Source organism: Kitasatospora hibisci, assembly GCF_043950205.1.
Taxonomy (GTDB): Bacteria; Actinomycetota; Actinomycetes; order Streptomycetales; family Streptomycetaceae; genus Kitasatospora; species Kitasatospora hibisci.
Window position 1 is genome coordinate 7123345 of sequence record NZ_CP171642.1, and the last position, 113321, is coordinate 7236665.

96 protein-coding genes and 2 pseudogenes (2 of these 98 only partly in view) are annotated in these 113321 nt (G+C 73.9%); 41 read left to right on the forward strand and 57 right to left on the reverse strand.

What is annotated here, in order from left to right; translation table 11 throughout:
- From ACF9IK_RS31055 to ACF9IK_RS31085, 7 genes and pseudogenes are all read right to left on the reverse strand, one after another.
- Positions 1–3089, reverse strand: the 5' portion of a protein-coding gene (locus ACF9IK_RS31055; protein WP_428846388.1) for an amino acid adenylation domain-containing protein. 1648 nt of this gene lie to the left of the window's left edge; 3089 of the gene's 4737 nt are visible here — the first part of the coding sequence; it begins with the start codon at positions 3087–3089; its stop codon lies off the left edge, out of view.
- A gap of 213 nt (positions 3090–3302) precedes the next feature.
- Positions 3303–4589: a glutamate synthase-related protein gene (locus ACF9IK_RS31060; protein WP_395297385.1), complete on the reverse strand. Its 1287-nt coding sequence runs from the start codon at positions 4587–4589 to the stop codon at positions 3303–3305.
- 85 nt (positions 4590–4674) lie between these two features.
- On the reverse strand, positions 4675–5721 hold the full coding sequence (locus ACF9IK_RS31065; protein WP_395297386.1) for an asparagine synthetase A: 1047 nt from the start codon (positions 5719–5721) through the stop codon (positions 4675–4677).
- Positions 5718–7022, reverse strand: a complete 1305-nt coding sequence (locus ACF9IK_RS31070; protein WP_395297387.1) for a methylaspartate mutase — start codon at positions 7020–7022, stop codon at positions 5718–5720. The genes ACF9IK_RS31065 and ACF9IK_RS31070 overlap by 4 nt, the downstream gene beginning before the upstream one ends.
- Complete coding sequence (locus ACF9IK_RS31075) at positions 7019–7465, reverse strand: cobalamin B12-binding domain-containing protein (RefSeq protein ID WP_395298726.1); 447 nt, start codon at positions 7463–7465, stop codon at positions 7019–7021. The genes ACF9IK_RS31070 and ACF9IK_RS31075 overlap by 4 nt, the downstream gene beginning before the upstream one ends.
- 232 nt (positions 7466–7697) lie before the next feature.
- Positions 7698–9050, reverse strand: coding sequence for a helix-turn-helix domain-containing protein (locus tag ACF9IK_RS31080; RefSeq protein ID WP_395297388.1), 1353 nt, complete (start codon positions 9048–9050; stop codon positions 7698–7700).
- Positions 9051–9428: 378 nt separating this feature from the next.
- Positions 9429–10001: pseudogene (locus ACF9IK_RS31085) on the reverse strand (VWA-like domain-containing protein); the annotation flags it as partial.
- A 13-nt stretch (positions 10002–10014) separates the two neighbouring features.
- Between ACF9IK_RS31085 and ACF9IK_RS31090 the strand changes: the two are divergent.
- The 3 genes from ACF9IK_RS31090 to ACF9IK_RS31100 all read left to right on the forward strand — a co-directional run bounded on the left by ACF9IK_RS31090 (position 10015) and on the right by ACF9IK_RS31100 (position 13102).
- The gene (locus tag ACF9IK_RS31090) at positions 10015–10365 is read left to right on the forward strand and encodes a hypothetical protein (RefSeq protein ID WP_395297389.1); all 351 of its coding nucleotides are present in this window, start codon (positions 10015–10017) and stop codon (positions 10363–10365) included.
- 191 nt (positions 10366–10556) lie between these two features.
- The gene (locus ACF9IK_RS31095) at positions 10557–12521 is read left to right on the forward strand and encodes a DEDDh family exonuclease (protein WP_395297390.1); all 1965 of its coding nucleotides are present in this window, start codon (positions 10557–10559) and stop codon (positions 12519–12521) included.
- 71 nt (positions 12522–12592) lie between these two features.
- The gene (locus ACF9IK_RS31100; protein ID WP_395297391.1) at positions 12593–13102 is read left to right on the forward strand and encodes a DinB family protein; all 510 of its coding nucleotides are present in this window, start codon (positions 12593–12595) and stop codon (positions 13100–13102) included.
- Positions 13103–13130: 28 nt separating this feature from the next.
- Here ACF9IK_RS31100 and ACF9IK_RS31105 read toward each other — a convergent pair whose 3' ends face one another.
- Positions 13131–13529 carry a VOC family protein gene (locus tag ACF9IK_RS31105; protein ID WP_395297392.1) on the reverse strand — a complete coding sequence of 133 codons (399 nt, stop codon included), beginning with the start codon at positions 13527–13529 and terminating at the stop codon, positions 13131–13133.
- Between the two features lie 93 nt (positions 13530–13622).
- Between ACF9IK_RS31105 and ACF9IK_RS31110 the strand changes: the two genes are divergently transcribed.
- Entirely contained in the window at positions 13623–14642 is a 1020-nt protein-coding gene (locus ACF9IK_RS31110) for a helix-turn-helix transcriptional regulator (RefSeq protein ID WP_395297393.1), read from the forward strand.
- Between the two features lie 229 nt (positions 14643–14871).
- Here the strand turns inward: ACF9IK_RS31110 and ACF9IK_RS31115 are convergent, their stop codons facing one another.
- The 3 genes from ACF9IK_RS31115 to ACF9IK_RS31125 all read right to left on the reverse strand — a co-directional run bounded on the left by ACF9IK_RS31115 (position 14872) and on the right by ACF9IK_RS31125 (position 18576).
- On the reverse strand, positions 14872–15420 hold the full coding sequence (locus tag ACF9IK_RS31115) for an ATP-binding protein (protein WP_395297394.1): 549 nt from the start codon (positions 15418–15420) through the stop codon (positions 14872–14874).
- A gap of 262 nt (positions 15421–15682) precedes the next feature.
- Positions 15683–17386 (reverse strand): CehA/McbA family metallohydrolase, encoded by a 1704-nt coding sequence (locus ACF9IK_RS31120; RefSeq protein WP_395297395.1) that lies wholly within the window; start codon positions 17384–17386, stop codon positions 15683–15685.
- Positions 17387–17619: 233 nt separating this feature from the next.
- Positions 17620–18576, reverse strand: coding sequence for a GlxA family transcriptional regulator (locus tag ACF9IK_RS31125; protein ID WP_395297396.1), 957 nt, complete (start codon positions 18574–18576; stop codon positions 17620–17622).
- Between the two features lie 82 nt (positions 18577–18658).
- Between ACF9IK_RS31125 and ACF9IK_RS31130 the strand changes: the two genes are divergently transcribed.
- On the forward strand, positions 18659–19252 hold the full coding sequence (locus ACF9IK_RS31130) for an MBL fold metallo-hydrolase (protein WP_395297397.1): 594 nt from the start codon (positions 18659–18661) through the stop codon (positions 19250–19252).
- Positions 19253–19353: 101 nt separating this feature from the next.
- Positions 19354–20301: a polysaccharide deacetylase family protein gene (locus ACF9IK_RS31135; RefSeq protein ID WP_395297398.1), complete on the forward strand. Its 948-nt coding sequence runs from the start codon at positions 19354–19356 to the stop codon at positions 20299–20301.
- 109 nt (positions 20302–20410) lie between these two features.
- Here the strand turns inward: ACF9IK_RS31135 and ACF9IK_RS31140 are convergent, their stop codons facing one another.
- Entirely contained in the window at positions 20411–21064 is a 654-nt protein-coding gene (locus tag ACF9IK_RS31140; RefSeq protein ID WP_395297399.1) for a 4'-phosphopantetheinyl transferase family protein, read from the reverse strand.
- A 231-nt stretch (positions 21065–21295) separates the two neighbouring features.
- On the opposite strand from ACF9IK_RS31140, the gene ACF9IK_RS31145 reads away from it, so the two are divergent.
- Entirely contained in the window at positions 21296–21547 is a 252-nt protein-coding gene (locus ACF9IK_RS31145; RefSeq protein ID WP_395297400.1) for a hypothetical protein, read from the forward strand.
- 66 nt (positions 21548–21613) lie between these two features.
- Here ACF9IK_RS31145 and ACF9IK_RS31150 read toward each other — a convergent pair whose 3' ends face one another.
- The gene (locus tag ACF9IK_RS31150) at positions 21614–21835 is read right to left on the reverse strand and encodes a hypothetical protein (RefSeq protein WP_395297401.1); all 222 of its coding nucleotides are present in this window, start codon (positions 21833–21835) and stop codon (positions 21614–21616) included.
- 295 nt (positions 21836–22130) lie between these two features.
- Between ACF9IK_RS31150 and ACF9IK_RS31155 the strand changes: the two genes are divergently transcribed.
- On the forward strand, positions 22131–22613 hold the full coding sequence (locus ACF9IK_RS31155; protein WP_395297402.1) for a cysteine/serine endopeptidase inhibitor: 483 nt from the start codon (positions 22131–22133) through the stop codon (positions 22611–22613).
- A gap of 130 nt (positions 22614–22743) precedes the next feature.
- Here ACF9IK_RS31155 and ACF9IK_RS31160 read toward each other — a convergent pair whose 3' ends face one another.
- A complete protein-coding gene (locus ACF9IK_RS31160; protein WP_395297403.1) occupies positions 22744–23667 on the reverse strand; it encodes an NAD-dependent epimerase/dehydratase family protein in 924 nt (307 codons plus the stop codon).
- Positions 23668–23956: 289 nt separating this feature from the next.
- On the opposite strand from ACF9IK_RS31160, the gene ACF9IK_RS31165 reads away from it, so the two are divergent.
- The 3 genes from ACF9IK_RS31165 to ACF9IK_RS31175 all read left to right on the forward strand — a co-directional run bounded on the left by ACF9IK_RS31165 (position 23957) and on the right by ACF9IK_RS31175 (position 26635).
- Complete coding sequence (locus ACF9IK_RS31165) at positions 23957–25369, forward strand: NAD(P)/FAD-dependent oxidoreductase (protein ID WP_395297404.1); 1413 nt, start codon at positions 23957–23959, stop codon at positions 25367–25369.
- A gap of 370 nt (positions 25370–25739) precedes the next feature.
- Positions 25740–26069: a hypothetical protein gene (locus tag ACF9IK_RS31170; RefSeq protein WP_395297405.1), complete on the forward strand. Its 330-nt coding sequence runs from the start codon at positions 25740–25742 to the stop codon at positions 26067–26069.
- Positions 26066–26635 (forward strand): acyl-CoA thioesterase, encoded by a 570-nt coding sequence (locus tag ACF9IK_RS31175; protein ID WP_395297406.1) that lies wholly within the window; start codon positions 26066–26068, stop codon positions 26633–26635. Before ACF9IK_RS31170 ends, ACF9IK_RS31175 begins: the two co-directional genes overlap by 4 nt.
- A gap of 169 nt (positions 26636–26804) precedes the next feature.
- On the opposite strand, the gene ACF9IK_RS31180 is transcribed toward ACF9IK_RS31175, so the two are convergent.
- Entirely contained in the window at positions 26805–27476 is a 672-nt protein-coding gene (locus ACF9IK_RS31180) for an NADPH-dependent F420 reductase (RefSeq protein ID WP_395297407.1), read from the reverse strand.
- Between the two features lie 104 nt (positions 27477–27580).
- Here ACF9IK_RS31180 and ACF9IK_RS31185 point away from each other — a divergent pair, with 104 nt between their 5' ends.
- On the forward strand, positions 27581–27955 hold the full coding sequence (locus ACF9IK_RS31185) for a winged helix-turn-helix transcriptional regulator (protein ID WP_395297408.1): 375 nt from the start codon (positions 27581–27583) through the stop codon (positions 27953–27955).
- 100 nt (positions 27956–28055) lie between these two features.
- Here ACF9IK_RS31185 and ACF9IK_RS31190 read toward each other — a convergent pair whose 3' ends face one another.
- The 5 genes from ACF9IK_RS31190 to ACF9IK_RS31210 form a co-directional block, all read right to left on the reverse strand.
- Positions 28056–31109, reverse strand: coding sequence for an alpha-mannosidase (locus ACF9IK_RS31190; RefSeq protein WP_395297409.1), 3054 nt, complete (start codon positions 31107–31109; stop codon positions 28056–28058).
- Positions 31110–31166: 57 nt separating this feature from the next.
- Complete coding sequence (locus ACF9IK_RS31195) at positions 31167–32441, reverse strand: glycoside hydrolase 5 family protein (RefSeq protein ID WP_395297410.1); 1275 nt, start codon at positions 32439–32441, stop codon at positions 31167–31169.
- Between the two features lie 70 nt (positions 32442–32511).
- On the reverse strand, positions 32512–33420 hold the full coding sequence (locus ACF9IK_RS31200; protein WP_395297411.1) for a carbohydrate ABC transporter permease: 909 nt from the start codon (positions 33418–33420) through the stop codon (positions 32512–32514).
- Between the two features lie 3 nt (positions 33421–33423).
- Positions 33424–34296: a carbohydrate ABC transporter permease gene (locus ACF9IK_RS31205; protein WP_395297412.1), complete on the reverse strand. Its 873-nt coding sequence runs from the start codon at positions 34294–34296 to the stop codon at positions 33424–33426.
- A 101-nt stretch (positions 34297–34397) separates the two neighbouring features.
- Positions 34398–35684: an ABC transporter substrate-binding protein gene (locus tag ACF9IK_RS31210; RefSeq protein WP_395297413.1), complete on the reverse strand. Its 1287-nt coding sequence runs from the start codon at positions 35682–35684 to the stop codon at positions 34398–34400.
- 295 nt (positions 35685–35979) lie between these two features.
- Here ACF9IK_RS31210 and ACF9IK_RS31215 point away from each other — a divergent pair, with 295 nt between their 5' ends.
- The 5 genes from ACF9IK_RS31215 (at position 35980) to ACF9IK_RS31235 (ending at position 45328) form a co-directional block, all read left to right on the forward strand.
- Positions 35980–37056, forward strand: coding sequence for a LacI family DNA-binding transcriptional regulator (locus tag ACF9IK_RS31215; RefSeq protein WP_395297414.1), 1077 nt, complete (start codon positions 35980–35982; stop codon positions 37054–37056).
- Between the two features lie 253 nt (positions 37057–37309).
- Positions 37310–39760: an endo-beta-N-acetylglucosaminidase gene (locus ACF9IK_RS31220; RefSeq protein ID WP_395297415.1), complete on the forward strand. Its 2451-nt coding sequence runs from the start codon at positions 37310–37312 to the stop codon at positions 39758–39760.
- A 24-nt stretch (positions 39761–39784) separates the two neighbouring features.
- The gene (locus tag ACF9IK_RS31225) at positions 39785–43996 is read left to right on the forward strand and encodes an NEW3 domain-containing protein (RefSeq protein WP_395297416.1); all 4212 of its coding nucleotides are present in this window, start codon (positions 39785–39787) and stop codon (positions 43994–43996) included.
- Positions 43997–44135: 139 nt separating this feature from the next.
- A complete protein-coding gene (locus ACF9IK_RS31230; protein ID WP_395297417.1) occupies positions 44136–44939 on the forward strand; it encodes an excalibur calcium-binding domain-containing protein in 804 nt (267 codons plus the stop codon).
- Between the two features lie 227 nt (positions 44940–45166).
- Positions 45167–45328 carry a hypothetical protein gene (locus tag ACF9IK_RS31235; protein WP_395297418.1) on the forward strand — a complete coding sequence of 54 codons (162 nt, stop codon included), beginning with the start codon at positions 45167–45169 and terminating at the stop codon, positions 45326–45328.
- On the opposite strand, the gene ACF9IK_RS31240 is transcribed toward ACF9IK_RS31235, so the two are convergent.
- The 4 genes from ACF9IK_RS31240 to ACF9IK_RS31255 all read right to left on the reverse strand — a co-directional run bounded on the left by ACF9IK_RS31240 (position 45306) and on the right by ACF9IK_RS31255 (position 49835).
- Positions 45306–46655: a GH1 family beta-glucosidase gene (locus tag ACF9IK_RS31240; protein WP_395297419.1), complete on the reverse strand. Its 1350-nt coding sequence runs from the start codon at positions 46653–46655 to the stop codon at positions 45306–45308. The genes ACF9IK_RS31235 and ACF9IK_RS31240 overlap by 23 nt on opposite strands.
- 81 nt (positions 46656–46736) lie before the next feature.
- Positions 46737–47579 (reverse strand): carbohydrate ABC transporter permease, encoded by an 843-nt coding sequence (locus ACF9IK_RS31245; RefSeq protein ID WP_395297420.1) that lies wholly within the window; start codon positions 47577–47579, stop codon positions 46737–46739.
- Complete coding sequence (locus ACF9IK_RS31250) at positions 47576–48520, reverse strand: carbohydrate ABC transporter permease (RefSeq protein ID WP_395297421.1); 945 nt, start codon at positions 48518–48520, stop codon at positions 47576–47578. The genes ACF9IK_RS31245 and ACF9IK_RS31250 overlap by 4 nt, the downstream gene beginning before the upstream one ends.
- Position 48521: 1 nt before the next feature.
- Complete coding sequence (locus ACF9IK_RS31255; RefSeq protein WP_395297422.1) at positions 48522–49835, reverse strand: ABC transporter substrate-binding protein; 1314 nt, start codon at positions 49833–49835, stop codon at positions 48522–48524.
- A gap of 245 nt (positions 49836–50080) precedes the next feature.
- On the opposite strand from ACF9IK_RS31255, the gene ACF9IK_RS31260 reads away from it, so the two are divergent.
- From ACF9IK_RS31260 to ACF9IK_RS31270, 3 genes are all read left to right on the forward strand, one after another.
- A complete protein-coding gene (locus ACF9IK_RS31260; protein ID WP_395297423.1) occupies positions 50081–51349 on the forward strand; it encodes an ROK family transcriptional regulator in 1269 nt (422 codons plus the stop codon).
- A 438-nt stretch (positions 51350–51787) separates the two neighbouring features.
- Positions 51788–53983, forward strand: coding sequence for a discoidin domain-containing protein (locus tag ACF9IK_RS31265; protein ID WP_395297424.1), 2196 nt, complete (start codon positions 51788–51790; stop codon positions 53981–53983).
- Between the two features lie 108 nt (positions 53984–54091).
- The gene (locus tag ACF9IK_RS31270; protein WP_395297425.1) at positions 54092–54481 is read left to right on the forward strand and encodes a hypothetical protein; all 390 of its coding nucleotides are present in this window, start codon (positions 54092–54094) and stop codon (positions 54479–54481) included.
- Between the two features lie 63 nt (positions 54482–54544).
- Here ACF9IK_RS31270 and ACF9IK_RS31275 read toward each other — a convergent pair whose 3' ends face one another.
- The gene (locus ACF9IK_RS31275; RefSeq protein ID WP_395297426.1) at positions 54545–55864 is read right to left on the reverse strand and encodes a cytochrome P450; all 1320 of its coding nucleotides are present in this window, start codon (positions 55862–55864) and stop codon (positions 54545–54547) included.
- A 232-nt stretch (positions 55865–56096) separates the two neighbouring features.
- Between ACF9IK_RS31275 and ACF9IK_RS31280 the strand changes: the two genes are divergently transcribed.
- On the forward strand, positions 56097–56744 hold the full coding sequence (locus ACF9IK_RS31280) for a hypothetical protein (RefSeq protein WP_395297427.1): 648 nt from the start codon (positions 56097–56099) through the stop codon (positions 56742–56744).
- Positions 56745–57043: 299 nt separating this feature from the next.
- A complete protein-coding gene (locus ACF9IK_RS31285) occupies positions 57044–57688 on the forward strand; it encodes a hypothetical protein (protein WP_395297428.1) in 645 nt (214 codons plus the stop codon).
- Between the two features lie 110 nt (positions 57689–57798).
- On the opposite strand, the gene ACF9IK_RS31290 is transcribed toward ACF9IK_RS31285, so the two are convergent.
- The gene (locus ACF9IK_RS31290) at positions 57799–60984 is read right to left on the reverse strand and encodes a M28 family peptidase (protein WP_395297429.1); all 3186 of its coding nucleotides are present in this window, start codon (positions 60982–60984) and stop codon (positions 57799–57801) included.
- A gap of 374 nt (positions 60985–61358) precedes the next feature.
- On the opposite strand from ACF9IK_RS31290, the gene ACF9IK_RS31295 reads away from it, so the two are divergent.
- The gene (locus ACF9IK_RS31295) at positions 61359–62804 is read left to right on the forward strand and encodes a helix-turn-helix domain-containing protein (RefSeq protein ID WP_395297430.1); all 1446 of its coding nucleotides are present in this window, start codon (positions 61359–61361) and stop codon (positions 62802–62804) included.
- Positions 62805–63084: 280 nt separating this feature from the next.
- Here ACF9IK_RS31295 and ACF9IK_RS31300 read toward each other — a convergent pair whose 3' ends face one another.
- A complete protein-coding gene (locus ACF9IK_RS31300) occupies positions 63085–64179 on the reverse strand; it encodes a hypothetical protein (RefSeq protein WP_395297431.1) in 1095 nt (364 codons plus the stop codon).
- A 135-nt stretch (positions 64180–64314) separates the two neighbouring features.
- On the opposite strand from ACF9IK_RS31300, the gene ACF9IK_RS31305 reads away from it, so the two are divergent.
- The gene (locus ACF9IK_RS31305) at positions 64315–64770 is read left to right on the forward strand and encodes a hypothetical protein (protein WP_395297432.1); all 456 of its coding nucleotides are present in this window, start codon (positions 64315–64317) and stop codon (positions 64768–64770) included.
- 96 nt (positions 64771–64866) lie between these two features.
- Here ACF9IK_RS31305 and ACF9IK_RS31310 read toward each other — a convergent pair whose 3' ends face one another.
- On the reverse strand, positions 64867–65505 hold the full coding sequence (locus ACF9IK_RS31310; RefSeq protein ID WP_395297433.1) for an NADPH-dependent FMN reductase: 639 nt from the start codon (positions 65503–65505) through the stop codon (positions 64867–64869).
- A gap of 171 nt (positions 65506–65676) precedes the next feature.
- Here ACF9IK_RS31310 and ACF9IK_RS31315 point away from each other — a divergent pair, with 171 nt between their 5' ends.
- Entirely contained in the window at positions 65677–66525 is an 849-nt protein-coding gene (locus ACF9IK_RS31315; RefSeq protein ID WP_395297434.1) for a helix-turn-helix transcriptional regulator, read from the forward strand.
- 182 nt (positions 66526–66707) lie between these two features.
- On the opposite strand, the gene ACF9IK_RS31320 is transcribed toward ACF9IK_RS31315, so the two are convergent.
- Both ACF9IK_RS31320 and ACF9IK_RS31325 read right to left on the reverse strand, forming a co-directional pair.
- Complete coding sequence (locus tag ACF9IK_RS31320) at positions 66708–67379, reverse strand: response regulator (protein ID WP_395297435.1); 672 nt, start codon at positions 67377–67379, stop codon at positions 66708–66710.
- A complete protein-coding gene (locus tag ACF9IK_RS31325) occupies positions 67376–68680 on the reverse strand; it encodes a sensor histidine kinase (RefSeq protein ID WP_395297436.1) in 1305 nt (434 codons plus the stop codon). The genes ACF9IK_RS31320 and ACF9IK_RS31325 overlap by 4 nt, the downstream gene beginning before the upstream one ends.
- A 132-nt stretch (positions 68681–68812) precedes the next feature.
- Between ACF9IK_RS31325 and ACF9IK_RS31330 the strand changes: the two genes are divergently transcribed.
- Both ACF9IK_RS31330 and ACF9IK_RS31335 read left to right on the forward strand, forming a co-directional pair.
- Complete coding sequence (locus ACF9IK_RS31330; protein WP_395297437.1) at positions 68813–69733, forward strand: ATP-binding cassette domain-containing protein; 921 nt, start codon at positions 68813–68815, stop codon at positions 69731–69733.
- Complete coding sequence (locus ACF9IK_RS31335; protein ID WP_395297438.1) at positions 69730–70551, forward strand: ABC transporter permease; 822 nt, start codon at positions 69730–69732, stop codon at positions 70549–70551. The genes ACF9IK_RS31330 and ACF9IK_RS31335 overlap by 4 nt, the downstream gene beginning before the upstream one ends.
- Before the next feature lie 63 nt (positions 70552–70614).
- Here ACF9IK_RS31335 and ACF9IK_RS31340 read toward each other — a convergent pair whose 3' ends face one another.
- Together ACF9IK_RS31340 and ACF9IK_RS31345 are read right to left on the reverse strand one after the other, a co-directional pair.
- Positions 70615–70821, reverse strand: coding sequence for a DUF397 domain-containing protein (locus ACF9IK_RS31340; protein WP_395297439.1), 207 nt, complete (start codon positions 70819–70821; stop codon positions 70615–70617).
- On the reverse strand, positions 70811–71647 hold the full coding sequence (locus ACF9IK_RS31345) for a helix-turn-helix domain-containing protein (RefSeq protein WP_395297440.1): 837 nt from the start codon (positions 71645–71647) through the stop codon (positions 70811–70813). Before ACF9IK_RS31345 ends, ACF9IK_RS31340 begins: the two co-directional genes overlap by 11 nt.
- Before the next feature lie 114 nt (positions 71648–71761).
- Between ACF9IK_RS31345 and ACF9IK_RS31350 the strand changes: the two genes are divergently transcribed.
- The 3 genes from ACF9IK_RS31350 to ACF9IK_RS31360 all read left to right on the forward strand — a co-directional run bounded on the left by ACF9IK_RS31350 (position 71762) and on the right by ACF9IK_RS31360 (position 72826).
- A complete protein-coding gene (locus ACF9IK_RS31350; protein WP_395297441.1) occupies positions 71762–71968 on the forward strand; it encodes a hypothetical protein in 207 nt (68 codons plus the stop codon).
- The gene (locus ACF9IK_RS31355) at positions 71968–72207 is read left to right on the forward strand and encodes a hypothetical protein (protein WP_395297442.1); all 240 of its coding nucleotides are present in this window, start codon (positions 71968–71970) and stop codon (positions 72205–72207) included. Before ACF9IK_RS31350 ends, ACF9IK_RS31355 begins: the two co-directional genes overlap by 1 nt.
- Before the next feature lie 130 nt (positions 72208–72337).
- Complete coding sequence (locus tag ACF9IK_RS31360; RefSeq protein WP_395297443.1) at positions 72338–72826, forward strand: NUDIX domain-containing protein; 489 nt, start codon at positions 72338–72340, stop codon at positions 72824–72826.
- 50 nt (positions 72827–72876) lie between these two features.
- Here the strand turns inward: ACF9IK_RS31360 and ACF9IK_RS31365 are convergent, their stop codons facing one another.
- Positions 72877–73803 (reverse strand): hypothetical protein, encoded by a 927-nt coding sequence (locus ACF9IK_RS31365; RefSeq protein WP_395297444.1) that lies wholly within the window; start codon positions 73801–73803, stop codon positions 72877–72879.
- Positions 73804–74110: 307 nt separating this feature from the next.
- Here ACF9IK_RS31365 and ACF9IK_RS31370 point away from each other — a divergent pair, with 307 nt between their 5' ends.
- Together ACF9IK_RS31370 and ACF9IK_RS31375 are read left to right on the forward strand one after the other, a co-directional pair.
- A complete protein-coding gene (locus tag ACF9IK_RS31370) occupies positions 74111–74293 on the forward strand; it encodes a hypothetical protein (RefSeq protein WP_395297445.1) in 183 nt (60 codons plus the stop codon).
- A gap of 246 nt (positions 74294–74539) precedes the next feature.
- Positions 74540–74971, forward strand: coding sequence for a hypothetical protein (locus tag ACF9IK_RS31375; RefSeq protein ID WP_395297446.1), 432 nt, complete (start codon positions 74540–74542; stop codon positions 74969–74971).
- A gap of 293 nt (positions 74972–75264) precedes the next feature.
- Here ACF9IK_RS31375 and ACF9IK_RS31380 read toward each other — a convergent pair whose 3' ends face one another.
- Positions 75265–75735 carry a hypothetical protein gene (locus ACF9IK_RS31380; protein ID WP_395297447.1) on the reverse strand — a complete coding sequence of 157 codons (471 nt, stop codon included), beginning with the start codon at positions 75733–75735 and terminating at the stop codon, positions 75265–75267.
- Positions 75736–76070: 335 nt separating this feature from the next.
- Between ACF9IK_RS31380 and ACF9IK_RS31385 the strand changes: the two genes are divergently transcribed.
- Together ACF9IK_RS31385 and ACF9IK_RS31390 are read left to right on the forward strand one after the other, a co-directional pair.
- Positions 76071–76613, forward strand: a complete 543-nt coding sequence (locus ACF9IK_RS31385) for an ArsR/SmtB family transcription factor (protein WP_395297448.1) — start codon at positions 76071–76073, stop codon at positions 76611–76613.
- Positions 76610–77896: an MFS transporter gene (locus ACF9IK_RS31390; RefSeq protein WP_395297449.1), complete on the forward strand. Its 1287-nt coding sequence runs from the start codon at positions 76610–76612 to the stop codon at positions 77894–77896. The genes ACF9IK_RS31385 and ACF9IK_RS31390 overlap by 4 nt, the downstream gene beginning before the upstream one ends.
- Here the strand turns inward: ACF9IK_RS31390 and ACF9IK_RS31395 are convergent.
- Positions 77893–78525: a hypothetical protein gene (locus ACF9IK_RS31395; RefSeq protein ID WP_395297450.1), complete on the reverse strand. Its 633-nt coding sequence runs from the start codon at positions 78523–78525 to the stop codon at positions 77893–77895. The genes ACF9IK_RS31390 and ACF9IK_RS31395 overlap by 4 nt on opposite strands.
- 98 nt (positions 78526–78623) lie before the next feature.
- Positions 78624–78806 (reverse strand): annotated as a pseudogene (locus ACF9IK_RS31400) (hypothetical protein); the annotation flags it as partial.
- Positions 78807–78970: 164 nt separating this feature from the next.
- Between ACF9IK_RS31400 and ACF9IK_RS31405 the strand changes: the two are divergent.
- On the forward strand, positions 78971–79585 hold the full coding sequence (locus tag ACF9IK_RS31405) for a TetR family transcriptional regulator (RefSeq protein ID WP_395298727.1): 615 nt from the start codon (positions 78971–78973) through the stop codon (positions 79583–79585).
- Between the two features lie 150 nt (positions 79586–79735).
- Here ACF9IK_RS31405 and ACF9IK_RS31410 read toward each other — a convergent pair whose 3' ends face one another.
- From ACF9IK_RS31410 to ACF9IK_RS31420, 3 genes are all read right to left on the reverse strand, one after another.
- On the reverse strand, positions 79736–81097 hold the full coding sequence (locus ACF9IK_RS31410; RefSeq protein ID WP_395297451.1) for a carotenoid oxygenase family protein: 1362 nt from the start codon (positions 81095–81097) through the stop codon (positions 79736–79738).
- 103 nt (positions 81098–81200) lie between these two features.
- The gene (locus ACF9IK_RS31415; protein ID WP_395297452.1) at positions 81201–81644 is read right to left on the reverse strand and encodes an SRPBCC family protein; all 444 of its coding nucleotides are present in this window, start codon (positions 81642–81644) and stop codon (positions 81201–81203) included.
- A gap of 233 nt (positions 81645–81877) precedes the next feature.
- Positions 81878–82444, reverse strand: coding sequence for a TetR/AcrR family transcriptional regulator (locus tag ACF9IK_RS31420; RefSeq protein ID WP_395297453.1), 567 nt, complete (start codon positions 82442–82444; stop codon positions 81878–81880).
- Positions 82445–82703: 259 nt separating this feature from the next.
- Between ACF9IK_RS31420 and ACF9IK_RS31425 the strand changes: the two genes are divergently transcribed.
- The 4 genes from ACF9IK_RS31425 to ACF9IK_RS31440 all read left to right on the forward strand — a co-directional run bounded on the left by ACF9IK_RS31425 (position 82704) and on the right by ACF9IK_RS31440 (position 93332).
- Positions 82704–86060, forward strand: a complete 3357-nt coding sequence (locus tag ACF9IK_RS31425; protein WP_395297454.1) for an amino acid adenylation domain-containing protein — start codon at positions 82704–82706, stop codon at positions 86058–86060.
- On the forward strand, positions 86057–91717 hold the full coding sequence (locus tag ACF9IK_RS31430; protein WP_395297455.1) for a non-ribosomal peptide synthetase/MFS transporter: 5661 nt from the start codon (positions 86057–86059) through the stop codon (positions 91715–91717). Before ACF9IK_RS31425 ends, ACF9IK_RS31430 begins: the two co-directional genes overlap by 4 nt.
- A gap of 84 nt (positions 91718–91801) precedes the next feature.
- Positions 91802–92011 carry an MbtH family protein gene (locus tag ACF9IK_RS31435; protein ID WP_395298728.1) on the forward strand — a complete coding sequence of 70 codons (210 nt, stop codon included), beginning with the start codon at positions 91802–91804 and terminating at the stop codon, positions 92009–92011.
- A 67-nt stretch (positions 92012–92078) separates the two neighbouring features.
- Positions 92079–93332 carry a condensation domain-containing protein gene (locus ACF9IK_RS31440; protein WP_395297456.1) on the forward strand — a complete coding sequence of 418 codons (1254 nt, stop codon included), beginning with the start codon at positions 92079–92081 and terminating at the stop codon, positions 93330–93332.
- A gap of 106 nt (positions 93333–93438) precedes the next feature.
- Here ACF9IK_RS31440 and tnpA read toward each other — a convergent pair whose 3' ends face one another.
- Complete coding sequence (gene tnpA, locus ACF9IK_RS31445; RefSeq protein ID WP_395292292.1) at positions 93439–93855, reverse strand: IS200/IS605 family transposase; 417 nt, start codon at positions 93853–93855, stop codon at positions 93439–93441.
- Positions 93856–93880: 25 nt separating this feature from the next.
- On the opposite strand from tnpA, the gene ACF9IK_RS31450 reads away from it, so the two are divergent.
- Together ACF9IK_RS31450 and ACF9IK_RS31455 are read left to right on the forward strand one after the other, a co-directional pair.
- Positions 93881–95095, forward strand: a complete 1215-nt coding sequence (locus ACF9IK_RS31450; protein WP_395298430.1) for an RNA-guided endonuclease InsQ/TnpB family protein — start codon at positions 93881–93883, stop codon at positions 95093–95095.
- Positions 95096–95505: 410 nt separating this feature from the next.
- A complete protein-coding gene (locus ACF9IK_RS31455) occupies positions 95506–97272 on the forward strand; it encodes a N,N-dimethylformamidase beta subunit family domain-containing protein (RefSeq protein WP_395297457.1) in 1767 nt (588 codons plus the stop codon).
- A 32-nt stretch (positions 97273–97304) separates the two neighbouring features.
- On the opposite strand, the gene ACF9IK_RS31460 is transcribed toward ACF9IK_RS31455, so the two are convergent.
- The 17 genes from ACF9IK_RS31460 to ACF9IK_RS31540 form a co-directional block, all read right to left on the reverse strand.
- Positions 97305–99422, reverse strand: a complete 2118-nt coding sequence (locus ACF9IK_RS31460; RefSeq protein WP_395297458.1) for a molybdopterin-containing oxidoreductase family protein — start codon at positions 99420–99422, stop codon at positions 97305–97307.
- 65 nt (positions 99423–99487) lie between these two features.
- The gene (locus ACF9IK_RS31465) at positions 99488–100276 is read right to left on the reverse strand and encodes a DNA alkylation repair protein (protein ID WP_395297459.1); all 789 of its coding nucleotides are present in this window, start codon (positions 100274–100276) and stop codon (positions 99488–99490) included.
- Between the two features lie 136 nt (positions 100277–100412).
- Positions 100413–101114: a hypothetical protein gene (locus ACF9IK_RS31470; protein ID WP_395297460.1), complete on the reverse strand. Its 702-nt coding sequence runs from the start codon at positions 101112–101114 to the stop codon at positions 100413–100415.
- A gap of 80 nt (positions 101115–101194) precedes the next feature.
- Entirely contained in the window at positions 101195–102904 is a 1710-nt protein-coding gene (locus ACF9IK_RS31475; RefSeq protein WP_395297461.1) for an MFS transporter, read from the reverse strand.
- Between the two features lie 148 nt (positions 102905–103052).
- On the reverse strand, positions 103053–103652 hold the full coding sequence (locus ACF9IK_RS31480; RefSeq protein ID WP_395297462.1) for a class I SAM-dependent methyltransferase: 600 nt from the start codon (positions 103650–103652) through the stop codon (positions 103053–103055).
- On the reverse strand, positions 103649–104227 hold the full coding sequence (locus ACF9IK_RS31485; protein WP_395297463.1) for a hypothetical protein: 579 nt from the start codon (positions 104225–104227) through the stop codon (positions 103649–103651). The genes ACF9IK_RS31480 and ACF9IK_RS31485 overlap by 4 nt, the downstream gene beginning before the upstream one ends.
- A gap of 99 nt (positions 104228–104326) precedes the next feature.
- Positions 104327–104962, reverse strand: a complete 636-nt coding sequence (locus ACF9IK_RS31490) for an NADPH-dependent FMN reductase (RefSeq protein WP_395297464.1) — start codon at positions 104960–104962, stop codon at positions 104327–104329.
- Positions 104959–105198, reverse strand: a complete 240-nt coding sequence (locus ACF9IK_RS31495) for a ferredoxin (protein WP_238862021.1) — start codon at positions 105196–105198, stop codon at positions 104959–104961. The genes ACF9IK_RS31490 and ACF9IK_RS31495 overlap by 4 nt, the downstream gene beginning before the upstream one ends.
- Complete coding sequence (locus tag ACF9IK_RS31500) at positions 105195–105818, reverse strand: hypothetical protein (protein ID WP_395297465.1); 624 nt, start codon at positions 105816–105818, stop codon at positions 105195–105197. Before ACF9IK_RS31500 ends, ACF9IK_RS31495 begins: the two co-directional genes overlap by 4 nt.
- Positions 105819–105824: 6 nt before the next feature.
- Positions 105825–106754, reverse strand: coding sequence for a carbon-nitrogen hydrolase family protein (locus ACF9IK_RS31505; protein ID WP_395297466.1), 930 nt, complete (start codon positions 106752–106754; stop codon positions 105825–105827).
- A 21-nt stretch (positions 106755–106775) separates the two neighbouring features.
- Complete coding sequence (locus ACF9IK_RS31510; RefSeq protein ID WP_395297467.1) at positions 106776–107735, reverse strand: carbon-nitrogen hydrolase family protein; 960 nt, start codon at positions 107733–107735, stop codon at positions 106776–106778.
- 99 nt (positions 107736–107834) lie between these two features.
- A complete protein-coding gene (locus tag ACF9IK_RS31515; RefSeq protein ID WP_395297468.1) occupies positions 107835–108596 on the reverse strand; it encodes a class I SAM-dependent methyltransferase in 762 nt (253 codons plus the stop codon).
- Positions 108583–110082 carry a coproporphyrinogen-III oxidase family protein gene (locus tag ACF9IK_RS31520; RefSeq protein ID WP_395297469.1) on the reverse strand — a complete coding sequence of 500 codons (1500 nt, stop codon included), beginning with the start codon at positions 110080–110082 and terminating at the stop codon, positions 108583–108585. The genes ACF9IK_RS31515 and ACF9IK_RS31520 overlap by 14 nt, the downstream gene beginning before the upstream one ends.
- A gap of 15 nt (positions 110083–110097) precedes the next feature.
- Entirely contained in the window at positions 110098–110790 is a 693-nt protein-coding gene (locus tag ACF9IK_RS31525) for a class I SAM-dependent methyltransferase (protein ID WP_395297470.1), read from the reverse strand.
- A complete protein-coding gene (locus ACF9IK_RS31530; RefSeq protein WP_395297471.1) occupies positions 110787–111926 on the reverse strand; it encodes a BtrH N-terminal domain-containing protein in 1140 nt (379 codons plus the stop codon). The genes ACF9IK_RS31525 and ACF9IK_RS31530 overlap by 4 nt, the downstream gene beginning before the upstream one ends.
- Complete coding sequence (locus ACF9IK_RS31535) at positions 111923–112744, reverse strand: NAD(P)-binding domain-containing protein (protein ID WP_395297472.1); 822 nt, start codon at positions 112742–112744, stop codon at positions 111923–111925. Before ACF9IK_RS31535 ends, ACF9IK_RS31530 begins: the two co-directional genes overlap by 4 nt.
- Positions 112741–113321, reverse strand: partial view of a phenylacetate--CoA ligase family protein gene (locus tag ACF9IK_RS31540; protein ID WP_395297473.1) — the final stretch only. The gene runs 754 nt beyond the window's last position; 581 of the gene's 1335 nt are visible here — the last part of the coding sequence; the start codon falls outside the window, past its right edge — the gene reads right to left on this strand; the stop codon is at positions 112741–112743. Before ACF9IK_RS31540 ends, ACF9IK_RS31535 begins: the two co-directional genes overlap by 4 nt.

A 113321-nucleotide genomic window follows, 5' to 3' on the forward strand; every position in this document is an offset into this window, starting at 1 on the left:
CCGTAGGTGACGCTCTGTTCACCGGACAACAGGGCAGGCGCGGCCGGCTCCCGGTGGGCCCGGTCCTCGACCAGGGCGTGCACCGGCACCTCGACCGCGGCGGCCAGGGTGCCCAGCCAGTCCTCGCAGAGGCCGGCCATGGTGACGGCCTCGAACAGGTCGGAGTCGTACTCGAAGCGGCCGGTGAAGTCGGTGCCGCGGTCGTCGACGGAGATCGACAGGTCGAAGCGGGAGACCGGGTTGGAGTGGAGCTCGCGGGTGACCTCGGTGCCGCCGACGGTCAGCGGACGGGTGTCCAGTGGGTGCAGCTCCAGCAGCACCTGGCAGAGCGGGTTGCGGTTCTCCGCGCGGTCGTCCGGGCGCTCCTCCAGCACCGCGGTGGCGATGTCGTCGAACGGCGCCTCCTGGTGGCGGTAGCCGTCGATCGCCACCTCGCGCACGTGCCGGACGAGCTCGCGGAAGTCCGCGCCCTCGTCGAGGCGCACCCGAAGCGGCAGCAGGTTGACGAAGTAGCCGATCAGCGCGTCGAGTTCGGCCCGACCGCGGACACTCACCGGGGAGCCGAGCACCAGGTCGCGCTGCCCGGTGCGCCGGTGCAGGGTGAGCGCCAGCCCGGCCAGCAGGACCATGAACGGCGTGGCGTCCTCGCTGCGGGCCAGCGCCCGGACGGCCTCGGCGACCGGGCGCGGCATGGCGAAGCGGTGGAACGCGCCGCGGAAGGCCTGCACCTCGGGCCGGGGGCGGTCGGTGGGCAGGGCGGGCTCGGTCGGCGCGTCGCGCAGGTGCTCGCGCCAGTGGTCGAGGTGGCGTGCGGCCGCGGCCGCGTTGTCCTCCCGGTACTGCCAGGCGCTGTAGTCGGCGTACTGCACCGGCAGTTCGGGCAGCGCGGGGGCCCGACCCGCGGCCATCGCCTCGTACAGCTCGGCCAGCTCGGCCTCCAGGACGGGCAGCGAGCCCTCGTCCCAGACGATGTGGTGGCAGAGCAGCAGCAGCGTGGACGTCCCGCCGGTCCGGTACAGGTGCGCGCGCAGCAGCGGGCCGGTCTCCAGGTCGAACGGGACCAGTGCGGCCTCCGCGAGCAGCCCGTCGACCTGCTCGGGAGCGGTCTCCACCACCGTGAACGGCAGCTCGACGGACGGATGGACCACCTGCCGGGGGCCGTCCTCGCCGAACGCGAAGGTGGTGCGCAGGCTCCCGTGCCGATCCACCACCCCGGCCAGCGCCCGCCGCAGCAGCTCCGGGTCGACCTCGCCGGCGAAGCGGAACACCCACGGAACGATGTACGTCGGCGCGCCCGGGTTCCACTGGTCGAGGAACCAGAGCCCGCGCTGGAAGGTGGCAGGCGGGGCCTCGGTGGCGCCGGTGCGGGTCAGCTCCGGGCGCTCGCCGCCTGCGGAGGCGGTGACGGCGGCCGCGAACTCGGCCAGCGTGGGCGCGTCGAAGATGGTGTACGGGGAGATCATGCCGAACACGTCGAAGACCCGGCCGACCACCCGGACGGCGGTGAGCGAGTCCCCGCCGAGGTGGAAGAAGTTGTCGTCGGCGCCGACCTCGGGCACGCCGAGCACGTCCGCCCAGACGGCGGCGATCAGCTGCTCGGCCGGGGTGCGCGGCGGGCGCCGGCCGCTCGGCGCGGCGGCGGGAGCGGCCTGCGGCTCGGGCAGCGCGGTCCGGTCTACCTTGCCGCCGGCGGTCAGCGGGAAGGCGGCCAGCGGGGTGACGGTCGCCGGCACCATGTGCTCGGGCAGCCGCTCGGCCAGGAAGGCGCGCAGCTCGGCGTAGTCGGGCGCGGGGCCGGTGACGTAGGCGGCCAGCCGGCCCTCGTGCGCGACGACGACCGCGCCGGCGACATCCGGGTGGCCGGCCAGCACCTGCTCGATCTCGCCGGGCTCGACCCGGAAGCCGCGGATCTTCACCTGGTGGTCGGTGCGGCCGACGAACTCCAGTGCCCCGCCCCCGGCGCCCGCCCGGACCACGTCACCGGTGCGGTACATCCGGGCGCCCGGCTCGGCCGCGAAGGGGTCGGCCACGAACCGGCCCGCCGTCAGGCCGGACCGGCCGTGGTAGCCGAGGGCCAGCAGCGGCCCGCCCAGGTAGAGCTCGCCGGGCTCGCCGGGCGCCACCGGACGCAGCCGGTCGTCCAGCACGTAGGCCCGGCGGTCGCCGAGGGGGCTGCCGATCGGCACCGCGTCCGCGTCCGCGGCGGTCCGCTCGGCCCGGTGGACGGTGGCGGTGACCACCGTCTCGGTCGGCCCGTAGGCGTTGAGCAGCGGGACCCCGGTGGCGGCCCACCAGCCGGCTGCGGCGTCCGGGTGGAGCCGGTCGCTGCCGGAGATCATCAGGCGCAGGGTGCGCGGGGCGCGGCCGCGCTCGCGGACGGCCGCCACCACCTCCTGGAAGTACCCGGCGGCCACGTTGGCCACGGTGACGCCCTCGGCGTCCAACAGGTCGAGCAAGGCGGTGGGCGCGACCAGCTGCTGCTCCGGGATCACCAGGCAGGCGCCGGCCGAGAGGGCGGTGAGCACCTGCTCGACGGCCACGTCCACGGTCGGGCGGGCGAAGTGCAGCACCACGTCCTCGGGGGTGAGGGCGAAGCCCTCGGCGGCGGCGGCCAGGTGGCCGGTCAGCGCGGTCAGCGGGACGTGCACGCCCTTGGGGCGGCCGGTGGTGCCGGAGGTGTAGACGAGGTAGCCGGCGGAGGCCGGCAGGGCGTCGGCGGGAGCGGCGGCGGCTTCGGTGCCGGCGGGCGCGGTGCCGTCGGGCGCGCCGTGGTCGACGAGGTCGCCGTCGACGTAGTCGAGGGTGGCGCCGGCGTCCTCGCGGATCCAGCGGTTGCGCTCCTCGGGGGCCTCCCGGTCCAGCGGCAGGTAGGTGGCGCCGGCCCGCAGGGCGGCGAGCAGGCCGACCACGTGGTCGAGCCGGTCGCGGCCGGCGACGGCCACGGTGCGCCCGGGGGTGAGCCGGGCGGCGAGCGCGCCGCTCAGCTCGTCCAGCTCCCGGTAGCGGACCGTCCGCCCGCCCAGCCGGACGGCCGGCCGCTCCGGGAACCGGCGCGCGACGGATATGAAGGGGAAACCGCGTGATTCCATCATTTAACCCCGATGAATGAGCGACGCTGGTGGCAGTGGTTTCGACGATAGGGCGGCCTCTCCGGCCCGATCGGCAGAACTTCCGGAAGACCATCGGCAGTTTCAACTGCCGCTTGGGTCAAGTGACTTGACTGAAGCGCGACAGCCCGCCGGGAGGCCTGGCGGCGCCCCGGCGGGCTGGAGTGGGAAAGCGGTGGAACGGTGGGGGGAGGACTACGGCAATTCCGCCGGCGCGGCCTCCGGAACGGCCAGCCGGCCGTCCGCGGACCACACGTCGGAAAGGTCCAGCGCGGCCGGCGTGTACTTCCCGAGCGCGCTGATCAGGAGCCGCAGCTCCAGGGCGAGGCACTGCGCGAACCGGATCAGCCCGGCCTGCGGATCCTCGGCGGAGGCCAGCACGGCCGCCCGGCCCAGGCCCACCGCGCGGGCCCCGAGCGCCAGGGCCTTGACCGCCCGGGCGCCCTCCCAGATCCGCCCCGAAGCCAGCAGGCAGGGCGGCGGCCCGGCGACCGCCAGCCGGCGCAGGCACTCCGCCAACGGCAGGCCGACCTGCGCGGGGAAGGCGTCCGGCGCCCAGCCGGTGCCACCCTCCGCGCCGTCCACCGTGACGGCGTCCGCCCCGGCCTCGGCCGCCACCCGGGCGGCCTCGGCGACGTCCCGGCCGGGGTGCAGCTTCACCCAGACCCGGGCCCGCGGGAAGTTGTTGCGCATCAGCCGGACCTGCTGGCGCAGGATCTCCGCGGTGAAGGTGCCGGGCGTGCTGGAGCGGAGCACCCGGCCGTCGCCGAACACCGGGTCCAGCCCGTACCGGTCGCCGAGCCGGTCCGCCGCCTCGGCGTCCAGCACGGTCATCCCGCCGAGTCCGGGCTTGGCGCCCTGGCCGACCTTCAGCTCGAAGGCCAGGCGCCCGGATTCGAGCAGCGGCAGGGCGGCCGGGTCGCTGTACACGAGGTTCCAGACCTCGGCGTCCGCGTCCTCGGTGGACTGCTGGACGGCGACCCCGCCGAGTCCGTCCGGCAGCTCCGCGGCGTAGGCCCGCAGCCGGCCGAGCAGGGCCCGGTCGGCGGCCTCGCCGAGCCGGCCGTAGCCGTTCACCGGGACGACGTTCTCGCCGATCACCATCGGGACGCCGAGTGCCCCGGCCTGCCGGGAGAGCGCCTGCCCCAGGTCGCCGCCGGCAGCCCGGGTGGAGCCGAGCGCGGACACGTACACCGGCAGGGCGGAAGTGAACCCGCCGATACCGGTGGTGAGTTCGACGTCCCGGTAGTCCGGCTCACGGCCCAGGTCGATCAACCGGGCCAGCCGCTGCGGCATGAAGACCGGCGGCACCAGGCGCAGCGCGTCCAGCGGGTCCCGGAAGTCGGCCGGGCCGTCCGGGCGTTCGGCGCCGAACAGCACCCGGCCGTACTCGCCCGGCGGCGGGAAGGCCGCGGCCACGCCGGCCCGGGCCCGCCGACGGACCTCCTCCTCCGGGAACCCCGGCGCGGACAGGTCGCTCATGCGGCCACCCCGCTTCGGCAGGTGCCCGCGCCGGGGGCGGTCCGGCGGACGGCTGCACCGAACACGGCCCGTTCGTCCCGCCCGGTCACGGCGACACCACCCCGGCCAGCTTCGGGAACGCGCTGGCCTGCCAGACCGCGTCCAGCCCGGCGACGTAGCGGGTCAGCCGCTCGACCCCGATGCCGAAGCCGGCGCTGCCGGGCACGCCCTCGCGGACCAGGTCCAGGTACCAGCGGTACTTCTGCGGGTTCTCGCCGGTCTCCCGCATCCGGGTGACGATCTCCGCGTAGTCGTTGGTGCGCTGACTGCCGCTGCACAGCTCGCCGTAGCCCTCGGCCGCGATCAGGTCGAAGTTCCGCAGCAGGCCCGGGTCCTCCGGGTTCTCCCGGTCGTAGAAGCCGCGCGAGCCCTTCGGGTAGTCGGTGACGAAGAACGGCCGGTCCCGCTGGGCCGAGAGCAACGCCTCACCGGCCCAGTCGAGTTCGGCGTCCGGGCTCTGCGGGTGGCCGAGCCCCTGCAGCTCGGCGACGGCCTCCGCGTGCCGCATCCGGCCGAACGAGCCCTTCAGCAGCTCGGTGAACGCGGCGACGTCCCTGCCGAGTTCGGCGAAGTCCTTGGGCAGCTCGCGGACCGCGCTGTCGACCATGTGCACCACCAGGTCCTCGACCAGCTGGACGGCGTCGTCCCGGGTCGCGCCGGCCACCTCCACGTCGAGCTGGTGGAACTCGGCCAGGTGGCGGCTGGTCCCGGCGGTCTCCAGCGGCTCCAGCCGGACGTTGGGCGCGATGCAGAAGATCTTGTCGAAGGCCAGCAACGAGGCCTGCTTGTAGAGGATCGCGCTGGTCATCAGCTTGTAGCGGTGGCCGTAGAAGTCGACGTCGACCTGCTTGGAGCCGCGCGCACCCGGGTCGGTGACCGGGCCGATGATCGGCGGCAGCAGCTCGGTGAACCCCCGCCCGCGTAGGAACTCCCTCGCAGCGGTAAGGAGTTGGTGTTGTATCCGGAGGGCGCTGCGGGTGGTCGGCGCGGTCAGGTGCCGCCCCGGGTCCACCGGTGCGGTGGTGGCGGTGTCGGCGGCTTCGGCGGCGGCCGGGGTGGTGGCGGCCGGTGCGGTGAGCCCGTCGTCGGTCATGATGCGTTGAGTCCCATCTCTCGTCGCGGGGCGGGGGTTCGGGGCGGTACGGGGGCGGCGGCGCGGGCGTCGTACGTCCGCTGGACGTGCGACAGCGCGGTGAGCAGCTCGGCCGAGCCGAGGATCGGCGGGCGCGCTCCCCCCGACAGGCCGGCGATCGGCATCGAGCCGACGCTCGACCAGTGCAGCCGGCCGTCCGGCCCGAGCGAGCTGCGCGCCCGGCCGGCGTTGTCGGGGTGCAGGCAGTACGGGACGTCCAGGTAGCCGGCGGCGAAGGCCCGGACCAGCGCCCGGCCCACGTCGGAGTCCAGCTCCAGCACCGCGCCGATCAGCGCTCGTGCCTCCGCCTCGATGCCGGTGTCGGGCGCCGCGCTGAGCGGTGGCCGGTCGCGCTCGTCGGCCGCCGCCGCGGCGGCCGTCTCCAGCGCCCGGACGTTCTCGCCCACGGTCGGGATCCGGTGCGCCTCGGCGGTGGTCTTGACGATCAGCCGGGCCACCCCGGTCCGCACCGCCAGCCGGGCCGCCTCGGTCAGCAGCAGCCGGGCGCCGCCGGGAGTCCGCGGGTAGACACCCATGTAGGCGTAGAGGACGAGGTGCCGGTCGACGTCCGGCAGTAGCTCGTCGGCCAGCCGGCCGAGGACGGTGAGCGCCTCCTCGTCCTGCCGCAGGTCCGGCTGCTGGGCGTAGCTGAGCGAGACGCTGCGCAGCCCGTGCTGCCGGAAGAACAGCGCCTCCAGGACACTGACCGCGATCAGCAGGCTGGGCGGGCAGAGCTGCCCCATCAGGCAGCCGCCGAACGTCTCCAGGTGCGGTTCGGCGCCGAACTCCTGGATCGAAGCCAGCACTTCGCAGCTGCGTTGCCAAGCGGCCACCGCCTCGCGCAGCGGCGTACGGCTGTAGGGCAGGCAGTACGAGACCGGGCCGCCCTCGGTGGCGTCCAGGCCGACCGCCAGTAGCGCCCGGACGATGTGCTCCGGCGACGCCGAGCCGTGCCGGACCTGCACCGGGAAGCCCGCGTCGGCGACCCCGCGCAGCACCGCGCGGGTGACGTCGGCCGGGTGGGTGGCGATCGGGTAGCCGTTCAGTCCGGCGCCGTCGGCCAGCGCGCGCCGGGCGGCGGCCAGATCGCCGGTCCGGGTGTAGCTGTCCAGGGTGATCGTGCCCACCGTGACGGCGGTCGCGTCCCGGGTGGCGATCAGGCCGTCGCGCTGGCGCAGCGGGTCGGCCATGCCCATCCGGGGCTGGACGACCAGGGCGCCGGCGGCTCTGGCCTGGGCGACGAAAGCGCCGAAGCCGGTCACAGCAGCACCCCGGCGGAGAGCGACGTGACGAAGGCGCGGAACTCCGCCACGGCGCCGGCGTCCTCGAAGACGCCGTCGAAGCCGGCGGCCAGCAGCACCTCCTGCCGGGTCGGGTCGTCGGAGCCGGCGATGCCCAGCTTGCCGCCGATCACGGTCGGCGTGCGGCGCAGCTCCGGGCAGGTGCGCAGGGCGGTGATCACCCGCAGGCCCTCCTGCTGGCCGTGCCCGTTGACGCTGCTCAGCACGATCAGGTCGGGCTCGATCCGGCGGCACTCGGCGACCAGGAGTTCGTCGGGCACGCAGGCGCCCAGGTTGGTGACCCGGTGGCCGAGCTCCTCCAGCAGCAGCTGGAGGAAGACCAGGTTCCAGGTGTGCGAGTCCGAGGCCATGGTCGTGACCACGACCTCCAGTCCGGCCGGCTCGGCCTTTCCATGCTGCTCCAGCTGCTCCACGGCATGCTGCTCCACGGCGCAAACCCTCTGTGTCGGTTGGTGGTGGGGAGTCCCGGCCGGTGGTGGTGGGTGTCCGGGGCAGTGGGTCTCGGGACTCCGGCTCGCCCGGCCGTGGACAGAACGCTAGGGAGGATCCGCTCGCCGGACCGGCAGCTTGCCCGGCAAGTGACGGGCAGTATCGGTGCGGGCCAGGACGGGCCGGGCGTCGGCGGGACGGCGGCGGTCAGCCGGCCGCGGCCAGCACCGGCTGGGCGTCGCAGAGCCGGCGGCACAGGTTGAGTACGGAGAACCGGACCCCGTCGCGGGCCGGGACGCTGCGGATCAGCCCGCTTGCCAGCAGCTCGTGCAGCGCGAGCAGGCACTCCTGCGGCGGGCGGCCGCTCAGCGCCACGGCATCCTCGCCCGACCAGTCGCCGGGCTCGGCGGCGAGCCGCTCCAGCAGGTAGCGCTGGCTCAGCGTCAGCCGCTCCAGCGCCGCGCCCAGCGCCGCGCCGACGTCCCCGCGCCCGCCGAACCCGGCCGGCGGCGTCAGGTGGAACGGTCCGTCCGCCAGCCGGGCCACCAGCTGCCCCGGCGACAGCACCGTGGACCAGCCGGCCGCGAGCTCCAGGGCCCCCGGAAGGCCGTCCAGTTGGCGGCAGAGCGCGGCCACGGCCGGCGCCTCGTCGCGCTCCAGCCGGTAGCCCGGGCGCAGCCGGCGCAGGTGCGACAGGAGCAGCCGGACGGCGCCCACCTCGGCCAGCGCGGCCGGGTCGTGGTCGAGTTCGGGCCCGGGGGTGGGCAGCGGGGCCAGCGGGATCACCTGGCCGCCGGGCAGCGGTTGTGCGACCCGCGCGGTGATCAGCACCCGCAGGCCGGGACAGCGCTGGAACAGTTCGTCCAGCAGGGCGGTGTCCACCCGGCCGTCGGCGCCGTCGAGCACCAGCAGGGTGGGCCGGTCGCCGATGGCGCGGGCGAGGTCGGCGCGGCCGTCGCGGGCTCGGCCGAGGTCGCTCCGGCCGAGGTCGCTCCGGCCGCCGTCGGCGCGGCCGAGGTCGATGAGGGTCGGACCGGAGCGGACCGGCTCGGGGTGGTACTGGGTGCCGACGGCCACCGAGCCGGCGCAGTCGATCCAGCGCACCGACCAGCGCGCGGCCAGGTGCAGCCGCCGGGCCACCTCCAGCACCAGCCGGGTCTTGCCGACCCCGCCGAGGCCGGTCACCGTGACCAGCCGGTCGCCGTGGACGGCCAGCGCGTCGGCCAGCACCTCGGACTCCAGCTCCCGGCCGACGATCGCGCCGCGGGCCACCGGCGGCGCGGTGGGCTCGTCGCGCGGTTCGTCGGCGAGCGCCTGCCGGCGCGCGGCCGCCTCGAACGCCGAGCGGTTGCGGCCCTCCAGTCGGAGCGCGTCGGCGAGCAGCCTGACCGTCTCCTGCCGGGGGCGCTGCACCCGGCCGCTCTCCATGTCCCGGATCGCCCGCACGCTCAGGGTCGCGTGGTCGGCGAGCACCTGCTGGGTCAGGCCGACCCGTTCGCGCCTGATCCTGAGCAGCTCTCCGAAGCCCACCGCCGTCTGCAGCGACTGACCGCTGTCCATGTCTCGTCCGCCTTCCGTGGGTTGGCCAACTACCGGGGACCGGATCGGGTCCGTGCGGCCGCCGGCACGCCGGGGGCGGCGCGGACCGGCTGTGGCCGTCGAACCGTGTTCCCCCCGCCGCCGATGGTCCACGGCCCTGCTCTACGGACGATCAACGGTCGATCACCGCAGGTTCACGGACTCTCCGCATCGTCCACGAAGCTTCCTCCGGCGACCGCGGTCGCCCGACCGCTTCGCGACTGCCGCTCGACCGGCGCGCCGTCACCGACCTCGCACGCCGCCCGGCCCGGCCGACCTGCGCAAACGGCGGACCGGCCGTGTGCGGCGCGGGTGTCCCGGGCGTGCGGGGCACCCGGAGGCGGCGACCCCGGCACCGGGTCAGCCGATGTCGACCACGCGGGCCCAGGCGGGCGGCCCGGCCGGGACGTAGTCAGGGTCCTCCTCGCGCCACGAGTGCCGGCTCCGCAGGCGGGGGAAGAGGCCGATCACCGTCCGGCACGGCGGCTGGGCGCTCGGCCACGGCGTCTGGCCGTCGGTCAGCACCACGACGACGTCCGGCCGGGGCCGCTCGCGCAGCGCACGGGCGAAGCCGCTGCGCAGGTCGGTGCCCCCGCCGCCGAGCAGCGGGATGCCCTCGGCCCGGCACAGCGGGTGGACGACCCGGGTGGCGGCGTCGCAGGACAGCACGGTGACCAGGTCGCGGCGGCCGCCCACCGCGCGTGAGATCGCGGCCACTTCGAGCAGCGCGCTGCCCAGTTCGGCGTCGCCGACCGAACCCGAGGTGTCGATGACCACCGAGACCCGCGGCGGCCGCCGCCGCAGGCTCGGCAGCACCGTGCCGGGTACGGCGGCCGAACGCCGGGACGGCCGGCCGTAGGTGTAGTCGTCGCCCGCGCCGGCGGACGAGGCGGCCGAGCGGACCGCCGCTCCCAGCAGGTCCCGCCACGGCTGTGTCGTGGACGCGGTGGTCGCCAACGATCCGATCACCGGGCAGGGCGCGAACGGCGCCGCCAAGGCCGCCGCGGTCCACCTGGAGTCGATCCTGGCGCACGGGGACCGGCCGTTCGACCGGGACTTCCAGCAGGCCGTGGCCGACCGCGTCCGGGAGGGCGCCCGGCCCGTGGTGCAGTGGACCAGTGCGATGCTCGAACCGGCGCCGGAGCACCTCCTCGGCCTCCTCGTCGCCGCGGCCGAACTCCCCTCCGCGGCCGACCGGTTCGCCAACGGATTCGACGCCGCGGCCGACTTCGGGCAGTGGTTCCCGGACCCCGAAGGAGCCGCCGACCACCTCGCTTCGCTCGCCCCGCGGGGTTGAGCGGCGAGGCCGAGCCGTCGGGCTGAACGGCACGGCCCCGGGGCCGTGCGGCCGGTGACGCTCCGCAGCGCGGGCAGCGCGGTGCGTGGCTCCGCCGGCGAACCGCTCCGGCCGGGACCGGACGGATTGTGCGGTAACGGGCAGGTCACTCCGGTTGTGGCGGGTACCGGAACGCGAGCATCCTTGTCGTCATGACTTCGGCCCCCGCACAGCGCACGCACGGTTTCGACACGGCGGAGGAGGCGTCCGCCGGGTACGCCCACCCCTGGGCCCTGGTGGACGTCGAGACCTCGGGGCTGAGAGCCGGTCAGCACCGGGTGCTCTCGATCGCGGTGATCACCGTCGACGCCGACGGCCGGCAGACCGGGGAGTTCTCCACCCTGCTCGACCCGGGCGTCGACCCCGGGCCGGTGCACGTCCACGGTCTGACGGCCGAACGGCTGCGCGGCGCCCCGGCGTTCGAACGGGTGGCCGGTCGGATCGCGGAGCTGCTGGACGGCCGGGTGATGGTCGCGCACAACGCCCAGTTCGACTACGACTTCCTCAGCCACGAGTTCGCGCTCGCCCGTTCCTGGCTGCCGGTCTCACAGCGGCTCTGCACGCTGGCGCTGAACCGGCGGATCGACACCCCCACCGAGGACCTGCGGCTCGGCACGCTCGCCGCGCACTACGGCGTCGTGCAGCGGCGCGCGCACGACGCGCTGGACGACACCCGGGTGCTGTCCGGGGTGCTGCGCGGCTCGCTGGCCGAGGCGCGGCGCCTCGGAGTGCCGCTGCCGCTGGTCGCCTGCCCGCCCCGGCGCACCTCGGAGTTCCGTCCGCGGATCCCCAAGACGCCGTGCGCGTACCGGAACCCGGGCCGGCCGGCGCCGGGCGGGCCGCTGGTGCAGGGCATGAAGGTGGCCGTCACGGGCGAGACGGCGACGGCGCGGGAGGAACTGGTCGCGCGGTCGGTGGCCGCCGGGCTGAACGTGATGGGCTCGGTGAGCCGGCACACCAGCGTGCTGGTGACGAACGCGGACGGGTCGGGCCAGCCCTCGGCGAAGGCCCGGAGGGCGGCCGCGGAGGGCGTGCCGGTGCTCGACGAGGCGGCGTTCCTCGCGCTGCTCGCCGACGTGCGACCGGGCGAGCGACACGAGGCGGTCGGCGCCCCGGTCCTGGCGGCCGTTCCCGTGCCGGCCGTCGAGGTCGCGCTCACCGCGGTCGCGGAGGCCGTGCCGCCGGCCGTGCCGCCGGCCCCGGCGACCGCAGGCCCTGACGCACCGGGTGTCCCCGACGCACCCACCGCCCCCGACGCGCCTTCCGCCCCGGTGGCGGTGCGCCCGGCGGCCCGGCGCGGTGCCGTGCGGGAGCGCCGGGCGCTCACCGGGCGGCGCGTCCTGGTCCTGGGCGGCCGGCACGTCGAGGCGGTGGCGGCCCGCACGGCGGTCGTCGGGCTGGGCGGTGCCGCGGCGGTCAACCTCTCGGCCAACGTCACCGACGTGCTCACGCTCACCGGCGCCGCCGGCGACCGGCGGATGAGGCGGATCGAGTGGCTGGGCCTGCCCGTGCACGACGACGGGTGGCTGCGCACCCTGGAGCAGGCGCCCACCGCGGCGGCCGACGAGCGCCCCGCGGACCCCGCGACCCCGGTGCTCCCGCGCGGCGGCGTGATCGACCTGCCGATCGCCACCGACGGTGCACGCTGGAGCGTCCACGCGTCCTGGGGCCAGCAGATCACCTGCGAGGTCGACGTGGTGGCCTTCAGCCTCGACGAGGACGAACAGGTCTCCTGCGACGAGGACTTCGTCTTCTACGGCGCCCCCGAGAGCCCTGACGGCACCGTCCGGCTCGCCTTCGACGGACCGCAGGAGCAGGCGGTGGCCGTCGACCTCGGCCCGCTCGGCGGCGCGGTCCGGAAGATCGTCGTCGCCGCCGCGATCGACGGCTCGGCCACCTTCGGCGACGTCGGAGCGGTGGAGATCACGCTCGCCGCCGGCGACGGGGCCCGCCCGATCGTCCAGGCCACGCTGGACGCCGCCACCACCGAGCGGACCCTGCTGCTCGGCGAGGTCTACCGCCGTGGCGGCTCCTGGCGCTTCCGTGCGGTGGGCCAGGGCTTCGACCACGGCCTCGACGCGCTGGCCCGCGGATACGGGGTGGACATCGAGGAGTGAGAGGCAGTAGTGGTACGGGGACGGACGGCGCCACGGGGGCGCCGCCACGGAGCACGGGGAGACGCACCACCATGACGGCCACCGAACGGATCGCGCCGCCGCTCACCGGCGGCGAGCGCGAGATGCTGCGCGGCTTCCTGGACTACCACCGGGCCACCCTGGCCGTGAAGTGCGACGGGCTGACCGACGAGGAGCTCCGGCTGCAGTCCAGCCCGCCGTCCACGCTCTCCCTGCTCGGCCTGGTGCGGCACATGGCCGAAGTGGAGCGGACCTGGTTCCGTCGGGTGATCAACAAGGAGGACGTCCCCCTCGTCTGGTCCCCCGAGGGTGACTTCCAGGCCGCCTACGACGCCCGCGAGGCCGATCGGGCGGAGGCGTTCGCCGCCTGGGAGGCCGAGGTCGAGCACGCCCGCCGGATCGAACGGGAGGCGGAGTCGCTCGACGTCACGGGCTACATGCCGAGGTGGGAGTCGGAGGTCTCGCTGCGCCTGGTGATGCTGCACCTCATCCACGAGTACGCCCGCCACAACGGCCACGCCGACTTCCTCCGCGAATCGATCGACGGCGAGGTGGGTGCTTAGGTCCTGTCCGGTCGGACAGGACCTCAAGTCAGCGTGCGAACTTCTCGACGGCCTCCGGGGTGACGGGGGTGAAGAAGTTGACGAGGTTGCCGTCCGGGTCGCGGAGCAACAGCGACCGGTTTCCCCAGGGCATCGTGGTGGGCTCGGTGACGAAGTCGGTGACGAAGCCGGCCAGGTTCCGGTGAACGAGGTCCACGTCGTCGACGAGGAACTCGGTGATCACGCTGTGGTTGTCCGCCGGGCGGGCAGAGCCCGGCGCGAACAGCGGGACGGTGCGGGTACCGGCGATCGCGAGGGTTGCGCCCGCGGTCTTGAGTTCGGCGAAGTCCTCGGTGGCCCGTACCGCCTGGATCCCGGTTGCCCGCTCGTAGAACTCGACGAGGCGTGCCACGTCGCCGGTGATGATGCGGATCGAGACGAAGTCCATGGGAATCTCCTTGGCTGTGCTGGAGGCGTGCACGTCGCAGACTAGGAGGAATAGAGGACGGAATCGGTCCTGTATGCGCGTTAGGCTGCGAACATGTCACGACCCACCGGCCGCGTGCTGACACTCCTGGAGCTGCTGCAGTCGGGCGGCACCCGGACCGTGGCCGAGCTCGCCGACCGTCTCGGCGTCGAAGGGCGCACCGTGCGGCGGTACGTGGACCAGCTGATCGACCTGGACGTGCCCGTCGAGTCGGTGCGCGGCCGCTACGGTGGGTACCGGCTGGCCCCCGGGTACCGTCTGCCTCCGCTCATGCTCAGCGACGACGAGGCGCTGGCCGTGCTGCTCGGCCTGGTCGCCGGCCGCCGGGCAGGGCTGACGACGACGGAGCGCACGGCCAACGAGACGGCGTCGGCGAAGATCCGGCGGGTGCTGCCCAAGCACATCGCCCGCCGGCTCGACACCCTCCTGGAAGTCCTCGCCTTCACGGATCAGCCCGGCGAGTTGGACCACCCGGACGCCGGGCTCCTGCTCACCGTCGCCGATGCGGTGCGCCATCGCCGACCGGTCTCGATCCGCTACACCGACCGCGACGGGCGGCGCAGCGAACGCACCCTGCACCCGTACGGGATCGTCGCCCATGCGGGCCGGTGGTACGTGACGGGCCAGGACGCCCAGGCCGGCGAGGAGCGGACCTTCCGGCTCGATCGCGTCGAAGCCGCGAGGGCCCTGCCCGGCTCGTTCGACACGCCCGTGGGTCCCGCTCCGGCGGAGCGCGTGTTGTCGGGATTCGCCACGGCCCGGTACCGGCACGAGGTGACCCTGCGGATCCACGGGACGGTCGAGCAGATCCGCGCGCACCTCCCCGCCGCCGTCGCGAGCCTGGAGGAGCCCGAGCCCGAGCCCGAGCCCGGGGCCGGGGCCGAGCCCGGGGCCGGCCAGGACCCGGCGGCCGAGCACTGGCTGCGCGTCGAGCTGCGGGTGCAGCGGCTCGACTGGTTGCCCCGGGTGCTCGCCTCGCTCGACCGGCCGTTCGTCATCGAGCGCCCCGATGAACTGCGAGGTCTCGTCGTCGCGCTCGCCGATCGCCTCACGTCCCACGCCCGCCGTGCCTGACAGCGAGGGCCGGTCACCGGGCGTCTCCTCTGGCACGGGCCGCGGCGAGTCCGCCCTCCCCGCTCCACGGCGGCTCGGCGCCGCTCGGTTCGGCCGCGGCGCGCCGACGCCCCCGACCTGCCGGGTGGGCGCGCGACCGCCGGGGCGCCGTGCCGGGCAGCGACCGGGGGCGCCTCGCGGCAGGCTGCGGGGCGGATGCCGCCCGCCGGCCCTCGCCGCCTGCCGGCCGTCACCAGCCGAGCAGGAACGCCCCCCGGGCCAGGCCGGTCAGCACGGTGGCGGCGGTCGAGGCCGGGTCGGCCGCTCCGGCGCCCCCGTCGGCAGCAGCGGCACCGTCGGCAGCGGCGGGGGCGCCCACCGCGTGGCGTTCCAGCGCCCCCAGGTCGGCGGGCGCGCCCGGTGCGCGCAGGACCACGTAGTGCAGGGCCGCGCCGGTCGCCCGGCTCTCGCGACGGAAGGCGTCCAGGGCCGACGGCGCGACCGCCGCCTCGACGACCACCTGGTAGCCGCCCGTCGCGAAGGCGAAGGCGGCCTGGGCCGCGGCCGCGAGGGCCGTCGTGTTCTGTCGCCGGGCCTCCGGCAGGTGTGTCGGCACGAAGCCCTGCCGCACCGCCCGCTGGAAGTCGTCCGCCCGCAGGTGGACGCTCGGGTGCAGCGCGTCCGCCAGCAGGGGCGCGACCGTGCCGCTCCCGGCCCCGGCCGGGTCGGAGAGGAGGATGACGCCGCCGGCGCCCCTCCCGCCACCGATCTCCGGCCCACCTACGGTCGTACGGTTCACGGCTGCTGATCCCTTCGCGGGCCGGGGACGGACGGGGCGCCGGGGCGGGGCCGGCCGGCGTCTGGGGACGGCCGGACCCGGGTACGGACAGCCGAGCGCCTCGTCCCGACGAGTGACTGCTGTCGGAGATCAACCTAGTCCACGGTGGTACTCCGAGTCGTCCCCCCACCCGTTCCCGGCTCCTGCCCCCGCGGGTCGCCCTGGTGGCGGCCTGGTGGCGGCCTTCGGGGCGGCCGGGCGGCCACCTGCGGCGGACGCCCCTTCACGGTTCGTCCCCGGGCCCCTCAAGCCGCCCCGCCTCCTGCCCGTCCCCCGGTCCGGCCGCCGCGGACCGCTGCGCGGTGCGCAGCACGATCGGGTTGGTCAGCGCCGCCATCGGGCCCCACGGGAGGTCCGGCCCCATCGCGTTGCCCCGGCCCGGCGAGCCGTCCGCCCTCGGGTGCCGGACCTCGGCCCGGACGAAGGCGGCCAGCGAGGCCGTCGTGCGCCAGACCACCGTGCCCGTGCCGTCGGCGGGCAGCGACTCCTGGTGCAGTTGGCCCTCGTCGGTCAGGAACCGGACCGTCCCGCCGGGCACGCCGGAGACCGCGAGCCGGACGTCCACCGGTGCGTCGGCCGGGACGGTCAGCCGCTCGCCGATGCCCGCCTGCCGGCCGCGGCCGGTGGCGGTGAACTCCAGCTGAACGCCCGCCGATTCGGCCAGCCAGCTGCGTCCGGCGCGGAGGCCGTCGAGGATCCCGTCCCGGGTGAGGTCCTCGGCGAGGACCACGGTGTGCGGGGAGCCGATCACCTGCGGGGCGCTGTGCGCGTCGCTGTTGCCGACGGCCGGCAGCCAGGAGCGCCCCTCCCGCAGGGCGACGGCGAGCCGGGCGTCCCAGGTGTCCACCGCCGACTCGTCGTCGTACGTCCACGGACCGTTCCACACCTCGACCGCGTCGGCGTCCGCGTAGCCGAACTTCCACTGGCAGGCCACGTACGGGCAGTACGGGTGAGCGGGCACCACCAGGCCGCCCTCCCGGCGGACCTGCCGGGCGAAGCGCGGGATCGCCTCGTCGCGGGCGCGGTAGCGCCAGTCGACGATCCGGCCCGCCTGCAGGCCCAGGGCGAGCCAGTGGCCGTTCCGGGTGGTGACCTCCTCGCCCAGCAGGATCAGCAGGTCCGGGCCGGCCAGCGGACCCCAGACGGCGTGCGAGGAGGTGGTGTTGTGGTCGGTCGAGACGATGAAGTCCAGTCCGGCCGCCCGGGCGCCGGCCGCCACCTCGGCGGGCAGCCGGCGGCCGTCGGAGTGCACGGTGTGGAGGTGGCAGTCGCCCCGGTACCAGGCGCGCCCGCGCCCGCGGGCCCGCTCCGGCGGGTAGGACGGCGTGAACTCCGGCCCCGGCGCGCCGAATCGGAGGACGATCTCGACGTGGTAGTCCAGGCCCTGCGGCACGACCTGGTAGGGGCCGAGGACGACGTGCCAGGTGCCCGGTCGGATCGGCCCCGGCAGGTAGCCGGGGGTCGCCCGGTCGCGGGCCACCGCGAACTCGGTGCGGAACCCGCCGGACCAACCGCGGAACCCGCGCCCGCCGAGGTCGGTGCCGCGCTCGTCGAAGAGGCCGATGTCGCAGGAGTTGCCCGGGGTGCCGGCCGGGACGGGCGGCTTGTCGTAGCCGTAGGAGACGGTGATCTCCCCGACGCCGTCGGGGACTTCGAACGGCAGGTAGACGAAGTCGGGTGAACCGGCGGGGAGATGGCCGGTGAGGGTGAGCCGCCGCTCGGGTTCGGGCGCAGGCGCGGGTGCGTCCTGGGCGGCGGCGGTGCCGGTGGGCGTCAGACCGAGCGCGGCGGCGGTACCGGTCGCCAGGCCGGTGCGGAGCAGGTCGCGGCGGGCCGGCAGCGGTGACGGTCCGGGCCGCGGGTCCGGCGGCGGTTCCGGCCGGTGGTCCGAGTTCGGGTCCGGTAGCGCGTGGGCGGGGTCGTTCATCGGGTCCTCCGGTCCAGGGCGGCGGACGCCGGCGGGGGGCGGACTCCCGGCCGGCTCGCGGCCTCCCTACCCGCTGCGGTGAACCCGGGGTGAGCCGGGCCCCACCGGGGCGGGGCGGGTCGGTGAAGGTGCCCGGGCGACCGTGATCGGCGCCCGGGGGAGTGGACGCCCGGTGGCCGGGGACGCCGCACCCACCGGCCGAAGCCCACGGGAGGCGGCCCACCGGAGGCGGCTCAAAGGACGCGGGTGAAGGCGCGACGGTAGGAGCGCGGCGGCACCCCGCGGCGGCGGACGAACTGCTCGCGCAGGACGGCGGCGCTGCCGTAGCCGACCAGCCGGGCGACCTCCTCGATCGGCAGGTCCGTGGTCTCCAGGAGTTCCTCGGCCCGGCCGAGGCGCAGCCCGAGCAGCCAGGCGTGCGGGGTGGTGCCGGTCGCGGCCGAGAACCGGCGGGCGAAGGTGCGCCGGCTCATCAGGGCGCGCTGGGCGAGCTCGGTGACCGGCAGCGGCCGGTCGAGGTGCTCGCGGGCCCAGGCCAGCACGCCGGCCAGGCGCTCGTCCTCGCAGTCCTCGGGAACGGGCGCGGCCAGGTACTGGGCCTGGCCGCCGTCGCGGTGCGGGGGGAGCACGAGGTCCCGGGCGACGGCGTTGGCCGCCGCGGCCCCGTACTCGCGCCGCAGCAGGTGCAGGCAGAGGTCGAAGCCGGCCGCCGCGCCCGCGCCGGTGACGACCCGGCCCTCGTCGACGTACAGGGCGTCGGGCTCCACGGCGACGTCCGGGTGGCGCTCGGCGAGCAGCCCGGCGAACCGCCAATGGGTGGTGGCCCGGCGCCCCGCGAGCAGTCCGGCGGCGGCGAGCGCGAACGCGCCGACGCAGTGCGCGGCGACGACCGCGCCGCGCTCGTGGGCCGCCGCCAGCGCGTCGAGCACGGCGGCCGGCGGGGGCGTCCGGAAGCCGGCCCACGGCAGGGCGAGGACGAGGTCGGCGGCGGCCAGCCGGTCCAGCCCGTGGTCGACGGTCAGCGGCACGCCGAGATCGGTGGGTACCCGGCCGGGCCGGTCGGTGCAGAGCGCGAAGTCGAAGCGGGGCAGGCCGGGCGCGACGCCGCTGAACACCTCGGCGACCACGCCGACCGCGAGCATCCCGACACCGGGCGGGGCGTAGGCGGCGACGGTCGTGAAGGGCGGCATGGCGGCATTGTGGCACGATTCCCGCGATCGGTGGCAGAAGGGCCACTCGTGGGCCGCGGTCCGGTTCGCGAGGATGATCGGCATGAACGACGCACCGCACGGCCGCAGCGCCGACTGGACGATCCTGACCACGGGTTACACCCTCTCCACCGGACCCGGGGTGGCCGCCACCGTCTCCTTCGTCTCCGACGGGGACCGGCGGGTGATCGTCGACCCGGGTATGGTGGCCGGCCGCGACCGCATCCTCGGCCCGCTCCGGGAGCTGGGCTTCGGCCCGGAGGACATCACGGACGTGGTCCTCAGCCACCACCACCCGGACAACATCATGAACGTCGGGCTCTTCGGCGAGGCGGTCGTCCACGACCACAAGGCCGAGTACCGGCACGACCAGTGGACGAGCCGGGACGCCGAGGGCTACGAGCTGTCCCCGTCCCTGCGGCTGATCCGCACCCCGGGGCACAGCCGCGAGGACATCACCCTGCTGGCCGGCACCGCCACCGGTGTGACGGCCTTCGTCGGCGACCTGTGGTGGCGCCCGGACGGCCCGGAGGAGGACCCGGTGTCGCCGGACCGCGAGCTGCTGCGTGCGTCGCGGCTGCGGGTGCTCAAGGCCGCCGACCTGATCGTGCCCGGCCACGGGCCGGCCTTCCCGGCCGACGAGCGCGCGCCCCGGTAGGGACGTCCGCTCCCGCCTTCCCCTGGTCTGGAGTTGCGGCCGGCGGCCGATCAGGGTTCATAGAAGTGAGGGCGGATGGTCGGACGAGCATGGAGGCGGGCGTGTCGCTGAGTCGGCGAATGCTGCTGCTGGTGGCCGCGGGAGGCGCGCTGGCGGGCTGTCAGGCGGCGGCGCAACGCGGCGCCCGCCCCCTCCCGGCCGGTGAACCGGCGGTCACGCCCTCCCCCGTGCCGTCCCCGATGCCCTCCGACCGGGCGTCCGGGTCACCGACCGCGTCACCGCCCGAACCGGCCGTTCCGGTGGCAGCGGCCTCGCCCGTGGCGCCGGCCGCCCAGGAGGCCGCCCCGGCCGGCCGGTCCGTGGCCGCCCGCTACGCCGGTGTGGAGCCCGCCACATGGGGCCTGGACGTCCCGGGAGTGATCACCGTGCTCCCGGACGGCGTCCGGGCCACCGCCCTCACCTTCGACGCGTGCGGCGGGCCGGGCGGCTCCGGCTACGACGCCGCGCTGATCGAGCTCCTGCGCACCCACGGCGTACCGGCGACCCTCTTCCTCAACGCCCGCTGGATCGACGCCAACCCGGCCGAGTCCGAGCGGCTCGCCGCCGATCCCCTCTTCGAGATCGCCAACCACGGTACCGCCCACCGCCCGCTCTCCGTGACCGGCCGGTCCGCCTACGGCATCGCGGGCACCCGCGACCCGGGCGAGGTCTACGACGAGATCGCCGGCAACACCGCCAAGCTGAGCGCTCTCCTCGGCCGCCCGCCCCGCTTCTTCCGCTCGGGCACCGCCCACTACGACGACGTCGCCACCCGCATCGCCGCCGACCTGCACACCCGTGTGGCCGGGTTCACCGTCAACGCCGACGGCGGAGCGACCTTCACCGCCGCCCAGGTCCGGGCCGAGGTCGCCGCCGCCCCGCGGGGCGCCATCCTCATCGCCCACATGAACCACCCCGCCTCCGGCACCGCCCCAGGCTTCGCCGCCGCCCTCCCACCCCTCCTCGCCGCCGGCCACACCTTCACGCGTCTCTCCGACGCCCTCCGCTGAGTGCGGCACCGTCGCCCGTCGTCGCCCGTCGACGCCCGCCGGTCCGAGGACCCCGGAGCGGCCGCGGACCGGAGCGCGGCAGGCGAGAGCCACCGATCCGGTCGGGCCGTCAGGGAAGGACGGTGATGGCCGTCGCCAGGTGGCCGTCGCGGACGATCCACCGGCCGGTGAACGACTGGAGCGGACGACCGTCGACGACCGGGCCGGGGACCTGGAGCTCGGCGTGGAAGGTGCCGTTCGGGTCGAGGGTGATGTCGGCGCCGTCGAAGTCGAGGAAGACCCCGGTGAGCGGGAACCAGGTCTTGTAGACCGATTCCTTGGCGCTGAAGAGCAGCCGGTCCCACGGGGTCTGCGGGTGCTCGGCGAGCAGCTCGGCGTCGCGCCTCCGCTCGCCGGGCAGGGCGATGGTGTCGAGCACGCCCTCGGGCAGGGCGTCGGCCGGCTCGGCGTCGATGCCGAGCGAGACGACGTCTCCGGCGCGGGCGACGGCCGCGCCGCGGAAGCCCGCGCAGTGGGTCAGGCTGCCGACCACGCCGTCCGGCCAGCTGGGGGCGCCGCGCAGGCCCGGGACCAGCGGGCGGTAGGGGACGCCGAGCCGGCCGAGCGCCAGCCGGGCGCAGTGGCGGACGGTGGTGTACTCCCGGCGGCGGCCGTCGACGGCGCGGGCGACGGCCGGCTCCTCGGCCGGCTCCAGCCGGGCCTCCGGCGGATCGTCGTACGCGACCTCCACCATGACTGCGGCGGGCAGCAGTTCGCCGATCACAGGTTCCCCCCTGTCGATGTGTGTCTCGGTGCACCGAGGCGCGCTCGGTGCGAGTGCGGACCGGCCGAGCCTAACCCGAGCGGCCCCGGCCCCGCCGGGAAGGGCGGGAACCGGGGCGGGGCCGGGCCGCCGGGGCTTGAGCCGGATTCGAGGGCGGCCGGGGAGACTCGGCCGGCCGGGGATCGGCGGTGTGTCGGACGGCGCGGGTGCGGCCGGGATGGGTGGGCGGCGATGAGGTGGTACTGGACGGGCTGGTTCGAGCAGCTGATCCCGGGGCTGAGCGCGCTCGCCTACGGGTGGGGCTACGGGATCTGCCCACCCGCGGGCGGCGCCGACCCGGCCCCGGCCGCCCACCCGCGCGCCCTGCGGCCCGCCCGGCCCCGCGTGCTGCCCCGCGCCCATCCGGAGCGCCCCGCCGGGCACATCCCCCCGACTCCCGCCGAGCGCGAGCTCTGGTCCCAGCTCGCCGACGTGGGTCGGTAGTCCAGGGCATCCGGCCGGGGCGCCCGGATCAAGCCGCGGACGCTCCGGCCGGAAGCCGAGGCCGGTTCACAGGCCGAGGAGGCGGGCGAAGTCGAGGCCGAGGGTGCCGAGGACGGGGAGGGCGCCGAGGTCGGTGATGCCGCCGACGGGGATGCTGTGGCCCTGGTTCACCTCGCGGGGCTGGGCGGCGGCGGGGGTGGCGGCGCCGGTGAGCGCGGCGGCGGCGAGCAGGGTGCTGGTCAGGGCGGTCGTCAGGACGGTGACGGCGGTGCGGAGTGCGGTGCGCACGGGGCCTCCTGGTGGCGCGGATCGGGCGAGCTGACAACGCTCGATCGTGCTCCGCGGTCACGTATCGTCCCGCTTTCGGACGCGTTCGTAAAGCATGTTGCCTTGTGTTCATGACAACACATCAAAGGTCTGGACCTCACTCCGGCGCCCGGCATAGCGTCCCTCACGAGGCGAACCGGACGTGCTCGAACTCCGCTTCACGGAAGGCAACTTGACCTCCCGGGTGGCGCCGTGGTCCGGGCTCCGGTCCGCCCGTGCTCGGTCATGCCGTCCGTCTATCGAACCGGAGGGAACCATGCGAGTCGTCAAGAACCTCAGGATCCTGGCCGGCGCGCCGCTCGCGGCCGCCGCGCTGATCGCCCTGACCGCGGGCTCGGCGAGTGCCGCGATCCCGATCAACAAGCCGATGAGCGGGAAGGCGACGTACTACAACGACGCCGGCTACGGCGCCTGCGGCACCCGGATCAACGCCGCCAACCAGATGCTGGTGGCCGTCCCGCACTCCTGGTGGACCGCCGCCAACCCCAACAACGACCCGCTCTGCAAGGGCATTTCGGTGAAGGTCACGTACCAGGGAAAGACCGTCACGGTGCCCGTGAAGGACAAGTGCCCGTCCTGCGACTCCACCCACATCGACCTGAGTCAGCCCGCCTTCGCCCGGCTCGCCCCGCTCGGCAAGGGCGTGATCACCGGTATCACCTGGCAGTTCGTCAAGACCGGCCTGGCCGGCCGGAGCATTCCGCTGTCCGAGCCGGTCGAGGCCTCGACGATCGGCTGACCCGGCACCCGGGCACCCTGTGACCGCGGGCCCCTCGACCACCGCGGGCACCGGGCCACCCCCGGCCCCCGGAACCGCCGCCCGCCGCCCGTCACCCCCGTCCGGGCGGCGGGCGGCACCCGGCGGCGGTTCACGCCACCGTCGCCCGCAGGCCCTCCCGGTGGTCGGCGTGGGCCGGGGTCCAGCCCAGCTCGCGCTCCGCCTTCGCGCCGGAGACCCGCATGCTGGTGTCCAGCATCATCGTGCCGAGGTAGGGCACCGCCAGCCGCAGCAGTCGGCCCGGGACGCGCAGCGGGCGGCGGTCCCGGGCGGCGGCCGTCGCGGCGGCGAGCTCGCCCCAGGTCGACGGCCGGCCGTCCACGATGTTGTAGGCCTCGCCGCCGCGGCCGCGCTCCAGCGCCGCCACGGTGGCGTCCGCCGCGTCGGCCACGTGCACCCACGGTGTCAGGCCGCCCCCGCTCCGCGGAACCGGCATCGGCATCGGCCGTGTCGCGGGCGCCGGGTCGAACCAGGTGCCGGGCCCGTAGAACACGCCGAACCGCAGTGCGATGCCGTCCAGCCCCTCGGCGGCGAAGACCTGCTCCTCGGCCGACCGGAGGCCGTCGACCACGAGGTCGCCGGGATTGCCGAGCCGGACGCCGAAGAGGTCGGCCTCGGTGAGCACCCGGGCGCCGTGGTCGGCGTAGCCGTAGCCGAAGACCAGTGACTGGGTCACGAACCGGCCGGCCCCGAGCGCGCGGGCGGCGGCCAGCAGGTTCGCCGTGCCCTCGGTGCGCAGCCGGGTGCTGGGCTCGGTCTCGTCGACGGTGCGCCGGGGCTTCTTCAGTGCGGTGAGCTGGTGCACGACGGCGTCGGCGCGCAGCCCGCGGACGGCGGCGAGCAGCCCGGCGCGGTCCATCGCGTCCGCGCGGACCGGCCGGGCGCCGAGACCGGCGACCACGCGCTCGGCCTCCGCGCTGCGGGCGAGTCCGAGCACCTCGTGGCCGGCGGCGAGCAGCAGACGGGTCAGCGGTCGGCCGATCGCACCGGTGGCGCCGGCAAGCAGGACGATCATGGTGTGCACTCCCGGGTCGGAATCCGTGGCTACGCAGGTCGGACGAGACGGCCCGCCGTCCCGTGACACCCGGAGGCTGTGAGCCGCGCCACGTCCTCGGTCCTCCGGGGCCTCCGGCCCGCCCCGCGGAGTCGCGCCCGGCCGGTCCCGGAGTCGCACCGCCCGCACCACCCCCTCGACGCCTGACACTCTGCAGCGGACGGGCGGCGGAACCTGGCAGCGTGCGGGTGGTTCCGGCGGGGGGTGCGGCGTAGCGTCCGGGGAGATCACCGAGCGAAGGCAGGTTCCCGTGGACCGCAACGGCGAAGCGTCCCCGGCCGTCAACGGCGGCGTCTCCTTCTGGTACGCGAAGGGCGGGCTGCCGGAGCCCCGGCCCGCGCTGCCGGGCGACGCCGACGCGGACGTCTGCATCGTCGGGGGCGGCTACACCGGCCTCTGGACGGCGTACTACCTGAAGAAGGCCGACCCCGGGCTGCGCGTCACGGTGCTGGAGCAGCGGTTCTGCGGCTACGGCGCGTCCGGGCGCAACGGCGGGTGGCTGTACAACGGCTTCGCCGGCCGGTCCGCCTTCGCGCGCCGGTACGGGCCGGAGCGTGCCGCCGCGATGCAGCGGGAGATGGACCGCTCGGTCGGCGAGGTGGCCGACACGGCCGCCGCGGAGGGCATCGAGGCGGACGTCGTGCGCGGCGGCGTCCTGGAGGTCGCCCGGACGCCGGCCCAGCTGGCCCGGCTGCAGGCCTTCGCCGAGGCCGAGGCCGCCTACGGCGCCGACCGCGTCCACCTGCTCTCGGCGGCCGAGACCGCCGACCGGGTCCGTGTCGCGGGCGCGCTCGGCGGCACCTGGAGCCCGTACGGCGCGCGGATCCAGCCGGCCGGGCTGGCGCGCGGACTGGCCCGGGTGGTGGCCGGGCTCGGGGTCCGGATCCACGAGCGGACCGCCGTCGCCGAGATCCACCCGGCCGGGCCGGGCGGCCGCGCCCGGGCCGTCACCCCGCACGGCACGGTCACCGCCGACGTGGTGCTGCGCGCCACCGAGGGCTTCACCGCCGCGCTGCACGGGGAGCGGCGCACCTGGCTGCCGATGAACTCGGCGATGATCGCCACCGAGCCGTTGCCGGCCTCGTTCTGGGCCTCGGCCGGCTGGGCGGGCCGCGAGGTCCTGGGCGACTTCGCGCACGCCTACATGTACGCGCAGCGCACCGCCGACGACCGGATCGCCCTCGGCGGGCGCGGTGTCCCGTACCGCTTCGGCTCGCGCACCGACGCGGACGGCACCACCCAGCCGGCCACCGTCCGTCAGCTCCGCGCGATCCTCGACAGCTTCTTCCCCGGTGCCGCCGGGGCCCGGATCGACCACGCGTGGGCGGGTGTCCTCGGGGTGCCCCGGGACTGGTGCGCCACGGTGGAGCTCGACCGCCGCACCGGCCTCGGCTGGGCCGGCGGCTATGTGGGCAGCGGCGTCACCACGGCGAACCTGGCCGGCCGCACCCTGCGCGACCTGGTGCTCGGCCGCGACACCGCGTTGACCGGGCTGCCCTGGGTCGGCCACACCGTGCGCCGCTGGGAGCCGGAGCCGTTCCGCTGGCTGGGCGTTCACGCGCTGTACGCCGCGTACCACGGCGCCGACCGGCAGGAGGCCACGGGGCGTGGCACCACCTCGCCGCTCGCCCGCCTGGCCGACGCGGTCGCCGGGCGGAACTGAGCCTGCGGGGGAGGGCGTGCCGGCCGTTCGGGAGTGACCGGCCCTCCGGACCGGCCGGTGCCTGCGCGCGCCGGCGCGTCCGGTCCGCCCTCGTCGGGCCACCGCCACGGGCCGCCGAACACCTGACCGGTCGTCACGCGGAGTGACCGGCGGCGGAGGCGCGCGGTGCGCATTCGGCTGATGCGGCAGATTTTATGCACCGCCAAACTACTCCAATGGTGGGCAGTTTTCCGTCGGCCATCGCAAACCTGTCGCGCGCTGCCCCGGCTGGGATAGCGTCCTTTCCGCCGGGGGTGCGCGAACCGTGGCCGAACCGCCCTGGTGGATTCGAACGCATACGACCATGCCGTATCTGATTCGGGAGATAACCGTGCGCAATTGCCTTTCGGAAATCCGGTCGGGTGCCGTTGACGAGCTGCGGCTCGCGGTGGACTCGCTCGCGTCGTTCCCGGCCCGCGGCGGGGCCGACGGCGCCGACGTCGCCGTGCCCGAGCGTCTGGCCGCCGTGGCCGAGCTGTGCCGGGCGGTCGACGGGGTGCTCGACAGCCTGGTGGTGCAGGCCGCCGCCGAGGCCGCCGAGGAGGGCTGGACCGCCGCCCGGATGGCGTCCGAACACGCCGTCTACTACGCCCGGTTGCAGCGGGCGCTGCTGCCCGCCGGCGTCGGCGGCCAGGGCGACGCCGGGCTGAAGAAGCGGTGAGCGCGGCGCCCCCCAACACGCACGTCCTGTCCTGCCCGACCCGGTGGAGCGACGTCGACGAGAACGGGCACATCAACAACGCCCGGCTGGTCTCCTACGTCCAGGAGGGCATCTACGACCTGTTCTGTCACCACCGGACCGCCGTGCAGGAATCCCTTTTCCCGTCCGGATTCCTGATCGCACGGCACGAGATCGATTACCTTGAGCAGTTGCACCACCACCCCGACCCATTGCTGGTGCGGCTCACCGTGGAGCGGCTCGGGAGGAGTTCCGCGCATGTCGTGGTGAATGTCTGCCGCGATCCCCGCACATATATGCGGGCGCGCACCGTGGTGGTCGCCCGGGACCGCGAATCCGGCCGTTCCCGCAAACTCAGCCCGAACGAGCGGCGGTTTCTCTCGGCATTCCTGCCGGGCGAGCGCCCGGCCGACTCGCGGCCCACGGCGGAGACCTCCGCCGTCCCGCCGCAGTGGCTGCCGGTGAAGGCCGCGCGCGTCGGTGGCCCGGCCGTTCCGGCGGTCGCGGCGCACCGCCGGCGCCGCCGCTGCCGCGCCTCGTCCCGCTGACCGCGCCGACGGGCCGGTCCGGCCGACCGGCCCCCTGAAGGACCGCACGTGAGCAACGGCGCTCGGGTGCGGACCCGGAGCGGCACGGCCTGCCCTGGTCACGGACCACGGGGCGGGCCCCGCCCTCCCCGCCCCGGCTGCGCCCCCCGCAGGCGCAGCCGGGCACCGGTCAGAGCTGCTCGTCGTCGACCGCCCCGGGGGCCAGTGCGGGAGCCGGGAAGACGTGCCGGGCCTCGCCGCCGGACCGCCAGATGCCGATCGCGAGCACGGCCGCCGACTCCAGCAGGCCGGCCCGCGCGAGCCCGCCGCAAGGCAGCGGCGTACAGCCCATCGAGGAGACGAGCCCGGTCACGAGAGCAGCGGCCGCCGGGTCGTCCGTGCAGAACGGGACGGCGAGCGGTGCTCCGCAGAAGGACGGGCGGTCGAGCGTCCAGATGCTCTCGTGGCAGATGCCGAAGACCTTGGCCACCCGAGCCCCGGGCGCCGCCGCGGCGAGCTGGGCCGCGACGGAGTCGGGGCCGCCCGCCGTGGTCACCACGGGCCCGTCCGGGCCCGGAGCCATCGGGACCGTGCAGTCCAGCAGGGTCCGTCCGGCGAGCTCGGCGGCCAGTTCGCCGACCACCCGGCGTGCCGCGTCGGCCGGCACCGCGACCAGGACGGCCTCGCCGGACTCCGCCGCATCCGCCGGCGTGCCGTTGCGCGTGCCGCCGCCGGCGGCCGCCGCCGCCCGGGACGCGGCCCCGGGGTCGCGGCCGCCCACCAGGACGTCGTGCCCGGCCCGTGCCCAGGCCCCGCCGAGGGCGGTGGCCATCGCCCCCGAACCGATAACGCCGATCCGCATCGTCTGCTCCTCCTCACGTCATCGACGGCGAACTGCCGTGCCCAGGACGGTAGGCGGGCCGAAGCACACCGCCCGGTAGGCATCGGCGGGGGCAGGATGTCCCCGTGGAGGAGAGCGATGTGACGGGCGGGGACGTGTTCGTGGCCGATTGCCGGGCCCGGATCGGGTTCGAGGTGCTCGCCAACCGCTGGGACAGCGTGGTCGTGTACGTCCTCGGGGAGCGCGGCCCGATGCGGCCGCGGGCGATGCTGGCCCGGATCGGCGGGATCAGCCCGAAGGTGCTCAACGAGGCGCTGCGGCGGCTGGAGTACAACGGTCTGGTCGAGCGCCACCGGTACGCCGAGGCCCCGCCCCGGGTCGACTACGCGCTCACCGAGGCGGGCACGGCCCTCCTCGGGCCGATCCGCGCGGTCGGCGCCTGGGCCGTCGCCCACGGCGACGCCGTCCTCGCGGCCCGGGAGGCCCTCGACCGGGGGTAGGACGGCGCCGGGGGCACCGGGAGGCGGTCCGCCGGACGTGATCAGCGGCCGCCCGGGTGTCCCGGCACCACGGCCGGGGTACCCGGGCAACCTCACGGCCTCAGCCGGCCGCCGGCGTCAGGCGCAGCGTGACCAGCTCGAACGGCCGCAGCGCCAGCGACACGCCGTCACCGTCCGCCGCCACCTCGCCGCGGGTGCCGTCCCAGGGGCGCTCCAGCAGGTCGCAGGGCACCGCCGCGGCGAGCGGGAAGGAGGTGGCGAGCCGGCCCCGGACGCGGCCGCCGTGGGCCTCGTAGACGCGGACGACCAGGTCTCCGCTGCCGTCGTCGGCCAGCTTGACCGCGCTGACCACCAAGGCGTCGTGGTCCGGCTCCACCAGCGGCCGGACCGTCTCCGCCGAGCCGGTCACCCGCCGCTCGGGCAGGCTGATCCGGTAGCCCTCGCGGACCGCGTCGGCGATGCCGGCGCCCGGCACCAGGGCGTGCCGGAACCGGTGCAGGCCCTGGTCGGTGCGCGGGTCGGGGAAGCGCGGTGCGCGCAGCAGCGAGAACCGGACCGTCGTGGTGGTGCCGCCGTCGGTGTCGCGCACCGTGCGGGTGACGTCGTGGCCGTAGGTGGAGGCGGTGACCAGGGCCACGCCCCAGCCGGGTTCCTCCAGGTGGACGAAGCGGTGGTTGCAGGCCTCGAACTTGGCCGCCTCCCAGCTGGTGTTGGTGTGCGTCGGCCGGTGGAGGTGGCCGAACTGGGTCTCGGCGGCGTAGCGCTCGGTGTGCAGGTCGAGCGGGAAGGCCGCCTTGAGGAACTTCTCGGTCTCGTGCCAGTCGACCTCGGTGTCGATGTCCAGCCGCCGGTCGCCCGCTCGCAGGGTCAGCATCTGCACCGCGGTGGACGAGCCGAAGGAGCGGGCCACCCGGACCGTGACGGCCTGGTCCGACTCGTGGACCACCGCGACCTCGTCCGCCTCGGTGAGGTCGGTGACGGTGTTGCGGTAGAACTGGTCCACGTCCCAGGCGTCCCACATGTTGGGGAAGTCCGGGTGCAGCTGGAGCAGGTTGGCGCAGGTACCGGGGGCGACGGCCTCCCGGCCGTTCGCGGTGTCCACCACCGACGGCACCAGGCCGTCGGCGTCCACGGTGACCGAGAGCAGGCCGTTGGCGAGCACGAACCCGCCCCCGGGCCGGGCCGTCACCGTGCAGCCGGAGGCGGGGACGGCGACCGTCGGCGCCGTGGCCCCGCCGGCCGGCACCGAGGAACGGGCGTGCGGCGCCGCGTTGAAGACCAGCTCGCGCCCGCCCGCCGCTTCCCCGGCCAGTGCCCGCTGGGCCCGGGTGATCAGGGCCTCCAGCTCCGCGGCCAGCCCCGCGTAGGTGGCCTCCGCCTCGCGGTGCACCCAGGCGATGGACGAGCCGGGCAGGATGTCGTGGAACTGGTGCAGCAGCACGGTCTTCCAGATCCGGTCCAACTCCTGGTACGGGTAGGGCAGCCCGGTGCGCAGTGCGGCGGTGGCGGACCACAGTTCGGCCTCCCGCAGCAGGTTCTCGCTGCGCCGGTTGCCCTGCTTGGTCCTGGCCTGGCTGGTCAGGGTGGCCCGGTGCAGCTCCAGGTAGAGCTCGCCGACCCAGACCGGCGGGTGCGCGTACTCGGCTTCGGCCTTCTCGAAGAAGGCGGCCGGGCGCTCCCAACGCACGGTGGCCGAGCCCTCCAGGTCCCGCAGCCGGGACGCCTTGGCGACCATCTCGCGGGTGGTGCCGCCGCCGCCGTCGCCCCAGCCGGTCGGGGCGATCGAGTGCCGGGCCGCGCCCTTGTCCTTGAAGTTCCGGGCGGCGTGGGCGATCTCGCTGCCCTTCATGGAACAGTTGTAGGTGTCGACGGGCGGGAAGTGGGTGAAGATCCGCGTCCCGTCGATGCCCTCCCAGAGGAACGTGTGGTGCGGGAACCTGTTGACCTGGCTCCACGAGATCTTCTGGGTCAGCAGCCACTTGGAACCCGCGTTGCGGATGATCTGCGGCAGGCCGCCGGTGAAGCCGAAGGTGTCGGGCAGCCACGCCTCCTGGTTCTCGATCCCGAACTCCTCCAGGAAGAACCTCTTGCCGTGGACGAACTGACGGGCCATCGCCTCGGAGGAGGGCATGTTGGTGTCGGACTCCACCCACATGCCGCCGGCCGGCACGAACCGGCCCTCGGCGACGGCCTTCTTGACCCGCGCGTACACCTCGGGGCGGTGCTCCTTGATCCAGGCGTACTGCTGCGCCTGGGACATGGTGTAGACGAAGTCGGGCTCGTCCTCCAGCAGCGCGGTCATGTTGGCGGTGGTCCGGGCGACCTTGCGGACGGTCTCGCGCAGCGGCCAGAGCCAGGCGGAGTCGATGTGGGCGTGGCCGACCGCACTGATCCGGTGCGCCGACGGCGCGGCCGGTGCGGCCAGTACCCCGGCCAGCTGCGAACGGGCGGATGCGGCCGTGCCGTTGACGTCCTGGAGGTCGATCGCGTCGAGTGCCCGCTCGACTGCGCGCAGCACCTCCCAGCGGCGGGCGCCGTCGGCCGGCAGCTCGGCCATGAGCTCGCCGAGCACCTCCAGGTCCATGACGAGCTGCCACACCGTCCCGTCGAAGACCGCGAGGTCCATCCGCTCCAGCCGGTACTGCGGCTCGCTCCCGGCGGTCTCCCGGTCGCCCAGCTCGGTCGGCAGGAAGGGGTGGTAGTCGAGGATGACCGGATTGGAGGCGGCCTCGACGTGCAGCAGCACCTGCTCCCCGCCGGCCGCCGGGGCGGCGATCCGAACCCACTGGTTTCGCGGGTTGAGGCCCTTCACCGGGGTGCCGTCGGGCCGGTAGACCAGGCCCTCGCACTGGAAACCGGGCATGTTGGCGTCGAAGCCGAGGTCGATCAGCGCCTCCACGGTCCGCCCGGCCCACGCCTCGGGCACGGTGCCGGCGACGGTGAGCCAACTGGTGCCCCACGGTGCGCCCCAGGCGTCGCCGACGGCGATCGGGGTGCGCGGCGCGGCCAGGCCCTCGGCGACCGGCACGGGCTCGCCGGGCGCGGTCCAGATCGAGACCTCCAGCGGGACGGACTCGGGGTACACGGCCGGGCGGATGCGCTCGTCCAGGACGCGCTTGAGGCGGGATTCGACCAGGCTGCGGTCATCGTGCATGTCAGCGGGCTCCGTTGCGTTACCGAAGGGGTGGATCACAGGGAGGGTCGGACGTCGTCAGCGTACGTCGTCGGGGTGGACGGTCTCGGTGATGCCGCGGGCGGCCAGGTGGGCGTGGTCGTCGGCGCGTTCGGCCAGGACGGCGGTGGGGCGGGCGCCGTCCGCGGCGAGGCGCATGAACGCCTCGAAGACGGGCCCGCCGGGCCCGCAGACCGACCGCTTCGGCGCGGTGACCGCGTCTCCGGTGGCGACCACCACGGCGGTGGCCCGCGGCCGCGGCGGGCGCTGCTCGCCCCGCGCGGCGCGGACCGCCTCGGCGAGCCGGGCGCCGGCCGGCTTGACCCGGCGGTCGGTGGTGAGCAGGCCGAGGCCGTACTCCAGCTCGGGGAAGTCGGCCAGCGAGCGGTCCACGTCGTGCGAGCACCACCAGGTGACGCCCCAGAGGTCCGGGCAGTCCAGGACGGCCGCGAGCGTGTCGCCGGTGAACCGGGCGGCGTCCTCGGCGGGGATGTGCGGAGCCGGGGCGCCGACCTCCTGGAGCCAGACCGGGCGGTGCGGGTCGTCCGCCCAGGCCTTGGAGAGTTCGACCAGGTAGGCGGCGTGCTGCGCGGTGGCGGTGGAACGGGCTCCGTAGCGCTGCGCGGTGCCGTTGAACACCCAGGAGTGCACGGCGGTCGCGGCGCCGATCCGGGCCGAGTGCCAGGGCGTGAACGGGTGCTCGTCCAGGTACCAGGCGGCGTCGTAGGAGGCGTGCAGGTGGAGCCGGCCGGGCGCGCCCCGCTCGCAGGCGTCGACCATCCGCCGCAGCCAGGCGTCGACCTGCTCGGGCGTGGCCCGGTCCGGATCGGGGTGCGGCTCGCCGGAGAACTGGTTGACCTCGTTGCCGACCGTCATGCCGAGGAAGTTGCCGCGGCCGTGCAGCGCCTCGGCGAGGGTGTACAGGTAGGCGGCCTGGCCGGCCACGACGTCGGGGTCGGTGAACATGTTCCGCCGGTGCCAGGTCCTCGTCCACGAAGGCTGGAAGTCGAAGCTGGACAGGTGGCCCTGGAGGCCGTCGACGGCGACGTCCAGCCCGCGCTCGCCGGCCGCGTCCACCAGGGCGGCGAGCTGTTCGACGGCGCGCGGGCGGATCAGCGTGCGGTTGGGCTGGAACACCGGCCAGAGCGGGAAGACCCGGACGTGGTCCAGGCCGAGCCCGGCGATCGAGTCGAGGTCGGCGCGGACGGTGTCGAGGTCGAAGTCGAGCCAGTGGTGGAACCACCCGGCGGTCGGGGTGTAGTTGACGCCGAAGCGCGGGGCGGCGGCGGCCGGGCGGGCGGGGGCGGCGGTCATGCGGCGGTGGCCTCCTCGGTCGGTGCGGCCGTCGCGGTCGCGGCGGCGGGGCGGTCGGGTCCGGCGGTCGTCACCCCTTGACGGCCCCCTCCTCCACGCCCTTGAAGAAGAAGCGCTGACAGACGGCGAACACCAGCACGATCGGCAGGAAGGCGATCATGGTGCCGGCCGCGATCAGCCGCGGATTGGCGGAGAAGGTGCCGTTGAGGTACTGGAGACCGACGGTGAGCGTGTACTTCTGCGGGTCGTTGAGCACGATCAGCGGCCAGAGGAAGTCGTCCCAGGCGCCGATGAAGGTGAAGATGACGATCACGCTGAGCATGCCGCGCACGTTCGGCAGGCCGACGTGCCAGAGCCGCTGCCAGACGTTGGCGCCGTCCACCAGGGCGGCCTGGTCGAGCTCGGGCGGGACGGCCGCGAAGGCGGTGCGCATCAGCAGCACGTTGAGCATCGCGAGCGCGCCGGGCAGCGCGACGCCGACCAGCGAGTCGGCCAGGCCGAGGCTGCGCACCGTCACGTACTGGGAGACGATGGTGGCCTCGCCGGGCAGGATCAGGGTGGCCAGGAAGAGACCGAAGACCAACCGGGCGCCGCGGAACCGCAGTTTGGCGAGCGCGTAGCCGGCCAGCGTACAGCCGACCACGTTGCCGAGGATCGCGATCGCGGCCACGACCAGCGAGTTGGCGGCGTAGGTCCACACCGGGATGGTGTCGGCGACCTTCGTGTAGTTGGCGAGGGTCGGGCTCTCCGGGAGGAAGTGCGGGGTCGCGGTGTAGACGTCCTCGTCCGCGCTCTTCAGCGAGGTGGAGAGCTGCCAGAGGAAGGGGCCGATCACCAGGAGCAGGACGGCGAGCAGGAGCAGGTAGCGCAGCGCGGTCCGGGCGGGGGTGGCGGAGCCGAAGGTCCGGGACCGGCGGCGCGGCGGCGCGCTGGCCCGGTCGGTCGCGGTGGTCCGGGGCGGGGCGGTGGTCGGGGTCACGGGTCAGCCCGCCTTCCGGTTCAGACGCGTCAGCAGCAGCATCGGACCGAGGGTGAGGAAGAACAGCAGCAGGCTCAGCGCGGAGGCGTAGCCGAGGTGGCCGGTGAAGCCGCGGCTGTACATCTGGATCAGCATCACCACCGACATGTCCCGGCCGCCGGGGCCGCCGGTGCCGTTGGAGAGCACGTACAGCTCGGAGAAGACGCGCAGCGAGGAGACCGAGATCAGCACCGAGACCAGCACCATGGTGGGCCGCACCCCGGGCAGGGTGACGTGCCAGAACCGGCGGACGGCGCCCGCACCGTCCACGGCGGCGGCCTCGTGCAGGTCACGGCCGACGTTGGCCAGGGCGGAGAGGTAGATCACCATGTAGTAGCCGAGCCCCTTCCAGGTGGTCAGGGCGATGGCGCTGAGCAGCAGCAGCCAGCGGTCGGTGAGGAAGGAGACTGGGGAGTCGGTGAGGCCGCTCTGCCGGAGCACCCCGTTGACCAGGCCGCGGTCGTCCAGTGCCCAGCCCCAGATCAGCGCGACCACCACGGCGGAGGCGACGACCGGGGTGTAGAAGGCGGTGCGGAAGAAGGCGATGCCGGGGAGCCTGCGCTGGACCAGCAGGGCCAGCAGCAGCGGCAGCAGTGTCAGCAGGGGCAGGCAGACCAGCAGGTAGACGACGGAGTTGAGGAGGGCGTCGGCCAGTTGGTCGTCGTCGAGGATCCGCCGGTAGTTGGCCAGGCCGGTGAACTGCCCGCCGCCCAGGGGCTTGGCGCTGGTGAACGAGAGGATCACCGTGTTGACGGCCGGCCAGAGGTTGAAGACGGCCAGCCAGAGGAGCGCGGGCCCGGCCAGCAGCCAGGGGGTGAACCATCGCCGGTGGGTCATACCGTGCCTTCCTGGGGGCGGTGCGGGTCGTTCCCGGTGGGCGGCGCCCCCCCGGGGGGCGGGGGTGCCGCCGCGCCACCGGGTACGGGCGGCCGGTGCCGTCAGCCCTTGAGCAACTGGTTGCAGCGCTCGACGGCGGTGTCCAGGGCCTGCTTCGAGCTGGTGTCGCCGCTGATCGCCAGGGCGATCTGCTGCTTGATGACGGTGTTCATCGCGTCGTCGACCTGGACCGGCTGGAGGATCTTCGCCCTGGCCAGCGAGGTGAACGCGACCACCTTGGCGTCGCCGGCGTTGCTGCCGTCGCTCTTGCTGAAGAAGGGGTCGTTCGCGGACGCCTTGGTGGACGGGAAGATGCTGGTCAGGTGGGCGAACCCGGCCTGGTTCTCCGGGCTGGTGACCCAGCGGGCCAGGGCCACCGCGGCGGCCGGGTTCTTGCTGCTCTTCGGCACGGACAGGCCCTGCACGTAGAGCGGGGGGGTGCCCATCGCGGGGGAGGGGACGATCTTCGGGGCGAGGGTGGGGTTGTCGGTGCCGACACTGGTGATGAAGTTGGCGCCGCCGGTCGTCCAGGCCGCCGTACCGGCGTTGAAGAGCTTGGAGTTGCCGGCGTAGGTGTCGGTCAGGACGTCCTTCGGCAGCAGGCCCTCCTTGAACGCCGCACGGTACTTGTCCAGCAGCGCGACGGCCTCGGGGGTGTTGAAGGTGAAGGACCCGCCGTCGTCGGCCATCACCTTGACCCCGGCGTCGACGAGGTCGCCGAGGCCGGGTTTGCGACTCATCAGGTAGGTGTCGCCGCCGGCCTTCTCCTTGAACACCCGGGCCTGGGCGATCAGCTCGTCCAGGGTGGTGGGGAGCTTCTTCGGGTCCAGGCCGTTCTTGGCCAGCAGGTCCGCGTTCCAGTAGTTGACGTCGGTGTTCAGGTACCAGGGGTAGCCGAAGGTGCCGTCCTGGCCGGTGAAGCGGTAGGCGTCGACGCCGCCGGCCACGTACTCGTCGGCGAGCTTCGGGTCGGCCTTGGCGACGTCCAGCAGGAGGTTCTTCCTGGCCAGCGGGAGGGCGAAGTCCGGCGGGAGGTTGACCACGTCCGGGAGGGTGCCGGCGGCGGCCTGGCTGAGCACCTTGTCCGAGTAGCCCTCGCCGGGTTGGTCCAGCCACTCGACATCGACGCCCGGGTACTTCTGCTTGAAGCCGTCGATCACGCCCTGGACGTAGTCGGTGAACTTCGGCTTCAGCGCCCAGGTCTGCAGCGAGACCTTGCCCTTGACCTCGCCGGTGGCGGCCGCGCTCGCCACGGTGTCGTCGCTCTTGGTGTCGGAGCTCAGTCCGCAGCCGGTGAGTGCGGTGGCGGTGATGGCCGCCGTCGTCAGTGCCGCCCAGATTCTTCGCATGAGGGTCTCCCGGTCCAGGTGGGTGGGTGGGGGATGGTGCGCGTTCCGGAACTCGTGGGTGCCGCTGGGGTGCCGTCGTGGGTACTGCCGTCGGTGTCGGTGTCGCGGTCGGTCGCCGTGGGGTCGTGCCGGGGTCGATCCGTCGGGTTTCGCCGTGCGTCGGGACGTGGGATCCGCGCTGGGGGACGCGGTGGGTTCCGCCGGGCCTTCGCAACCTGGTGTACTAAACCGGTCTAGCTATGGCAGGGACTATGCTCCGGCCTAAACTTGGCTGTCAAGAGAGGAGTCGGGTTCTGTGGGCAGACCGACCATCGCCGACATCGCGCGCCGGGCCGGGGTCTCCAAGGGTGCGGTGTCCTTCGCGCTCAACGGACGCCCCGGGGTGAGCGAGGCGACCAGGGCCCGGATCCTGCGGGTCGCCGACGAGATGAACTGGCGGCCGCACAGTGCCGCCCGCGCCCTCGGCGGCGCCCGGGCCGACGCCGTCGGCCTGGTGATCGCCCGCCCCGCCCGCACCATCGGCGTCGAGCCGTTCTTCAGCCAGCTGCTCTCGGGCCTGCAGGCGGTGCTCTCCGCGCACTCCGTCGCGCTGCACCTGATGGTCGTCGAGGACACCGCCGCCGAGATCGAGGTCTACCGGAACTGGGCCTCCGAGCACCGGGTGGACGGCTTCATCGTCGTCGACCTGCAGGTCCGCGACCCGCGGCCGGAGGTGCTGGAGGAGCTCGCCCTGCCCGCCGTCGTCCTCGGCGGCCCCGGCCGGGGCGGGGGCCCGCTGCGGATCTGGGCCGACGACCGGGAGGCGATGCTCTCGATCGTCGACTACCTGGCGGCGATCGGTCACCGCCGGATCGCCCACCTGGCCGGCCTGCCGCACTTCCAGCACACCCAGCGGCGGATCCGCGCGCTGCGCGACGCCTCCCGCCGGCTCGGCCTGGAGGAGGCGGTCTCGGTGCCGACCGACTTCAGCGACGCCGAGGGCGCCGCCGCCACCCGGACGCTGCTCTCCCGCCCCCGACGGCCCACCGCGATCGTCTACGACAGCGACGTGATGGCCGTGGCCGGGCTCGGGGTGGCCGGGGAGATGGGCGTCGCGGTGCCGGGCGAGCTCTCCATCGTGTCGTTCGACGACTCGGTGCTCGCCCGGATCGTCCACCCGCCGCTGACCGCGCTCAGCCGGGACACCTTCGCGCTGGGCGAGCAGGTGGCCCGCAGCCTGCTGGCGGTGGTCGACCAGACCGGCCCCGCGCGCGACCTGCAGATGCCCACGCCGCGGCTGACCGTGCGCGAGTCCACCTCCCCGCCGGCCGCCGGCTCATCCGTCCGGGCGACCGTTGCGCCGACCGTTGACAGCGGGTCTGAACCGGTTTAGCCTCGCAGCGCCGAGCGGGCCCCGCCGTGCCCCCCGCCCCGCCGGATCCGTGCGCCGGCACCGCAACAGCACCGCGCAACAGCACCGCGTTCCAGAGCACCGGGTTGCCGAGCGCCGTCCGGCACTCGCAGACCTGCCCCGCGCCCACCCCTCCGACGCCCCTGCACCCGTACAGCGCCACGCCGCATGCACCCGGGCCGCGCCGCACCGCGCCGGCCCGCCCCCACCCTCCTCCGCTCGATCGGAGCCACGCATGTCACGACGCCTCCCGCTGTTGCTGAGCGCCGCCCTCGGGGCCGCCGTCCTGGGCGCCGCCCCGGCCGCCCACGCGCAACCCCCGGCCGCCCCCGCCCCTCGGGCGGCCACGACAGCCCCCGGAACCCAGCCCTACGCCTCGTACTGGTACCCGAACACCATCCTGGGCTGGGACCCGGCCACCGACCCCGACGCGCGCTTCAACCGCTCCCGCGTCCCGCTCCAGCCCCGCACCAGCGACCCGGCCCTCAAGGCCAACCCCGACGCCCGCGCGGGCGAGGGGAAGGTGGCCTCCCTGGTCTCCTTCGGGCCGACCTCCAACAACCCCTCCCAGGGCTCCGCCGATGCCGACTACTACGCCTTCGGCTACTGGCAGTACGTCGACAAGCTGGTCTTCTGGGGCGGCTCGGCCGGCGAGGGCCTGATCCTCGCCCCCAACCCGACCGTCATCGACGCCGCCCACCGCAACGGCGTCAAGGTCTACGGCACCGTCTTCTTCCCGCCCGCCGCCTACGGCGGCCAGCTCCAGTGGGTCCGCGACTTCGTCCAGAAGTCCGGCAGCCGCTACCCCGTCGCCGACAAGCTCGTCCAGGCGGCCCGGTACTACGGCTTCGACGGCTGGTTCATCAACCAGGAGACCGGCGGCGGCGATTCGTCCCTCGCCGCCGAGCTGCGCAACCTGATGCAGTACACCAAGGCGCAGAACGGCACCGAGTTCATGTGGTACGACGCCATGACCGAGTCCGGCTCGGTGAGTTGGCAGAACGCGCTGACCTCCGCCAACGACTCCTTCCTGCAGGACGGCACCAAGCGGACCGCCGACTCGATGTTCCTGAACTTCAACTGGAGCGCCGGCGGCCTCGACTCCTCCCGCAGCCTGGCCCGCGGCCTCGGCCGCAGCGAGTACGAGCTCTACTCCGGCATCGACACCGAGGCCAACGGCTACAACACCGGCGTGGACTGGAACGCGCTCTTCCCCGCCGGCAAACCGCACACCACCTCGGTCGGCCTCTACCGCCCCGAGTGGACGTGGAAGTCCGCCGCCGACCGCGCCGACTTCTACGCCAAGGACGCCCGCTACTGGGTCGGAGCCAACAACGACCCCTCCGACACCACGACGTCCTCCGCCTGGAAGGGCCTGTCGACCTACGTCGCCGAGTCCTCGCCGATCACCGCCAAGCCCTTCGTCACCAACTTCTCCACCGGGCAGGGCGACTTCCACAACGCGGCCGGCACCAGGGTCGCCACCGGGGGCTGGAACAACCTCTCGCTCCAGGACGTCCCGCCCACCTACCGCTGGCTGGTCAGCTCCACCGGCAGCAGGCTCACCCCGTCCGTCGACTTCACCGACGCCTACGAGGGGGGATCCTCGCTGCGCCTCAGCGGCAGACTGGACGCCGTCAACACGATCCGGCTCTACCAGACCAGGCTGCCGGTGGCCGCCGACTCCAGGCTCTCGGTGGTGCTCAAGACCCCTGCCGCCGGGCCGACCTCGCTCAAGGCCGCGATCTCCTTCACCGATGCGCCGACCTCCTTCACCACCCTCGACCTGGGCGCCAACTCCGGGACGGGGTGGGAGCGGCACACCCTCGACCTCTCCGCCTACGCGGGCCGGACCATCGCCCAGATCGGCCTGCAGGCCGAGGGATCGAATCCCGCCTACGACCTGCGGGTCGGCCAGCTCGCCGTCTACGACGGTGCCGTGGACGCCCCCGCCGCCCCGAGCGGCCTCACCGTGCTCGGCGCGAGCGACGTGGTGGCGGGCAGCAGCCAGTCGCTTCGGCTCTCCTGGACGGCCTCGGCGGGCGGTGCCCCCGTCCACCACTACGAGGTGTACCGCCGCAACGCGGACGGCTCCCGGACGTACCTCGGGGCCACGCCCTCCGACGCGTACTTCGTGAACCGGCTGGACCGGGCGGGTGGCGAGAGCAGCACGACGGTCGAGGTCGAGGCGGTCTCCACCGAGTACGGCCGCTCCGCCGCGGCCGCCGCCACGGTCTCCTGGAGCGCCACCCCGCCCACCGCCACCAACCTGGCGCTCGGCCGACCGGCCACCGCGTCCGGCCGGTGCAACGCCGACGAGACGGCCGCCAAGGCGGTCAACGGCAGCGTGAACGGCGGCAACGGTGACAAGTGGTGCACCCTGACGTCGAGCAAGTGGCTGGAGGTCGACCTGGGTTCGGCCCGGACGCTGTCCAAGTTCGTGGTCAAGCACGCCTCGGCGGGCGGGGAGAGCTCCTCCTACAACACCCGCGACTTCACCGTCCAGGTCCGCTCGGCGAGCACCGACCCGTGGACCACCGTCGCGACCGTGACCGGCAACACCGCCGGTACCACCACCCACCCGGTGAACACCGGCGCCCGCTACGTGCGCCTGGTCGTCACCAGGCCCACCCAGACCGCCGACCCCGCCGCCCGCATCTACGAGTTCGAGGCCTGGGGCGCGTAGCCCCGCCGGAGGAAGGACCACCCCGTGTCGGTCACCATCACCGCCGTCGACAGCACGGACCTCTTCACCGGGACCGAGGACGCACCGCGCCAGCTGCTGCGCGTCACCCTCGACGGTCCGCCCGTCCGGATCACCGTCACCGGCCCCGGGGTGTACGGCGAGGCGGTCGGCACGGGGCCGGTCGAAGTCCCCCTGGAGATCGGCGCGGCCGCCGCGCCGGGGCAGCGGCTCCCGGTCGAGGTGCGGGCCGGTGGCGCCCGCGCCGAGGCCGAGGTCGAGGTCGCCGAGCCCGGCTGGAGCATGTACCTCGTCCCGCACTTCCACTACGACCCGGTCTGGTGGAACACCCAGGCCGCCTACACCGCGCCGTGGGAGCTGCTCTCCGGCGACGCCACCACCCGGCCGCTCTGGGAGCACAACGGCTTCGCCCTGGTCGACGCCCACCTGGACCTCGCGCTGCGCGACCCGGTGTACCGCTTCGTCCTCGCCGAAGTCGACTACCTGAAGCCCTACTTCGACCAGCACCCGGAGCGCCGGGAGGCACTGCGGCGGCTGCTGGAGCGCGGGCAGGTGGAGCTCGTCGGCGGCACCTACAACGAGCCCAGCACCAACCTCACCGGAGCCGAGAGCACGATCCGCAACATCGTCCTCGGCATCGGCTACCAGCGCGACATCCTCGGCGGCGACCCGCGGACCGCCTGGCAGCTCGACGTCTTCGGCCACGACCCGCAGTTCCCCGGCCTGCTGGCCGCCGCCGGGCTCACCGGAAGCGCCTGGGCGCGCGGGCCGTTCCACCAGTGGGGGCCGATCCAGAAGAACTTCCGCGCCGCCAAGGACGACGCCCGGGTGATGCAGTTCCCGAGCGAGTTCGAGTGGATCTCGCCCTCCGGTGAGGGCGTGCTCACCCACTACATGCCCCACCACTACTCGGCCGGCTGGTGGATGGACTCCTCGCCCGACCTGGCCGCCGCCGAGCAGGCCGTCTACGAGCTGTACCGCAAGCTCAAGCCGGTCGGTGCGACGAAGAACCTGCTGCTGCCGGTGGGCACGGACTACACTCCGCCGAACCGCTGGGTCACCGCGGTCCACCGCTCCTGGGCCTCGAAGTACCTCTGGCCGCGGTTCGTCTGCGGCACCCCGCGCGACTTCCTGGACGCCGTCCGGGCCGAGCAGGCGGCGAACGGGCGGCGGCCGAGCCCGCAGTCCCGGGACATGAACCCGGTCTACACCGGCAAGGACGTCTCCTACATCGACACCAAGCAGGCGCAGCGGGCCGCGGAGGTGGCCGCCGTCGACGCCGAGAAGCTGGCGACCCTGGCCATGGTGCACGGGCTCGGGCGGTACCCCTCGGCCGCGTTGGACAAGGCCTGGCGGCACCTGGCGAGCGGCGCCCACCACGACGCGATCACCGGTTCGGAGTCCGACCAGGTCTACCTCGACCTGCTCGGCGGGTGGCGGGAGGCGTACGACCTGGCCACCGACGTCCGGGACCGGTCGCTGGCGGCGCTCACGGGGCGGATCGACACGACGGGCGTGGGTGAGGCGGTGGTCGTCGCCAACACGCTGTCCTTCGTCCGCACCGACCTGGTCTCCGTCCGGCTGCCGGCGGAGCTCCGGTCGGTGCGGGTGCTGGACGACACCGGCTCCACCGTGCCGAGTTCGGTCGACCGGGGCACGCTGCGGTTCCTGGCCGCCGACGTGCCGGCGCTGGGCTGGCGGACGTGGCGGCTGCTGTCCGGCCCCGTCGGGGGCACCGACGCGGCCGGGAACACCACTGGCGCGGACCGGGACACCGGCTGGTCGGCGGTCGACGGCCACACCATCGCCAACGCCCGGTACCGGGTCACCGCCGATCCGGCCCGCGGCGGCGGTCTGACGTCCGTTCGCGACCGCCTGCACGACAGAGAGTTGATCCAGGTGGGACGGGTCGGCAACGAGCTGCGGGTCCACGAGGAGTACCCGCAGCACCCCGACTTCGGCGAGGGCCCGTGGCACCTCGTCCCCAAGGGGCCGGTCCGGGGCTCGGCCGAGCAGCCGGCTCGCGTCCGGCGGGAGACCGGCCCGCTGGGGGAGCGGCTGGTGGTCGCCGGGACGGTGGACGGCATCCGCTACGAGCAGACGGTGACCCTGTGGCACGGCCTCGACCGCGTCGACTGCCGGACCAGGGTGGTCGACCACGCGGGTGCCGACCGCCTGCTGCGGCTGTGCTTCCCGGTCGACCTCCCCGGCGCACGCCCGGTCAGCGAGGTGGCCGGGGCGGTCGTCGGCCGCGGCTTCGCCCGGCCCGAGGTCGACTCCGCCGAGGCGCCGTGGACGCTGGACAACCCCGCCCACACCTGGTTCGGCCTCGGCGCCACCGCCCGCGTGGTGCTCACCGACCCGGCCGGTGCGGTGATCGGCGAACGGGCACTGGGCGTGGCCGAGGTGGTCGTCCCCGAGCTGGACGCCGCCGCCGACGCGCGCGCCCTGGTGGTGGCACTCGCCCGGGTCGGCGTGACCGCGACCACCTCCGCGGCCGACTGGGCCCGGTACGGGTGGCTGGACGTCGACTCCAACCTGCCGGACTTCCGGATCGTCCTGGGCGGTCCGGACGCCAACGAGGCGGCGCGCGAGCTGATCGAGCGCGCGGGCGAGGAGTACGCGGCCGCGCTCAAGGCGCACGGCGCCGTCTGGGTCCCGGCCGGGCCGGGGCGCGGAACCGGCACGGACCTGCGCGACCTGCGGGCGCTCCCGGCGCTGGTCGTCACCGATCCGGACGCGCTGGCCACGGACCTCGCGGACGCCCGGATCACCGCCGTCTGCCCGGGTCCGACCACGGAGCAACTGGCGGACCACACCGTTGCGTTGCTCACCTTCGGCCTGCCCGGCTTCGCCGTCGACGCCACCGGCGCCCTCCACCTTTCGCTGCTGCGGTCCTGCACCGGCTGGCCCTCCGGCGTCTGGATCGACCCGCCCCGGCGCACCGTTCCCGACGGTTCCTCCTTCCAACTCCAGCACTGGACGCACGAGTTCGAGTATGCGCTGGTGGGCGGTGCGGGCGACTGGCGGGCCGGGGCCCTGCCCGCCCGGGGCCAGGAGTTCAACCACCCGCTGTACGCCCGGCTCGCCCCGGCCCGGAACGGTCCGCTGCCGCCCGTCCTCTCCTGGCTGCGGGTCGAACCGGCGCGAGAGGTGCTGGTCGGCGCCCTCAAGCCGGCCGGCAACCCCGTCGCCCATGGCTCGGCGGCGCCCGTGGGGGAGCGGCTCACGCTCCGGCTGGTGGAGGCCACCGGCCTGGGCCGCCGCACGGTCTCCCTCGGCGGGGCGCTCGGCCTGTCCGACCTGTACCGGGCCGACCTGCTGGAGCAGCCGACCGGCCGAGAGGACCTGAGCCTGGCGGGCTCGCAGATCGTCACCGTGCTGGCCCGACCGGGCGTCACCGCCGATCCGGGCGGTCCGGTCCTCGGCGTCGTCGCCGAGGCCGCCCAGCCGGTGCACGCCCGGTACTGGCTGCACAACCGGGGCCCGGCGCCGCTCGGCTACCTGCCGGTGTCGGTCGGCGTCTCGCCGGGACTGCTGCGGACGGCGGGCGAGCCCGTCGAGCTCTCGGTGGTCCTCGCCTCCCAGCTGCGGGACGCCGCCGCCGAAGGCACCGCCACCGTGCTGCCCCCCGAGGGCTGGACGGCGAGCCAGGAGGCCCGGCCCTACCGGCTGGAGGCCGGCGGTCATCTGCGGTTCCCGGTCGAGCTCACCCCGCCGGCGGGGGTCGAGCCGGGCCTGTACTTCGCCGCCGTCCGGATCGCGCACGACGGGCAGGAGGTGGAGGACGTCGCCACCGTGGCGGTGGGTGACCTGCCGGAGCTGCTCCCCGCACCCGGCACACCTCCCGAGGACTGGACCGCGGCCCAGGGCACCACCTCCCCGGTGGGCCGCGACACCGGCCTCACCGCGACCGTCCTGGCCGAGTCGGTCCGCCTCACCCCCGGCGGCCGGGCCGTTCTCGACCTCCGCCTCGCCAACCGCACCCGCGGTGAGATCCGCGGCGAACTGCAACTGGTCTCGCCCTGGGGCACCTGGGAGGCCGTCGGCACTCCCGTCCGCGGCTTCACGGTCCCCGCCGGGGCCGTGCGGACCGCGTCCTTCGACCTCGCCGCTCCCGAGGACGCCGACCCGGGCACGTACTGGGCGCTCGCCAAGGTGATGTGGTTCGGCCGCTGCCAGTACACCCCGGCGGTCTCCCTGACGGTGGATCGGTGACGACCCGGCCTTCCCCTGGCGGGCGCGGTGTTCCGGCCCGACGCCGACGCCTCGTGTCCGGAGGGAGGCCGGGACAGTTGTGGTTGAAATGTGATCTATTTCTGTGTGGGTGATGAGTGGATGGTGATCTCATGGGCCAATGACCTACGCGTACCCACCGCCGGCTGCCGCTCCGACCCGCCCGTGGTGGCGTCGACCCGCGGCGATCGTCCTGTCCCTGCTCTTCGTGCCGCCGCTCGGCCTGGTGCTGGTGTGGACCTCGCTCTGGCAGCGGCCGGTGAAGATCGCCGCCAGTGTGATCGGCGGGATCTACTGCCTGATCTGGTTCGGTGCGGTGCTCGCGGACCCGAAGCCCAGCCGTACCGAGCTCGTCCAGCCGGCTGCGGCCACGTCGTCCTCCGCGGCCGCCCCGGCCCCGAGCCCGGTCACGCCGGCCCCGATCCCGACCCCGATCCCGACACCTACCGCCACGCCCACGGACACTCCCGCGGACACCCCCGCGCCGACCGCCGCGGACGCGCCCACCCCGACGTCGGCGCCGAAGGCGGCTCCGGCGGTCACACCCACGCCGACCGCCTCGTCGGTCGTGTACTACGCGAACTGCACGGCCGTCCGCGCGGCCGGTGCCGCGCCGCTGCACCGGGGCGACGCGGGGTACCGCGCGGGCTTGGACGCGGACGGCGACGGCGTCGCCTGCGAGGCCTCCTCCACGAGCGGCGGTTCGTCCTCCGTTGGTGGTTCCTCCTCCGGCGCGGACTCGTCCACGAGCGGTGGTTCGTCCTCCGGCGGTTCGGCCGCCTCCGGCTCCAGCGGTGGCGGGGCGGCGCCGTACTACGCCAACTGCGCCGCCGCCCGCGCCGCCGGCGTGGCTCCGCTGCACCGGGGCGGCGCGGGGTACCGCGCCGGGCTCGACCGCGACAACGACGGCGTCGCCTGCGAGTGACCGCCGCCCCGGGCGGGTCCCGGCCGTCGTCCGCGGCGCGGGGCACGCCCGTACCGCCGTGGTGACGGAGAACCCGGGTCGGCCGGAGCCCCGCAGGTGCGGAGCCGGGCGACCCGGTCCCCGCGGGGGGACCGTGGCCGGCCCCTGCTCTCGGACACACCGAAACCTCCATCGCGTCGGATAGTTGACCAGGTGGATGATCGTGGAACGGGTGGAGAGGGCAGTCGATGGAGTTCGAGGACAGGGTGCCGTTCGTGGTCCGGCTGGAAGCCGAGGACCGGCAGGCTCTGTTCGCCTGCGGCACCCCGATGGTGTTCCCCATCCGTCAGGTGCTGCTGCGCGAGCACGAGCCGTCGGCGCAGGCCCTCACCGCCCCCGGTGGGTGGTGATGAGGGCGGCGTAGCGGTGGCCGCTGGTCTTGATGGTGCGGCGCTGGGTGGGGTAGTCGACGTGGACTAGGCCGAAGCGCTTGTCGTAGCCGTAGGCCCACTCGAAGTTGTCCAGCAGGGACCAGGCGAAGTAGCCGGCCAGCGGCGCGCCCTGGGCGGTGGCTCGGGCGCAGGCGGCGAGGTGCCGTTCGAGGTAGGCGGTGCGCTCGGGGTCGTGGACGGTGCCGTCGGGGGCGACGGTGTCACGGTAGGCGGAGCCGTTCTCGGTGACGTAGATGCGCCGGGCGCCGTACTCGCGGGTGAGCCGCAGCAGCAGTTCCTCCAGGCCGGGGGCGTGCACCTCCCAGGGCATCGCGGTGTGCTCGGGGTTGGGGCCGGCGACCTGCCGGAAGTACGGGGCCGGGCCGGCCGGGTCGGCGGTGACGATCTGGCGGAAGTAGTAGTTGAGGCCGAGCCAGTCGAGCGGCGCGGCGATCAGGTCGAGGTCGCCGTCGCGCTCCGGCAGGTCGACGCCGTAGACCTCGCGCATGTCCTGCGGGTAGCCGCGGCCGAGGACGGGATCGAGCCACCAGCGGTTGATGTGCCCGTCGGCCCGGACGGCGGCGGCGCGGTCGGCCTCGGAGCCGGTGGCCGGCTCGACCGGGCTGAGGTTGTTGACCAGGCCGATCCGGGCGCCGCGGACGGTCTCGCGCAGCACCCGGACGGCGAGGCCGTGGCCGAGGTGGAGGTGGTAGGAGGCGCGGACGGCGGCGGTGAGGTCGGTGAGGCCGGGGGCCATCGCGCCGTCGAGGTGGCCGATCCAGGCGGAGCAGAGCGGCTCGTTGAGGGTGGCCCAGTCGGTGACCCGGTCGCCGAGGCGGGCGGCGACGGCGGCGGTGTACTCGGCGAACCGCTCGGCGGTCGCGCGTTCCGGCCAGCCGCCGCGGTCCTGCTGGGCCTGGGGGAGGTCCCAGTGGTAGAGGGTGGGGAAGGGCCGGATGCCGGCGGCCAGCAGGCCGTCGACCAGGCGGTCGTAGAAGTCCAGGCCGGCGGGGTTGACCCGGTCGTCGGCGTGCGGGACGACGCGGGGCCAGGCGATCGAGAACCGGTAGGCGTCGAGGCCGAGCCGGCGCATCAGCGCGATGTCCTCGGGCCAGCGGTGGTAGTGGTCGCAGGCGGTGTCTCCGGTGTCGCCGTTGGCCACCCGGCCCGGGGTCCGGGCGAAGGTGTCCCAGATGGACGGGGCACGGCCGTCGGCGTCCGCCGCGCCCTCGATCTGGTAGGCGGCGGTGGCCGCGCCCCAGAGGAAGTCGTCGGGCAGGGAGCTCAGCGCGCTGAGGTCGGTCACGGCGGGCCTTTCGGGTCACGGCGGGTGTTCCGGTCACGGCGGGGGTTGCGGTCTCGGTCGGGTTCGGCGCCGGGGAGTCGGTCACTTGACGGCCCCGGCGGTGAGGCCGGCGACCAGGTAGCGCTGCAGCAGCAGGAAGCCCGCGACGACGGGCACGCTCACCACCAGCGAGGCGGCCATCACCTGGTTCCAGTAGACGTCGCTGAGCGTGGCGTAGCCCTGGAGGCCGACCGCGAGGGTGCGGGTCTCGTCGTTCGTCAGCACGGAGGCGAACAGCACCTCCCCCCAGGCGGTCATGAAGGCGTACACGGCGACCGCGACGATGCCCGGCACGGCGGCCGGGACGACGATCCGCACCAGTGCCCGGAGCGGTCCGCAGCCGTCGACCAGGGCGGCCTCGTCGAGGTCCCGCGGGATCGAGTCGAAGTAACCGACCAGCATCCAGATCGAGAACGGCAGCGAGAAGGTCAGGTAGGTGAGGATCAGGCCGCCCCGGCTTCCGTACAGCGCGACGCCGGTGGCGTTGCCCACGTTGACGAAGATCAGGAAGAGCGGGAGCAGGAACAGGATGCCGGGGAACATCTGGGTGGAGAGCACCGTCACGGTGAACAGCCGCCGGCCGCGGAAGCGGTAGCGGCTCACCGCGTACGCCGCGAGGACGGCGATCAGCACCGAGCAGACCGTCGCGCCGCCGGCCACGATCAGCGAGTTGACCAGGTACCGGCCGAGCGGGACGGTGCGCCAGATGTCCAGGTAGGGGCGGAGCGTCACGGTGCTCGGGAGCCAGCGGAACGGCCCCTGGACGTCCCGGAGCGGCTTGAGCGAGCTGCTGAGCATCACCAGGACGGGGACGGCGCTGAAGACGGCGAGCGCGGTCAGGAAGATCCGGCGGAGCCGGCGGAAGGACGCGGGCGGGTCGATCATTCCGCACCCCTTCGGCGTGAGGTGGCGAACAGGTGGGCGGCGGTCACCAGGAGCAGGAAGAGCAGCAGCAGGACGGACATCGCCGAGCCGGCGCCGAAGTTCCAGGTGACGAAGGAGGACTGGTAGATGTGTACGGAGATCAGGTCCGCCGCCTCCGGGGCCGACCGCCCGAACAGCACGTACGGGGTGTTGAAGTCGTTGAACGTCCAGAGGAAGAGCACCAGGACGAGCACCGTGTTCACCGGGCGCAGCGACGGCAGGGTGATCCGGCGGATCTGCTGCCAGACGCCGGCGCCGTCCAGCGCGGCGGCCTCGTAGAGCTCGCGCGGGATGTTCTGCAGGCCCGCGGTGAGGGTGAGGAAGGCGAACGGCCAGCTGCGCCAGACCGAGACGGTGACCAGCGCGGCGAAGCTGTTGTCGCCCAGCAGCCAGAACGGCTTCTCGTCGACGAGGTGCAGTTGGTCGTGGAGCACGTGGTTGATCAGCCCGGTGTCCCGCTGGAACATGAACGACCAGGTGATGACGGCGGCGTAGACCGGCAGGGCGTACGGCAGCAGGAACAGCGCGCGCAGTGCGCCGCGGCCGCGGAAGGCGTCCTGCATCATGATCGCGGCCGTGGTGCCGAGCAGCCAGGCGAGGCCGACGGCGAGCACGGTGAAGGCGCAGGTGACCCAGAACGAGTGCAGCAGTGCCCGGCCGACGGGGGCGTGGAAGTCCACCGCCATGCGGTAGTTGGCGAGTCCGGCCCAGGGCGCGGCGGACCAGTCCCGGACGAAGAACTGGGTGAGCCGCTTGAGGCTCATCACGATGCCGACCAGCATCGGCACCAGGTGGATCAGCAGTTCGAGGGCGAGGGCGGGGAGCAGCAGCAGGTACGGGAGGGTGCTCGGGCGGAGGCGGATGCGGGGACGGTTGCGGGGCCGAAGGCGCTTGCGGATCACGTCAGCTGGCCGGCATCTGCTGCTGGGCCTTGGTGAGTTCGGCCCTCACGGAGTCGTCGGTGGTGGGCCGGCCGGAGGCGGCCGCCGCGAGCAGGTTCTTCACCGCGGTGCCGACCAGCGTCTCGAACTGGCTCTCGTCGGGCACCTGCGGGAGCGGCCGGGCGCCGGCCGCGAGCACTTCGGTGAGGGCCTTGAGTTCGGGCGTGGCGAAGGCCGGGTCGGTCTGCGCCTCCTTGACCGGGGGGATCGAGCCGTACGCCTTGTTGAGCCGGGTCTGCTCCTCCGTCCCGGTCATGAACTCCACGAACTTCAGTGCGCCGTCGGTGTTGCGGGTGCTGCGGAAGACGGCGAGGTTGATGCCGCCGACCATCGAGGTGGTGGCGCGGTCGCCGGTGGCGCCGGCCGGGGCGGGGACGGGCGCGACGCCGTAGTCCTCGGGCTTCATGCCGTGCGAGGCGAGGTTGGCACCCGCGGTCTGCCACATCAGCATGGCGGCCTTGCCGGTGGCGAAGTCGGTGACGGACTGGTTGTTGGCGTACTCGGCGTTGCCGGGTGCGGTGATCCTGTCGGTGCCGAGCAGGTCGACGTACTGCTTGACGGCGGCGACGGCGCCGGGGCCGTCGAAGGCCGGCTTCCCGGCGGCGTCGAAGAAGTCCGTGCCGTGCTGCTTGGCGAGGACGAACGCGTGGTGGACGTTCTCGTTGACGTTGCCGCCCTCCACCACCAGGCCGTACCGGCCGCCGGCGGTGAGCTTCTTCCCGTCGGCGACCAGTTCCTCCCAGGTGGCCGGGGGCTTGTCGATCCCGGCCCCGGCGAAGAGCTTCCGGTTCCAGTACAGGCCGTAGGCCATCGAGTAGAGCGGGACGGCGGCCGGGTCCCTGCCGGGGGCGCCCGCGGAGGCGAGCGCGGCGGGCAGGAAGCGGTCGCGGCCGCCGATCCGGCCGAAGGCCGCCTGGTCGAAGGGCAGCAGCGCGCCGGTGGCCTGCAGCGAGGCGGACCAGGTGTTGCCGATGTTGAGGACGTCCGGGCCCTGGCCGGAGGTGGCGGCGGCGAGGATGCGGTTGAGCAGGTCGGACCAGGGGACGACCTCCAGCTTCACCTTGATGCCGGTCTGCTGCTCGAACCGCTTCAGCTCCGGCTCCAGGACCTGGCGGTCGTTCTCCAGGCTGGTGCCCTGGTTGGAGGCCCAGTAGGTGAGTGTGCGCGGGCTGCCGCCGCCCCCGCCGCCGGCGGTGGAACCGCCTCCGCAGGCGGTGGCGGTGAGGACCAGGGTGGCGACCAGGGCGGTGGCTGCGGCGGCTCGGCTCGTGGGCATGACCGATGTGCCCCTCTCGGGCTGGTGGGCTGCGTCTGGGGTGAGATTGCGGTGAGGACGGGGTGCTGGGGGGCGTCGGAGCCTGCCCGCTCCGGCGCCGGGCGGCGTACGGGTGATCCGCGGTGGGGGTCGGGTGTGGTGAAGTTCGTTGCTGGAAGGCTTACTTCAGGCCGTGATTTAACGTGTGAGAAAAGCTTCCGTCAAGGGTTCGGACAGCGATAGATTCGGCTCAGGAGGGAGATCCCATGACCGTGCGGGGCAAGAAGACGGTGCGTGACCTGCGCAGAGGCAGCCGGTCGGCACTGCTGCGGCGGCTCTACTTCGACGGACCGCTCAGCCGGCAGGAACTGGGCGCGGTCACCGGCCTGAGCGCCGGATCGATCAGCAACGTCACCGGTGAGCTGATCGCCGACGGGCTGATCGAGGAGTGCGGCTCGGTGGAGTCCGACGGCGGGCGGCCGCGGATCCTGCTCCGGGTCGCGGCCCGGCGGGCCTTCCTGGTCGGGGTGGACGTCGGCGAGACGCAGGTCCGGGTGGCGCTGTTCGACCTCGCCCGGACGGAGCTGGCCGCCAGTGACCGGCCGCTCTCCGACCAGGGCCACGACGTGGACCACGTGGTCGAGCTGATCCTCGCCGGACTCGCCGAGGTGCTGGAGCGCACCGGCACCGACCCGGCCGCCGTGCTGGGCGTGGGCATCGGCGTGCCGGGCATCGTCGAGCAGGGTGCCGGCGACCGGGGCGCCGGCGACCGGGACGGTCTCGGCATCGTCGTGCACGGCCAGACCGTCGGCTGGGACGCCGTGCCGCTGGGCCGGCTGCTGCGGGCCGGCACCGACCTGCCGCTCTTCGTCGACAACGGCGCCAAGACGCTCGGCCAGGCCGAGATGTGGTTCGGTGCCGGGCGGGGTGTCCGGCACGCGGTGGTCGCTCTGTTCGGCTCCGGCGTCGGCGCCTGCGTGATCGCCGACGGTGCGCGCTTCCGCGGGGCCACGAGCAGTGCCGGGGAGTGGGGCCACACCAAGGTCCACGTCGGGGGCCGGCGCTGCCGGTGCGGCGCGCGCGGTTGCCTGGAGGCGTACGTCGGGGCGGAGGCCTTGCTGGAGCGCTGGGGCGCGGCGCCGCCCGGGGGTGAGAAGGCCGGGCTGGCGGCGCTGCTGGCAGCCGCCGAGGCGGGTGAGCCGGCCGCGGCCGCCCTGCTGGCCGAGGCCGCCGAGTACCTCGGCGCGGGCATCGCCGACCTGGTCAACCTGTTCAACCCCGAGCGGATCGTGATCGGCGGGTGGGCGGGGCTGCTGCTCGGCCCCCGGCTGCTGCCCGGTATCCGGGCGGCGGCCACCGAGTACGCGCTGCGCTTCCCGCGGGAGCAGACCTCGATCGTGCTCGGGACGCTCGGCCCGGAGGCGGTCACCGTCGGCGCCGCGACGCTTCCACTCTCGGACTTCCTGGACTCCGGAGGGGAGTTCCCGAGCCGCGCCGCCGAGCGTGCGACCGCGGTGCGGTCGGGCGGCCGCTGAGCCGCTGAGCCGCTGAGCCGCTGAGCCGCTGAGCCGCTGAGCCGCTGAGTCGCTGAGCCGCGGACGGTGCGGCCGCCGGGCCGCGGAAAGCGGGGCCGTCGCATCGCCGGTGACCAGGGGATTCGGCTGAATCCGTTGACACAAAGCCGAGTTCACGCCATGAGGAAAGTCTGCGCACGGGGTTGACACCTCCGATCGGCAGCCCCGAGACTCCCGATCGGGGGCGCTCCCCGGGCCCGGACGGCGGGCCGGTGGTGCTCCGTCGCACACCCCGGTGACCGGCCGCCGCGGCGGTACGTGCTGCCCGCACGACCGCCCGGATCCCACCCGGACTCCGGCCCGTCCTGCCGTTCCCCACCGCCCGGCGCCTGCGCTGCGCCGGGTGCGGTCCCGGTGTGCCGCCCCCGCACCCACCCACCCCCACCGCAGGAGTAGCCCATGAGGCTGACCTCAGCACGCCCCCGTCGGGGCCCGACCGCCCTGCTCGGCCTGGCGGCCCTGCTGGCCGGCACCGCCCTGGCCCTGCCCGCTCCGCCTGCTCAGGCCGCTCCGCCGGCCCGGGACCGAGCCGCGGCCTCCGCCGACTGCGGCACGGACGACGCCGCCCGCGGCCGGCCCGCCACCGCGTCCTCCACCGAGAACGCCGCCCTGACCGCCGGCAACGCCGTCGACGGCGACCCGGGCACCCGCTGGTCGTCCGCCTTCTCCGACCCGCAGTGGCTCCGGGTCGACCTCGGCTCCGTCCGGCAGCTCTGCCGTGTCGTGCTCAACTGGGAGACCGCCTACGGGCGTTCGTACCAGATCCAGGCCTCCGACGACGGCACCGCCTGGCGGACGCTGTACGCCACCGCCAGCGGGACCGGCGGCACCGAGACGCTCACCGTCTCCGGCAGCGGCCGCTTCGTCCGGCTGAACGGCCTCACCCGGGGAACCGGTTGGGGCTACTCGCTCTGGAGCATGCAGGTCAACACCGGTGACGGCGTCCCTCCGGTCCAGGGCGGCGGCGACCTCGGCCCCAACGTACTGGTCTTCGACCCGGCCACGCCCGGGATCCAGGCCAAGGTCGATGAGGTGTTCCGCAAGCAGGAGGCCAACCAGTTCGGCCCCGAGCGCTACGCCCTGCTCTTCAAGCCGGGCAGCTACAGCGGCCTCAACGTCCAACTCGGCTTCTACACCACGATCGCAGGCCTCGGCCTGAAGCCGGACGACACCGCGGTCCACGGTGACGTCACCGTGGACGCAGGCTGGTTCAACGGCAACGCCACCCAGAACTTCTGGCGCTCCGCGGAGAACCTGGCGCTCACCCCGGTCAACGGCACCGACCGCTGGGCCGTCGCCCAGGCCGCGCCGTTCCGCCGGATGCACGTCCGCGGCGGCCTCAACCTGTCGCCGGACGGCTACGGTTGGGCCAGTGGCGGGTACATCGCGGACAGCCGGATCGACGGCAGCGTGGGCAACTACTCGCAGCAGCAGTGGTACACGCGGGACAGCGCGATCGGCGGCTTCTCCAACGGCGTCTGGAACCAGGTGTTCTCCGGCGTCCAGGGCGCGCCCGCGCAGACCTTCCCCGACCCGCCCTACACCATGCTGGACACCACCCCGGTCTCCCGCGAGAAGCCCTTCCTCTACCTGGACGGCGGCCAGTACAAGGTGTTCGTCCCGGCCAGGCGGACCAACGCCCGCGGCGTCTCCTGGGACGGCACCCCGCAGGGCACCTCGCGCCCGCTCGACCACTTCTACCTGGTCAAGCCCGGTGCCACCGCCGCCACCATCAACGCCGCGCTCGCCCAGGGGCTCGACCTGCTCTTCACCCCCGGCGTCTACCACGTCGACCGGCCGATCGAGGTCACCCGGCCGGACACCGTGGTGCTCGGCCTCGGCCTGGCGACGGTCGTCCCGGACAACGGGGTGACGGCGATCAGGGTCGCGGACGTCGACGGCGTCCGGCTGGCCGGCCTGCTGATCGACGCCGGGGCGGTGAACTCGCCCTCGCTGGTTCAGATCGGCCCGGACGGCTCCGCCGCCGACCACGCGGCCGATCCGACCACCCTTCAGGACGTGTTCGTCCGCGTCGGCGGCGCGGGCCCCGGCTCGGCGACCGCCGGGGTCGTGATCAACAGCGACGACGTGATCATCGACCACACCTGGATCTGGCGCGCCGACCACGGTGCCGGCGTCGGCTGGACCACCAACCCCGCCGACTACGGCCTGCTGGTCCGCGGCGACGACGTGCTGGCCACCGGCCTGTTCGTGGAGCACTTCAAGAAGTACGACGTGCAGTGGTCCGGCGAGCGCGGGCGGACGGTCTTCTTCCAGAACGAGAAGGCCTACGACGCCCCGAACCAGGCCGCGGTGCAGAACGGCCCGACCAAGGGATTCGCCGCGTACAAGGTCGACGACGGCGTCACCGTCCACGAGGGGTGGGGCCTCGGCAGCTACTGCTACTTCAACGTGGACCCGACCATCCGGATGGACCACGGTTTCGAGGCGCCGGTCCGGCCGGGTGTGCGGTTCCACGACCTGCTCGTGGTCTCGCTCGGCGGCAACGGCCAGTACGAGCACGTGATCAACGGCACCGGCGCCGCGACCTCGGGGACGTCCACCACCCCGTCGACGTTGGTGGCCTACCCCTGACGGCCCGCTGGCGCGACGGCCCCCCGGTCCGTCGAACACCGGTTCCCTCCACGGCGACTCGACGACGGTGGCCGTGATCACGGCCGAGATCGACCGAGGAGGCCGGCCATGCCGTACGAGCCCGGCGCGAAGGTGAAGCTGACCAGGGATGCCCGGGTCACCGGCGCCGGCACGGCCGGTGGGACCGGCCTCCCCGGTCCGCTGTTCCCGGCCCGGGGCCTGGAGGGCGTCGTCACGGGCGTGGCGGAGGGAACCGGCGGCGTGGCCCGGGACGCGCTCGCGCCCTTCGACCGGCCGATCGGCGGCGCCCGGTACGACGGCTTCACGACCCACCTGCTCGACAACCTCCGTCAGCAGGTCATCCCGAACGGAGCGTTCGCCGTCGGAGCCTGGACCTGGGCCTGGGCCTGGGCCGGGCCCCGGACCGCGTACCGGGTGCGATTCGTGAACGGATTCGTCCTCGACGGTCTTGAGGAGGACCGGCCGGCCGGAGCCTGAGCATCCGGCACCGCGCCCCCGCCCCCGCCCCCGGCGGGGGCGCGGTGCCGGTGGCGCCCCCGCTCACTCCCCGGCCAGCACCGCCGGCGTGGGCCCGTCCGGGCGGACGGTGATGCCGTACGCCGCACCGGCCGGGGTGCTCAGGAACCGGGGCCGGTGCGCGGGGAGCAGGAGTTCGAGCAGCGCGGTGGCCTCCCGGACGGCGAACTGGGTGCCGAGGCAGGCCCGGGCGCCCAGGCCGAACGGGTAGTAGGCGCCCAGGTGCGCCGGCCGGGCGCCGGACGCGGTGAAGCGGGCAGGGTCGAAGCGCTCCGGGTCGGGCCAGAGGGCGGGGTCGCGGTGGGTCAGGTAGGGGCTGACGATGACGTCCGTGCCGGCCTCGATCCGGTGGCCCACCAGGGTGTCGTCCTCGGCCGCGTGCCGGGGCAGGATCCACGCGGACGGGTAGAGCCGCAGCGTCTCGCTGACCAGCGCCTGTACCGCCTCCCGCCGCCCGGCGGAGCCTGCGGGGCCGGCCGCCAGAGCCCACGCGCGTGCCTCGGGGCAGCGGTCGAGCAGGAGGAAGAGCCAGGTCAGCGTGGTGGCGGTGGTCTCGTGGCCGGCCACCAGCAGGGTGACCAGCTCGTCGCGGATCAGGCGGTCGGTGTACTCGGGGTGCTCCTCCCCGGCGTCGACCAGCACCCGCAACAGGCCGTCCCGCTCCGGGGCGCGCCGGGCGGCGTCGATCGCGGCGTGCGCGACGGCGTCGATCCGCGCGAGGTCCGCGGCGACCGCGGCCGGGACGCCGGTGCCGTCCGCAGGCAGCGTCGGCATCGCTGCCACCACCCGTGCCACCGCGGCCAGTTCGCCGTCGGTGCGGTCGTCCAGCGGGCGCCCGGTCAGGGCCCGCCAGATGGTGTCCAGCGCGAAGTGGCGCATCTCCTCGGCGACGTCGAACTGCTCACCGGTGCGGGCGTACTGCGCCCAGCGGTCGGCGGTGCGGCGCGCCGCCTCGGCGATCCGGTGCTCGTGGCGGCGCATCCCGGTGCCGGTGAACTGGGACTGCAGCAGCCGCCGTTGGCGCTTCCAGGCCTCGCCGGTGGCGGAGAGCACCCCCTCGCCGGCCAGCATCCGGGCCCGGTGCGAGCGCTTGACGTACCGCTCGGGGTGGCGTCCGAGCACGTGCTGAACGGCCTCCGGTCCGGTCACCAGGACGGTCGGCCGCGGTCCGAGCCGGATCGCGGCCACCCCGCCGAGCTCGCGCTGCGCCTGCGCGAACAGCTCGACCAGGTCGCCCTTCTCGTCCTTCCAGCGCGCGACGGCCCCGGCCGGCAGCTCGGGAACGGGCCGGCCCGGCCCGGTGGCGGGCGGCGGAACGTGAGCGGGGTGGGCTTCCGTGGCCACGGGGGTGCTCCTCGGTCGGCCGGCAGGGGCGGGGGACTGTCGCGCCTGACTGTACGTCACCGGCTCCTCGCCGGTCACCGGTCCCCCGATCGGGCGATGTGCGGAGACCGCCCGACCTTTCGCGACGCCGTTCCACCCGGCCGGCGGACAGGAGAATCGTGTGCGAATGGGTAGCCTTCGACGTGGCCTGCCCGGCCGTCTTCTCGGTTCGCCCCTTCGGATGGGAGATCGCATGCCCGGGACCGCGCTCACCACACCCCGCAGGACCGCCGGCAGACCGGCCCGGTGGCTGGCCGCGGCGCTGCTGCTGCCGGTGCTGACCGCCTGCGGTGGCGGTGGCGGATCCAGCTCCGGATCCGGGGCGCAGAGCTCGGCGGCCGGCGCCGCCGAGCTGGGGGACACGCCCCCGGCCGAGGGGCAGCAGCCCGAGGGTCAGCGGACGAAGGCGGGCGGGAACCAGGGCGGGTTCGCCGGTGCGGGCAACGTATCGGCGAGCGCCAGCGGGGTGTGGCCCGACAACATCTACATCACCCTCAAGAGCACGGTGACGAGCAACTTCACGGCCACGGTCAAGGAGGTGCACGACTGTGCGGGTGGTTCGAGCTCCCCCGCCTCCGAGGACGTGACGTTCAGTGGGGGCTCGGCGCAGGTCAGCGTCGTTATGAAGCCGCCGGAGCCCAAGCCCAAGTTCCAGATCTGCCTCACCGTGGTCGCCGGAGGGAAGAGCCAGTCGGTGAAGGCCGACACCACGGTGGAGGTCCCGGATGATGCCAACGCCAACGGGGGCGGCGGGAATGGCGGCCAGAATGGCGGCACCACGTCCGGCACCACCCAAAGCACCACCTCCCAAAGCAGCGCCGGCAGCGGGAGCACCCCCTGAACCCTGCCGCGGAGGAGCCGCCCGCCCCCGGACAGCCCGTCGAGGCCGGGGAGCCCGAGCCTGCCGCCGAGCCCGAGCCCGCCCCCGAGCCGTCCACCGGCCGCTCGTGGAGTAGCTGGCTCGGCCTGATCGCCTCCTGGATCGGGCCGACCACCCTCGTCACCGCGCTGCTGTTCTTCTTCGGCTTCGCCTACACCGACTCGCTCTACAACTACTTCGGCCTGGACGCCGCGACGCTCGGCTTCGGCACCCAGGACCTCCTGCTCCGCAGCTCGCCCGCGCTCTACCTTCCGGCCGGGGTGCTGCTCTGCGGAGCCCTGCTGGCCGCGCTCGCCTACCACCTGGCGACCCGGGCCGTGCGGACCGGACCGGACGGCCGCCGGGTCGTCGGCCGGGCCTGCTGGGCCGTCGTGGTGCTGGTCGTCCCGCTGGTGGTGCTCGGCTTCCTGGCCGGGTTCGAGGTGATCGACGCGGGGCCGATGGGGACCCCACTGCTGCTCGGCGGCGCGCTCCTGATGGTCATGCTCGCCCGGCTGCTCGCCGTCCGCACCACCGACGCCCCTTACCCGCTCACCGGGGAGCGAGCGGCGCTCGGCATCAGCCTGGCGCTCATCGTGCTGTGCTCGTTCTGGGCCGCCGGCGGCTTCGCCCATCAGAAGGGGGAGAGCGACGCCGAGCGGCTCGCCGGCAACCTGGCGCTGCGCCCGGCCGTCGTGGTCGACACCACCGAGCGGCTCTACCTCCAGTGGTCCGGGGTGGACGAGCGGGCCCTGCCGGACGGGGGAGCGGGGCAGCGGTTCCGCTACCGGTACCGCGGCCTTCGGTTGCTGGCACAGGTCAACGGCCGGATGTTCCTGATCCCCCGCAACTGGACGTGGGAGGCGGGCAACGTCCTGATCCTCCCGGTCGACGCCGATGTCCGGATCGTCTTCCACCCGGGCTGACGGGTCCGCACGGTGTCGCCGCACGTGCGGACGCGGCTGTGCCGCGGGCCGTCCCCCTCGACGACTCCGCGGCACAGCCTGTCCCGCCGTTCGGCAGTGGATCCGTCCGCTCAGATCTGCTGCCAGAGCGCCGGGACGATCGGGGGCTCCCAGTCGGGCTGGGCCGTGTGGCCCTGGATGCAGCGGTAGCTCACACCGTTGAAGGTGACGACGTCACCCGCCCGGTAGGTGGTGCCCGGCGTCCAGGTGCCGCCCGGGTTGGGGTCGGTGCCGACCACCAGCGAGTAGGTGGTGCTGTGGGTGGCCGAGCCGGTGCCGGTCACGGTGAGGGTGTAGGTGCCGGCCGCGGTGCCGGAGCCGACCGCGATGTTCAGCGTCGCGGACCCGCCGGACTGCACCGAGGAGGGGCTGACCGAGGCCGTGACCCCGCTCGGCGCGCCGGAGACGGCCAGGTTCACCGTCTGCGCCGAGCCGGAGGTGGTGGCCGTGGACACCGTGGCGCTGACCGAGCCGCCCGGGGCGGTGGTGCCGGTGGCCGGGTTCACCGCGATCGAGAAGTCGCTGGTCGGCTGGCCGCCGCCCACCGAGGTCTTCCACAGGGTGTACGCGACGCCGTCGGCGCTGCGGTCCAGCGCGGTGGCGTTGATGTTGCCCGTGGTGTCGCACGCCGAGTGGTAGCAGGAGTCGTACGCGCGGCCCGCGGTGCCGCCCCACTTGGCCGCCTGCGCCGAGGTCTTGGTGGCGCTGGCGCCGGCCGCGTAGCCGGAGGTGGGGATGCCGGCCTGCTGGAACGAGTAGTCGTCCGAGCGGCCCTGGCCCTCGACGTTCTCCTCGGGCTGCACGCCCAGGGAGTCCCAGTAGGCCTTCATCGGCGCCGAGGCGGCGGAGTTGAGGTTGTTGATGAAGTAACCGGCGTTGGGCGAGCCGACCATGTCGAAGTTGTAGTAGCCCTTGATCGCGCTGCGCTGGCCGGAGCTCAGCTGGCCGACGTAGTACTGCGAGCCCTGCAGGCCCTGCTCCTCGCCGGTCCACCAGGCGAACCGGACGTGCCGGGTCAGGCCCGGGTTCTGCTGGGCGAGCACCAGCGCGGTCTCCAGCAGGACCGCCGAGCCGGAGCCGTTGTCGTTGATGCCGGGGCCGGCTCCGACGCTGTCCAGGTGGGCGCCGAACATGGTCACCTGGTCGGACGGGCCGCCCGGCCAGTCGGCGACCAGGTTGTTGGACCGGTAGGTGCAGGAGGTGCAGGTCTGCTCGCTGACGGTGTAGCCGGCGGCCTGCAGCCTGCCCTTGACGTAGGCGAGCGACTGGCTGTGTCCGGCCGTGCCGGCCCGGCGGTTGCCGCCGTTCTGCGAGGCGATGGTGTTGAGCTGGGACAGGTGCGCCTGGACGTTGGCCACACTGACGTCGGGTGCGTCGCCGCCGGGGTTGCCGCCGCCGACCGTCAGCGTGTACTGCGCGGTGTGGGTGGTGGAGCCCGTGCCGGTCACGGTGACGACGTAGCTGCCCGCGGGGGTGGCGGCCGAGGTCGAGACGGTCATCGTCGCGGAGGATCCGGCCTGGACGGAGGACGGGCTGAACGAGACCGTGGTGCCCGCGGGCGCGCCGGAGGCGGTCAGGCCGACCGTCTGCGCGGAGCCGGAGACGACCGAGGTGTTGACCGTCGCGGTGGCCGAGGAGCCGGGCTGGACCGAGCCGGAGGCCGGGTTCAGCGTCATCGAGAACTCGGAGCCGGTGCTGGTGCAGGTCGGGTCGCCGCTCTGGGCCGGCACGCTGACCGCGTCCCAGGCCGCCTTGGTGCGGGTGAAGAGGTTGCAGCTCGGGTCGAGGCTCTTCGCCGCGGTCAGCGTGGCGGTGCGGTACCGCTTGTAGGTCATGCCGCTGGTCTTGAGCAGCATGCCGCCGTAGAAGATCCGGCCGGCGTCCTTGATGCCGATGCCGGTCACCGAGGAGTTGTTGCAGGTCGGGCTGGTGGGCTTGCCGCCGCCCGGGTTCGAGCCCTCGGCCAGGAGGTAGAACCAGTGGTTCAGCGGGCCGGCCGCGGCGTGCACCTCGGTGCTGGGGATCGAGCTGGAGTAGCAGTTGGGGTCGTTGTTGACCTGGGAGGGGTTGGCCATGTTCCGGATCGGTCCGCGGCCGACCAGGTTGATCATCTCGCCGACGGTGTAGTCCGGACTGTCGTACGGCGAAGGCTCGTTGGCGTAGGCCTCGGTGAGTGCGCCGAAGATGTCTCCGGTGCCCTCGCCGAGTCCGTTCTCGTTGTTGGCGCCGCCCGGGGTGTACTGGTCGATGCCGTGGCCGAACTCGTGGCCGACCACGTCGATCGCGGCGATCCACTCGTTGGCGTTGTTGTGGCCGATGGAGACGGAGCTGCCGTCCCAGTAGGCGTTGACGTCGTTCAGGCCGACCTTGACCGGCCAGCTGCCGCCGTTGCCGTTGTGCCCGTTGCGGCCCAGCCAGTCGCGGAGCATGTCCCACTCCTTCTGCGCCGCGAACATCACGTCGGCGCAGCCGGTCTCCTTGCTGGTCGGGCTGCCGTTGCCCCAGGAGTCGCTCGACTTGCTGAACACCTGGCCGGTGCCGTAGTCCGCGCAGCTCAGGCCGGGCCGGCTCGGGTCGCGCAGCGAGTACGAGCCGCCGGAGGCCGTGGTGCTGATGGTGACCGGGGCCGGGCCGTTCCACTTGCTGTTCGCCGTACCGGCCTTGACGTCGTCGTAGCTGTCGATGACCTCGCCGCTGCGGGCGTCGACGAAGACGTGCAGCCGGCTCGGGGCGGTGGCGGAGCGGCCGCCCAGCACGGTCTCCCAGGCGAGCCGGCCGGTGCCGTCCTTGACCCGGACGACCAGGCGGCGCACTTCGACGCGGTCGACCGCGGCCAGCTTGGTGCGGGCGGTCTTCTCCGCCCGGGCGGCGCTCACCAACGGGGTGGTGGGGCCGCCGACCGGCCCGGTGGCGGCGGCCTGCAGGCCCCGGACCCGGCCCTGGCCGTCGGCTATCACGACGGCGTCGCCACCGACCACCGGCAGGCCCTGGTAGCTGCGCTCGTACGCGACCGAGTAGAGGCCGCCCAGCCACGGGGTGACGGACTGGCGCTCGTACGTCTCGCCAGGCCCCTTGGCCAGGGCGTCCAGGCCCGCCGCGGCCGCCTGGTCGGCGGCGCCGACGGCGGCGGCCAGCGCGCTCGGCGGCGCGGCGGCGGCCGGTCCCGGATCGGCGACCGCCTGCCCGACCGCGGTGGCGGTGAGCATGCCGGCCAGGACGGTCAGGGTGGTTCCCGCCGTCAGCAGTCTGCGTTTCATTTCCGAGGCTCCTCGAACGTGGGGGTGCTCGACCGCGGACCGCGCGCCTGACTGGCACTCACCGGGGCCGCAGGGGGACGGCCGTGCGGTGGTCCGCGCTCGGGTGCCGGAACCCTCACACGCCGTCATGCCACCGTCAACGGCTGGAGCGCGGCACTCGTGCGGTTGGCAAGTTCTGTCAAGCTGCGGGTTCTGTGAAGAGGTTGAGACCAAGAGGTTGAGACCAGTTGGCGGTCATCGGATGTACGCGGCGGCTCCGGTCGAGTACCGTCCTCAGCAAGGCCCTCGGCAAGGTCCTCGGCAACGGAAGGACCGGACCGGACCGGGAGAGCGCGCGAAGGATCGACCGGGAGCGGACTCGGGAGGGCAGCCCCGTGCACCGGAACCACGCCACTGCACCGGACACGGCCGACGCACCGCCCGCCGCCGTCCCGCTCGTCGACGCACCGCCCGCCGCCGTCCCGCCGGCCGAACCGCTCTGGCGGGCCTTCGGCGCCCGGCTGCGGCACTGGCGCCGCCGGGCCGGCCTCACCCAGGCGCAGCTCGGCGCTGCGATCGGCTACGACCACACCGCCGTCAGCAAGTTGGAGCACGGCACCCGCCGGGCCGCCCCGCGGCTCGCCGCCCGGCTCGACGACCTGCTCGCCGCCGATGGCGACCTGCGCGCCGCCTGCCTCCGGGCCGAGGAGTGGGACCGGGAGGCGCCCGCCGCACCGGCCGACTGGGCCCGACCGCCGCTGCCAGGCACCCCCGGCGCCGGCCCCCGGCCGCAGCCCGCCCCGCCGCTCGTACCGCCGCCGGTCGTCGACCCGCCCAGCCGCCTCCCCGACTACGGCATGCTCTGTCCGCTGCACGGTGCCGACGGCTGCGCCGTCCCCGCGCCCGCCGACGCCGCCGCCCTGCACGCCGCGTTCTGCGCCGCCGACCCCGACACCGCCCCGCCACTGGACGCCGACACCGCCCACGCCCTGGCCGGCCTGCTCGCCGCCCGGCTCCGTGCCGGCGAGACGCCCGTCGCGCCCGGCACCGCCGCCGTCGAGGAGACCCTGCGGGTCATCCTCCGCCGGCTCGCCCGCACCCGATCCGCCCGCGCCCGGCGCCCGCTCGCCCGGCTCGCCGCCGAGTACGCGCACGCCGCCGGCGGCCTGCGGATGCAGGACGGGCGCAACGCCACCGCGATGGCCTGCTTCGACCGCGCGCTCACCTGGGCCGAACTGGCCGACGACCCGGCCACCCAGGTCGCGGCGCTCAGCGACATGAGCACCCTCGCCCGGCTCGACGGCGACCCGGCCGCCGCCCTCGGTTACGCCGTGGAGATCGGCCGCGCCGCGCCCGGCCGGCACTGGGCCGGTGCGATGTCCCAGGTCGGCCGGGCCCGCGCGTACGCCCTGGCCGGCGACGTCCGGGGCGCCGTGCGGCACATCGCCCGGGCCCGGCTCCACCTGGACCACATCGGCGAGCACGACGAGTCCGACGCGCCCTGGCTCTCCATCGCCTCGATGCGCCTGCGGGTCGAGGCCGGCGCCGCGGCCGCGCTGCGCGATGCCGCGGTGGCCGTCGACGATCCCCGGCTGGCGCTGCGCGCCGTCGATGCGGCCGGCACCGCGCTGCGCCTCCTCGCGCCCGACCAGCTCCCGACCGCGCGGCTGCTCTTCACCATCCGGATCGCCGACTGCCACCTCTGCGCCCACGACCCGCGCACTGCCGCCGAGCTGGTCGGACCGCTGCTGGCGGATGCTGCCGCGCTGCCGGCGCTGGTCCGGCACGAACTGCGCGGACTGCAAGACCGGTTGGCCGCCGCCGGGCTGGCGGGATCCTGACGGCCGGAGGCGATCACGCCGCCCGCGGGTGGTGCCGGGCGGGCGCGAGCTGCCGGGGGGGCGAAGAGGACGACTTGCACCGAAACGCTGGAAGGTCCGTCACCTGGCGAGCCAGGTGACGGACCTTCCAGCCGATGGCGCCAGCCCCCAGCGCACTTCCACGTGCTGGGGTTGCTCGGCGACGGCCGCCCCGAGGTGCTCTCCCGGGTCGTTGACCGTCATCGCCCCCTTCAGCCGCACGCCCGGTTCGTCCTGTGACGTGTGGTCCGGGCGGCAGCGATCAATTCGGCGGGTTGATGGAGAACACCATGCGCGAGGGATCCGAGTAGTTCAAACGCTCGTTGATTCCCCACAGACGGCCTGCCGACGGCGACCAGGACAGGTTCTGGGTCAGGCGCGGGGCCCGGGTCAACACGTGCGGTGCCTCGCCCGGCTTCGCCCGGTGGATGCAATAGGGGTCGTCGCTGTTCTCGATCTTCGAATCGGCGAACTCAGGACACAGGCCGCTGAAGTAGTAGTAGGTTCCGTCGGTCGCCGCTCCCTGCACCTTCCAGATCGGCACCCGGTAGGCGGCGTTCGCTGTCACCGCGCCCGTGTAGTTGTTGGGGCCGTTCGTCTCAAGGAGTGCGTCGGCCGCGTTGAGCGGCCAGCGGACGACGGGGCCCCCGCCGTGGAGCATGAACTGGGAGGTGACGAGGCTGTCGGTGCCGTTACGGTCCGGGCTCAGCGAGGTGGGGCAGGGGGCGGTGGCGGTGCAGTCCCCGCTGCCGTTGGAGTAGCTTCCGATCATCGGCAGGGCGTAGTTGTGGTAGGCCGCGGACGCCGTGCTACCGGTGACCCCGACCTGGTCGGTGTGCGCGCCCAGCTTCCACAGGTGTCGCAGGTCGTAGACCTGGATCACGTGGCCGGTGGCCAGGAAGAGCTTGTTCCCGTACCACGTGATGCCGTCGGCGTGGCCTGCGGAAGCTTTGAAGTTGGCGCTGGTACCGGAGCCGTAGGGGTCGACGAGCAGGACGTTGTTGTAGATCGGCGCACCGCCGGTGCTGTTGTCCACAACCGATATGCGAGACATCGTATTGGTCTTGTTGTGCCAGGACGCGATGTAGACGTACTTGCCGAACCAGGTACCACCGGGCTGGGCGTCGTGGGACCCGGTGGACCCCTGCGGCGTCCACACCGAGGAGACGTCGTCGGCCGGGGTCCAGCAGAACCCGTCGGGGAAGTAGGCGGGGTTGAGGTTGCTGGTGTGGCAAAGCCCGTCACGGCCCGTATAGCCGGTACCCGCGAGAAGCGGTGCAAGGGCAGTCTGATTCGTGAAGCTGCCGACGACGCCCCTCGCTTCGAGGGCGTTGATGGCAGTCCAGCGGCCGCTCATCTATGCCTTTGCGCTGCGGGACCGGGAGTCGCCGCGACCTGGCCGCGGTTCCGAGTGTGCCGCGACGCCTCCGGCCTACCGAATGAGCACTGCTACTCAGGCGGTACCGTGCCGGGCCGGGCGACAATGTAGGACATGATCCCCTGGCCGGTGGACATCCTGCTCGGTGTGCTGCTGCTCGTCCTGGAGACCGGGGCGGCCCTTCGGTACGTGGTCAACGCGGCCTTCGACCAGTGGCGGCGGTCGAAGGGTGGGCAGCCCCGCTCGAAGGAGCCGGGGCCCGCGCTCGTCGTCGTGCCCGTCGTACTGCCGCCCGCGCTCGGTGCGGGTCTGTGGTGGCTGGGGCTGCCGGTCTCGGCCGGCATCCAGTTCGCCGTGCCCGGCGTGCTCGTCCTGCTGCTCGCGATCCTCGCGGTGATAGGTGCCGCCAAGAAACGTCGCGACGAGCGGGACCTGGAGGCAGCGGCCGGGCGTGACCGCTCGTCGGACGTTCCTCCACCCGGCAGCATCGTCGTCCCCTTTCGGTGGGACCCGGACGAGCAGCGCTACACGGCAACCCTCGAAGGCTTCCCGTGCCCGCCCGATGAGTAGCGTCGCGCGCCCGCGCCCGCCCTCCGGCACCCGGCCGACGGGCGGCCCCGGGAGAGGAGAGAAGCCGCGCCGGCCGGAGTCTCACCGGCCGGAGCCTCAACGGCCAGGGGTGAAGGGGCGGTCGCGGCGGGCGTCGTGGAGGACGGAGCCCCACCAGAGCAGCTGGTCGAGCATCACCTTGGCCTCGCCCTCCGGCCCGGCCGGCTCGCGGAGCGTGCCGTCGGCGTCGAACAGCTGGTAGTAGCGGGGGAAGGACACGTAGTTCCGCACGGTGTGCGCCTGGAGCTCGTTGAACACCTGACGCAGCTGCTCGATCGCCAGCAGGCCGCCGCTGGCGCCGCTGTAGCCGACGAAGCCGATCGGCTTGGCCTGCCACTCGGCGTAGTGCCAGTCGATGGCGGCCTTCAGCGAGGCCGGGAAGCTGCGGTTGTAGTCGGGCGTCACGACGACGACCGCGTCGGCGGCCGCCAACTTCGCTGTCAGCTCGGCCATTCCGGCCGGTCGGACCAGGTCCGGGTTCATCGCCGGCGGCATGGCGGGCAGTTCGAGCGGGATGTCGAAGTCCGCCAGGTCGAGCACGTCGACCTCGAACTGGCCGTGCCGCTCGGCCTGTTCGGTGAACCAGCGGGTCACGACGGGGGCGAAGCGGCCCTCCCGGACGCTGCCGACGAGCACGGCGAGCTTCAACGGTCGGGACGGGGACTGCAGCTGGGTCTGGGACGGGGACTGGGACACGGCGGTGCTCCTCGGAATCGCGAGTGGACAGGGGATGCCATCGGTGTGGCCGCCCCGATCGGGGCCGGCTCCACCAGACTGCCGGGCCCCGGGGAACCGGAGGAAGGCCGGGCGGAGAGTGGTAGTGGCAGGGCCACGATCCGCCCGGGGCGGGGGTGTTAGGTTCGCCGGGTGAGCGACAACGAACTGGGACTGTTCCTGCGCCTCCGCCGGGAGGCCGTCACCCCCGCCGAGGTCGGCCTGCCCACCGGGGCGCGCCGCCGCACCCCCGGGCTGCGCCGCGCGGAACTGGCGACGCTCGCCGGGGTCAGCGTGGAGTACCTCACCAGGCTGGAGCAGGGCCGGGACCGCCGGCCGTCGCCGCCGGTGCTCTCCGCGCTGGCGGACGCGCTGCGTCTCACCGCCGCCGAGCGCGTGCACCTGTACCGGCTCACCAAGGGCGCCGACCCCGGCTTCAGCTGCACGGGCGCGTCCGGTCCCAACCGGGTGGTGCGGCCCACGGTCCAGGCGCTGCTCGACCGTCTCGAACCGTCCCCGGCCGTGCTGTTGAACCGGCTGAGCGAGGTGCTGGCCTGCACGGACGGCTACCGGCAGCTCGTCGGGCCGATCGGCCTGCTCGACGGCGCCCGGCCGAACCTCGCCCGCTTCGTCTTCACCGACCCGCGGGCCCGCACCGCCTACCCGGACTGGGTCCGCGTCGCCGATGAGCAGGTCGCCGCGCTCAAGCAGGGCCCGGGCCGCTCCAACCCGCACATGGACGGCCTGATGGACGAGCTGACCGTCTCCTGCGGCGCGGAGTTCGCCGACCGCCTGGAGTCGCTGCCCGGCCTGCCGAAGGCCAGCGGGATCACCAGGATGGTCCACCCGGAGGCGGGCGAGCTGCGTCTCGCGTACGAGACGCTGGACCTGCCCACCGACGACGACCAGCGCCTCATCGTCCACCTCCCGGCCGACGAGGCCGCCGCGGCCGCGCTCGACCGTCTCACCGGTCTGCGCCCCGGCGGCCTCCGCGCGGTCTGAATGCCCCGAGCGGCCGGGCACCGCGGGGGCCGCCGGATCCGGCAGCACCTGGAGGGCGCCAGGGGAACGGCCCACCCGACCACCACCACCGTCGCCGCCCGCACGGTCCGGACCGCCGAGAAGCTCGCGGCGGCGTTGCAGGACGAGGGCCCGCCCCCGTTCCCGGCGGCCGGACAGCGTGCTCAGCGGGGCGGTGCGACCAGCCCCAGCTCGTACGCGGTGATCACGAGCTGAACCCGGTCCCGCGCGCCCAGCTTGGTGAACAGCCGGGACACGTGCGACTTGGCGGTGGCCACCGAGATGACCAGGTCCTGCGCGATCTCGGCGTTCGACCGGCCGCGCCCGACCAGCGTCAGCACCTCCCGCTCCCGCTCCGTGATGCCCTCGACGGGCTGCGCCGACGGCACGGTCGCGCGCGTGGCCGCCGGCTGCCGGACGAAGTCCGCGATCAGCCGGCGCGTCACCCCCGGCGCGATCAGCGCGTCGCCCGCGGCGACCACGCGGACGGCTGCGAGGATGTCGTCCAGCGCCATGTCCTTGACCACGAAACCGCTCGCGCCCGCCCGCAACGCACCGTGGACGTGGTCGTCCTCGTCGAAGGTGGTCAGGACGAGGACGCGGGTCGACCCGCCGTCGGCCGTGATCCGGCGGGTGGCCTCGATCCCGTCCATGCCGGGCATCCGGATGTCCATCACCACGACGTCCGGGGCGAGTTCGGCGGCCAGCCGGACCGCCTCGGCGCCGGTCGCGGCCTCCCCGACGACCTCCAGGTCCGGGTGGTCGGCCATCAGCACGCGCAGGCCGGAGCGGACCAGCGGCTGGTCGTCGGCCAGCAGCACGCGGACGGGCGTCACCGGGCCGCCTCCGCCGTCGTCGCGGTGGCCCTGTCCGGGGTCTCGGCCGGCGCCGTGACGGGCTCGGGCAGCGGAAGCCGTGCCGCCACCCGGAAGCCGCCCTCCGGCCGAGGACCGACGCTGAGCCGGCCGTGCAGCAGGGCGACCCGCTCGCGCATGCCGACCAGGCCGAAACCCTGGCCCGGGTTCTTCCCGGGCGCGCGCGCCGCCCCGCGGCCGTCGTCGACGACCTCCACGGACAGCTCCTCGTCCCCGTACTCGACGGCCACCCGGCAGTGGCCGACGTCCGCGTGCCGGACGACGTTGGTCAGCGCCTCCTGCACGATACGGTAGGCCGACAGGTCGAGCTCGGGTGGCAGTGGACGCTGGTCCCCGCTGCGGCGGAGCTCGACGCGCACGCCCGCGTCCGCGGTCGCCGCCACCAGCCGGTCGAGGTCGGCGAGTCCCGGCGCGGGTGCGGGCGGTTCCCGCCGAGTGTTCGAGGCGAGCGAGCCCCGACCGGCTTCGGCCGGATCGGTCCGACGGAGTGCCACCAGGGTGCGGCGCAGGCCCGCGAGCGTCTCCCGGCTGGTGGCCTCGATCGCCTCCAGCGCCTCCCGGGCCGCCGCCGGCTGGGTGTCGAGGACCCGGCTCCCCACGCCGGCCTGGATGGCCACGATACCGATGCTGTGCGCGACCATGTCGTGCAACTCCCTGGCGATCCGGAGCCGTTCGGCCGTCACGGCCTCGGCCACCTCCTGCGACCGCAGCGCAACCGCGTGGTCACGGCGCTCGCGGCCCAGCAGGCCGACCGCACCGGCTGCGGCGAGCGCGAGCAGCACGATCACCACGTTGACGGTCAGGTTGTCCCCGTGCGCGAACGCGGCGACGACGAGGAGTTGCACGGTGAACGACACCGTGCCGGCGACGACGGCCACCCGCCGGGTGCGGGTGGCGACGATGAAGCCGACGACGGCGTCCACCGCAAGGTAGGAGAGGAATTCGCTCTGGTACCCCACCGCCAGTCGGTTGTGGGCGGCGCCGGAGGTGGACAGCACCATGGCGGTGGCCCCGACCAGCGTGAGGGCCAGCGCCGGCAGCGGCTGCCGGCGCACCACTCCGATCAGCATGGCCGCGGCCAGCAGCGAGCCGACGGCCGGCACCGTCGCGGGCGCCCGCGACGAGCCCCCGATGAGGAGGAGGAGCACGAGGACGTAGAGCACACCTCCCGACCAGGCCACGGCGGCACGGCCGGTCGGTGGGGTTGCGCCGAGCCGGTCGGAGGAGCGCGAGGGCTCGGCGGTCGGTGTTGCGTCGTCCATGCGGTGAGACTAGCCAGCCGTCATGCGCACGGCATCGGCCCGGGGATGTACGCCCGTGGGTGAATGCCGGCGGCTGAGGTGCCGTCCCCGGTCCGATGCCCGGGCCGGGGCCCCGGCGGCAGAGTCGTCTGCGTGATCGAAGTCAACGAACTCACCAAGCGATACGGCGGTAAGACGGCCGTGGACCGGCTGTCCTTCACCGTGCGGCCGGGTCGGGTCACCGGATTCCTCGGCCCCAACGGCGCGGGCAAGACCACCACCCTGCGGATGATCCTCGGCCTGGACGCGCCCACCGGCGGGACGGCCACGGTCGACGGCGTGCCGTTCCGCAGCCACCCGCGCGGGCTCCGGCACGCCGGGGCCCTCCTCGACGCCGGCCAGGTGCACGGCGGCCGCAGCGCGGCAGCCCACCTGGCGGCGCTGGCGCGAGGCAACGGCATCCCGCTGCGCCGGGTGGGCGCGGTGTTGGAGGAGGTGGGCCTGGCGGAGGCGGCGGGCCGCCGGATCGGCGGCTTCTCGCTCGGGATGAAGCAGCGACTCGGGATCGCCACGGCGCTGCTCGGGGATCCTCCGGTGCTCATGTTCGACGAGCCGGTCAACGGCATGGATCCGGAGGGCGTGCTGTGGGTGCGCCGGCTGTTCCGACGGCTGGCCGGGGAGGGACGGACGGTCTTCCTCTCCAGCCACCTGATGTCGGAGATGGAGAACACCGCCGACGATCTCGTCGTCATCGGGCGAGGTCGATTGATCGCGGCCGAGCCGGTCCAGGACTTCGCGGCCCGCAGTGCGCGGCGCAGCGTCCTGGTGGGTACGCCGAGGGTCGCCGAGCTGTCGGCGGTGCTGGCCGGCGAGGGTGCGTCGGTCGAGCCGGAGGGCTCGGGGGGCGGGGAGCGGATCACCGTGACGGGGCTGCCCGCGGACCGGATCGGCGCGCTCGCCTTCGCGCACGGGATCCCGCTGACCGAACTGACCGGCCGCTCGGCGTCACTGGAGGAGGCCTTCATGGAACTCACCGCGGACAGCGTCGAATACCTGGCAGGAGAACGCCGATGACCACTCTCACCGCTGTGCCGCCTTCGCGCTTCGGCGACCTGCTCGCCGCAGAGTGGATCAAGCTGCGGTCGCTGCGCTCGACGGCGTGGACGCTCGCCCTCTCGACGCTGTTCGTGGTCGGCTCGGCGGCGGTGGCGGCCCTGGCCGACGTCCGGAACCTCGCGGGCGGCGCGTCGGGCCGGGCGCGGCCCGAGGGCTTCGTGCCCTTCGACGCCTACCCGCCGGCCGGCTACCTGACGTTGATGCTGGTGGCCGGGAGCGCGGGCGCGTTGACCGTGGTGAGCGAGTACGGCACCGGTCTGATCCGGACGACGACCGTGGCGGTGCCCGCGCGGGGGTCGGTGGTGCTGGCTAAGGCGGTCGTGACGGGGGTGGTGTGGACGGTGGCGGGGGCGGTGATCTCGACCGGGTCGTTCCTGGTCTCGCAGGCCGTCCTCGACGGGGAAGGGATGGGTGTGGCGATCACCCACCCCGGGGTGGCGCGGGCGCTGGTCGCGTCGGCGTTGCTGGCCCCGGTGTGCGGAGTGGTCGGCGTGGGGCTCGGGGTACTGATCCGGCACAGCGCGATGACGATGGTGAGCAGTGCGTTCCTGTTGCTGATGTTCCCGTTGTTGTTCTCGACGAGCTCGCGGTGGTCCGCGGATGTGAACCACGTGACGCTCTTCGCGGCCTGGAAGCGCCTGGTCCAGAACTGGGGCGACTCGCCGGACAACCTGGAGTACACGGCCACGGTGCCCGGCGCGGTCGCAGTGTTCGTCCTCTGGCCGCTGGTGGCAGTCGTACTGGCGGTGCTCGCAGTACGGCGCCGCGACGTGTGAGCGGAAGAGAGACGGAGGGAGTGGGAAGTCGGTCATTCCGACTTCCCACTCCGGGCATTCTGATCAGATCGTGTCGAAGCCCCCGGCGCGGACGGCATCGACGAATGACTGCCAGGCGGCAGAGGGGAAGATGAGGGCCGGCCCGTGGGGGTCCTTGGAGTCTCGGACAGGGACGACATCGGTGAAGCCATCGGCGACCTCGACGCACTGGCCGCCTTGGCCACTGAACGTACTCTTGCGCCAGCGAGCGGCGGATAGGTCAGCATGCACTTTCAAACTCCTTTCGCACTATGCGGATCAGCTCAAGGGACGCGGCCAGTGGCAGCGCTTCAACCTGTAGCCGATCGTAGTCCCTGGCCCAGCTGGCTACGGTTTCAGGATCTCGTTCCAGAAAGCCACGTTGATGACTCTCCGTATACCCGAGCATGGTCCGGTTGGGCATGGTGAGGAGGGTTACCGGATGGGCGAACGGACGATGTTCGCCGAGGCGAATCGGTGCCACCTGGATGGTCATGTGGGGCTTGCTAGTGAGCAGTTCCAGATGCCGGAGCTGGGCAGCCATCACCGCAGGGCCGCCGATCGGCCGACGCAGGCTCCACTCGTCGATTACCGCGTGAACGAGGGGCGGTGAGGGACGTTCCAAGAGGGCTTGCCGTACAAGAAGGAACCTGATTCGCTCGTCCGCCTGCTGTTGGGTGGCAGTGCCGCGCTGTACGGGAGCCGATTCGTAGGCCGCCGCATACTCGGCGGTCTGTAGGAGACCTGAGATGACGCCGATCTCGAAGAGTCGAATGTGGACTGCCTCGGCCTCCTTCTCCGCGTACTCGGGGAAGCCCTCTATCAGGATGCTGTGGTCGAGCTGATCAAGCATCAGAGCAAGCGTGCCGCCGGTTGCAAGCAGCTTGTCTGCGAGCTCCACGAACTTCCGGCTCGGTGGCCGTACTCCGCGCTCGACGCTGGAGATGTATGCACCGGAGTACCGCATCTCCGAGCCCAGACCGGTCTGGGTCAGCCCGCGCGCCTCTCGCGACCTGCGAAGCTGCACCCCAAGGGCCGCATAGGGAGATGACGTGGGGTCAAGGTCCTTGCGGTTCACGGCGCTCCTCAACTGAACCGATCCCAAGTGGCGAGTTCAGATTCTTCCCCGGTGTGGGTTCGCTGCGCAAGCATGGATGCACAGAACGTGCAAACCCGACTCCGGAGGGTGTCCATGACGCCGCCTGCTCGCATCCAGCCATCGCCCGGACTCCACGGGTACGGGGTGCGCTGGGACCACACTGCCCGGCTCTACCGGGTGCGGAACGAGATCACGGGGGAGTGGTTGCGGGGGCCGGGCGGGGAGTTGGCCGGCTTCTCGCTCCTCTCGGCCGCCGCCTCGGCCTGGCGGGCCTTCGAATGCCACCGCAGGAGCGTCTGATGGGATCCGTCCTCACCCGCGTCACCGAGGAGCGGCGCCGTGCTGCCGCGTACGCGCTCGAAGACCTCCTCGCCGTCCTCGCCCTCGCCGGAGCCGACCTTCCGGACGCCGAAATCGACTGGAGCTACGGCCGGTTGACCGGCTCCTATCTGATCGACCTCGGCTGCGCACCGCCCGACCGCATCGCCCGCATCGCGGACCTCCTCCGCAAGGGTCTCCGCTTCGAGCAGCAGGCATGAGCTCCACCCACGCCTTCGACCTCGCCGGGCGCCTGCTCTGGTGGTTGCTCTTCGCCGCCGCGCTCATCGGCGGGCTCCGTCGTCTCGCCTCCAAGGCCGCCACCCCCCACCACCGAAAGAGAGCACGACCGTGCGCACCGTCCGTGACCCCCGACTCCTCGCCAAGCCGCCCGTCTGCCGGCTCGGCTGCCTCGCGCTCCTGCGCGACCAGGCCGGGCACGTCCTCGTCGTCGACCCCGACTTCCTGGACGGCCTGATCCTCCCCGGCGGTGCGGCCGACACCAACGAGCCGCCGCACCTCGCCGCCTCCCGACACCTCCAGGCCCAGACCGGCATCGTCCGCCGGATGACGCACCTGCTCGCCGTCGACTTCTCGCCCGCCGACCGGTACCTCGAACGCCTCAACCTCGTCTTCGACGCGGGCGTCATCACCGGTCCGGCCGCGCAACGACTCGCCGTTCCGCCGCAGCACCACAGCAACCTGCTGGGTGCGCGCTTCGCCGACCCCGCCCACCTGGGCACCCTGATGAGCCTGGCCCAGAACGCCCGCGTCCAGCAGGCCCTCGCCAACGTCGGCCGTTCCCTCCCGCTCCTCACCCACGGGCAGCGCTCGGCCTGAGCGAAGGTGTTCGCCGATCGGCACGGAAACCCCCGCTCAGGAGGCGTCCGCTACGGCACGGCACTCGCCGACGGCTGCTCGCCGTTCTGGGCCTGCTGGGCTCGATCGGCGAGCAGGCGGGCGAAGGCGAGCAGTTTGCCGTCGTCGACCTTCTTGTAGCCGCCGTCGTACGAGACCCGGCCGATGACGGTACCCACGCGCAGGTACACGACGGCCGTGTACTGGTATTCCGAGCCGGTGTAGGTGCGCCCGGAGAAGGCGGAGCTGGCGTCGCCCACCGTACCGAGCGACATGGGGGCCAGGTTGTTGTCGACGGTCCGCTGCGCACCGTCGACAACCTTGCCGTACCCGGCCTCGGCGGTCTCGGCGCCGTCGAAGGTCGCGTACTGGAACGAGATCCTGGTGGCGCCTGCGGAGTCGGCGGCCTTCACCTCGCCGTTGGCCAGCCGCCCTTGGCAATCCTCGGTGCACCCGTCCAGTTCCGGCGAGCTCTCCAGGTTCCACCCGGACGGCATGGACCGCAGGTCCGGGGCAATGCCCTTCGCCAGCGTCGGGTCGGTCACCGCGGCCACTCTGTTCCGGCTGCCGCCAGAGGACCAGGGGCTGTCGTCGCCCTCCACCGTGTGGACCACCCCGTTGAGGGCGAACGACAGCACGATCACCGCCGCGAGCGCGGCGACGGCCACGACGCCGGGGCTCTTGCGGATCGTCACCGGGCCGATGGTGATCACGCCGTTGCGGACGTTGCCGCCGATGTTGATGCTGTTGCTCGCCGGTGGTGCAGCCGGCAGGCCGGCGGCCTGCCGGATCCGGTCGGCGAAGTCCGGGTCGCCCTCTATCAGCAGCAGGAGCCGGGCCCGCAGGTCGTCGGCGGTCCCGGGCGCGGCCGGATCGCCGTCGAGCCTTTCCAGCGCCTGTCGGCCGTCCTCGTCCAAGCCGAGCCGCTCGCGTGCGACACGGCCTACCTGGGCTGCCACAGCGGTAGTCGTCGCTCCTGCCACCCCGTTGGCAAGACCGGTGAGCACCGCCGTGACCCACGCCGCCAGCACCGCGCTTTCCATGGTTCCCCCACCCCACATCGACAGCCGGTTCGTGGGGCCAGCATGGCCGTCGCTCCGTGCGCCGACAATGCCCCGGACACGGTCGTGACGATCCCGTACCCGCCCGGGTGCGGGTGGCTCAATCCCCTTCTGCACCAACTGACTTCCTCTGTCACTGGCGCCGCGGCCGGGACAGGCGGGCCGCGGCGCCCCGACTGTCAGTCCCCCGCGTCACAATCCCCGCATGGAGAAACCTGCGATCGTCTCGGCGGAGGAGTGGCAGCTCGCCCGCGACGAGCTGCTCAAGGCCGAGCGGGGTGGACCGGCTGGTCTTCCGCAGCAGCGTCCTCGACCTCACCCCGTACGGCAGGCAGGAGGACTGGGGGGCTCCCTGGACGGCTGGCCGCAGCGGCCCACCTACGGGTAGCCGACGCCGTGGGTTCCGGGTGGGTGGTCGCATCGGCCGTGCCGTCCATCCGGCCAGGGCCACCTCGTCCGGGTGTTCGTCATTCGTCTGGGTGTTCGCAGCCGCCCACCCGTTGGGGTGGCTCGGCGGCGGGTGGTCTGTACACGCATCATTTGCTTGGCTTGAATCGACCCACTTCGTCGGCGGGCGGTGCCGCCCGCGGTACCACCCCCGACCTCAGCTCTCACCACTGAAGTGGAGCCGGCAGTGACCCCTGTGCACGATGGCGTCTACGCGATCGCCAAGCCCGATGAGCAGTTGCTCACCCTCCAGGCCGCCAAGGAGTTCGTGGTCCTGCTGGCCCCGACCGGCGAACCCGGGGAGCAGGACTGGGAGGTGAGTGGCGTCGCCAACGGGAACGTCGTCATCAAGAACCTCCGGCACGACAGCTACATCGGGCTGGACGGCCCGGCGGAGGTGAACCAGCAGGCCCGCGGTACGGTCGAGCCCTTCGAATGGGAGCTGCGCCAGGCGGCCCAGCGGTTCGCGTTCCACATCGTCGTCCCGGGCGGCCCGGTGGAGGGCCGCGAACTGGCGCTGGACCTGAGCGTGCTGGACATCTTCCCGCAGCGCACCGCGCTGCGCCCGCTGGAGGCGTACGACCAGGCGCAGGCCTGGCTGTTCCAGTTCCGGGAGTAGGGCCTGCCTCTTCGGTCGTCCGCGCAACCGGGTGAGGGCGGTCGAGAGGATGCGACCTGGTAGGCGACCCGGTCAACCGGCGCGGGACGACCGCACGGGTGTGGCGTTCCCGTTGCCTCCTCGAAGAACCCGTCCGGGGCGGCCGGTTGGTCGGGCAGGTGGCCGTTGACCCCCGGGGGCGCGAGGCCGTTCAGGTGGCTCAGGGCCGTGGTCGCCGGGTAGGACGCGCCCGGCGCGCGTCCTACCCGGGCGGCAGCGAACGGGCGGTCGGCGGCCCGCCCGCAGGGGGAGGCTCAGTTGCCGGTCTGCAGTTCGCGAACCAGGACGTTCCGGCACACGACGAATCCGGCGGGCTCGCCATTGCTGAGGAGGTGGAGCCTTCGGTAGGCCGGGTGCAGCTTCCCCGTGGAGCCGAGCAGCTGGTCGATCTCCGGGTCGGCCTCCACCTCCTGGATCGTCAGTCCGTGGTAGTGCGATCGGGTCTTCATGCCCAACACGCCGGCGAACTCGGCCTCGGTGATGGTGCTGCCGCGCTCCCGCCAGCGAGTGCGGAACAGGAGCCTCTGTTGTGTGGCCCGGTAGGACCAGACCTGCATGTACCGCGGAAGGTGCAGGAAGAGGGGCTCGCGCGGCGCGCCGACCGGCAGCTCGTCATCATCCCACTCCTCCTCGTCCTCCTCGTCGTCCTCGTCCTCCAGGCCCTTCGGGTCATCGGGTTCTCTGATCCGGTGCTGCGCTGACGATATGTCAATGAAGTCGTCCATGACGTCCACCTTGCCAGCACGGTGTGACGATGCGCGCCGCTGCTCGTGGGGCCCGGGGGAACGGTCGACTCACCAGGGGTGCATTCCCCGGGAAGGGATCACGCACTTCACGCTCGCGCTCGCTCTCCCCGCCACCGTGCAGGGCGCCGTCGGCGCGGCGCCCGACATCGTCCTGGTCGCGGTGCACTGCCACGGCTGGCGCGGGTGTGAGGGTGGGGGGTCGGGGCGTGTCGCCGCGCGGCAGTTGAGGCCTCACGTGTCGGAGGGTCGGTTCGGTTCCGGAAGTGCGGAGGAAACCCCTTGCCGAATGGTCAAGAAGTGTTGACCATTGGAGCATGCCTACCGATGATCTTCCCGGGACGTCGTTCCACGTCACCACCGACGAGCAGCTGCGCGCCGTCTCCAATCTCACGCGCCACCGGATCATGGCCGTGCTCCGCTTCGAGCCCGCGACGATCACGCAGATCGCCGAGCGCGTGGGCCTCGCGAAGGGGAGTTCCAGCTACCATGTGCGGCTGCTCGAACGAGCCGGCCTGGTAAAGGTGGTACGAACGCGGAAGGTCCGGGGGGTCACCGAGCGGTACTACGCGATGGCCGCGCGGTCGATCGTGCTGCCGGACCGGGGCGAGGGAGAGCCGGACGTGCTGATGCGGCACGCGATGGCCGACCTGGAGGCAGCGCCGCTGGACGGCGAGCGGCACGTGCGGATGGCGCATCTGCGGCTCACCGAGGAGCAGTTCGCCGAGCTGGGGGCGCGGCTGCAGGCGCTGGCGGACGAGTACCGGGAGCTGTCCGATCCGGCGCTGCCGGACGCGTCGCTCGTCTTCGCACTGTTCCACCCGGCATGGCGCGAGCAGACCGAAGGAGGTGCCGAGTGACCTCGGACGTTCGGAAGCTGCCCACCGGGTTCGGACGGCTGTGGACCGCGCAGACGGTGTCCTCGCTCGGTGACGGGGTGACTCATGCCGCGCTGCCGCTGCTCGCGTTGACGTTGACGCGGGATCCGATGGCACTCGCCGTCGTCACGGCCGCCGGAACGCTGCCGTGGCTGCTCTTCGGGGTGCTCGGCGGCGCGCTGGTGGACCGCTGGGACCGTCGGCGCACGATGTGGATCGCGGATGCGGCGCGTGCGGTGCTGCTCGCGATGCCGGCGGCGGCAGCCGCGCTCGACGTGCTGAGCATTCCCCTGCTCGCGGCCGTCGCCTTCCTGCTCGGCCTCGGTGGACTGTTCTTCGACACGGCCGCCACGGCCTACCTGCCGGATCTGCTCGGCCGTGACCCCGCGATCCTGGAGCGCGCCAACTCCCGCCTGCGCGGCGCCCAGACCGCCGCGTCCGGCTTCGCGGGGCCGCCCGCGGGCAGTGCGCTGCTCGCGCTCGGGCGGTCGGTCCCACTGCTCGCCGACGCGGTGTCGTTCGCGCTCTCCGCGCTGCTCGTACGGTCGCTGCCCGCCGTTCCCCGGCCCGTGCCGCAGGCCCGTGAGTCACTGCTGCGGCAGGCACGGGCCGGTGCCTCGTACGTGTTCCGGGACCGCTTGCTGCTCGGGCTCGCGCTGCGTCCGGCGGTCGGGAACATCGCCTTCTGCGCGGTGGAGACCGTTCTCGCCCTCTTCGCGCGCGACCGGCTCGGCACCGGCACCCTCGGCTTCGGCCTGCTTCTCACGGCGGAGGCCGCCGGCGGCCTGCTGGGCGCGGGCATCGCCTCCTTCCTCGGCCGACGACTCGGCACCGGCGCCGCGCTCACCTGCACGGCCGCAGTCGAGGGGCTCGCCATCCTGGGCCTCGCCGTCGCCCCGGATCCGTACGTCGCCGGCCTCGCGCTCGCCGTCTGCGGTGCGGCCATGGGCGCCACGACGGTGCTCGGCCCCTCCCTCCGGCAGGCGATCGTCCCCGCCCGCCTGATGGGCAGGGTCGCCTCCACCTCCCGCATGCTCGGCATGTGCGCCGCACCCTTCGGCGCCTTCCTCGGCGGCTGGCTGGCCACCGCCTACGGCGTGCGTACCCCGCTCTACACCGCCGCCGGCCTCCTCCTCGCCATGACCGCCGTCACGGCGACCATGACCAGCAACCGCCGGGTCGAGGCGGCGCTGTGTGCCGCCGCTCCGGCCGGCGATCCGGCTCGCCCGGAATCCCGGGAGCCCGTCGGGCAGGGTTCCCTCTAGCGGGCCCGGCGCAGGCGGCGCGCCTCCGTCCGGAGGCGGGACCAGCCGCCGGCGGCGACGATCGCGCCGGCGGCCAGGGTGGCCGCCGAGTAGCCGACCAGGGCGAGCAGCGGGTGGTCGGCGATCTCGCCGGTGCTGGGGCTCATCCACATCTCCTGCCGGTGGCCGTCGGGTCGGCTGTCGGCGACCCCGCGGCGCTCGCTGCGCGGCTCGCCGCGGAAGGTCCAGTGGTGGACGCAGCTGTGGTGCTCGGAGCCGAGGGTGTCGGGCCCGTGGAAGGAGCCGTCGAGCCGGCACTCGGTGAGGGTGGCGGTGATCGCCTGCGGGGTGCGGACCCAGTCGCGGATGCCGGTGACGGAGAGGTCGGCGGTGGCCGCGCCGATCCAGAGCGTCAGGGTGAGCAGCGCCGTGCCGACGGTGGCCATCGGCGTGCCGTCGCCGTCCCGGATGCCGAGGGAGGCGGCCACCGCGACGGCGAGGCCGGCGGCACCCGTGATCCAGAGCGGGAGGACGGGCAGGACGGCCAGGGGCGAGCCCCAGGACCAGAAGAACAGCGCGCCGGAGGCGGCGCCGATCAGCGCCGCCACCAGCGTGAGCCCGCGCCAGAACACCGTCGATTCCCCGGACATCGCGCCTCCCCGTGCCGAACGGTACCCCCGTACCCTTCCGGCTACCCCGATGCTCCCGGGCGGGGAGGCGGTTCCCGGCGGCCCTTGCGTGTCGCGGCTCAGCCGCCGACTGCGCCTGCCGGGTCGACCGCCGGGAGCCCGTACTCCACCCCGGTCAGGCGCTCCGAGAGGTCCCAGAGGCGGCGCCCGGTGTCGGCATCGGTGGCGGCGGGCGCGAGCTCCACCCGGGTCGGGGCGCCGCGCAGCTCGCCCGCGCCGTCCGGGCCGATGAACTCGCCGCTCCGCACGAGGATGTGCTCGGCGGTGCATTTCTGAGGCTCAGTCATAAGTCACATGCTGACGAGGATGGCACTTGGTGTCAACATGCCTCCGAATGCCGCTCGGGGCATCGCGCTACCATGGCGCGGTGAGCCAGGTGACCTCCCGCCCCGAACCGACCGTGACCATGGCCGAGCGCAAGCGCCGGCTCGTCGCCGACGAGTTGGCCGCGGCGGCCCTGCAACTGCTGGCGCAGAAGGGGTTCGACGCCGTCACCATCGAGGAGATCGCGGCCGTCGCCGGCGTCTCCAAGCGGACCTTCTTCCGGTACTTCGCCTCCAAGGAGGACGTGGTCGTCCAGGTGTTGGCCGACCTCGGCCCCGTGATGCGGACGGAGCTGGCGGCCCGCCCGGCCGGGGAGCGGCCCTCGCTCGCGCTGCGGAACGCCGTCTGGATCTCCGTCGCGGCCTGCGCGGACCGGGCGGAGCGCGGCGGGGCGTCCGAACGCGCCCTGCGGGTGGTGCAGTTGATCCTCGGGACGCCCGCCCTGTTGGCCCGCTTCCTGGAGCGGCAGGCGCAGTGGCGCGACGAACTGGCCGCCGAGCTGGCGCACCGCCTCGGGCTCGACCCGGTCACCGCGATGTATCCGCCGCTCGCGGCCGGGATGGCGCTGTCCGCCTTCGACGCGGTGCTGCGCCGGTGGAGCGGGAGCGACGGGGCCGAGGATCCGGCCGCCCTGCTGGAAGAGGCCTTCGCGGTGCTCGCCCCGGCGCTGGACGCGGTGGCCGGGCCGGCTTCCTGACGTGCCGGCGCCGGACGGGCGCGCCGGAACCCGCCGATGCGCCGAGCCCGCCTCGGCGGCAGGGCCGAAGGCGGGCTCGGTGTCGCAGGGGGCGGTGTCGCAGGGGGCGGTGTCGATGTGCTCGCGAGGGCGCCGGTGCAGGGCGGGCGATCAGGCGAGGTCGGCGTCCGCGATCCACGAGCCGTGGATCATCGCCGGCACGCGGCGCGGCAGGTGGACGGTGGCGACGGGCGGGACGGAGAGGTCGGAGGCGTCGAGTACCAGCAGCTTCGAGGCGTTCAGGTTGAGGTCGCTGACGACGGTGAGCAGGTAGCCGGCGTCCTCGTCGGTGGCGCCCGCGGCCGGGACGAACACGGCCTCGCTGGGCAACTGCCCGGTGCCCACCGGCAGCAGCTGCCGGGTGCCGGTGCGGCGGTCGTACTTGACCAGGGTGTGGTTGCCGACACCGCGGTCGTCCGGGAAGGAGAGCGCGTACTGGTAGCGGTGCTCGCGGCCGGTGAAGGCGTCGTTGATGGTCGGGAACTCGACGGTCAGGTCGTCGGTCTGCTCCTCCCGAACGGTGCCCGCGGCCAGGTCGACCGTCCATCGGCGGCTGCGCGAGCCGGAGTTGGGCTCGGCGCCGCGGTCGGGCGCGCCGACCCACCAGTTCCAGGAGCGCTGCCAGCCGTCCCGCCCGACGCTCGGACCCTCGACGACGATCCGGCCGGCGCCGTCCTCGTAGGCGTTGGCCAGGTGCATGGCGTAGCCGGGCAGGAGCGGGAACCAGCGGATCTTCGCCGCGCCGTCGGCGCCGCGCGGCATGACGCCGATCCGTGCGGTCTGCGCGTCGTCCCAGGCGTAGGGGATGCCCGAGTGCTCGGACGGGTCGAAGGTGACCGAGCCTTCCAGGAAGACCACGTGGTTCTCGGTGACGGCGAAGTCGTGCTTCAGCGCGGCGCTGGCGCCGGGGACCTCCTGGCTGGTGAGCACGGTGCCGTCGGGGGAGGAGACGTGGTGGATGAGGTAGGGCGGGAGCGGTGACGAGGCGAAGAAGTGCAGTTCGCAGGTGGCCGGGTCCTCCTTGGGGTGGGCGGTCATGGCCGAGGTGAGGCGGCCGTTCCAGTCGAAGGCGCCGACCGTGTCCAGCTCCCGGGTGAGCTCGAACGGCAGGTTCGCCTCGCAGAGGGCGAGCAGGCGGCCGGCGTGCTCGATGACGTGGGTGCCGGCGGTGGAGGCGGTGAGGTCGGGGCCGTGCTCGGTCAGGTAGGGGGCGCCGTCGAGGGCGGGGGTGTGCACCCAGCGGTTGCGGTACCACTCGGCGCGGCCGTCGCGGAGTCGGATGCCGTGCACCATGCCGCTGCCCTTGAACCAGTGGGTGGGGGTGATGCCGGGCTTGGGGTTGTGGCTGTTGCGGACGAGCCGACCGGTCAGCTCGGGCGGCAGGGTGCCCTCGACGGTGAGCCCGGTGGCGGTGAGCTCGTCGGCCACGGGGGTGTAGTGGCCGGTCAGGTACGGCTTGGCGGTGGCGGTCATGGCGCAGTCCTCGGTGGTCGGTTCGGGCTCGGGGCGAGATCGTCGGCGGTGCGCGGGTGCGTGCGGGGGGGTGGGGGGTTCAGGACAACAGCCCTCGGTGGGGTCAGCGGCGCTCGGCCTCGGCCTTGAGGTGGTCGAGCCAGGCCTCCAGAGACGCCCGCAGCGCGGCCTCCAGCTCGGCCGGCTGCGCCTCGACCGGCGCTCCGGCCCAGGACTCCTCGGTGTGGACGGTCACCGCGCCGTCCGTCTCCTCGAACGTCCAGACGTGGACGCCGTCGATGCCGTTGGCGGGGCCGCCCCAGACGATCCGTCGGCCGGGGACGAGCTCCAGGACGGTGGAGGTGATGTCCAGTCCGTGGGTCAGCCACCGGAAGGAGGCGCCGGGGGCGAGCGGGCCGTCCAGGCGGGCCCGGTCGACGTCCGGGAGCCAGGCGGCCCAGGAGTCGACGTCGGTGTGCAGGGACCAGACGACGGCGAGCGGCGCGTGGACGGTGGTGGTCACGCGGGCGATGGCGGGGGCGTTCTCGTCGATGGTGTGGACGGTCATGGCGGGCTCTCCTTCGAGGGGAATGGGCGGGCGGACGAGTGCGGCGCCGGGCCGTAAAGCGCTGTTCGTACCGATTTCCGTACGGGTGCGACCGCCCGGAGTTGAATGTGTGGTTGACCACTCACTCTTATGGTCAAAAGGTGGGCGGGGCAGCGGCCCGCCGGGGGAGTGCGGGCCGCCGCCCCGCCGTGCGGGGTGTGGCTGTGGGGCTCGGAGCCCGGTGTTGCGGTGGGTCAGTAGTGCGTGATCCCGGCCGACAGGGTGCGCGTCCAGGGTGCGTCGACCTCCTCGGCGCCCATCGACACCAGCAGATGGCAGAGCATGCCGGTGGCGAAGAACTCCTGGATCTGCCGTTCGTCGCCCCCGGAGGCGCCGCGGACGTACTCGACCGTGCGGGCGTAGCCCGCCCGGACGGCGTCCCGGATCGCCGGCTCGGAGACTGCCGCCGCCTGGGCGTGCAGCTGGACGAGCATCAGGTCGTTGTCGCTGATCAGCTTGGCGTAGGCGTCCCCCATGGCGTGCAGGACGGCCTCCGGTGCGCTGCTCGCGGCCTGCGCCGCGCCCTCCTCCAGGCTGCCCCGGACCTGGGTGAAGCAGTGTTCGACGACGGCGACGAACAGGGACTCCTTGTTCGGGAAGAGGCGGTAGACGTAGGCCTGCGAGATGCCGGCGGCCTTGCCGACCTCGGTGGTCGTGGTGCCGAAGTACCCCCGCGAGGCGAAGGCTCCGATCGCGGTGCGGAGCACCGTCTCCCGGCGCTCCTCGGCCGTGGACAGCTGGCGGGGGCGTTCGTTCTTCATGTGAGTACTCAATCACTCACATCTGCCCGAGTCAACCCTCCGTCAGTTCCGCCGACGGTCCGGCGGCCGCCCGGCGGTTAGCTGGTCCAGACCATTGACGCTCGCCGATCCGGCTCCCTAGCATGATCCGCACTGCGGCGGCCATACGGGGGCCCGCCGCCTCGCCGAGCGCGCAGCTCCCTCCCACCGACAGGGCACGCGGCCGAGCTATGACCTGGCCCTGTCGTCGTCGCCGACCGCGGGGCGGGCCACGAGGAGCATGATGAGCACGTCCGTCCAAGCGTCCGACCATGGGTCTGCCCACACGTCCGTCCAGCGTTCCCTCCAGGGTTCCGACCACGACTCCGTCCACGACTCCGACCGCGGCTCCGCGCAGGCGTCCCGGCCGGGCGGCGCACCGGGGGGCGTCCTGACCGTCGGGCAGGAACGCCTCTGGTTCCTGGACCAGTTGGACCCGGGCGATCCTTCCTACAACATCCCGCTGGTGCTGCGGCTCAGCGGCCGGCTGGACCCGGCGGCGCTGCGCACCGCCCTCGACGGCGTGGTCGCCCGGCACGAGGCGCTGCGCAGCCGCTTCCCGAACGAGGACGGCCTTCCGTCCGTCGTGGTGGAGCCGCCGGCGCCGGTCGTGCTGGAGGAGGCCGACCTGCGGGACCGCCCGCAGGGCCTGCCCGCCGCGCTCGCCGAGCGCACCAACCGCGGCTTCGACCTCGCCCGCGGCCCCCTGCTGCGCGCCGCCCTGCTGCGCACCGGCGAGGACGAGCACGTCCTCTGCCTGGTCGTCCACCACATCGCCGCCGACGGCTGGTCGCTCGGCCTGCTGCGCACCGAACTCGCCGACCGCTACGCCGCCCTGCGCGCCGGCCGCCCGCTCGACCTGCCGCCGCCGCCCTCGTTCCTGGCCCACGCGGCCGCCGAGCGGGCCCGGCTGGCCGGCCCCGAGACGGTGGACGCGCTCACCTACTGGCGCGAGCGGCTGGCCGACGCGCCCGCCCTGGAGCTGCCGCTGGACGTGCCCCGGCCGGCCCGCCCCAGCAGTGCGGGCGCCTTCCACACCCGCGTCCTGCGCGGTATCGGCCCTGAGCTGGAGGCCTTCGCCCGTGCCCGCCGGCTGACGCCGTTCATGGTGCTCGCCGCCGCCCATCAGGCGGTGCTCGGCCGCTGCACGGGCCAGGACGACTTCTGCCTCGGCGTGCCCACCGCCGCCCGCACCACCGTCGAGGCCGAGCAGGTGATCGGCTACTTCTCCAGCGCCCTGGTGCTGCGCGCCGACCTCTCCGGCACCCCGACCTTCGCCGACCTGCTGCGCCGTACCCGCTCCGGCTGGCTCGGCGCGCTCGGCCACAGCCAGGTGCCGTTCGAGCAGCTCACCGAGGAGCTCCGGGTGGAGCGCGACCCGGGCCGCACCCCGGTCTTCCAGACCCTGCTGACCGTCCACACCCAGAGCGGCGGCGCGCTGGACGAGCACGCCTTCGCCGACCTGCGCTGCACCGAACTCGACGGCGGCTACACCGCCGCCAAGTTCGAACTCACCCTGGACGTCCGGCAGGACGGCGCGGACCTTCAGGCGATCTTCGGGTACCGGACCGACCTGCTGGACGAGGCCTGGGTCACCCGGCTCGGCCGCCGGTTCGACACCCTGCTGCGCGCCGCCCTCGCCGACCCGGACACCCCGGTCCACCTGCTGCCGCTGCTGGACGCCGCGGAGCTCGCCGAGGCCGGCGCCGCGGAGGCCGGACCGGCGCTGCCGCCGCACCCGGGGACGGTGCTCGCCGCGATCGACCTCGCCGCCGCCGAGCAGCCCGGCGCGACCGCCCTGGAGAGCCGCGAAGGCCGCCTCAGCCGGGCCCGACTGGCAGCGGAGTCGCTCCGGTTGGCGGCCCGGCTGGCCGCCGCCGGGGTGCGTCGCGGCGACCTGGTGGCATTCTGCCTGCCGCGGGGCCCGCACGCGGTGGTCACCATGCTGGCCGCCTGGCGGGCCGGCGCCGGCTACCTCCCGCTGGACCCGGAGTACCCGGCGGCCCGGCTGGCCTTCATGCTGGCCGACAGCGGCGCCGCCGTCCTGGTCACCACCGACGGCCGCCCGGTCGAGGGCCTGCCCGCAGACGTCCCGGTGGTCCCCGTCGTCCCGGCCGGCGCAGCCGTCGCGGTCACCCCGGCGGCGGAGGACGCACCCGAGGACACGATCCGCCCCGACGCCGCCGTGCGCCCCGAGGACCCGGCCTACCTGATCTACACCTCCGGCTCCACCGGCACCCCCAAGGGCGTGCTGGTGCCGCAGCGCGCGCTGGCCGCCCGGGTCGCCTGGATGCGCGAGGGCTACGGCGTCACCGCCGCCGACCGGGTCCTCCAGTTCGCCTCGCTGAGCTTCGACACCTGCGCCGAGGAGGTCTTCCCGGCGCTCGCCGCCGGCGCCGCCCTGGTGCTCGCCGAACCCGGCGCCGCGCTGCCCGACCAGCTCGCCGAGCCCTCCGCCGCCGGGCTCACCGTGCTCGACCTGCCCACCCCGTACTGGCACCGGCTCGTCGCCGACCTCGACGCCACCCCGTGGCCGGCCGGCCTGCGGCTGCTGGTGCTCGGCGCCGACCAGGTGCAGCCCGAGGCCGTCGCCGCCTGGCGGGTGCGCTTCGGGGACACGGTCCGGGTGGTCAACTCCTACGGGCCCACCGAGACCACGATCATCGCCACCACCGCCGACCTCGGCGCCGCGGACGCCGCCGCCCGGCCGCCGATCGGCCGCCCGATCGGTGCCACCACCACCGCCGTCCTCGACCGGCACGGCACCCCGGTGCCGCCGGGCACCCCCGGCGAGCTGGTGATCGGCGGAGCGGGCGTCGCCCTCGGCTACCTCGGCCGGCCCGGCGCCACCGCGCGGGCCTTCGTGCCCGACCCGGACGGCCCGCCCGGTGCCCGCCGCTACCGCACCGGCGACCTGGTCCGGCGCCGCGCCGACGGCGCCCTGGAGTTCCTCGGCCGGATCGACAGCCAGGTCAAGCTCCGCGGCTACCGGATCGAGCCCGGCGAGACCGAGAGCGCCCTGCTCGCCCTGCCCGGCGTCGGCCAGGCCGTGGTGACCGTCCGCGGCGACGCCCTTCTCGGCTACGTGGTGCCCGCCGCCGGCGAGCCCACCCCCGGGCCGGACGCCCTGCGCACCGCGCTCACCGCCGTCCTCCCCGGCCACCTGGTGCCCAACGCCCTGCTGGTGCTGGACGCCCTGCCGTTGACGCCCAACGGCAAGCTCGACCGCGGCGCCCTGCCCGCCCCCGACACCCGGCCCGATCTGCGCGCCGCCTACCTCGCGCCGCGCACCGAGGCCGAGGAGCTGGTCGCCGAGGTCTGGCAGGAGGTGCTCGGCCTCGACCGGATCGGCGCCCTCGACGACTTCTTCGACCTCGGCGGCCACTCCCTGCTGGCCACCCGGGTCGTCGCCCGGATCCGTGCCGCCGTCGACCTCGCCGTGCCGCTGCGCACCCTCTTCACCCACCGGACCGTGACCGCCTTCGCCGACGCCGTCGAGGCCGCCCTGGTCGCCGAACTCGCCGAGCTGTCCGAGGACGCCGCCGAGGAACTGCTCGCCGCGCAGGACTCCCCGGAAGGGACCATCACGCCGTCATGAGTACCGAGACCCCCGTCGCCGGAACCTCCGTCGCCGGAGCGGGCGCGTTCCCCGAGGCCGAGCCTCCCAGGGCCGAGCCCCCCGCGGCGTGGCTCTCCGCCGCCAAGCGGGAGCTGCTCAGCCGCCGCCTCAAGGCGCGCACCGCCCCGAAGCAGGCCGTCCCGCGCCGCCCCGAGGGTGCACCGGTGCCGCTCTCCTACGCCCAGGAACGCCTCTGGTTCATGGAGCAGTTCGCGCCCGGCACCGCCGCCTACAACATCCCGGTGGTGCGCCGGCTGCGCGGACCGCTCGACACCGCGGCGCTGCGCCGCGCGCTGGACGCCTCGGCCGCCCGGCACGAGACGCTCCGCTCGCGCTACCCGGCCACCGAGGACGGCCGCCCGGTGCTGGAGATCGTCGAGCCGGGCCCGGTCGAGCTGGCCACCGCCGAGGCGGCCGACGACGAGGAGGCCGGCCGGCTGGTCGACCGGGCCGCCGCCGTCCCCTTCGACCTCGAGAACGGGCCGTTGCTGCGCGCCCTGCTGGTCCGGACCGCCGTCGACGACCATCTCCTGCTGCTGGTGGTCCACCACAGCGTCAGCGACGGCTGGTCCAGCGAGGTACTGGTCGGCGAGGTGCTGCGCGGCTACGCCGCGTACACCGCCGGCAAGCCCGATCCGCTGCCGGAACTCACCGTCCAGTACGGCGACTTCGCCATCTGGCAGCGCGAGCGGCTGAGCGGCGAGCGGCTTGCCGCCGAAGTCGCCCACTGGGCCCGTGAGCTGGCCGGCGTCGAACCGCTTCAGCTGGCGGTCTCCCGGCCCCGCCCGCCCCGGCAGACCTTCGACGGCGCCGGCTACGGCTTCCGCGTCGAACGCGAGCTGCTGGACCGGCTCACCGCCCTCGGCAAGCAGCACGACGCCACCGTCTACATGGTGCTGCTGGCCGCCTTCCAGGCCCTGCTGGCCCGCTACAGCGGCCAGACCGACTTCGCCGTCGGCTCACCCATCGCCGGCCGACCGGAGCCCGAACTGGAGCCGCTGATCGGCATGTTCGTCAACGTGCTGGCGCTGCCCGCCCGGCTCGGCGGCGACCCCTCCTTCGCCGAACTGCTCCGGCGCACCCGGGAGACCTGCCTGGAGGCCTACGCCCACCAGGAGCTGCCCTTCGCCCAGCTGGTCACCGAACTGAAGGTGCCCCGGGACGTCAGCCGGCCGCCGGTCTTCCAGGCCGTCCTGGCCGTCCAGAACTACGCCACCACCCGTGAGGGGATCGGCGAGCTCCCGCTGGACGTCGAGCCGTCCGGCGTTCGGGCCAGCGGCACCCGGTTCGACCTGGAGCTGTTCCTCCAGGAGTGGCCGGACGGCCTGGCCGGCGCCTTCAACTACAACACCGACCTGTTCGCCGAGGAGGACGTCGCCCGCCTCGGCGGCCACCTCGGCCGCCTGCTGGAGGCCGCCGCCACCCGGCCCGACGTTCCGCTGTCCACCCTCGACGGCCTCGCCGAGGACGAACGCGCCTTCGAACTGGAGGAGTTCAACCGGACCGCGACCGACCACCCGGACACCACGCTCACCGCGATGATCGCCGAGCAGATCGCCCGCACCCCGGACGCCGTCGCCGTCTCCTTCGAGGACGCCCCGGTCCTCACCTACCGCCAACTCGACGCCGCCGCCGACCGGATCGCCGCCCGCCTCGTCGCCGAGGGCGTCGGCCCCGGCAGTCTGGTCGCGATCAGCGCCGAGCGCTCGCCCGAACTCGTCGCCGGCCTGCTCGGCGTGCTGCGCACCGGTGCCGGCTACACCCCGCTGGAGCCCGAGTACCCGGCCGAACGGCTCGCCTTCCTGCTGGAGGACAGCGCCGCGCCGGTCCTGCTCACCCAGCGGCGGCTGCCCATCCCCAGGGGCTGCACCGCCCGCGTCCTGCTGCTCGACGACCCCGCCGAGTGGCCCCGGGCCAGGAACCGCCCGGCCGGCCCGACGCCCGGTGACACCGCCTACCTGATCTACACCTCCGGCTCCACCGGCCGTCCCAAGGGCGTTCCCAACACCCACCGCGGCATCGCCAACCGGCTGCGCTGGATGCAGGACGCCTACCGGATCGGCCCCGGTGACGCCGTCCTGCAGAAGACCCCGGCCGGCTTCGACGTCTCCGTCTGGGAGTTCTTCTGGCCGCTCGCCACCGGTGCCCGCCTGGTGCTGGCCAAGCCCGGCGGCCAGAAGGACGCCGCCTACCTGCGCGACCTGATCGCCCGGGCCGGCGTCACCACCGCCCACTTCGTGCCCTCGGTGCTCACCGTCTTCCTCGCCGAGGAAGGCCTGGAGAAGTGCGCCCCGCTGCGCCGCGTCGTCTGCAGCGGCGAGGCCCTCCCGCCCGACACCGCACGGGAGTTCACCGCCCGGCTGCCGCACTGCGCCTTGGCCAACCTGTACGGTCCCACCGAGGCCGCCGTCGACGTCTCCGCCTGGGAGTGCGAGGGCCCGCTGGAGACCGTCCCGATCGGCCTGCCGATCGACAACACCCGCCTCTACGTGCTGGACCCGGCGCTTCGCCCCGTCCCGCCCGGCGCCCCCGGCGAACTGCACATCGGCGGCACGGCCGTCGCCCTCGGCTACCACCGCCGGCCCGGCCTCACCGCCGCCCGCTTCGTCCCCGACCCGTACGGTCCGCCCGGCTCCCGGCTCTACCGCACCGGCGACCTCGCCCGCCGCCGGCCCGACGGCACCCTGGAACACCTGGGCCGGATCGACCAGCAGGTGAAGATCCGCGGCCTGCGGATCGAACCCGGCGAGACCGAGGCCCTGCTGCGGGCCCGGGACGGCATCGCCGACGCCGCCGTCGTCGTCCGCGAGGACACCCCCGGCGACAAGCGTCTGGTCGGCTACCTCGTGCTGCACCCCGGCGCGGAGGAGCCCGACCCGGCCGCGCTGCGCGCCGCGCTCAAGCAGTCGCTGCCCGACCACCAGGTGCCCACCGCCTACCCGGTGCTGGACGCGCTGCCGCTGACCCCCAACGGCAAGCTCGACCGCCGCGCGCTGCCCGCCCCCCGGGTGCGCCGCGCAGGCGCCGGCATCCTCCGACCCGAGACCGAGGCCGAGCGGGTGCTCGCCGGGATCTGGGCCGAGGTGCTCGGCGTGCCCGAGGTCGGCACCGACGAGGACTTCTTCGACCTCGGCGGCCACTCGCTGCTCGCCACCCAGGTGGTCGCCAAGGCCCGCAAGCGCCTCACCGAGGCCGGCGCCCGCCCGATCAGCGTGATGGACCTGTTCACCTGCCGCACCGTGCGCGACCTCGCGGCCCTGGCCGACCTGTCCGAACATGACCGCGGCCCGCGCAGGCTGCTGCACCGGCTCACCCGTGCGGTGCCCGCCGGGCGCCGTCGGCTCACCCTGGTCTGCGTCCCGTACGGCGGCGGCAGTGCGGTGGTCTACCAGCCCGTCGCCGACCTGCTGCCGGCCGACACCGAGCTGTGGGCGGTCGCCATTCCGGGCCACGACGTCGGCGTCACCGAACAGCACCTGCCCTTCGACGAACTCGCCGGGCAGCTCGCGGAGGAGATCCGCGAACGGGTCGAGGGCCCGCTGGTGGTGTACGGCCACTGCGGCGTCGGTACCGCCCTGGCGGTCGCCGTCGCCCGGCTGCTGGAGGCCTCCGGCCGCGAGCTCGAAGCCGTCTACGCCGGCGCGCAGTTCCCCTTCGCCAGGCCGCGGAGCAAGGTGCTGACCGGGCTCAGCAAGCTGGCCTCGCTGGAGCCGTTGCTCGGCGACCGGGTCTACGTCAACTGGCTCACCGGCATGGGCGTCGACACCTCCGAACTCGACCGGGAACAGATCCGGTTCATCGTCGGCAACATGCGCCGCGACTCCAAGGCGGCCGAGGAGTACTTCACCCGGGCCATCGCCGAGGTCGACGCCGGCGCGCCGCGGCTCAGGGCCCCGTTGGTCTCGCTGGTCGGCGACCGCGACCCGGCGGCCGACTTCTACCAGGAGCGCTACCGCGAGTGGCTGCTGCTCGCCGAGCGGTCCGCCGTCGCGGTGCTCGACCAGGGCGGCCACTTCTTCGTCAAGTACCGGGCGGACGAGGTCGCCGAGGCCGTCACCACCGTCCACCGCGCCGTCCTGGACGGCGAGACCGACCGGCTGCCGGCGCACGGGCCGGAGGCCTCGTGGTGGTTCCACGGCGAGACGGGTCCGCCCACCCCGCCGGCGGTCGGGGCTGCGGCCCCGCAGGCCCCGCAGGCCCCGGAGACCGTCCAGACCGCCCAGGCCCCGCAGGCTGCGCCGGTCGACGACGGGCCGCAGCCCAGCATGGGCCGCTTCCTGGCCGTGGCCGCCGGGCAGTTGGTCTCGATCACCGGCTCGGCGCTCACCGAGTTCGCGCTGCCGATCTGGATCCTGCTGGAGACCGGCTCGATGGCCCGGTACGCGCTCTACGCCGTCGTCGCCATGCTGCCCGGCATCCTGGCCGGCCCGGTGGCCGGGGCCCTGGTCGACCGGCTGGACCGGCGCAGGGTCATGCTCGCCGGCGACATCGCCGCCGGCGCCACCCAGGCCGGGATGCTCGCGCTGCTGCTCGCCGGGCAGCTGCACTCCTGGGAGGTCTACGCCCTGCTCGGCGTGCTCTCCGTGGCGCTCACCTTCCAACGGCTCGCCTACGCCTCCGCGGTGCCGCAGATCGTGCCCAAGCAGTACCTCGGCCACGCCAACGGCGTCGTCCAACTAGCCTTCGGGGCAGCACAGTTCGTCGTGCCGCTGGTCGCGGTGGCGCTCATGGCGGCGATCGGCCTGCGCGGCATCCTGATCATCGACGTGGCCAGCTACGCGCTCGCCGTCGGCATCCTGCTGGCGGTCCGCTTCCCCCGGACGCTGCCCTGGACCCGCCGTGAGTCGCTGGTGGAGGAGATCAAGCACGGCTTCGAGTACTCCTGGCGCAACCGGGGCTTCCGCTCCATGCTGCTCTGGTTCGCCGGCCTGAACGTCTTCCTCTCCCCGCTGTTCCTGCTGGTCACCCCGATGGTGCTGGCCTTCTCGGACCTCGCCGGCGCCGCCTGGGTGGCCGTGGCTGGCGGCGCGGGAGCGCTGCTCGGCGGCATCGCGATGGGCTTCTGGGGCGGCCCCCGCCGACACCGGCTGCGCGGCATGCTCGGGCTCGCCGGCCTGCTCTCCGCGGCCTGCGCCGTCACCGGCCTGCACGCCGGCCTCTGGGTGGTCGCCGCCGGGGCGTTCGGGATGTCCTTCGCACTCTCCCTCGTCAACGGCGTCTACTCGACCATCGTCCAGGTCAAGGTGCCGCAGCGGTTCCACGGCCGGGTCTTCGCCCTCAACACCCTGGTCGCCTGGTCCACCCTGCCGCTCGGCCACGGTGTGATCGCCCCGCTCGGCTCCGCGCTGTTCGGGCCGCTGATGGACGACGGCGGCGCGCTCGCCGGGGTGTTCGGCCCGCTGCTCGGCACGGGGCCCGGCCGCGGCATCGCCCTGATGTACCTGCTGTTCGGCCTCGCGATGCTGGTCCTGGTCGCGGTGGGCCTGCGCCTGCCGGCCCTGGCCCGGTTCGACCGTGACGTGCCCGACGCCGAACCGGACGACCTGGTCGGCCTGCGCGAGCGCGCCCGCGCCGCGGCGGCCCGCCGGGCCGAGCGGCCGGAGCCGGTCGCACCGTCGGCGCGGGCCGGCGGCTGACCCCGCCCGCAGCCCCGTTCGAGGCCCCGTCCGCAGCCCCCCCCCCCCCGGGCCCCGTCCCGTACCGAGGAGTACACCGTGAGCATGGCAGCCCACTACCAGGTGGTCGTCAACGACGAGGAACAGCACGCGCTCTGGCCGGTCGGCACCCCGCTGCCCGCCGGCTGGCGGGCCGAGGGCTTCACCGGCAGCGAGGAGGAGTGCAGCGCCCACGTCGACGAGGTCTGGCCGGACATCCGCCCGCTCAGCCTGCGCCGCCGGACGGCCGGGCCGGCGGCCGGGGCGGCCGAGTGAGCGGCCCCGGCGCGGGGCACGGCGACGCGCGGTCCGGCGGCGCCCGGCGCGGCGGCGGGCGGTGCGGATGAGCACACCGGCCCGGCCCACCAGGCCCGCCCCGACCGTCCTGCCCGTGCGCTTCGCCGGCAGCCGCACCGGCGAAGGCCCGCTCACCTGGGGCCAGCGCGCCATCTGGCACGCCATCGGCCGCACCGCGCCCAACGACCACTACTTCAACCTGGCCCGGGTGCTGCCGCTCGCCGAACGCGGCGCCGGCGTCCCCGAGGAACGGTTCACGGCCGCGGTCGCCGCGCTGGTGGCCCGGCACGAGGCGCTGCGCACCCGGCTGGACGTCGCCGACGGCGAGCCGCGCCAGCGTCTCCACGACACCGGCCGGCTGGACGTCGCCGTGGCCGACGAGCCCGACTCCGACCGCACGGGGCGGGCCGCCGCGGAGCTGCTGGCCCGCCTGGCCGGCACCCGCTTCGACTACCGGGGTGAGTGGCCGGTGCGGATCGGCGCGGTCCGAAGCGGCGGCCTGGTCACCCACGCCGTGCTGGCGCTCTGCCACCTCGCCGCCGACGGCCACGGAGCCGAGCTGCTGGTCCGCGACCTGCGGCTGCTGATCCGACGCGGCGCGGCCGGCCGCCCGTGCACCGACACCCCGCTCGACCTCGCCCGTGAGCAGCACGGCCCGGCCGGGCGGCGGCGCGGCGAAGCCGCGCTGGCCCGCTGGGAGGCCGCCTTCCGGCGGATGCCGCCCACGATGTTCCCGCGGCCGGTGGCCGAGCCGCGCAGCCCGCGGTTCTGGACCGGCCGGCTGGTCTCCCGCGCCCTCGGGCGGGCCACCGACACGCTCGCCGCCGCCCACGGCGTCAGCGGCTCCACGGTGCTGCTGGCCGGCTGCGCCGTGCTGGTGGCCGCCGACCAGGGTCACCCGCTGGCGACCGTGCTGCCGATCGCCGGCAACCGCGCCGTCCGCGACCACCGGGAGCTGGTCGGCACCCTCTCCCAGGACGCGCTGTTCGTGCTGGACCTCCCCCCGGACGCCCGGACGACCTTCCCCGACCTGCTGCCGGTCGCCTGGCGCGCCGCGCTGGCGGGCTACCGGGCCGCCGCCTACCACCCGTCCGCGTGGGAGGAGCTGCGCGAGCGGGTGGGCCGGGAGCGCGGTACCGAAGTGCACCCGTACTGCTGCTTCAACGACATGCGGCTGGTGGACCGGCCGCTCCCGGACGGGCCGCCGGCCACGGCCGAGGAGCTGGCCGCCGCCCGCACCGAGAGCACTCTGGACTTCCCGGCCACCCAGGAGCTGGTGGCGTGCCGCTACCTGGACTAATCGCAGTGCACCGGGCTTCAGCCCGGTGGTGAAGCGATTCTGAACCCTGCTCTGACCTGTGCGGTGGGCACCCTCCCGCACTGTGGACGGTGCCCACCGCAGACCGTCAAGCCGGACGGTTCTGCTGCTCGATGTACTGCCGGACTATCGACAGCGGCGCGCCGCCGACTGATCCGGCGAAGTACGAACCGGACCACAGACGCTGTGCCCGCCAGTAGTGCTTGACCAGCTCGGGGTACTCCTGCCGCAGCCGGCGCGAGCTGACGCCTTTGAGCGAGTTGACCAGCTTGGACAGGGCGACCTTCGGCGGGAAGTTCACCAGCAGGTGGACGTGGTTGTTCTCGCCGTTGAACTCGACCAACTCCACCTCGAAGTCGGCGCACACGTCCCGCATGATCTCTTCGAGCCGGGTCAGATGCCGCTCGGCGAACACCTTGTGACGGTACTTCGTCACGAAAACCAAGTGCGCATGCAGGGCGAAAGCGCAGTGCCGACCAGTGCGGATGTTCTGATACTCAGCCATAAACCAAAATGGTACGGTGCTGACCGTGCAGCTCAGGTACAGCTTCCGCGTGTACCCGAACGGGCCTCAGCGTTCCGCGCTGGCCAGGGCGTTCGGGTGTGCACGGGTGGCCTTCAATGATGCCCTCCGGGCACGTGAGACCGCCCGCGCCGCCGGGCTGCCGTTCATCCCGTCCGGCGAGCTGTCCAAGCAGCTCACGGCCGCGAAGAACACCCCCGAACGGGCATGGCTCGGCGAGGTGTCCGCCGTGGTGCTGCAACAGTCCCTCCGGGACCTGGACACCGCCTACCGGAACTTCTTCGACGGCCTCAAGGGCATGCGCCCGAAGATGGGACCGCCCCGGTTCAAGTCCCGCAAGGACACCCGGCAGGCGATCCGCTTCACCGCGAACGCCCGATGGAAGATCACACCGGGCGGCGACCTATCGCTGCCGAAGATCGGCGACGTGCGGGTGAAGTGGTCCCGCGCCTTGCCGTCCGTGCCATCCTCGGTGACGGTGATCAAGGACAGCGCAGGCCGGTACTTCGCCGGCTTCGTTGTCGAGACGGACCCCGAGATCCTTCCCGAGACCGAACCGGTCACCGGTCTCGATCTCGGCCTCGGACACTTCGCCGTCCTCTCGGACGGGCGGAAGATCGACGCCCCGAAGTTCCTCCGGCGCGCAGAGAAGAAGCTCAAACGCGCACAGCAAGCCCTGTCCCGTAAGGCCAAGGGCAGCAAGAACCGCGAGAAGGCCCGTCACAAGGTCGCTCGCAACCACGCACGGGTGGCCGACGCCCGGCGCGAGTTCCACCACCAGGTCTCCACCGGACTGATTCGCGAGAACCAAGCAATCGCGGTGGAAGACCTGGCGGTCAAGGGACTCGCCCGCACACGGCTCGCCAAGTCCGTGCACGACGCCGGATGGTCGGCGTTCGTCACCATGCTGGAGTACAAGGCCGCGAAGTACGGCCGGAACCTGATCAAGATCGGCCGCTTCGAGCCGACCTCCCAGGTTTGCTCCCACTGCGGCGTCAAGGACGGCCCCAAGCCGCTGAACATCCGCGTCTGGCAGTGCCAGGCGTGCGGCGTCTGGCTGGACCGGGACGTCAACGCCGCCGTCAACATAGCCACGGCCGCCGGACTGGCGGTGTCAGCCTGTCGAGCGCGGGTAAGCCGGGGACCCGTCCCCGCACAGCGCGAAGAAGCAGGAACCCACCGAGACGGTCAGACGACCGTGGTAGGAATCCCCGCCCTTTAGGGCGGGGAGCGGAAGTCAATGCGTCCACCTCACCGGCGCCCGCGACACCCTGACCGTCACGCTCACCGCCGACACCGCCTACCTGCCGCCGGACGCGATCCTGGGCCACCTGCGGGCCCTGGAGGAGCTGGTGCTCTCCTCGGCCGCCGGCCGGCCGCCCAGGCTGGCCGAGCTGCCGGGGCTGCTGGCCAGGGCCCGGGAGGCCTGATGACCGGTGACCTCGTGCCCCTGCCCCCCGTCGCGCCCGCCTCCCCGTCGTCGCCCGCCGTCCTGTCTCCGGCTCCGGCCCCGGCCGAGCCCGTGGTGCCGAGCCGCTCGCCTGGGCCGGGGCCACCTCCTGCCCGCAGGGCGGGCGGCTCCGCTTCCACCTCGCCGCAGGCGACACCGGTGGGCCGCTGCGCGGCCGGGTCGTGGTGACCGACGCCGTCACCGACGAGGTCCGGCTCAAGGCCCCGGTGGACGGCACCGGCTGGGTGCTGGACGTGCCCGCCGAGTGGCCCAGCTCGCTCTACCGGGCGACCTTCCACGACGACCGGCGGGAGGTACCGGCGCCGGCCGTCGACGCCGAGCACGAGGTCTGGTTCGTGGTCCGCGCCGCCCGGCCGGGCGCGGGCAGCGCCGTCCTGGTCTCGATCCCTTTCGCCACCTGGCGCGCCTACCACCGGGCCGGCGAGCCGGGCCGCGGCCTCTACTACGCCGAGCAGCCCGACCGCGCCGCCCGGGTCCCCCTCGCCGCCCCCGGCGGCGGGCCGCCGCCCGAGCGCTGGGAGGAGCCGCTGCTGCGCTGGCTCCCCGCGGCCGGCTACCGGGTCGAGTACTGCTCCGGTCTGGACCTGCACGGCGGCGGTGGACTGCTCGCCCGCTACCGACTGCTGGTGGTGAACGGCCACGACGAGTACTGGTCGGCCGAAATGCGCGACAGCGTCGAGGAGTTCGCCCGTCGAGGCGGCAACCTGGCGTTCTTCGCGGGCAATACCTGCTGGTGGCAGATCCGGTTGGAGGACGGCGGCCGGACCCTGGTCTGCCACCGCGACGCCGCCGCCGACCCGGTCACCGCCACCGACCCGCGCCGGGCCACCGTCGAGTGGTCCAGCTCGCCCGTCGACCGCCCGGAGAACACCCTGACCGGCGTCAGCTTCCGGGCCGGCGCCGGCGCCTGGGGCGACGGCATGGCCGTGATCGGGCGCGAGTCCTACACCGTCCGCTTCGCCGACCACTGGGTCTTCGCCGGCACCGGGCTCGCCGACGGCGAGACCTTCGGCCGCGGCGCCCTCGGCTACGAGACCGACGCGGCCGAACTCGACTGGTCCGCCGGCGTCCCCAGGGCCACCGGCCGGGACGGCACTCCGCGCTCCTTCGCCGTGCTCGCCACCGCCGACCTGCGGCACTGGCGCCGTCACGGTCAGGGCGGCTGGGCCACCCTCGGGGTGTTCCGGCTCGGCGCGGGCACCGTCTTCAACGCGGCCACCATCAACTGGGGCCGGGCGCTGGGTGATCCGGTGGTCGACCGGATCACCCGCAACGTCCTGGACCGGCTCGGTGCCGCCGCCCCGGCCGAGCGCTGGCACGTGATCGGCCCGGCCCGCGGGCTGCGCGCGCTGGCCGCCTGCGAGGGGCTGCTCTTCGCGGTCTCCGCCGACGGGACGGCCCTGCTGCACCGCGAGCCCTCCGACCAGAACCTCCCCTGGCAGCCCTGCGGACCGGCGCCCGGGATCCGTTGTCTGGCCGCCCCGCGCGAGGCGGCCGGCCCGCTGCCGCTGGCCCTGCTCGCCGTGACCGAGGACGACGAACTGCTCCACCGCGACCCGGTCCCCGGCCCCGCCCCCTGGAGCCCGGCCGGACGGGTGCCGCCCGGCACCACTGCGCTGGCACTCTGCGACGCCGGGCTCTTCGCCGTCACCGGCCACGACGACACCCTGCACCACCGCTCCGCCCTCGCGCCCGACGCGCCCTGGCGCCCGCTCGGTCCGGCCGCCGGCGCCCGCGCGCTCGCCGTCCTCGACGGGCGCCTCCACGCCCTCACCCCGGACGGCCTGCGGAGCCGCCCGCCCGTCCCGGACGCCACCCCGTTCGCCCCGCCCGTCCCCTTCCCCGCGGCCACCGCCCTGACCGGCCACGCCGGCCGCCTGCTGGCCCTCGGCCGAACGGGCCACCTGCTCAGCCACCCGGGTCACTGACCGGCCCGCCGGGGCCGACGGGCGGCGACGGCTCAGGGGGAGCGGGTCACCGTGCAGCGCAGGCCGCGGAAGGTGGACGAGCCCATCTCCGGGTTCTCGTCCTCGTTGCTGGTCAGCAGGTTGACGTTCGCCTCGCGCCAGCCGCCGTCGGCGCCGCGCTCCGGGTACCACCAGGCGGCCGGTGCCACCACCACATCGGGGGCGATCTTGTCGGTGACCCGCACCCGCAGCCGGATCCGCCCGGTGCGGGTGGCGAGCTCGGCCCAGTCGCCGTCCGCCAGGCCCTCACGGGCGGCGGCATCGGGGTGCATGTCGAGCAGGGGCTCGGGCTCCTTGCCGCGCAGCGACGGCAGGTCGCGGAACTCGGAGTTGAAGTAGAACGGAGAGTGCGCGGAGGTGAGCAGGTAGGGGCCGTCCTCGGGGCTGCCGACCGGTGGGCCGGCGACCGGCAGCGGCGGGTAGCCGAAGGCCCGGAGGGCGTCGCAGCGCAGGCCGACCTTGCCGCTGCGGGTGCCGAAGCCGCGCTCGCGGTACTTGTGGTAGACCAGCGGGGTGGCCCGGTAGTGGAGCTCGGCCAGCTGCCGCCAGTCCATCCCGATCGGCTCCAGCCGGGCGTCCAGCGAGTCCCGGGCGTCCGGCCAGAAGTCGGCGGACAGGCCGAGCCGGTGGGCGAGTTCGGTGAGGATCCACTCGTCCGAGCGGCTGTCGCCGACCCGTGCGAAGGCCTGCCGGGCCGCGACGTAGTGGGCGTGCTCGACGATCTGGTCCCGCTCCAGCCAGCCGCCGACCGGGAGCACCACGTCGGCCATGGCCGTGGTCGGGGTGAGCCGGAGGTCCGCCGCGGCGAGGAAGTCCAGCCGCTCCAGGGCCTTCCGGACGCGGTCGGAGTCGGCGTAGTTGAGCAGCAGGTTGCTGCCGTGCACCAGCATCGTGGTGACGGGGTGCGGGGCGGCCGGGTCGAGCACGGCGTCCCAGACCGAGCCGGGGTGCGCCCAGCCCGACATGGCGAGGATCCGGTGCCGGTCGCCGCCGAGCCGCTTGGCGGCCTGCTCGGGGGCCAGCAGCTCGGCGCGCGGGAAGGAGCGCCGGCCGTCGATGCCGGGCGGGTCCCAGAGGACGTCGCCGCCGGGCCGGTCGAGGTTGCCGCAGATCGCCGAGAGCAGCAGGACGGCCCGGCAGGTGTGGAAGGAGTCGCGGTGCTGCTGCGGCCCGGTGCCCAGCTCGATGGCGGCGCTCGGCGCGGCCGCGTACGCGAGGGCGGTGGCCCGGATCTGCTCGGCGGGTATGCCGGTCCGCTCGGCGACCGCCTCCGGGGTGTAGTCGGCCACGTGGGCGGCGAGGTCCTCGAAGCCGACGGTGAACTTCTCGACGAACTCGTGGTCGTAGGCGTCGGCCTCGATCACCGTGTAGATCATCGCGAGCGCCAGGGCGGCGTCCCCGCCGGGCCGGACCTGGAGGAACCTCTCGGCGCGCGAGGCGAGTTGGGTGCGCCGTGGGTCGATCACGATCATCCGGGTGCCGTCCCGGACGGCGGCGAGCAGCCGGGTGCCGATCACGCCGTCGCCGTGGGTGAGCGCCTTGTTGGAGCCCCAGAGCAGCACCAGGTCGGGCCGGCCCTCGTAGTCGCAGAAGGTGAAGCCGCCCGCGGTGAGGATGCCGGCCATCACCCGCGGGTAGAAGCAGACGTGCGCCGGCCCGAGCACGTTGGGCGTGCCGAAGCTGTTGGCGAACCGGAAGACCCATTCCTGGTAGTTGCGGTCGGTGCCCTGGGCCAGCACCACCGACTCGGGACCGTGCTCGATCCGGGCCCGGTCGAGGGCGGCGGCGATCCGGTCGAGTGCCTCGTCCCAGCCGATCTCGCGGAACTCGCCGCTGCCGCGCGGTCCGGTGCGCAGCAGCGGCGTGGTCAGCCGGTCGGGGTGCTTGAGGTGCTCCAGCGAAGCCCGCCCCTTGGCACAGAGGAACCCGTGGTTGTTGGGGTTCTCCGGGTCGCCCTCGATCGCCGTGAGCCGGCCCCCGTCGACGGTCACGACGGCGCCGCAGCCGCCGTGGCACATCCGGCAGATCGTCCGGTGCCGGCCGTCCTCGGCGAGCACCTGGACGACCGGGAGCGGCCGGTGGTTCCGGTCGGCGGCACTCTGCGTGGTCATGCGGTCCTCCGTGGTCGGGGCGGGAAGCGGACGGGTCGGCGCGAGGAGCGGGAGGGCGGGGCCGGTCAGCCGCGCGGGCGCCGCCCGGTGTGGAAGGCGTGGTCCGCCAGCAGTGCGCGGCAGGTCTCGTCGTCGACCGGCCGGATCGCCTCGCGCAGGGTGAGCCCGGAGACCCGTGGCAGCCGTTCGCGCAGCCACCCGGCCACCTCCTCCGGGTGGTGCTTGGCGCCCTCGCGCAGCGCCCAGCCGAGCGCCTTGCGCACGAAGAACCGGGTGTCGGTCAGCAGCGGGTCGGCGAGCTCGCCGAAGTCCTGGAAGTAGTGCGGGAACTCGCCCGGGTCGCGCAGGGCCAGCAGGTAGGAGAGGATTCCGCCGCGCCGCACCCACTGGTGCTCGTCCCGGCTCCAGCGCAGGAAGTCCTCGCCCGTCTCGGGGAGCCGCAGCAGCAGGGCGCCGGCGCCCTTCGGGGCGATGAGGTCGACGTGCGCCCACGTTCCGCACTCGCGCAGCAACTGCTCCAGGTAGACGACGTCCTCGCGGACGAGCAGGTCGGCGCGGTTCTCCAGGAGGAGGGCGGCACAGGAGCGGGACTCGTGGACGGGCGGGGCCCAGAGCTCCTCGGTGAGTTCCAGCAGGGTCTCGCGGTCGAGGCCGGGATGGCGGCGGACGAAGTTCCGCACCAGGGTGCGCATGGCGGGCAGGGGCACCCCGAGGTGCTCCAACTCGCTCTTCAGATAGGCCTTCTCACCTTCGGCCCGGCCGGGCACGGCGCTGTCCTCCAGCTCGGACCGGAGCCGGTCGGCGAGCACGGGGGCGGGCGGGGCTTCGAGGGACTGCGGGGGCTTGCGGGTCACCGATGGTACTCCGGGTCGGACGGGGCCGGACGGGCCGGGCGCGGGGCCCGACCCGTCCGGACGCGGGTGGTTCTGTCTCTCTGACGCTACGTCAATTGGCTTCGGACGTAACCGTCGCTCCTGCTCTTCGGCCGGGTCAGCTGGCGTCGTGGTAGGGGAACCTGAGCTCGCCCGCCCACAGGTACTCGGAGGCCGGGCGGCCGCTGCGGCCCTCGGTGTAGCGGAAGACGTCCTGCCAGATCGCGCTGACCTTGTCGTTGCGGTAGGCGATGCTGGGGCCCTGCTGGTCGTACCAGCGGACGATCTCCAGGAAGAACGGGCCGGTGGCGTCCTCGCCGAAGTAGACGATCGCGCGGTCGCCGGTGGTGAGCTTCTCGTCCCGCAGGGTCGGCCAGTCGCGGGCCATCAGCTCGTGGAACTCGGCGACCTTGTCCGGGCGGACCAGGTAGTGGGCGAGCCCGGTGTAGGCGTCCTCCTCCGGGAGGTCGGGCTCGTCCTGGTGGTAGCCCATCCGGTGGACGATCGGGTAGTCGACCGGCGGCCGGCCCTCGCGGGCCTCGGTGATGGCGGCCATCTCCTGCCAGATCGCGTTCACCTCGGGTGTGTTGAAGGCGCGGCTGACCGCGTTCTCGTCCACCCAGGTGACGATCTCGAAGAACACCGGGCCGTGCTCACTCTCGCTGTGGTACACGGTCGCGGGCTCGTCGGTGACCAGCCCGTGGGCCTTCAGGGTGGGCCAGTGCTTGGCGATGATGTCACGGGCCTGCTCGGCGCAGCCGGGCTTGACCATGTACGTCGCCATCATGTGGGTGGACAGCACCACGGGGGACTGGGACATCGGATGACTCCTTGGTTCTGGTGACTACAGGTGCGGAGGTGGGTTCCGGGGGCGGCGTGGTGCCGCCGGTGGGCGGCCCGTCAGGCCGTTCCGGGCTGCTGGGCCGGTCCGGCCGGTCCGGCCGTCTCGGCCTTCCCGGCGCTCTCGGGCTGCTTGGCCGGTGCCGGCTTCTCGGCCGCCGGGGCGCTGCCCGTGGTCCTGGCGGGCGGAGGCTTCGGCGGCCCGAAGGTCGGTGCGGGCGTGTCGCGGATCAGCAGCAGCGCGGTCACCCAGCCGAGGGCCAGCAGGCCCACGGGCAGCAGGAGCCCGCTGTGCATGGCGCCGGTGAAGGCGTCCGCGAAGGCGTCCTGCACCTTGGCGGCCTGCGCCGGATCGGCACCGGCCACGGGGGGCGGCGGGCCGCCGCTGCCGATCTTCACGGCGCCGTCGGTGAGCGGCGCGAAGGCCTGCTTGAAGCCCTCCCGCGCCTCCGCGGGCAGCGCCTCGGCCTGCTCGTTCACCCAGCTGCGCAGCCCGCTGGAGAGCCGCATCGAGAGGACGGCGCCGATCGCCGCGCTGGCCAGCAGGCCGCCGATCTCCTGCGAGGTGTTGACCAGTCCGGACGCCACCCCGGCCTGCGGCGGCGGGACCTGCCGCATCCCGACGCTGAACAGCGGGGAGAAGACCAGGCCCATCCCGAGGCCGGCCAGCAGGAACGGGCCGATCAGGTCGAGGGTGCCGGTGTCCGTGCCGGTGACCAGGATGAACGAGCCGAGGCCGGCGGTGAAGCAGGCCAGCCCGGTCAGGATGACCGCCTTGCCCGAGCCGCGGTCGGAGAGCTTGCCGCCGATGCCGGCGACCAGCGCCGAGGTGAGCGGCATCACCGCGATGGTGAAGCCGGCCCGCAGCGGGGTCATCCCGAGCACGGTCTGCAGGTAGAGCGAGATCGGCAGGAAGGCCCCGAGCATCGAGAAGCCCATGACGGCGGCGACGATGTTGGCCGAGGCGAAGTTGCGCAGCTTCAGCAGGTCGAAGGGGAGCAGCGGGCCGGAGCGCTGGTGCCGCCGCTGGTCGAAGCCGAAGTAGACCAGGATCAGCAGGCCGGTGGCGATCGAGGCCCAGGCGGTGGTGTCCCAGTCCAGCCGCTCGCCCTCGATCAGCCCGAAGGCCAGCGCGCTGAGGCCGAGGATGAGCAGGGCGGTCGGCACCAGGGCGAGCGGTTGCCGCTTGCCGGGCCGGTAGTCGTGGACGTGCTTCAGCACCAGGTAGGCGGTGGCGAGGCCGATCGGCAGGTTGAGGTAGAAGATCCAGCGCCAGTCCAGGTAGCTCACGATGACCCCGCCCAGCGTCGGGCCGGTCAGCACCGCGAGCCCGGAGAGCGCGCCGGTGAAGCCGAAGGCCGCACCCCACTTGGACGGCGGGAAGACCATGGTGACGATCGGGAGGATCTGCGGGGCGAGCATCGCGCCGCCGACGCCCTGGGCGAAGCGGGCGCCGATCAGGACGCCGGCGTTGGGCGCCACCCCGCACAGGCAGGAGGCCGTCACGAACAACGCGAGGCCGTAGAGGTAGACCCGGCGGGGCCCGAAGAGGTCGCCGAGGCGGCCGGCGACGATGAGCAGGGTGGCGTAGCCGAGGATGTAGGCGCTGAATACCCACAGGCCCTCGTCGAGGGACGCGTGCAGGCCGGACATCACATGGGGCAGCGCGATATTGACGATCGTCATATCGAGCAGCGTCATGAAGAAGCCCATGCTGAGCACGCCGAGAATCAGCCAGGGACTTTTGTCCCGGGTCTGCCGGTCGGGCATAGGTGGCTCATTTCTTGGAGCGCCGGAAGCCGTCGGCCGGAATGCGGGCACCGGGCTTCGGGAATGGGGAAGCGCGGAATGTCCGCCGGCTCGGCAGGGGCCGGCACGGAGCGGTCGCGGCGGCGGGGCCGCGAATGGACGGGAGGGGTCAGTCGGCGCGCCGCAGGAGCACCGCGTTGGCGTCGACCTTGAGCACGTCGGTGTGGAGCTGGAACGGCAGCAGCGGGCCGCTGCTGAACCGGTCGGCCGGGAAGTGACGCTCGATCGACGGCGCGTCCACCGGCTTGAACGGGAACATCTCCTGGCGGCTGCCGCGCAGGTACAGCAGGCCGCCCGGGTGGAGCAGCCGGGCCACCTCGGCCGCGTAGCGGTCGCGGTCCTCCGGGCCGAGGTGGTGGAAGCAGCCGCGGTCCACCAGGAGGTCGAACTCCTCGTCGGGAAGGTCGAGTTCGCGGACGTCACCGATCCGGAGCTCGACCTCCAGGCCGAGCCCGGCGACCCGCTCGCCGGCCAGCGCGACCGCCTCGGCGCTGATGTCCACACCGGTGGTGCGGTAGCCGGCGCGGGCCAGCGCGACGGTGTCCCAGCCGGTTCCGCAGCCGAGGTCGAGGGCGCGGGCGCCGGGGGCGGGCGGGGTGGCGGCGAGGAATCCGACCAGGTCGGGAGAGGGGGCGCTGAGCTCCCAGTACTGGTGGTGGTCCCCGGCCTTGTAGGCCCGGTCCCAGTCCAGGGTGGTCGTGGTGGTCATGGTCGTAGACCCCTTCCGGAGGCGCGCCGGACCGCACTGTGCGGTCGGCGGGGCACGCCGGCCGGCGTGCGCGGGGAGAGGTGGCCGCCGCCAGGGCCGCCCATGCCGCCGCCGAGGGCGGTGGCCGAGGGGGTCGCGGTGGCGTACCAGCCGATCACCTCGGGGCGCCCGGGCGTCAGCACCGGCGAGCCCCGGTAGACCTCGTAGCGCGGCCAGCCGGCGCGCAGTTCGAGGCCGGCGGCCGGGGTGACGTGGCGGTGGCGGACGGGCGGTTCGGCCTGGGCCGAACCGCCCTGCCAGAGCATCAGCCGCTCGCTCAGGACGGGCAGCACACGGATGCCCAGGCTGTCCCGGCGCGGATCGAGCAGGGACAGCCCGGCGACCCGGTCCCGGGGCACCGACAGGCAGGCGTCGAAACGCCGGCGGTCGGGCGCCGTGTACTCCGGGTCGTCGTACAGGATTTCGATGCCGACGGTGCGGTCGTCGGAAATCCCGCGGTTGAAGAGGAATGCGGTGAGGCGAAGCCAGGTCGCCTCCCGCGGGGCTCCGTTCGCCGGATGTCTGAGGCTGATCACGAGAAGTGGTCGGGGGAGCACCGGGAACCATTCTCCGGTCCCCTGGAATTGCCCGCCCAATGTCTGCGGCCTATTCACAGGGGTGACGCTACCAACGGGTCAGTCGCCGCGTTTGACTGTCCTGGACACGTTCACGGCGGATTCCGGACCGAGCGGCTCCGCTCCCGGCCCGTCGGTGCGCGGACGCAGCAGCGCCGCCGCCCTGGCCACGCTCCGGGCGAGCTCGTCCACCCGGGCCCCGAGCTCGGGATCGGCCGGCTCGCCGCCCGGCACGGCGCTCCGGGCCTGCGGGACGGCCACCTGCTCGGGCACCATCCAGGCCCGGTACCAGCGGACCACCAGGCGCAGGTGGTTGAGCGCGTTGGAGTTGCTGCGGCCGCCGAGCGCGCAGATGGCGCCGAACACCTTCCCCTCGACGTGCTCGAAGTCCAGCAGGTCGAGCGCGTTCTTCAGGGCCCCGCCGATGGTCCCGTGGTACTCCGGGCCGGCCAGGATGACGCCGTCGGCGGCGCGGAACTCCTCCCGCAGCAGCTTGACGTCCGGGCGGCTCGGCCACGGGTCCTGCTTGTCGCCGTTGCAGAACGGCAGGTCCAGCTCGCGCAGGTCCAGCAGGGACGTCCGGCAGCCGTCCGCCTCCAGCAGGGAGACGGCGCGGCGCAGCAGCAGCTGGCTGGTCGAGCCGGGGCGCATCGAGCCGCCCAGGCCGAGGATCCGGGGCGGCGCGGCGGCGCTCACGCGTCCTCCTCGCAGATGGCGTCCGCCGGGCAGCAGTCCATCGCCTCGTACACCAGCTCCTCCTCGTCCTCGTCGACCGGCTGGCGGGCCACGTAGGTGTAGCCGGCCTGGTCGTTGCGGACGAAGGAGTCGGGGGCGATGCACCGGCAGGTGTCGCAGTCGGTGCACTCGGCGTTGACGAAGAACCGTCCGGGCACGTTGTCCGGCAGCCGAGCCGGTACCGGAAACCCGCTCATGCGTGACTCCGTCCGGCGTGGACCAGCTCCAGGACCCGCTCGGTGTCGGTGCGCAGCAGGTGGCCGTAGGTGTGGCCGAGCTCGTCCTCCGGCGCGTACGCCAGCAGCTCGACGCTGTCGAAGCCGGCCAGGTAGTCGAGGACCCGGCGGACCTGGTCCGCGGTGTCGACGCTCAGCCCCAGGTGGGACATCAGCGAGCGCTTGCGGTCGGCCGGCAGGCCGGCCCACTCGCCGTAGGCGCGGCAGGTGAAGAACTCGACCTCGGTGCCGCGCCCGGTGGTCAGGTTGATCCAGTGGCCGGGCGTGCCGTGCACCCGCGGGGCGATGTGCGAGGGGCCGGAGGAGACGCGGCTGAGGCCCGGGTGCTCCCGGACGGTCTCCAGCCAGGCCTCGAAGTCCTCCTCGCGCCGGTAGTCGCCCAGGTAGACGGCCACGTGGTGCAGTCCGGTCAGCCGGAGGGTACGGGCGTCCAGCGGCTGGCCGAAGAAGGAGAGCAGCGCGTCGTCGGTGGTGGTCGCGGCCGCCCGGTCGGCCCAGTCGAGGACCTCCTTGAGCGCGGGCTCGCGGTCGGTCCCGGTCGGCAGGTACTCGGAGGCGGGGAACAACAGGCTGGGTGCCATGGCGAATCAGCTCCGTCGGGCGGTCAGGTAGTCCGTGATCAGGGTCTCCAGGTCCTGGTGGCCGGCGTAGGGCTTCAGCAGGTCCTGGTAGAGCTCGGGGCGGCGGCCGTGCAGGCAGAAGTAGAGGCTCTTGCGGAACGAGAGGTCGACCTCGCGCAGTTCGCGCACCCGGTCGAGGTCGAGCTCGGCGATCAGCACGCCCTCCTCCTCGTCCAGCGAGCCGACCAGCTGCTCGGGGGCGGCGACGGTGCTGTGGCCGGCCACCGAGATGGACACCTGCCGGCCGGCCCGTTCGCCGGTGACCTCGCCGACGGCGCTGGCCAGCAGGGTGTAGCAGACGTTGAAGGAGGAGTTGGCCTGGATGCACGGCCGGGTGATCTGGATGTTGCCGCGCAGCGCCGCGCCGGGCACCGCGATGATCTCGGCGCCGCGCATGGCGAGCGTCCGCGGCACCTCGGGGATCCAGAAGTCGGAGCAGACGCAGATGCCCAGCCGTCCGAACGGCGTGTCCACGATGACGAGTTCGTCGCTGGGCGAGACGGTGACCATCTCGGCGGCGAAGCGGTGGGTCTTGCGGGCCTTGGCGGCGATCCGGCCCTGGTCGTCCAGCAGCACCGAGGTGTTGTAGTAGCGGTCGCCCTCGCGTTCGACGACCGTGCCGCAGAGCAGGTAGCAGCCCTTGGCCCGGGCCACCTCGCCGAGCCGGTCGAAGACCGGGCCCGGCACCGGCTGGTCGATGACGCCCTTCAGGTGGGCGCGGCCGGGGAAGTAGAACGGCGGGCCGAGGAAGAACTCCGGCAGGATGATCAGCTCGACGTCCTGGACGGTGTCCAGGAGTGCGAGCGTGCGGGCCAGGTTGACCTCGGGGTCGTGGTCCCAGAGGGTCTGGATCAGCGCGACCCGGGGCCGGCTGGTGGCGAGCGTGCGGTCGGTCATCGGTCAGGCTCCATCCGGGGCTTACGGGGTGTCCGGGGTGTCCGGGGTGTTCTCCGGGGCCGACGCGTCCTGCGGGTCCCGCCCGGCCGCCGCGGCCCAGTCGGGCAGCGGCCCGTCCGGGTGGGTGGCGGCCGTCAGCGCCAGGCCCAGCGGCGAGCGGCGGAAGTCGGCGGCGAACGGCGCGGCCGCACGCATCCGGCGCAGCTCGTGCAGGTCCAGGTCGGCGGTGAGCAGCACCTCCTCGCGGTCCGCCTCGGCGAGCACCGGCTGCTGCTTGCGGAAGTCCCGCGAGTAGGCGCCGATCGCCAGCGGGCTGCGGAGGATCGCGCTGCGGCCCATGTAGGTGAGGCCGGCGAGGGTGTTCTCGCCGGTGGCGCTGGCGAACAGCACGTACGCGCAGTTCTCCGCCGCCCGGGCGAGCAGCATCTGGCGCACCGGTTCGGCGAACGGCCGCAGCAGCACCGAAGGCGCGACGATGATCTCCGCCGAGTCCGCGAACAGGCCGCGCAGCACCTCGGGGAACTGCACGTCGTAGCCGAGCGCGAAGCCGATCCGGCCGAGCGGGGTGTCGAGGACGCGGGCGCCGGTGACGCCGGTGATGAAGTGCGCCTCCAGGTCGTACACCATGGTGCGCCGCGCGGTGCCGGCCAGTTCCCCGGTGTCGTCCAGCAGCACGGCGGTGCTGTGCACGTGCCCGCCGGAGCGCTCCAGCACGCCGGCGGCGATCCAGATGCCGAGTTCGCGGGCCAGACCGGCCAGCCACTCGGTGAGCGGTCCGGGCACCGGCTCGGCGATCTCGTGGCTCTTCGGCAGGTTCAGCGCGGTGGCGAACACCTCGGGCAGGACGACGAGCCGGCAGTCGTCGTCGGCCGCGGCGCGCACCAGCTTCTCGGCCCGCTCCAGGTTCTCCGCCCGGCGGTTGGTGGCGACGGACAGCTGGACGACGCCGACCCGGTACCGGCGAAGGTCTGCGGTGGGCATGGTCGTGCTCCTTCCGGTGTCGGGTGCGGTCGGGGCGGCGGGCCGGGCGCGGTGCCCGCACGGGGCGGGTACCGCGCCCGGCCGGTGGCCGGCGGACCGTCAGTCGAAGATCCGCTCGTAGATGCCGGGCTCGCCGACCGTGTAACCGGTGTCCCGGGGCTTGGAGGAGACCACCAGGTTGATGCCCTCCTTGCTGACGCTCCAGCCGTCGAGGCCGAGCTGGTCCAGCAGCTCGCGCATCTCGTCGGTGGAGTAGGAGGCCCGCAGCGAGCGCATGAACTGGTTGGCGTCGCCGCCCGCGTACTGCAGGACGAAGGAGACCATGCCCTCGTCGGCGTCACGCGCCAGGTCGTACAGCAGCACGGTGCCGCCGGGGCGGCAGACCCGGTTCAGCTCGGGCAGGATGCGGGCCGGCTTGTCCCACCGGTTGATCGCGCAGAAGCTGAACACCACGTCGAAGCTGTCGTCCTCGAACGGCAGCCGGGTGTACCGGGCCCAGTCGCAGGCGAAGTCGCCGCCGTAGGAGACCAGGTTGGCGAAGATGGTGTTCTCCCGGGCCACCTCCAGGAAGGCGTCGTTGCTGTCCAGCCCGGTGAAGGTGGAGTCGGGGTGCTGGGCGGCCAGGCGCAGCGACAGCAGACCGCTGGCGCAGCCGATCTCCAGCACCTCCTTGTCCGGACCGCAGTCCGGCCCGATCAGCTTCATCATGTGCTGCATCGGGATGATCATGGAGGTGCGTACGCTCCGGTCGTACGCGCGGCACTCCTCGGTGTCCTCGAACGGGTCGCCCTGCGGGGTGCGCTCGGCGAGGTCGAAGATCCGGCCCCGGCGGGCCCGGCGGGTGGTCTCAGAGCTGGACAATGGGGAGTCCCTTCCGGCCGTCGGTGCGGTCGATCTGCCACTTCAGGATCTCGGTGCTCGCCGAGGTCGGCTGCGGGAGCCGGTAGTTGGCGTCCGAGTAGAAGCTCTTGGAGATGTTGTCGATGTAGTACCAGCCCTTCGGGTAGGTCACCTGGATGGCCTCGTCGTCGACCTCCAGGAGTCCCTTGGCGACCAGGTCGTCGACCTTGTCCTTGAAGTACTCGTACGGGTCGACGCCGTGCCGCTCGCGGTAGACCGAGCGCTTGACCCGCAGCAGCTTCAGGCCGAGGACGAGGCTGCGGCAGCGCTGCTCGTGCTCGTCGGTGTAGGCGCCCATGACGACCGGGAGCCGGCCCTCGTTGCAGCGGCTGATGTACCCCTCGATGTCCGGCTCGTTGAGGTACATGTGGTTGTTCAGGTACCCGTAGGCCCCGGAGCCGATGGCCACCATGTCCCCGCACCGGCCCCAGATCTGGGACAGGTGGTCGGTCAGGTAGAAGGTGTCCGTCTCCAGGCCGCGGTACGGCTTGCTGCCGTCCTTCAGCACCGGGTAGGTCTTGACGCCGGCCGCCTCCCACTCGGGCCGCATCGGCTCGATGAAGTCGTTGTAGGTCAGCGCCAGGTAGCCCGCGTCCATCAGCGTGGTGTGCAGGTACTGGTACATCTCGTCGGCCTCGCGGGTGCTCGGGCACGGCGGGGTGGCGCCGCTCTGCAGCGCGAAGAACACCTCCGAGCCCGGCATGACCGCGTAGTTGTAGACCGAGAACGACGTCACCGGCAGGTCCATCAGGGTGCGGATGTCCTGCGCCCAGAGGTCGGCGGTCTGGCCGGGGATCCCGATCATGTAGTCGATGCAGAGGTTCTCCAGGCCGCTGCGGTCGATCAGCTCGATCGTCTTGGTGGCCGACTCGCCGGTGTGTGCGCGGGCCCGGCCGAGGTAGCGCAGCAGCGGGTCGTGGAAGGTCTGCACGCCCAGGCTCATCCGGTTGACGCCGTGCTTGAGCAGCACGTCCAGCTTCTGCTGGTCGACGTCGACCGGGGTGGACTCGATGGTGATCGAGCAGTCCGGGCTGAAGTTGAGCCGCTGCTTCATGAAGCCGAGCAGGTCGTCCAGCTCCTCGGCGCGCAGCGTGGTCGGCGTGCCGCCCCCGAAGTAGCCGGAGGTGAACACGGTGTCCCGGACGTGCGGCAGCTGCGAGTACAGGTCGATCTCGTTCTTCAGCGCCTGGATGTAGCGCTGCACCAGGGTGTTGCGGGTGGAGAACTTGTTGTACGGGCAGCTGGTGCAGACCTGGTTGCAGAACGGGATGTGCACGTAGAACGACGTGGTCTTGGGGAACTTCTCCCGCGTGGCGTAGATCTGCTCCGCCGTCAGGGGCTTGACGTCGCAGGGGTACCAGCGGACGAACTCGATGTCCCGCTCCGGGTAGTCCCGCCAGAAGCTCGGGGTGTCGAGGAAGTTCCGGGTGATCGCTTCTTGGGTCATCTGCCTCTCCGGTCGTCAGGGGGCGCGGTGGTGCTCGACGGTGAGTGCCATCGGGCCGTCCGGGTCGACCACCCAGGCGGCCATCTCCGCGGCGTCGAGCCGTGCGCGCAGCTCGGCGCAGGTCCAGGCGCCGCGGAGGGAGTCCAGGTAGGTGCGCAAGCGGTACTGGCCGTCGGGCGAGTCGTCGGCGGCCATCTCGCGCAGGGTGTACTCGAGGATGAACGGGTCGGGGTCCCGGCGCAGGTCGTTGACCAGCAGCCGGCCGCCGGGGGCCAGGGCCCGGGCGAATTCCCCGAGCAGGTCGGCGGGTTCGGTGCACTCGCCGAGTGCGTGGACGCTGTAGGCCAGCGCGAACCTGCCGGCCAGTCCGTCCGGCAGCGGGTCGCCGGGCCGCCAGTGGCCGACCGGCACCGCCTCGCCGAGCCGCTCGCGCAGCGGGGCGACGGCGTTCGGGTCGGTGCACAGCACCCGCAGGTCCACCGGGCGGCGGGCCAGCAGGAGGGCGGCGAACCCGCCGTAGCCGGGTCCGACCTCCAGCACCGGGCCGCCGTTCGCGCAGGCGGCCTCCAGCAGGTCGAGGAACTCCTCCTTGTACTGGTTGCGGGCGGCCACGTACCGGTCGTACGCGATCCGGTCCGCCTCGTCGGCGAGCCGATGGCGGGTCGGCGTCCGCACGTCCGGCAGCAGGCCGGTGGACACGCTGCTCACACCTCCCTCAGCAGGGCGTACAGCTCCCGCTCGGTCTCGGCGACGGCCCGCAGGGCCTCCCGCAGCTCCCCGGCGAGGCGTTCGCGGACCGGGCCGAGCCCGTCCGCCGCGGCGGCCCGCAGCCGGGGCAGCCGCTCGCCGAGCAGGGCGGCCCGGGCGAGGGCGGCGGCGCCGCCGTCCAGCAGCTCCGCCTCCCGCGCCCGGTAGGCCGCGCCGAGCTCGGCGAAGTCGTCGGTCCAGTCGGGCAGCAGCAGCGCGATCACCCGCGCCCACTGCCCGGCGCTGTCGGAACAGAGCAGAGCCGCGTCGGCCAGCCGGTGGTCGCCGGTGAGCTGCGCCGCCTCGGCCAGGAACTCCCGGAAGAGGTTGCGGAAGGCGTTCCCGCCGGTGCCGGCCAGCTCGAAGTCGACGAAGGCGCCGGCCAGTTCCTCGACCACGGAGAGCGCGGGGGCGTCGCTGCGCAGCAGGTGCTGCAGCCCGGCCCCGTAGGAGTCGAGGCCGCGCAGGCCGAAGGTGGGCACCGGCGGGTGCAGCATCGCCCGGCAGGAGTACCGGATGCCCTGGCGGACGTCCTCCTCGGTGGGCTGCCGGGCCGACTTCCAGTCGGCCCGCAGCAGCGCGTGCCGCGGCGGGAACGGCTGGTGGGCCGAGGCCCGGGCGGTGGCCAGCTCCGCCGTGGTCAGGGTCTGCGGCCGCGCGGGCCGGTCCGAGACCGTGACGGTGCCGGCCTGCGGGTCGTGGCCGAGCACCACGATCGCGTGGGCGCCGAAGTGCCGGGTGGCCTGGAAGTACGGCAGGTGGAAGAGGTCCACGTAGACCACGGCCGGACGGCCCTGGTCGAGCTCGTCCCGCAGCTCCGCCCAGGCCCGGTCCGGGTCGTCGTCGACCGCGACGTCCACGTCCAGGCCCACGCCGGCGGCCATCCGCCGGGTGAACTCCGGGAACGGGCCGTTGCGGCCGCCGGTGAAGCCGCGTCCGCCGGGCGGCGGCGGCAGGTGCATGAAGCTGATGCCGCCGGCCAGGCCGAACAGCATCGCCTCGCTGACCGGCAGGCCGTGCGCGGCCAGCTGCTTGCGCAGCGAGGCGGTCTCGCAGTGCGCGCCGCCGTACAGCGGCTCCGGGTCGGTGGTGCTCATGCGACTCCTCCCGGGGAGACGGGCCGCTCGGCCCAGGCGGCCCAGGCGAGCGCCTCCGGGGGGACGGCGCCGGCCGGTGCCGCCGCGGTGGCCTTCGCCTCGGCGGCGATCTCGTCCAGGACCGAGCGGGTGTAGGGGTTGGCGTCCGAAGGCGGGTAGTCCAGCGCCGTCCCGACCAGGACGTTGCGGATCGCGGCCCGCACGATGTCGGTGGGCAGCCCGCGTCCGGCCAGCTCGGCGGCCAGCTCGGCGCAGGCCTTGAGGGCGACCTTGGTGGCGGCCCGGTTGGCGGGGCCGACGACCTTCTCCGGCCCCAGCACCACCTCGCCGAGGTCGGCCGCCAGGGTCCGCAGCAGCCCGATCCGGCGCGGCGCGGAGGTCACCAGGACGGTCTTGAGACCGAGTGCCACGGCGGTGAACTGGCAGACCGGCTTGAGCCCGACCACCTCGACGTTCAGCTCCGGCAGCCGGTCGGTCGGCACACTGGTCGCCAGGTTGACGAACAGCGGCCGGCGGCCGATCTCCTCGGCCAGCGCGGCGAGCCGGCGCAGCGCGGTCTCGGTCTCCTGCGGCGGCACGCAGATCAGCACGGTGTCGGCGGCCGACAGGATCTCGCGCTGGTCCATGTCGGGCAGCGAGAGGGCGGCGGCCACCCGCCGGGCGACCGCGGGGTCGCTGTCGTTGAGCAGCACCGGGAAGCGCTCGGCGAGCCGGTCGGCCAGCACCGCGCCGAGCCGGCCTAGGCCGACGACGGCGATCGTGCCGGGGTCGTTGTGCCGGGGCTCCGCCGGATTGCCGGGGCGCAGACCGAGCGTCACGAAACCGCCTCCAGGTCCTCGATGGTGAGACTGCCGGGCTTGAGCATCCGGTCCATCGCCCGCCGGACCTGGGCCCGGTCGATCGGGGCGACGTGCGCCGGCACCCCGAACTCCGCGGTGACCCGCTCGGCGACGGCCGCGCAGAGCGCCTCCGGTTCGCCGCCGTCGGCCTCGACCCGGATCTCCACCCGGTCCCCGGCCGGGCCGGCCGCCCAGTACAGACCCGCGCCCTCGGTGGAGAGCACGGTCTGCTCCAGCGCCAGCTTGTTGATCCGCCGCCCGCCGACGATCAGCTGCTCGCTGACCCGCCCGTGGTGGGCGAGCACCCGGCGCGGGCTGCCGCAGGCGCACGGCTCGGTGGAGACGGTGACGAAGTCCCCGCTGCGGTAGCGCAGCAACGGCATGGCCCGGCCGGCCAGCGAGGTGATGACCAGCTCCCCGGCGGTGCCGTCCGGCACCGGCTCGGTGGTCTCCGGGTCGATCACCTCGAACAGGTGCCGGTCCTCCGTCAGGTGCAGGCTGCCCCGCTCGCAGACCAGCCCGAGCGAGTTGGTCTCGGTCGAGCCGTAGGCGTTGG

Bases quoted from the DNA above. Each gene is read 5' to 3' on its own strand.
- ACF9IK_RS31060 (WP_395297385.1), bottom strand. From the start codon at position 4,589: ATGAGCGACCTGTCCGCGCCGGGGTTCCCGGAGGAGGAGGTCCGTCGG.
- ACF9IK_RS31065 (WP_395297386.1), bottom strand. From the start codon at position 5,721: ATGACCGACGACGGGCTCACCGCACCGGCCGCCACCACCCCGGCCGCC.
- ACF9IK_RS31080 (WP_395297388.1), bottom strand. From the start codon at position 9,050: ATGGACAGCGGTCAGTCGCTGCAGACGGCGGTGGGCTTCGGAGAGCTG.
- ACF9IK_RS31095 (WP_395297390.1), top strand. From the start codon at position 10,557: ATGACTTCGGCCCCCGCACAGCGCACGCACGGTTTCGACACGGCGGAG.
- ACF9IK_RS31100 (WP_395297391.1), top strand. From the start codon at position 12,593: ATGACGGCCACCGAACGGATCGCGCCGCCGCTCACCGGCGGCGAGCGC.
- ACF9IK_RS31105 (WP_395297392.1), bottom strand. From the start codon at position 13,529: ATGGACTTCGTCTCGATCCGCATCATCACCGGCGACGTGGCACGCCTC.
- ACF9IK_RS31110 (WP_395297393.1), top strand. From the start codon at position 13,623: ATGTCACGACCCACCGGCCGCGTGCTGACACTCCTGGAGCTGCTGCAG.
- ACF9IK_RS31120 (WP_395297395.1), bottom strand. From the start codon at position 17,386: ATGAACGACCCCGCCCACGCGCTACCGGACCCGAACTCGGACCACCGG.
- ACF9IK_RS31125 (WP_395297396.1), bottom strand. From the start codon at position 18,576: ATGCCGCCCTTCACGACCGTCGCCGCCTACGCCCCGCCCGGTGTCGGG.
- ACF9IK_RS31130 (WP_395297397.1), top strand. From the start codon at position 18,659: ATGAACGACGCACCGCACGGCCGCAGCGCCGACTGGACGATCCTGACC.
- ACF9IK_RS31145 (WP_395297400.1), top strand. From the start codon at position 21,296: ATGAGGTGGTACTGGACGGGCTGGTTCGAGCAGCTGATCCCGGGGCTG.
- ACF9IK_RS31155 (WP_395297402.1), top strand. From the start codon at position 22,131: ATGCGAGTCGTCAAGAACCTCAGGATCCTGGCCGGCGCGCCGCTCGCG.
- ACF9IK_RS31160 (WP_395297403.1), bottom strand. From the start codon at position 23,667: ATGATCGTCCTGCTTGCCGGCGCCACCGGTGCGATCGGCCGACCGCTG.
- ACF9IK_RS31180 (WP_395297407.1), bottom strand. From the start codon at position 27,476: ATGCGGATCGGCGTTATCGGTTCGGGGGCGATGGCCACCGCCCTCGGC.
- ACF9IK_RS31190 (WP_395297409.1), bottom strand. From the start codon at position 31,109: ATGCACGATGACCGCAGCCTGGTCGAATCCCGCCTCAAGCGCGTCCTG.
- ACF9IK_RS31195 (WP_395297410.1), bottom strand. From the start codon at position 32,441: ATGACCGCCGCCCCCGCCCGCCCGGCCGCCGCCGCCCCGCGCTTCGGC.
- ACF9IK_RS31205 (WP_395297412.1), bottom strand. From the start codon at position 34,296: ATGACCCACCGGCGATGGTTCACCCCCTGGCTGCTGGCCGGGCCCGCG.
- ACF9IK_RS31210 (WP_395297413.1), bottom strand. From the start codon at position 35,684: ATGCGAAGAATCTGGGCGGCACTGACGACGGCGGCCATCACCGCCACC.
- ACF9IK_RS31220 (WP_395297415.1), top strand. From the start codon at position 37,310: ATGTCACGACGCCTCCCGCTGTTGCTGAGCGCCGCCCTCGGGGCCGCC.
- ACF9IK_RS31230 (WP_395297417.1), top strand. From the start codon at position 44,136: ATGACCTACGCGTACCCACCGCCGGCTGCCGCTCCGACCCGCCCGTGG.
- ACF9IK_RS31235 (WP_395297418.1), top strand. From the start codon at position 45,167: ATGGAGTTCGAGGACAGGGTGCCGTTCGTGGTCCGGCTGGAAGCCGAG.
- ACF9IK_RS31245 (WP_395297420.1), bottom strand. From the start codon at position 47,579: ATGATCGACCCGCCCGCGTCCTTCCGCCGGCTCCGCCGGATCTTCCTG.
- ACF9IK_RS31255 (WP_395297422.1), bottom strand. From the start codon at position 49,835: ATGCCCACGAGCCGAGCCGCCGCAGCCACCGCCCTGGTCGCCACCCTG.
- ACF9IK_RS31260 (WP_395297423.1), top strand. From the start codon at position 50,081: ATGACCGTGCGGGGCAAGAAGACGGTGCGTGACCTGCGCAGAGGCAGC.
- ACF9IK_RS31265 (WP_395297424.1), top strand. From the start codon at position 51,788: ATGAGGCTGACCTCAGCACGCCCCCGTCGGGGCCCGACCGCCCTGCTC.
- ACF9IK_RS31270 (WP_395297425.1), top strand. From the start codon at position 54,092: ATGCCGTACGAGCCCGGCGCGAAGGTGAAGCTGACCAGGGATGCCCGG.
- ACF9IK_RS31280 (WP_395297427.1), top strand. From the start codon at position 56,097: ATGCCCGGGACCGCGCTCACCACACCCCGCAGGACCGCCGGCAGACCG.
- ACF9IK_RS31290 (WP_395297429.1), bottom strand. From the start codon at position 60,984: ATGAAACGCAGACTGCTGACGGCGGGAACCACCCTGACCGTCCTGGCC.
- ACF9IK_RS31300 (WP_395297431.1), bottom strand. From the start codon at position 64,179: ATGAGCGGCCGCTGGACTGCCATCAACGCCCTCGAAGCGAGGGGCGTC.
- ACF9IK_RS31305 (WP_395297432.1), top strand. From the start codon at position 64,315: ATGATCCCCTGGCCGGTGGACATCCTGCTCGGTGTGCTGCTGCTCGTC.
- ACF9IK_RS31325 (WP_395297436.1), bottom strand. From the start codon at position 68,680: ATGGACGACGCAACACCGACCGCCGAGCCCTCGCGCTCCTCCGACCGG.
- ACF9IK_RS31335 (WP_395297438.1), top strand. From the start codon at position 69,730: ATGACCACTCTCACCGCTGTGCCGCCTTCGCGCTTCGGCGACCTGCTC.
- ACF9IK_RS31350 (WP_395297441.1), top strand. From the start codon at position 71,762: ATGACGCCGCCTGCTCGCATCCAGCCATCGCCCGGACTCCACGGGTAC.
- ACF9IK_RS31355 (WP_395297442.1), top strand. From the start codon at position 71,968: ATGGGATCCGTCCTCACCCGCGTCACCGAGGAGCGGCGCCGTGCTGCC.
- ACF9IK_RS31370 (WP_395297445.1), top strand. From the start codon at position 74,111: ATGGAGAAACCTGCGATCGTCTCGGCGGAGGAGTGGCAGCTCGCCCGC.
- ACF9IK_RS31380 (WP_395297447.1), bottom strand. From the start codon at position 75,735: ATGGACGACTTCATTGACATATCGTCAGCGCAGCACCGGATCAGAGAA.
- ACF9IK_RS31385 (WP_395297448.1), top strand. From the start codon at position 76,071: ATGCCTACCGATGATCTTCCCGGGACGTCGTTCCACGTCACCACCGAC.
- ACF9IK_RS31395 (WP_395297450.1), bottom strand. From the start codon at position 78,525: ATGTCCGGGGAATCGACGGTGTTCTGGCGCGGGCTCACGCTGGTGGCG.
- ACF9IK_RS31405 (WP_395298727.1), top strand. From the start codon at position 78,971: ATGGCCGAGCGCAAGCGCCGGCTCGTCGCCGACGAGTTGGCCGCGGCG.
- ACF9IK_RS31410 (WP_395297451.1), bottom strand. From the start codon at position 81,097: ATGACCGCCACCGCCAAGCCGTACCTGACCGGCCACTACACCCCCGTG.
- ACF9IK_RS31415 (WP_395297452.1), bottom strand. From the start codon at position 81,644: ATGACCGTCCACACCATCGACGAGAACGCCCCCGCCATCGCCCGCGTG.
- ACF9IK_RS31420 (WP_395297453.1), bottom strand. From the start codon at position 82,444: ATGAAGAACGAACGCCCCCGCCAGCTGTCCACGGCCGAGGAGCGCCGG.
- ACF9IK_RS31425 (WP_395297454.1), top strand. From the start codon at position 82,704: ATGATGAGCACGTCCGTCCAAGCGTCCGACCATGGGTCTGCCCACACG.
- ACF9IK_RS31430 (WP_395297455.1), top strand. From the start codon at position 86,057: ATGAGTACCGAGACCCCCGTCGCCGGAACCTCCGTCGCCGGAGCGGGC.
- ACF9IK_RS31435 (WP_395298728.1), top strand. From the start codon at position 91,802: ATGGCAGCCCACTACCAGGTGGTCGTCAACGACGAGGAACAGCACGCG.
- ACF9IK_RS31440 (WP_395297456.1), top strand. From the start codon at position 92,079: ATGAGCACACCGGCCCGGCCCACCAGGCCCGCCCCGACCGTCCTGCCC.
- tnpA (WP_395292292.1), bottom strand. From the start codon at position 93,855: ATGGCTGAGTATCAGAACATCCGCACTGGTCGGCACTGCGCTTTCGCC.
- ACF9IK_RS31460 (WP_395297458.1), bottom strand. From the start codon at position 99,422: ATGACCACGCAGAGTGCCGCCGACCGGAACCACCGGCCGCTCCCGGTC.
- ACF9IK_RS31470 (WP_395297460.1), bottom strand. From the start codon at position 101,114: ATGTCCCAGTCCCCCGTGGTGCTGTCCACCCACATGATGGCGACGTAC.
- ACF9IK_RS31475 (WP_395297461.1), bottom strand. From the start codon at position 102,904: ATGCCCGACCGGCAGACCCGGGACAAAAGTCCCTGGCTGATTCTCGGC.
- ACF9IK_RS31480 (WP_395297462.1), bottom strand. From the start codon at position 103,652: ATGACCACCACGACCACCCTGGACTGGGACCGGGCCTACAAGGCCGGG.
- ACF9IK_RS31495 (WP_238862021.1), bottom strand. From the start codon at position 105,198: ATGAGCGGGTTTCCGGTACCGGCTCGGCTGCCGGACAACGTGCCCGGA.
- ACF9IK_RS31500 (WP_395297465.1), bottom strand. From the start codon at position 105,818: ATGGCACCCAGCCTGTTGTTCCCCGCCTCCGAGTACCTGCCGACCGGG.
- ACF9IK_RS31505 (WP_395297466.1), bottom strand. From the start codon at position 106,754: ATGACCGACCGCACGCTCGCCACCAGCCGGCCCCGGGTCGCGCTGATC.
- ACF9IK_RS31510 (WP_395297467.1), bottom strand. From the start codon at position 107,735: ATGCCCACCGCAGACCTTCGCCGGTACCGGGTCGGCGTCGTCCAGCTG.
- ACF9IK_RS31520 (WP_395297469.1), bottom strand. From the start codon at position 110,082: ATGACCCAAGAAGCGATCACCCGGAACTTCCTCGACACCCCGAGCTTC.
- ACF9IK_RS31530 (WP_395297471.1), bottom strand. From the start codon at position 111,926: ATGAGCACCACCGACCCGGAGCCGCTGTACGGCGGCGCGCACTGCGAG.